Here is a 115,343-nt window from a genome sequence, read left to right on the forward strand (position 1 = left end):
CATGCCAGACACCGTACCGAAATCAATCTTCATCATTTTAAAAGCAACAAACCCTATTATTACAGTCGGAATAATTGTCAGACCAGCCCCTAAAGCAATCCATAACAATCCTTCCGGACGGAATACAGTATCAAAGAAATGTGCTCCCGCATCCAATCCAAGACAAGCCAGATACATAGAAAGCCCCAATGCACGTAACATTAAATTAGCACTTCGTGTGGTATAAGTTATCATATGTATCCGAGGTCCGAAAGTACCTAAAAGAATACCTACAATGATCGGTCCTCCTGCCAATCCCAACTTCACGGGAGTACTGATTCCCGGAATAGAAAAAGGAATAGCTCCTAACGCCAACCCAAGTACAATACCAATAAATACTACGACCAGATTAGGCTCTTTCAAGCTCTTTATAGCATTTCCTAATACTTTTTCCACATTTTGAATTGCTGCCGCCTCGCCTACTACCGTTAAACGATCACCCAATTGAAGCACCAGCTCTGGTGTTGCAAGCAGTTGCACACCTGAACGATAAACACGACTAATATTAATACCATAGTGATTCCTTAGCCGGAGCGAGCCCAGTTTTTTCCCATTTAATTCAGGGCGTGTCACCACAATACGCTGTGAAATCAATTCACTGTCAATCGCATTCCAATCAATGTCCTCTTTGTTCCAATCCGTATTTTCCTGTTCTCCAAAAAGTACAGTCAAAGCTAAAGCATCTTTTTCCGAAGTAACGACAAGCAAACGATCCCCTTCTTTCAATACTTTCTCTGAAGTAGGAATGCTGACATGTCCATCTCGCCACAAACGAGAAATAACAAACTTAGGATAACTCATATGGGCTATATCTTTAATACTTTTATTAAAAATAGCAGGATTATGTACTTGAAACGCTGCAATATAAGTTTTGTTCGCATCATCCTTCTCTTTTACTTCCAAATCTTCCTTACGAACAAGAACTTTACGGATTAATAACACAGCAAGAATCACACCAACAACTCCCAACGGATAAGCTACTGCACATCCTAAAGCAGGAGTACTACTATCCATTCCCATTTGCTTCAATGTCTGTTGTGCAGCTCCAAGTGCAGGAGTATTTGTTGTTGCACCACAAAGAATACCTATCATATCAGGAAGTGATATACCTGTTGTATAACTCGCAAGTACAGTCAGCAAAGTTCCTAATAAAACAACTCCTAATGCCAACATATTCAGCGTTATCCCTCCTTTTCGGAATGAACTGAAAAAACCGGGCCCCACCTGAAGTCCCAAAGAATAAACGAAAATAACTAATCCAAAACTTTCTGCATAATTTAACATTTGAGGATCAACAGAAAGTCCGAGATGTCCTGCCAAAATACCCATAAAAAAAACAAAAGTGACCCCTAGAGAAACTCCCCAGAAATGCACCCTTCCCATACCTAGGCCAATGGCAGAAATCAATGAAAGTACGACAACTGCCTGTAAAGCAGAATGTTCAATAAACAGAGTATATAACCAATCCATGCGTTAAACGTACTAATAGGGCGCAAAGATAAAAACTATTTAGTCCCATTCAAAACTTTTAAGCTTTCATTTCACGTCCCTATTGTACCCCCAATACATATAGTTCATCCTGGCTAAATATCCTATTTTATCTGATTAATCTATCTCTTACCCTGATATTCTACAAAATTATTTCGTCCATCCAAATAACCACTCAGTCTATTTCCTCCAATATAAATATCATCTAAGAAAGAAACATCACTTGGTCCATAATTCATACGAATAGAAGTTTGTGCATTGTTTGCCCAGTTCCAACGGAAACAATATTCAAAAGTCTCTACATATCCATCTGGATATTCCACTCGAATATAATCTACTCCTGTACGATCCCTATAAAAATCCAGTTCCTGACAACAGTAATTACCATCTACATCTTGATAAAAACTCACCCAAGTACGACTAGTTAGATCAATAGTACGATTATAATAATTATTTCCAATGTTGTCATCATCATAAAAAGTATCGATTTCTATTTCACATGAAGTCAAATTAACCATTAATACAGCTATTAAAGCCAGCTTCAAGTATTTCAATAAGTTCGTTTTCATATTCCTTTATTTTTCTAGTTGTTCCTAACTTTTGTCTTTCTTGATGGAACAAAAGTAAAAAATGAAAATTCCTTTTGAAATTGAAATCTCCTACTTGTTAGGAGGAATTCACCTATCCGATTAGGTAAATTCCCCTTCTTCTTACTTTTAACTTTTCAAATAACTAAATGAATCAGAGTTCTTCACGCTACAGATATGTGAAAAATATTATATATAGAAAAAACATGCACCTTTAAAAACTTAATAAAAATAGAATAATACGCTTTATACATAATTAATGTTACAAATCAAGTCTTTCTGACCTATATTATTTGCAAAATCCATAAAATTCAGTATATTTGCAATGTGTTTTTCATAGTATTAGATTTAAGGTTAACAAAAAAGATTGGCTGTCTGGGATAGATAGCCTTTTTTTATGCTCTTTCTTCAAAGAAATTATTAAATTTTCTTTTCCTCTCTTCTCTATCATAAAATCATCAAAGACAATCAAAAAAAAATCATTCGTTTAACATTTGAAACATAGCAGTTTAACTCATTTCTTAAAAATTAGGTAAAAAAAATATTGCTAAAAGATTTGCGTAGTCCAAAAGTTCCCCCTATATTTGCACCGCATTTGAGAGAGAATGCAGGTTCAAGGAAGTTTGGGTGAGTGGCTGAAACCACCAGTTTGCTAAACTGACGTACGGGTAACTGTACCGGGGGTTCGAATCCCCCAGCTTCCGCTAAATCTCAAAAATAAAAAAGAGCTAAGTTTTATGGACTTGGCTCTTTTTAAATCTTAAAAATTGGTGGGTTCGTCTAACGGTTAGGACACATGCCTCTCACGCATGTAATACGAGTTCGATTCTCGTACCCACTACTATTAATAGGAGGTGAATTCAAAATCATCTCCTTTTTTATTCATTTTAATTGTAGCCTATATAACGGGCCAACAGTCCATGGCCACTTGGTGGGGCATTAGAACAAGTCTACGCACATGGTTCACACTGGACAATGAGTATAGGAAGTAAATATGAAACACTAGATAAGTTAAACTTGGCAATAATGCCTGGCATTACCTTCTTTGATCCTTCGCAGACCAGCCATAGACTATTCATGGAGTAAACATGATATGATAATCATTTTTCACTAGGAGTTCATTGTGCCTATGGATTTTAAATTAAAACTAAATAGCCTGTTTCTGTTCATATACCTCAAAGAATGATTCCTTATCAATTCTCAAACGAATCCTATCCTCCCGCTTCTGCCCAGCCAAGTTAATAAACATATTAAAATATAACTGACTAAAAGACAAATCTGAACGATCATAACTTATATCAAAAGTACAAGTTCTGCGAAACGAATCAAAAGTTCCCAATTTCATACCTCCCTTACACATGAACACTTCAACCGGAAAAGAAGATGGTGGATACGGTTGAAACAAACTAGCCAGTTGAGTATACACATAATCTATCATCCATTCGTTTCCCGATAAAGTTAACTCCCCCTTCAAACGAAGTTTAACCGCATATCGGGTCGTTACATCCGGAGAGGTATATATAGGAATTTGACTTATCTCCGAATAATTGCCGTTCTTATAACCGAGGCTCATAGTTAATTTCGATTTTCCAACACCATTAAAGCCGACAACATCTTCGTCAGCCAACTGGTTCTTCAAATCAACCATAAATGTCAATTTACCCAATGTCGGATTATTCGGATATTGCGCAACAGTATCTAACACATAATCTTCGTCATTATAACTCCGGATAAGAGGAACTTGCCCCTCTTCCACTATCAAAGCCGGACCTCCTGTTTCAATATCCACGTTATTTACCGGGTAATAGATAGCATCATTATCTTTAGCACAACCATACAAACATAGCAGTAATACTGCCATTCCTATTATTTTTTTCATTTCCATAGATATCTTTATTTCAAAAACAAAGATACATCTTTTTTGTTCCATACCTGATTTATGTCAATCGTTTTTAGTATTTTTGCACACAACAAGACGGAAAAGACATGGATACATTATTAAGAGAAACAGTAGATGCCGTTGTAAACTCCCGTTTCCCAGAAATGACTCTCGAAGGACGTCGGCAGATAGAAAAGATATTAATTCGCAAAGAATACCCTAAAGGAGTTATAGCACTCAAAGAAGGAGTAATAGCCAACGAAATTGTATTTGTTGGCAAAGGAATGCTTAGACAATATTATTATAAAAATGGAAAAGACGTCACTGAACATTTCTCCTATGAAGGTTGCATATTGATGTGTATCGAAAGTTTCCTGAAGCGGGTTCCTACCCGATTAATGGTCGAAACGTTAGAGCCTGTTGTCATATATTTATTTCCTTATGATGAAATACAGAAATTAACACAAGAAAACTGGGAAATCAACATGTTCTATCGGAAAATATTAGAATACTCCCTGATTGTATCACAGATAAAAGCTGATTCATGGCGCTTCGAAACAGCACGCGAGCGATACAATCTCTTGCTTGAAAGGCATCCTGAAATAATCAAACGGGCTCCATTAGCAAATATAGCCTCTTATTTATTAATGACACCGGAGACATTGAGTCGCGTGCGCTCAGGAGTATTGTAACAGAATTATAAAAACGATCGTCCTTATTTATCTATTCTTACGATATTCCTTAGGAGATACTCCCACATAATGTTTAAAATATTTTCCAAAAAAAGATTGGTTGGCAAAGTTTAACCGATCAGCTATCTCCTGTATGTTCATACTTGTTGAATTCAAAAGAGCTTTCGCCTCCAATATCACAAACTCGTCAATCCACTCTCCCACCGTCTTACCACTAATCTCCTTCACCACCCCCGAAAGATGTTTAGGTGTCAAGCACAATTGATCAGCATAGAATTTTACACTTCGTTCAGACTGATACGATTGAGCCAGAGACTCATAAAATTGTTCAAAGATATGCTCTTTACGACTTTTATTAGACACTGCAGTTGATACAACCGGAGCATGATTACGAAAAATATTATAAAGTTCATAAAAGAAACTCTGCATCAACCCAACTACTACTTCCTTACGATAAGCATCTTCTTTATTTTTCAATCGTTTACGGATAAATGAATGATACTCTAAAACCAAATCTTGTTCACTAGGAGTGAGATCAAGGCATGGATAATCTTTCAAATAAAAAAAGAGTGAGAGTACATTCCCCATTTTAGGCAATCCTTCCAACAAATTCTTAGACATCGCGAAAAATATCCCTTTGAAATCACTACTTACTTCCCGATTTTCAATAATCTGGCTAGGTAATGCCACCACCATCCTACCAGGAACCAGTTCGTAATCACGAAAATTTATATTAAAATTAGTACTTCCTCCCAAACAAAGACCTACACTCAATACTTCCAATTTACTTGGACCATCAAACAAAGATATTATACTCTCTGTATCAAATAGTGCTATATCATTATCTACAACATCAATATTAGCTGGATCTATATGTTTAGAATGAAACACTGAAGAAATACCTATTTTAGGAACACTCTGGATAACCATACACTCTCTTTTTGACGACAAATATACCAGTAGTTATCCAATTTCCAACTTATTCAAAGTCTCAATCTGACAAAAAGAACATTTTTCCCTACTTTTTGACTAGCTACTAACAAAAGAATCATCCAAAGAAAAAAACAAAAAACCGTTCATTTCTTTATTTCCAAGAAGAACACCAATATTTATTTTCCCTTTTTAAAAAGAAAGTCATAATCCCGTTTAGCAGCAGGAACTGTCCATTCCTCAGGAATAAACTTCCATCGATTGAGAGCCTGGGGATTTATTATCCCTTTCTTTTCGATATATTGCATCAAATAAAAGCGAAGATCTTTATCCGTAGAAAATATAATTCGATCTTTCAACTTCTCTTGGGGGATACCTGCTCCTTTAGTCAGCAATTCTCCACCTCCATTACCACGATAAGAATTCAAAGCCACTTTATAAGTCTCATCCATACGGAATGGAGTACCATCTGCCATACTAATAATAGTAATCTTTTCCCCTTTAGGTTTAGTTACGTCCACTGTATAAATAATACCGGATGCAGAATCAAAGTTAAAACTAAAATTTTGCAAAGCCGCTCTATCCACTGCGCCTTCTTTAGATTTCTTCTTAAACCAGAGTAAATGATCATTAGGAGATTTCATCTCGTTCGTCCACAAATAATAAGACTCCTCCAAATAATTCTTAATTTCCTTACCAGATAGAGTCATTACATAGAGCATATTCTCATACTTATACAAATTAAACATATCGCTTACATACACATCTCCTTTATTTATTACTGCATCAAACGAAAGAGGAGCAGTAAAAGAAATATCAGCTCCTGTTATATCAAGCTGTAATCTATGAATCAGGTCTATAAAAGCTGACGGACCAAAGAAAGCGTAATGAGTGGAAATACTCTCTGTAAATATTCCTATTTTCTTGGATACAAAATTCTGTACAGCTTCATACTGAGGAGCAAAATGTTTTATAAAATCTTCACTGACACCGAAATCTTTCGTTTCAGTCAGTACACCCTTAATATCTTTATGCTGAATCTTGCCATCTTTCAACTTCAGAGCTATATCTACATTAGACAATACAACACCGTTACTGGCAGGATCAATAATCAATACCGAGTCCCCTTCTACATTTACTATCTTCTTACATTCTCGTGCATGATCATGCCCCATCAAGACGATATCAAAACCCGGAACATTCTTCGCAACTTGTAAAGATGCATTTTCGTTATATCTCCCCGACATCTTAAATGCCTCCTGACCTGCATGAAACAAGCCAATAACTAAATCCGGATTTTCTTTTTCACGAATGATCTTCATCCACTTACGCGCAGTTTCTTCCATATCATCAAATCTCAATCCACTCCATAAGTTTTCCGAAAGCCACGCTGGTATAGCAGGAGTAATCATTCCCAATATAACAATTTTCACGCTATCACGTTCAAGCACCTTATACGGAGACAGATGAGTTTTTCCGGTAGACGTATCAATGATATTAGCACCCAATACCGGAAAATCACATGTACGAATCCACCGATCAAATACATTACGCCCGGTTTCCACATCATGGTTTCCCATATTCCCGGCATCATATTTCATGTAATTCATCATTTCCGAGCATAAATGAGGAGAAACCGTATCTATATAATTATAGTAGTATGCCGTAGGTTGACCTTGTAATATGTCCCCATTATCTAGTAAAATCAAATTCTCCTTATATTGTTCACGTTCTTTTTGCACAAAAGCATATATTCGCGCCAAACTTCCCTCCCATTCCTGACGAATGATAAAATTATAAGGATAGTAATTACCATGTACATCGCTTGTTTGTACAATTTTTAATTTCACTAGCCTCTCCTGAGCTGCCACTGACAGCACAAAGCTAAGAAGCCAAACAAAAACACATACGTTTTTTTTCATTCTTTCTCTCTATTTAGCGGATGTGAAAATACAAAGCGTGCCCCTCCTGTATAATCAGGGTCAATCCATATATCACCTTTCCATTTATACACAATTAATTTACATATCGACAACCCAAGACCAGTTCCTTGAGCATACTCATTCAACTTTTCAAAGCGTTCAAACACCAGCTTTTGCTTCTCTTTAGGAATACCACATCCAGTATCTGTTACTGAGAAAACAGCCATTTTCTTTTTCTCGTCTATGTAAAAGTCCAGCGTAATCTTTCCATTTCTCGTAAATTTATCTGCGTTCGACATCAGATTAATAATCACCTGTTGAATACGCTGTACATCAGTTTCCATCTGAAAAGTCTCATATCGACTATTAAACAGGAACTGATTATCCGAAGACTGCCGGGAAAAACTTACCGAAGCCACAACTTGCTTACACAACTGCACTATATCACAATACTCCCAAGTCAAAGTTACCCGATTTGCTTCCAAACGGGACAAGTCCAAAATATCATTAATCAAACGCAACAGCAAATCAGAGTTAGACTTAATTATTTTATAATAAGATTGCCGTTCCTCCTCCGTACTATCACCTATTGATAGCACATCCGAGAACCCAACAATCGAATTTAGAGGTGTTCGAATCTCATGACTCATATTGGCAAGGAAAGCACTCTTTAAACGATTAGATTCCTCAGCCCTATCTTTCGCTATCCGCAAATCTTTCTCCGAAGTTAATAATTCGTCTTTCAGACGTTTTGTACGAAAATAATAAAAAAGTGAGATACACAATCCTAACACCAATATAACAAAAGCAGAACCTGCCATCCATATTTGATAAGTATACTGTTGGTAAAAAGTAACAGGCTGATTGACAATCTGTACTTTTAAAGGAAGAATCTTTGGATTCAATCCCAATTCTTTCGTCTTCCGACTGTCCAATACTGCTTTACTTCCAATGACAGTCAAATTTTGCAATGTATCTTCCGGATTATCGTCAATTCTTATACTTGCCACAGCCATATCCCCCCCAACCTTTTTGTAATCCGGCAGAACTCCTCCGATAGCCCAATATCCAAGGGCCACAGAGGAAGGGGTGAAGGTCGGAACTTTTGGTGCAGCCTCCATCATGGCATATGTAGCATTTCTCATAAAATAACCTTCATTCATATCTACTCGCCAGGTTCCTACCATGATCGCCGTATTCTCCGGCAATTGCCGTAATTCTTCAACAACCGTATAAATAGTATGTTGCCGTCCGTCCAAAAGAATTAGGTTTAACTCGGGAAATTTCTTCATCTCTTTACGCACCAACGCCTGCATAGTCACTCCACCATAAGTATTATCCGAGATGAAAACAATATTCTTAGTATTGGGATAAAAAGACTGAATCATCCGAATATTATCAACAATATTATACTGATAAATAAATCCTGATTTCAGTTCTGGAATGTCCAGACTGTCACCGAAAACATCAACAGATTCAGGCAACCAAGTGCTCAAAGAGGAAACTGTATCAGTTGGCAAAATCACTACATTGCTACTAATCAGACTACACATTACAGGTACTTTTATCTGCATAGAGTCACGTTGTGAAAGATATGCAGCCCATGCTTCCTGACCTAAAAGAATAATTTGTGCCGGATGTCTATCTCCCTGGTATTTCGAAAGAATATCAGTCATTAGTCCACTCCATAAAGAAGATTCTGAGAAACTCTTACAGTTCATATTCTCTATGATAATATCGTGTTTTCCTCCCCGTTTTTGGTATTCTTCCATATAATCCGAAATAGTTACAGAAGTTTGTTGTGACGCCGGGTTATAAGAACAGATAATCAGTATCGGATTTTTGTCCTTAGAAACGGCCCGTAAATTAGCGGACTGGAATAGAAACAACACTAATATAATCAGGCATTCTATGTGTCTTACCCAAACTGACATGCTTATATAGTTTTGATGTGCAACCTTGTTATTTTATCCTGCAAATATAATAAAACTTGTTGGCTATAATAGATTTATGTGTATTTTTGTCGTTCATTTATTTGCAAAAAAAATATTTATGGAATTATTTCACAGAATGATATCCGGATTATTAGGTATACCGGAAAAACAGATCAGCAGTACTCTCCAACTCCTGGCAGAAGGTGCAACTATCCCTTTCATTAGCCGTTATCGTAAAGAAGTTACAGGTGGACTGGATGAAGTACAAATTGAGAATATCAAAGAGCAGCATGATAAATTATGTGATATAACTAAAAGAAAAGAAACAATTCTTAGTACAATCAACGAACAAGGAAAACTAACTCCGGAACTTGAAAAACGTATCAACGACACCTGGAACCCGACGGAATTGGAAGACATCTACCTTCCCTATAAACCCAAACGGAAGACACGTGCAGAGGTAGCCCGTCAAAAAGGTTTGGAGCCTCTCGCCATGATCATGTTGTTACAGAGAGAAAACAATCTCACCTCCAAAGCTGCTACGTTCGTCAAAGGAGAAGTTAAAGACGTAGAAGATGCATTAAAAGGTGCCCGCGATATCATTGCAGAACAAATAAATGAAGACGAACGAGCCCGAAATGTTATTCGTAACCAATTTAATCGTCAGGGGCAAATCATTGCCAAAGTGATAAAAGGAAAAGAGGAAGAAGCTGCTAAATATCGGGACTATTTTAACTTCTCCGAATCTTTGAAACGTTGTACTTCTCATCGTTTACTTGCCATTCGTAGAGCAGAGGCAGAAGGATTCTTAAAAGTGTCTATCAGTCCGGATGACAAAGAATGCATTGAACGCTTGGAACGACAATTTATTCATGGCAATAACGAATGCAGCCGTCAAGTGAACGAAGCAATTACTGATTCATATAAAAGACTACTCAAGCCTTCTATTGAAACAGAATTTGCAGCTCAGTCCAAAGAGAAAGCAGATGATGAAGCGATCCGTGTATTTACAGAAAACTTACGTCAGTTGTTATTAGCACCTCCCTTAGGACAAAAACGGGTACTTGCTATTGATCCTGGATTTCGTACAGGATGCAAAGTGGTCTGCCTGGACGCACAGGGCAATTTATTGCATAATGAAAACATTTATCCTCATCCTCCTGTCAGCAAAACCGGAGAAGCAGCTTCCAAACTTCGTAAAATGGTAGAAGCTTATCAGATTGAAGCTATCTCAATTGGAAATGGAACTGCCAGCCGCGAAACGGAAGATTTTATCAATCAGCAGACTTTCGACCGTCAGATTCCCGTATTTGTAGTTAGCGAACAGGGGGCTTCTATTTATTCGGCATCAAAGACTGCTCGTGATGAATTTCCTGATTATGACGTAACTGTACGAGGAGCCGTTTCTATTGGTCGCCGACTTATGGATCCTTTGGCAGAACTTGTCAAAATCGATCCCAAGTCTATTGGGGTAGGACAATATCAACATGATGTAGACCAGTCAAAACTGAAAAAAGCACTTGACCAGACAGTTGAAAACTGCGTAAACCTAGTCGGTGTAAATTTAAATACAGCTAGTAATCATCTTTTGATTTATATCTCAGGGTTAGGTCCACAATTAGCACAAAACATCGTAAATTACCGTGCCGGGAACGGAGCCTTTACCTCTCGTAAAGAGTTAATGAAAGTTCCACGAATGGGTGCAAAAGCTTTTGAACAATGTGCCGGTTTCCTTCGCATCCCCAATGCACAAAACCCTTTGGATAATACAGCTGTACATCCGGAAAGTTATTGTATTGTAGAACAAATGGCAAAAGACCTGAAATGTTCCGTCAGCGAATTGATCGCAAATAAAGAACTCCGACAGAAAATTAATATATCTAATTATATTACCTCTACTGTCGGTTTACCAACCTTGCAAGATATTATGCAAGAACTTGACAAACCTGGACGGGACCCGCGTAAAACAATTAAAGTTTTCGAATTTGATAAAAATGTACGTACCATTACAGACCTACGCGAAGGTATGATTCTACCCGGCATAGTAGGAAATATCACAAATTTCGGAGCATTTGTCGATATAGGTATAAAAGAAAACGGACTTGTCCATCTCTCCCAATTAGCGGAACGATATATCTCCGATCCGACAGAAATCGTATCTATTCACCAACAAGTCATGGTCAAAGTCATGAATGTAGATACCGACCGAAAACGTATTCAACTTAGCATGATCGGGGTACCGCAAGACTGATTGCTTCTCTTTTCTCTCCCCACCATATAATCAGAATAGTAAATACAACCATAAGTACTGTACAAATGAGCGAGCCTTCAAACCCGAAGGCTCCGCCATTCAGTGCATTTTTTTCAGGTAAGTACAAAGTCAGCATTGAAGTACCAAAATCATTACCACTCACTTCATAGCCTAATATCGGACCTTGTATCCAATTCCAGAAAAGATGGAGTGACAGAGGAAAGCAAAGATTACGGGTATATAAAAAAGAGGCTCCAAGCAACATTCCGGCAAGCACCAGATTCAACATAGGTAAAAATGCAATATTCGGATTAAAGAGATGCATAGTAGCAAATAATAAAGAAGAAATCAAAAGCGAAAGAAACTTGTTTAGTTTTGTGTGCATCAATCGTCCCAAAATATAGCCACGCATCATAATTTCTTCAGTCAATGCAACAAGCAAGAAAAAACAGAAAGTCCATACTAATGTTTCAGGAACAAATTGAAAACTGGTTACCTCTACCAACCCAGTAATAAAAGACAGACCAAAACCGAGAACATATATCGCAAAAGCCAATAAAGCTCCATACCAGATTCCTCCGATATGACCTTTTAGAGATAATCCCAAATCTGAAAAAGGACGACGCTCAAAATAAAGCAGAATCATTGCCGAAGAAAGAACAGCCAGCAGCATGCAGAATTCTGTTATAATATACTTCCACATCCCCGCTTTCATCAATCCTTCCCCAACAGTTACCGCCAATCCCCAACTAATGATCTTACTATATAGCCCCAAAAACACAAAGAACCCCATCACCATTAGTAAGATACTTGCCCATGCAGGGATACGTTGAGCTTCCTTATTTTCAATCAATTCTTCCACTTCCATTTTTTATAATGTGTTATCAGGTTGCAAAATTAGATATAAAACATAAAATATCGTCGTATTTTACCTATTTTTCCTATATTTGTATGAATAAATCTGCATGATTATGAAAATTAGACAACTACTGATAAGTTTTTTACTGGCTACTAACGCTTTAGGAGCAGCCTCACAAGTGAGTAAAACCTATTATGTCAGCAAACCTGGCACACTGATTTCCTTGATGACTCAAGAGGAAGCAAACAGTGTAACGCATCTGACACTAACAGGAAAATTGAACGCGGAAGACTTCAGGCATCTGCGAGATGAATTTAATAATCTGAAAGTATTGGATATCTCCAATGCTGAAATAAAGATGTACAGTGGAAAAGCAGGAACTTATCCGGACGGAAAGTTTTATATGTATATGCCGAATTTTATTCCGGCTTATGCTTTTTCAAACGTAGTAAATGGGGTAACAAAAGGAAAAGCAACTCTTGAGAAAGTTATTCTTTCTGAAAAGACCAAGAATATAGAAGACGCTGCATTCAAAGGATGTGATAAACTGAAAATCTGTCAGATCCGGAAAAAGACAGCACCCAACTTGCTCCCGGAAGCATTAGCAGATAGCATAACCGCTATATTTGTTCCGTTAGGTAGCAGTGACGAATATCGTAATAAAAACAGATGGGAAAAATTTGCTTTCATTGAAGGAGAACCGATAGAGACTACATTGCAAGTTGGAGCAATGGGTAAGTTAGAAGATGAAATTATCAGTGCCGGATTACAGCCGAAAGACATCAATTTCCTGACTGTTGAAGGAAAACTTGATAATGCAGACTTCAAATTAATACGTGACTATATGCCTAATTTAGTCTCAATTGACATATCCAACACGAATGTTACCGCGATTCCTGATTTCACTTTCTCACAAAAAAAATACCTGTTAAGGGTTAAGTTACCACATAACCTCAAATCTATAGGGCAACGGTCATTCAGTAATTGCGGACGTCTTTGCGGCACATTGGAGCTACCACCTAGTGTAACAGCTATTGAATATGGAGCATTCATGGGATGCGACAATCTTCGCCACGTTGTGGCCACTGGAAATAAAATTACTACATTAGGTGATGATTTGTTTGGAGCAAATACTCCCAGTAAACTGATTTACAAGAAATAATTCCTGCATATAATTCGGGCTGAAAGCCAAACTAACAATCCATACGGATTACAACTAGTTAAGCTTTCAGCCCGTTATTTATAAACGATTAATTTTTAATCGCCATACATTTTCGCTCTCAGCTCTTTGATATGATCAGAAGTAATATATTCATCATATTCCATCATCTTATCAATAATACCATTCGGAGTCAATTCGATAATACGGTTTGCAACCGTCTGAATAAACTCATGGTCATGAGATGAGAAGAGAATATTTCCTTTATATGTTTTCAGATTATTATTAAATGCCTGAATAGATTCCAAATCCAAGTGATTAGTCGGAGTATCCAGAATCAAACAGTTTGCATTCCGAAGCTGCATACGGGCGATCATACAACGCATCTTCTCGCCTCCGGAAAGAACACTCACCTTCTTCAATACTTCTTCACCAGAAAACAACATACGTCCAAGGAAACTCTTCATATACACCTCGTTACCTTCACCAAACTGACTTAACCAGTCTACCAGATTTAAGTCCGAATCAAAGAAACTAGTATTATCCAAAGGTAAATAAGCCGTTGTAATAGTCACCCCCCAATTAAAGTGTCCGGCATCCTGCTTCATATTTCCATTAATGATCTCGAAAAATGCTGTCATTGCACGCGGATTACGTGAAAGGAATACAATCTTATCTCCCTTTTCCACGTTAAAGTTTACGTCATTGAACAATACAATACCTTCTTCAGTCTTTTTGCTCAACCCCGATACTTCCAGAATTTGATTGCCCGGTTCGCGTTCGGGGGTAAAAATGATACCCGGATACTTACGTGAAGAAGGTTTAATTTCTTCCACATTCAGTTTTTCCAACATTTTCTTACGACTTGTAGTCTGTTTACTCTTTGCCACATTAGCACTGAACCGACGAATAAACTCTTCCAACTCTTTCTTCTTCTCTTCCGCCTTTGCCTTCTGATTCTGTTGCTGACGAAGAGCCAACTGGCTGGATTCATACCAGAAACTATAGTTACCTGCAAATAGATTAATCTTTCCATAATCAATATCCACAGTGTGTGTACAAACTGAGTCAAGGAAGTGACGGTCATGGCTCACAACCAATACCGTATGCTCAAAATTTGAGAGATACTCTTCCAACCAGGTTACTGTTTCCATATCCAAATCATTGGTAGGCTCATCCAACAACAGATTATCCGGGTTACCATACAATGCTTGTGCCAACATCACACGCACCTTTTCTTTACCACTCAGTTCACCCATCAATGTATAGTGTTTATCTTCTTTCACACCCAACCCACTCAACAACATAGCAGCGTCACTCTCTGCGTTCCATCCGTCAAGTTCAGCAAATTTTTCTTCCAATTCAGATACCTTCAATCCATCCTCATCTGTAAAGTCCTCTTTAGCATACAACGCTTCACGTTGTTTCATGATATCCCACAAAACAGTATGCCCCATCATCACGGTTTCCATTACTGTAAAAGCATCCCACTTAAAGTGGTCCTGACTCAAGACTGAGAGCCGTTCTCCCGGTCCTAATGCAATCGTACCGGTTGTAGGATCCAAATCTCCATAAATCGTGCGAAGAAATGTAGACTTTCCTGCACCATTGGCACCAATTATACCATAGCAGTTACCACTCGTAAACTTCAAATTTACGTCATTAAACAACACCCTTTTACCAAACTGTACCGAAACGTTTGAAACTGTAATCATCTTCTATTATTTACTATTTTACTAGTTACTATTGACTTTTTGAGTGTGCAAAGGTAGACATTTAAAATGAATAATGAACTATCAGGAATGTGTCAATCTGGCATAAATGTATTACCTTTGCAACGTTTTTTGGCAAAACCGCCATATTGGCAAAGTTTTTGCTCAGGATTTTGATATTACGAATAAAAAATAGATTAAAATATGGACCCGAAAGAAAAAAAAGTAAAAGAAGAAGAGTTGAACGTTGAAGAGACTCAGAATACAGCGGAGCAACCGCAGAATGAACAAGCGGAAGATGCAGCTCCTCTGACTCCGGAAGAAAAGTTAGAGAAAGAACTTGATGAAGCCAATGCTACCATCGAAGAACAGAAAGACAAATATCTGCGTCTCTCTGCTGAATTCGACAACTATCGTAAACGTACAATAAAGGAAAAAGCCGAACTTATCCTGAACGGTGGCGAAAAAAGTATCAGTAGCATTTTACCTGTAATTGACGACTTCGAACGTGCAATTAAGACTATGGAGACAGCTAAAGACGTAAAAGCTGTTAAAGAGGGGGTCGAACTAATCTACAACAAGTTTATGGCAGCTCTGGGACAAAACGGAGTCAAAGTAATTGAAACTATCAACCAACCCTTGGATACTGATTATCATGAAGCAATCGCCGTTATCCCTGCACCAACTAAAGAACAAAAAGGAAAAATCCTGGATTGTGTACAAACCGGATATACATTAAATGACAAAGTAATCCGCCATGCAAAAGTGGTAGTTGGAGAATAGTTATTTATGAACAATGGATAATGATTAATGATTGGCTGAAAACAAAATAAAGATGGCAGAAAAAAGAGATTATTATGAAGTGCTGGAAGTATCGAAGACAGCCACAGTAGAAGAAATAAAAAAAGCCTACCGCAAAAAAGCAATCCAATATCACCCGGATAAAAATCCGGGTGATAAAACAGCGGAAGAAAAATTTAAAGAGGCCGCCGAAGCGTATGATGTATTAAGCAATCCGGACAAACGTTCGCGTTATGATCAGTTCGGACACGCAGGAGTAAGCGGTGCGGCTGGTAATGGCGGTCCATTCGGAGGTTTCGGTGGCGAAGGTATGTCTATGGATGATATCTTCTCTATGTTTGGTGATATCTTCGGAGGTCGTGGTGGATTTGGCGGAGGCTTTGGTGGTTTCAGCGGATTTGGCGGTAGTGGTAGCACACAGCAAAGACGCTATCGCGGTAGCGATCTTCGTGTAAAAGTGAAACTGACTTTAAAAGAAATCTCAACAGGAGTAGAAAAGAAATTCAAACTCAAAAAATATGTGCCATGTAATCACTGTCATGGTACAGGTGCCGAAAGCGACGGAGGTACAGAAACTTGTCCAACTTGTAAAGGTAGTGGTACGGTAATCCGTAACCAACAGACTATCTTAGGGACGATGCAAACCCGATCTACTTGTCCTACTTGTAATGGTGAAGGTAAAATCATCAAGAACAAGTGTAACGAATGTGGAGGAGACGGAGTTGTTTATGGTGAAGAAGTAGTGACCGTACAGATCCCTGCCGGAGTAGCAGATGGTATGCAGCTTTCCATGAGTGGAAAAGGAAATGCCGGAAAACACAATGGTGTACCGGGAGATCTGCTGATCCTTGTAGAAGAAGAGCCGCACCCAGACTTGATCCGTGATGATAATGACTTGATTTATAATTTACTATTAAGTTTCCCAACAGCAGCGATAGGTGGTGCAGTTGAAATTCCGACAATTGACGGTAAGGTAAAAGTAAAAATCGATTCAGGTACACAACCAGGAAAAGTCCTTCGTTTACGTGGCAAAGGGCTTCCAAATGTCAATGGTTACGGAACGGGAGATTTATTGGTAAACATCAGTATTTATGTACCGGAAACTCTGAACAAAGAAGAAAAGAGTATGCTTGAAAAGATGGACGATTCCGATAATTTTAAGCCTAGTACTTCCGTAAAAGAGAAAATATTTAAGAAATTCAAGAGTTTCTTCGATTAAAGGTGCTATACTAATTCTTTCAGACTGAAAGCTTTATATGATATAGGCTGTTTTACAATTCATTGCAAGACAGCCTTTTTTATGTATAAAATAAAATAAAATCCTTACCTTTGTATTTAGTTATCATACTCAACTGCTATACATTATGAAATTACACATTATTTGTACCTTACTGTCATTCTGGGCAGTCACAACAGTGGCCAATACGCCAAGTAGCCATAGCATTCGCTTTAATTCCTCACGAGAGATGTCCGGCGGTAAAATCGCTATTCACGACATCAACCCTCAAATGCCTACAGATTGGAATGGCTATAATTATGTGATCATCGAAATGAAAGTATCAACTTCGCAACGTTTTCACCTGGGATTTACCACTTCCCATGGTTACGATGAAGTACGTATTCATTCTTATACCCCCGGTCAATGGAATCGTCTAGCTATTCCCATACGTTTTTTTAGCGAACCTCCAGCGTCCGCAGTCGATATGGCTGCCACCTACAATCAGCCACGTTACACAGGTTGGATAAATATTGGCGGGAATGTAGGTCCTATGACAGGAGTTGATTCAATTGGAGCACGTATGCGAGCACCCATCGGCGATCAAACCTTCGAAATTCGTAACATTGAGCTTGCTGTCAATGATCCGGGTGATACCTATCTGGGAGAAATACCTGCCCTAGACGAATTCGGACAATCCAACTTAGTCGATTACCCGAATAAAATACACTCTTTGAATCAACTTCAAAAAGCATGGCGCGCTGAGAAACAAGAAAAAGTATCAGCAGAAAAACTTTACGGTTATTCGAAATACGGCGGTTATAAAGCTCATCGTATCAAAGGCACCGGATTTTTCCGTACCGAATGTATTGACGGACGTTGGTGGTTCGTCGATCCTGAAGGATATCTGTTTCTTTCGGTAGGTGTCGACTGTGTGTACAATTCAGGAGGTGGTTCAGTACGTAATGTTGAACATCGCGAAAAAATGCTAAAACAACTCCCACCTGAAAAATTCATTCACAAGACTGATTCACGCAATGGTACGATAGCATACTATGATGCTTGGAATCTCGAACGGCGTTATGGGGAGGATAACTTCACTAAAGCTTCTGAAACCACCATTAAACGCATGGACAAATGGGGAGTGAATACCATAGGTAACTGGTCCGACAAACGTTTAGAGCAACTGAATCGAAAAGCCTTTATGTGCACACTCTATCCCGCTGGTGCCGATGCCTCTCTTATGGGTTTAGGTAATATTTATGAAGAGAACTTTCATGAAAAGTTAGAGCGTTCGATGCGTCATACCATTGATCCCAATCGCGACAATCCCTGGCTGATAGGTTATTTTATGGGGAACGAACCTGTTTGGGTAGGACAAGAGCAGCGTGTATGTAAACTAATTATCGACGGTCCCGAAAGAGGGATTAAGACTGCTTTAATAAAATACCTAACTCAAAATGGCGATACCCCTGAAACACGTAAAGCATTTGTATATGATACATTCCGCCGATATATTGAAGAATTGAAGGCGATGCAAATGAAACTCGATCCCCATCATCTCAATCTCGGCTACCGCTTTGGAGACATACATGCTGTAAATGGTAAACTATTGGATATTTGTAGTAAAGTATTTGATGTCATCAGTTTCAATTGCTATGCACTTGCACCTGATAGCAAAATGATGGACCGCGTATTAGCAGAGTCCGGTCGCCCAATGATCATTGGTGAATTCCATTTTGGTACGGTTGATCGCGGGCAAGGTCAATCTCTCTGGCAAGTTGATTCACAAAAAGAACGTGGAATGGCATATCGTTATTATGTAGAGAATGGATATGCCCACCCGGGACTTATTGGCACCGCCTATTTCACTTGGTATGATCAAGATATATTAGGACGTATGGATGGTGAAAATTATAACTGTGGTTGCATAGACGTCACTGACCGTCCATATAAAGAGCAAACTAAAGCAATGATGGATTCAGCTAAAAGACTTTATGCGGTACACTCAGGCAAAGAATTACCTTATTCAGAGAAGCCGGTTCGCCCACGCGGTCATGATCACGGTCCCGACGAGTGGTAAATAACTAATCAACCATTAAACATACAAATACCATGAAAAAGATTTTTCTGCTATTTATTATGACAGTTACAACGATGCTATGTACTTGCAATGCCAAGTCATTCACTATTCATCGGGGTATAAACATCAGTCATTGGTTGTCACAGAGCGATAGCCGGGGTGAAGAACGTATAAAGTGGTTTACACGCGACGATGTAAAATTCTTGGCAGAGTGCGGGTTCGATCATCTGAGAATTCCCATCGATGAAGAGCAAATGTTCAACGAAGATTTAACTCCTGACCCAGAAGCTTTCGGACTTTTACATAAAGCATTAGGATGGTGCAAAGAATTTGACTTACGTGCTGTAGTCGATCTGCATATCATTCGAACCCATCACTTTAACGCACAAGACAAGCCACTATTCACAGAAAAGAAAGCACAAGAACGGTTCTATGAATGTTGGCGCAAAATATCTGCTGAGTTATCAAAATATCCTCGTTCGATGGTAGCCTACGAACTTATGAATGAACCAGTGGCAGATGATCCTGAAGTATGGAATACGATAGTCAATCATTGTTTGGCTGTTGTAAGAAAATTAGAGCCCAAACGCACCATTATCATCGGTTCAAACCGTTGGCAGTCATTTGACACAGTAAAACAATTACGTGTCCCTAAGGATGATAAAAATATTATTATTAGTTTTCATTTCTACAATCCGTTCATGTTTACCCACTATCGTGCATCATGGACAGACATGAAGGATATTCCATGCACTATACATTATCCCGGTAATCTCATATCCGATAATGATTTTGCAGCAATGGAACAATCCATGAAAAACCGTTATGGTTATGCAGCCGGCAAAAATGGCTACAATGACATCAACACTTTGGAGAATCAAATCAAACAAGCCTTTGATGCAGCAACCCAGCTTGGTAAGAAAGCCTATCTCGGCGAGTTTGGTGCTATCCACGGAGCACCCGAAAAAGATCGTATACAATGGTACAAAGACATCGTATCCATCTGCGAAAAATATGGTATCGGATACGCCAATTGGGACTACAAAGGAGGATTTGGAATTATCCGAAATAACGAGAAACAACAACAGATGATTGATGTGCTGACAGGAAAATGATTTTTCAAAACATCAATATCCGGGATTTTGCTTCATACTTGCCATCAACCGTATTTTCTCAGGAATAGGAAATACGGTTGTATAGCCGTTCTCTTCATCCGGTAATGGTGGACGGCTACTATAAGCCCTCGTAAACTTTTCGAAACGAATTAAGTCTTGTCGTCTCCATCCTTCCCAAGCCAACTCTAATTGACGTTCATCGAGTAAGGTTTCCAAAGTAGCTATACGGGACGAAGCCCCCACACGTCCCCGCACTTCATTCAGTTCAGTATCCCCGTTCTCACCGTTACGTACTTTTGCCTCACTTTTCATCAACAAAATATCTGCATAACGAAACAAAACAATATCATTTTCCATCAGCTTGCCATCCTTTGTACCCGTTTCATCCACTTCATATTTTTTCATACGTGCTCCTGCCGTTTGTTCAGCTGGCGTATCCGAAATATCCAAAGCTACCTCCCAAGGCAAATATTCCAAAACTGTACCATTATCCAACCGGACTACATTTCCTTTCAAATCATAGACAATCCCTGCAAAATAACAAAAGTCAAAACGAGGGTCCTGCCCTGTGGTCTCATAGCCAAAAGTCTCAAGTGCCTCAATAGTTGCACTCGGTCCGTTTTCTCCCCCCAACCCATAGGCTTTCGCATGATTATAATGACGGGACCGGAAAAGATACTGCATCTGATTCGTATACATCGTCTTATTCATTGGAATCGTAAAAATATTCTCCACAGACGGTTCATTGAATACGGCAAAGTTAGTTCGATAATCCGGTTCTAGCCGATATCCCATGTCCTTCAACTGATCACAATAGGTTATCACCGTCTGCCAGGCATTCAGCTGTTCACCATTCACTTCAAAATAAATATTTCTCCCATTAGGGCGTTGATGATCCGTCCAATCATTATCTGTATAAACTTCAGCATTCAAAGCCAGTTTCGCCAACAGGAATAAAACTACCGGACGAGTAATACGCCCATAATAGGGACCGGATTGATTACTATGCACTTCACTTAATAAAGGAGCAGCTTCCTGCAACTGCTGAATGACGAAATCAAAGACTGCTTTCCGTTCACTTTGCACCACATCTTTCATAGTAGGGGACGATGATAGCACCAAAGGAACACACCCAAACATATCCATCAGATAATAATAATACATAGCTCTCATCGCCTGAACCTCTGCCCGATAAACAGGAAGAACGCCATCAGTATGTGCCTCGCTAAACCGGTCTATCTCTTCCAATGATTTATTACATAACATCACCACCTTATAAAGATATTCCCAAGTTGCCTGAATTGCATCATTCTCCACCCCCCACTGATGCAAAAACAATCCCCGCCAGAATCCACCATCATACCAGTCACCGCCTCTTGTCGGAACAATGGCTTCATCAGTAGTAAACGTGTTCAGATCATAGACACCCCTACCCGTTCCTTGTAATCCCTGACTATCACTAAAACCACCCACATAATTATAGAGTGAAGCCACCGTATTGAGATACAAGTCAGATAATGTTTTGTATACTTCCTCTTCGGGCAACTTATCTCTCGGATCTTCTTTCAAGAAACGATCACACGAAAACAAAACTATACCTGATAGCAAAATAAGACTTATCTTTTTCAATAACTGTTTCATGTTTCCTCTTCCATTAAAAATTTATACTCAGTCCTAATGTATAAGTCCGCACCAACGGATATCCCCTCTTATCATCCACCCCTATTGTAGAATTAATCGTCGAACTGTTGATCATCGGTGAGAGTCCTGAATAACCCGAAATAGTTGCCAGATTATTAACCGTAAAAGCCAAACGCAAAAAACTAACATATCTCTTCAACTTCTGCACTTGCTCGATCGGTACATTCCATCCGATAGTCATATAATCAAAATTGACGTAATTTCCCTTTTCCAACCAATAATCAGTAGCTGTCTGATCTTTGATATTCCTTTGCGAAGCTCCCTCCATTACATTATAATCGGGAAATATATTCATGTTCATATACGTCAGTGAAGTACCATTATAAATCTTATGTCCAAAAGCTCCATTAACCTGTACAGAAATATCAAAACGTTTATACCGAAAACTAATATTCGACCCTAAAATAGTCTTAGGCACAGCCTGTCCGGCTACATAACGGTCTTCCCCATCTTCCAAGCTGACCCCTTCCCCATTCAAATCGGCTATGTCATATGTATATCCTCCATTTCCATCAGACACCAATCCTTTACAATGTGGTAGATAGAAAACACCTAATGGCTGTCCCACTATCTGATAAACCAGATGATTATATCCTCCATGGAATCCGGCACCATCCAGACTGGCTAAACTTTTATATTCAGGTGCAGAAATCGCTTCCCCATTATACATTCCACTCAATGATAACAGTTTATTTCGCTGAAAAGTAATATTCGCATTGATATTCAACTCCATGTCTTGTGTCTTTAAAGGAGTGATACCAATAGCTACTTCCGTACCATAGTTGCGCATAGAACCAATATTAGCCAACAGTGTATTATAGGTAAATGGCGGTACACTCACATTGTAAAGATAGAGCATATCCTTTGTCTTCGAATTATAAAAATTGGCAGAAAGCAACAAACGGTTCCCCAACATAGCAACATCTATTCCCGTATTGAATGTATGCTTTACTTCCCATTTTAAATCCGGATTTGTATTCCGTAAATTATCCAATGACACCACAGGAGAATTTCCTACAGGAACAACACCATTCGGTTTCACCAGATTCAATGTCGTGTACGAATCAATTCCACTCTGATTACCAGCCAGACCATAACCGATACGGAACTTTAAATTATCAATCAAAGGAAAACGTTTCATAAACTTCTCTTGACTGATTACCCAAGCCGCTGACACAGAAGGAAAAAATCCCCATTTATGATTTGCTCCGAACTTAGAGGAAGCATCTGTACGGGCATTAACCGTCAAGATATAACGATCGGCAAAAGTATAATTAAAACGTCCTAAGAAAGAAGCCAAATGAGGTTGTTCATAATATGAATTCGTCCCTTCCCACAAACGGACAGCTCCTGCCTGCAAATTATCATAACCAAACTTATCCGTATTGAAATTAGTCACAGTAGTATAGAAACCTGTATAAGTTTCTTTCTGCAACTCCGCCAATGCCAATACATCAAAAAAATGTTTCTTCCATCCTTTCTTATAGGTCAGCATCAAATTCCCCAATAATGATTCCATCTTTCTGGTTCCTTTATACGCTTGCCCATGTGCCCAAACAGATGTTGGCAAATACTGGGAATTCTCAATAATATTATAGGTATATGCTCCAAATAACACCATTTTTAGTTCATTCATCAGATTGAATGTCAGTCGTGCGTGTGTGCTGATATGAGAAGTAGCATCATCATCTTTCACTTCCATCCATGCCAAAGGATTCGTGATCTGGCTCGCTGTAGTAATCTGATCCCACGAACCGGTAACAGGATCTTTATGATTCGGGTAAGTCGGGTTGAAAGTAGCTGCCGAATAGAATGTTTTTTGATGATCCACTAGGTTACGGTTCTTCTGTATAGAACCAAACATTCCTAATTCACAATTCAGGAATCCGTCAAAGACTTTCTGCGACATATTCATATTTGAAGTAAAATTCTTCATATCTTCATTCAAAATCACTCCCTGACGATCCATATATCCAAGTGAGACTCTGTAACTGGATGAACTGGAACCACCATAAAATGCGACATGATGATTCTGCTGCAATCCTGTTTGCTCTATCTCTTTTTGGAAATCAGTATCATTCCCTTTATCCAATATGGATATTCCCCGTTGTGCCGCAACCTTACGAAAATCGTTTGCCGACAACATTTTCAAGTTTTTGTAGACTGTTGCCACTCCAAAGCTTCCATTATAACTCACTTGTGTTTTTCCGCTTACTCCTTTCTTTGTAGTAATTTCAATAACTCCCGAAGCTCCGCGTGAGCCATACTGTGCCGTTTCTGATGCGTCTTTCAAAATAGTAAAGCTCTCAATATCTGTCGGATATATGGAAGTAAGCATACTTAAGTCGCCAAATACTCCATCTACGATGATCAACGGATCATTTCCGCTGGTCAATGATGTGGTGCCACGTAAACGCACTGCATCCAAAGCCGCCGGTCCATTGGTTCCTTTTTGTATCGTCAGACCGGGAACACGCCCACGAATCGCTTCCAATGGATTCGTTATCTGGTCTTTATTCATCTGTATTTCTGTGATTTTTTCCACCGATCCGGATAAGTTCTTGAGGCTTCCTGTGGCATATCCTACAGTTACCAATGAGTCTATAGGAAGAATCTTTTTTTCTTGCGCATATAAGTTTTCATTCAAAAGGAATCCTAGAAACAATCCATAAGATAGTAGCCTACCGCATTTTGCCATAATAAACAGTTTTTAAGTGTGTGATATTAATATAACAAAAAAAACACGTATCTGGTTGTCCAATTCTCCGTTTTTTTATCAATCTGATTCACAAAAATCAACTATATTTGCAAAACACCAAATCTTTTTCAGCCATGACACGAATACTTCTACTTACGATTATCACTATGACATTCAATACGCTGCTATTTGCCGCAAATCCACACAAGGCTACAGACCCAATAGCCTATCTGGATTTATCATATATGTGGAATTACTCACCGGACAATCCCAAACAGGTAAACGAGATGTGGGATATACTACACAGTGTTGCAACTTTACAGGGTATTGTCAATCGCAATGCACCGCACATTTACATCAATTACGTGAAAAATGAATTCATGGAAGTCGATCGATATTGGTGGGACCTATATAGACAAAAAGGTAAATGGCTTAACAGACGTGATACAGTGTACTACACTGACATTGTTAAGCTTACCGAGGATTATAAAGAGAAAATTCGTGGTGCCGTAGTTTATGATACGAATGTTGCATCTACATCATGTGTAGCTTCGGCTGTAGCCGGAATAGAAGATCTCATAGCCATTCGCTACGATACTTCGGAGGGAAGTTTATACCACCGTTTAATTATGAATGGCCCCAAACTGGAAGTCAAGGTATGGCTTGTAAATCATGACGGTACATCTATGTTCACAGGACAAGGGCAAATTCCTCAAACTGACCGTCCATCAACCGGATCCATAAAAAATGATCCATATATTTGGTTTATAAGTAATTATATGAAACGAAATCGTTGTAGCGGTGAATATGGAGCTTACTATCTGGACCAATATTGGAAACAAAGCCCCCAGTCAGCACCCATGAATGCTCACTGCCTTACCAATCATGACTTTTTTGTCAGCCACCGCGCATTCTTTTTCGACCTCTCCCCATGGGCTGATGAATCGGCAACAGACGAAAAAGCACAACCTGTCGGTAGTGACTTCTCCACTCTCACCGAAATGCTTAATGAAGCCTATCGCATAAATCGTGGCAAGAAAATATGTCATATAGGTGGTTTTCCCGCTTGGGCATATAAATATACCCGTCATGCAGGAGGTTCACATGAAGATGTAGCTACGGAATGGGAATTCAGCCGTATCATAAGTGCCTACAATACCTTTAAAGACGCTGACGCCATTGGTTATGGAGCTTTGGCAAATGCCTCATTCTGGCAACATTATCCTACGGCAAAACAATATCCGCAAAAGTGGATCACAGATGAAGAATTACAACATCGCGGTTATCTGGATGATAAAGGTCATGTACGTATCGAAGGACGTAAATTCATTATCTTCTATGTCGGTGATTACGACTCTTCAGCATGGATCACAAGCGTACTGCCTCACCTATGGAAAGACCCCGAACGTGGAAAATTACCTCTAATGTGGTGCATAAGCCCTGTCCTCGAACGCCGTGCACCAATGGTAATGGATTATATACGTCGCACAGCTTCACCAAACGATTATTTTGCAGCGGCTGACAACGGTGCAGGTTATCTCATGCCGGGTATGTTGCAAGCACCACGAGAATTATCAGGTCTACCCGACGGTTTGGAAGCGTGGGCAAAACACTGCCGTCCTTATTATAAGAAATGGGGACTGACAATCACCGGATTCGTCATCGACGGTCAAGCACCCGGTCTGACAGACAAAGGATTAGAATGTTATGCATCATTTAGCCCCAACGGAATAGTACCACAAAAGACTCCACGCACACGACTTTTCGGTAATATGCCCATACTACGTGCAGGTTCGGATTTAGTTCAGACACCTGAGCAAAATGCTGACTTCATCGTGCAGGATATGCAACACAGCCCTATCCCCTTCGGATGGTATCGAGATATACTAAAATCACCTTCTTGGCATAAACAAATGATGAATAAAATTGCTGAGACTGATCCTTCTATTGAGTTACTTGATGCTCCCACATTTTTTGAATTATATCGTCGATGGTTGCGAGAACATCCGGAGGCAGCTAATGGAAGGATTGAATAATCAAAATAGCACAATTCCAAAGAATTATTAGATTTACCAGTTTACAATTTTATCTACAATTTGTTGCTGTTCACTTGCCGTACGACGGAGATAAATACGAGTTGTTTCTATACTCTCATGTCCCATTAAGTCGGCAAGTAAAGCTATATCATTAAAACGCTCCAGGAAATTCTTGGCAAAACGGTGACGAAAAGAGTGTGGATAGACGACCTTAGGATTTAGATTATATTTCACAGCAAAATGTTTCAATTGTTGTGCGATTCCACGAGTTGTTAAACGTTCTCCAAAGCGATTCACAAACAAGTATCCAGATTGGATCTGCTTCTCTGCAATCCATTTAATAGCTTCTACCCGCAGACCTTTAGGAATATAGAGTCTACGTATCTTACCACCTTTTGTATACATATCCAAGTACCCAGCCAATACATGTTCTACTTTAATTTGTTGCAGCTCACTAACACGTGCCCCAGTTGCAGCCATAAACCATACAATGAAATACCATCCATCATACCCATCTGCCTTTAACTTTGACTTTAAGAATTTATAATCAGCATCGCTAATTACATTCTCCAGAAAGTTTCTTTGCTGTACCTTTACAAATTTAAGTTTCAGCTTTTCTTGTTTAATAAATTCCAGATACTTATTTATGGCTTGTAAGCGAAGATTGACAGTTTGCAACTTAAAATTTTCAATCAAGAAGCCTTTATAAGCCAGAAGGTTTTCTTTATTTACATCTCCATAGTTTTCGAGGAAATGATTTACTGTCCAAACATAAGAACTGACGGTATTCCTTGCCAAGTCTGACTTAGCTAGAAATGATTCAAATTTTGTTACCACAATTTTAAATTTATTAATGAATACGGCAACAATATAGTAAAAACTGCCTAATCTCGATTATAAAAAAAGACCCAAGAATGGAGTATTTTACAAATTATTATACATCGGAAATTGGAAGCATATCCCTACCCTAAATTGATTGTAATTGGACCATGATTATAAAACAATTCTTTTATTTAGAAACGTTTATTCAGCCGATAATCATCTAAATTTGAAAATACAGATTTCTTATTGTATTTTATCTTCTCTTCCTAAATAAATCGCTCTCTTTTAGAGAGTTTGCATGATAGAAAAATTGTCTTTTTATAGCTACTTTATTGCTATCCATTCATACAACAAAATAGTGACGCTATCCAGATCATATAGTGACGTTATAATATAATTATACCGTTACTATACCTATAGAATAGCGTCACTATATTTTAAGTACTATAAATTGAATTAGTATCAAATAAATATTTTCAGTAGTTTAAGGTTCCGATTAAAAAAATAACCGCATCTTCATATCAAAAGATGCGGTCATTTTTCTATATATTTATTATTGCTTAAATTAATTCTTTAAAACTGAGCCAAGTGTATCAGCCATTATCCAAACAGTTCGTTCAAAAGTGCTGCCAACCTATATCCCGCTTTCAGGATCTGCTTTTCCGCAAAACCATGGGAGAAATTAATAAAATCACGCGATTCTTCATGCGACAGCTTCTGATTAGATTTAGTCCAATCATAGATCACACGACAATTGCGAGCATTATCAGCGAGCCAATCACGAGGCGTACCCTTGCTCAATTCACGCTTCTCTTTTTTCGAACAACGATCAAGTTGGTGCTGGTATTCCATATAATACCATCTATTACTTAGTGTAAGAGCCCATTCATCCCAATAATTATGAAAACCGTACTCTTTACCATTAAGTGAGAAATTAATATTCTTATACCATGGGTATTTTACGTGTCCAGGACAATGCATATCACCCACCAAATGTACGATAAAGCGGATTGAAACTGTGATAGTCGAATCGTTCTGATTGCGGTAGTCTTTCATTTTAGCAATACAGTCCTCCAAAAAAGACATAGCATCACCTTTGGGATTCGGGACATAATTGCCATCAGCATCAACACTATTAGTATGCCATGATGTAGTATGTTTATAAGCGGGCGTATGCCGAATCTGATCCATCCAAGAAGCATAATAGACAATCGAATGTCCATCGAGGTACTTTTCGATATTTTTTTTCGCTTTTGGCGTTAAGTTACATTCAGCGATATAGGCGACGGCATCATGTCCTACTTTCCCCCAGCCAAACGCTGTACTGTACCAACAACAAAGCACGATAGTTAATAAAAACGCTGCTAATTTTTTCATTTTGTAGTAGTTTTATTGGTTATTACGCAACAAATTAAAAGAAATTAATTGGAATAAGCAATAAAAAGAAAGAATAAGATAGCTCATTTCCCAAATTTCTATAAAACTAAGGTTAGCACACGCAAAAAACATGAAACTATCTATTTTGACCAAGCTATTAATTTATTTACCACTTCTTGATTCCTTTTTGATTCCATGAGTTCTTCCTTAAAAATAGAATATTTAAACGATCAAAGCAGGATAGTATTCAAAAAGTTACCCAAATGAAACAAAAAATCCACAGCATTTGCAATTCCTGAATGTCACAATACTACTAATTCATAATTAGATCCAGCAAATAATATGCAATATCACTTTTAAAACAATCATTTTATTCTAATATAAACAAAATCAACATCATTTTATCATTTCAAACATTTCTATACTTACTCACAAAATAGAAGAAAAATGACATTAAAACAACGCTTTCATGACTTTGTCACTAAGAGAAAACAGGTTTCTCGGTGAGCAAGGAGTTGTTCCTCGGTGAGGAACAACTCCTTGGTTTAAAACCAACAAGTAGTTTTTCATCGCAAAGAAGTGCATATTTCATCTTTATACATACAATGTAGCCAATATTTATGCATATTATTGCAATTATTTATGCAATTTATTTTCTATTTCAACAATTCTAGAATAAGAACTTACCAATGTAATCTTAAAAACAGAACATTTACAAGCTGTCACTACCAGCCATAAAGATTAAAGTTCTCCTAATTTTAAGATAAAAATGACATCTATCTGTTTTAATCTGACGGTTATTACTCTCATCAACAAGATTCTTGTTTTTAAAACAATGAGTTATTTATTTTCTGTTCAAACAAAATCTAAATCTTCCAATTCATCCACCAATTTTTATCATATCTCCAACTATCATTAATAGCTTCAGAGAGTATTTTATTCGAGAAAACCATTAATATAGAATCTGGTTCTTCAGCTTTTATACCATTAGCATATCCCTCAGGTATACATAATATTTGACTATTATCCGCTGATAAATGAAAAACCTCTGGCAATAAATTATGAGAAGGATTCTCCCAATTATCAATTTTTACAAATGCAGTAGTAAATGAGCCTTTTACTGCATAAAACCACTTTTTCTCATGTTGATGTGCATGCCAAGCTCTAATAATAGATGTATCGTTCTGGTGAATAATATAGAAGCGTTCAACCTCACTCATATCCAAACTATTTACATGTGATATTTGTCCCCTATAATCAACAGATATATCTCCCTGAATTACTCTTATTTCAGACATACTTAAATCCTCCAAAATATTGCATTAATTTTTCCTATAATTTTTTCTCTGTTATATACGGAATCTAACAATCGGAAAGAATTCTCTGAAATACTTTTCATTTGACTATCTGACATATTTAAGAATGCTTCCATTCCTGAAGCAATCTCATTTATGTCTGATGGATGTGCAACTATTCCCAAACCATTTTCTTCTACTATTCTCTTTACTTCTCCTTTAAATACCGCATAAATAGGCTTATGTGTAGCAAGATAAGCTTGGAATTTGGATGGAATCATAATCTCATAAATTGGCGTATCTTTCAGCGATATTATTAATACATCACTTGCTTCATAATAATCAGACATTTCTGAAAGAGACTTTCGCCCCATGAAGTTTATATTATGGATATCTTCCTTATTGACTAACTCTTTTAACTCTATCAGGTATGAGCCATCACCGATAATATTCAAAAATGTATCTGGGTATTTCTCTACAAACTTAGAAAAGCCATGCACAATATTTTCCAAATTCTGCACCTTACCAATATTTCCTGCAAAAGTAAAATTAAATTTGCCTGGTAGTTTCTTCTTTTGGCTAGGAGAATACTTCATCAATGACCAATTGGGAATAAAATGGATCTCCTTTTCCGGTACATATCGATGAAGGCGATCAATAAATCCTTCACATGAAACTAAGATATGGTCACTATTTTTATATATCCACTTTACGAAATGGTCTAAACAAAAGATTAAAAAACGAGTCTTTTTAAAGCCATAAGCATATACTGTTTCAGGCCATAAATCCTGCGTCCAAATAGTTACTTTAGCATTATACAATTTCTTTAAAATTATTCCTGCCGTTGCTAACGTCAAAGGTCCGGTTTGATAAATAAAAACTTTATCGAAACGACGCCCTATGAATAAAACTACCCAGAAACTCCAAAAAACAAAAGAAAAATAATTTAGAATTTTAATCAAAGTACTTTTCTCATATCCTTGCATGACAGGAAAACGATGTATTTTAATCGAATTGAAATAGGTTATCTGATATATTTTATTCTTATATCCTTTATAAACCTTTCCAAATGGATAAGATGGAGACCTTGTTAAAACCTCAAATTCATATTGTTCCTTTTCCCATTCCTGCACTAAATCATTGATCAAGAAATCTTCTGGATAAAATGCTTCTCCAATTACCAATGCTTTCTTTTTCACCTTCATCTAGTCAAGATATTGAGAATACAAACTTTTATTATTTTTCATCCATTCATACTGTTCCAACAACATATCCTCATATCCAGGAACTTCATATGTAAATCTCTCTGACTTTGCAATAGATTTATTTACTCCATTCTTATCAACTGGAAGTATATCAATATCGTTACGATGCCAGATTCGTTTAAACAGACTTAGCAAATCATATTTAGAAATCCCTATACCATTACTAAGTTGTATAAGTCCTGTATTATCTTGGATAATAGCTGTATCTATCGCTTTTGCTAGTTCTAGTGTTGTAACTCCCCCCCATATTGCAGTTTTGAATCCATTCACTTTCCCTGTCTGGTACATAAACCAATGAAATAATCCTTCTCCATGAACTTTCAGTTCCGGTCCTATAATTGATGTACGGATAGTAAGATCTTTATCATTTATAATTTCTCCTAAAGCTTTACTACGTCCATAAATGTCATCAGCATCTCTAAAATCACCTTCAGTATAATTTCCCTTTTTACCTGAAAAAACACAATCTGTACTAATATGAATCAATTTAGCTCCAATTTCATCTGAAAGTTTTTTCAATAAATGCGGAAAATAAGCATTTATAAATACTGCATTATCTGGATAATCTTTAGAACCTTTTATCAAAATCCCTATACAATTGATAATTAATTCAGGACGAACCATACGAACAACTTCCGCCACAGCATTTTTATCAGTTACATCCACTATAATACTATCTTCAGTCAGTTTCGTGCGATACACAACATTGACCAATTCATACCTTCCGGTACTTTGAAGATAATAATAAGCTACATGTCCAGCCATGCCTGTGGCACCGAACAACAAAACTTTTTTCTTCAACATTTTATGAAATAAATATCAGATATCTTTATGCCAAACAGTACGATTGACATAGTCTGTATAAGAAAGGATGATACGGACAACTTTTTTTGAAACATTATCCGCAGTATAATCAGGAATTGAATGAATCGAGTTTACATTTTCTGTATATTGAGAAGTAACAATATCGATTGAGTCAAGAATACGTTCACTACTTAGACCAGTCATTATTAATGTTCCTTCATCCATTCCTTCAGGACGTTCGTGAGCCTGACGAATAGTAATAGCAGGAAAATGAAGTATAGAAGACTCTTCAGTTATTGTTCCACTATCTGAAATTACACAAAATGCATTTTGCTGCAACTTGATGTACTCCATAAAACCAAAAGGTTTCATAAATTCAATCATTGGATTGGAATTAACAAAACCGATAGCCTCGAGCTTTTTACGGGTACGCGGATGGGTTGAAACAATTACTTTCTTATGATACTTATCTACAATAGCGTTCAAAGAATCAAGTAGATTTGAAAAATTCTTTTCAGAATCTACATTCTCTTCACGATGAGTACTAACAATAAAATACTCCCCTTTTTTCAGCTTCTCTTTTTCCAATACATCATTGCGTTCAATCTCTTCTTTATGATATAAGAGAACCTCAGTCATAGGAGATCCCGTTTTTATAACAGTCTCTGGGCGTAATCCTTCATCCAACAAATATTTGCGAGCGTGTTCGGAAAGAGGCATATTGATATCGCTAAGATGATCAACAATCTTACGGTTTATTTCTTCAGGTACTCGTTGGTCAAAGCATCGATTGCCTGCCTCCATATGAAAAATTGGAATCTTTTTGCGTTTGGCTGATATTACCGAGATGCAACTATTAGTATCTCCATAAAGCAATAGAGCATCAGGTTTTATTTGTTCCATCAATTCATCCGACTTTTGGATAACATTGGCTATTGTCTCTGCTGCATTTTTACCGGCAGCATTCAAGAAATAATCTGGTTTGCGAATATGAAGTTCTTGAAAGAAAATTTCATTTAGTTCATAATCGTAGTTTTGTCCAGTATGTACAATGATATGTTTGGTGTATTTATCTAATTCGGCCATTACCCTACTCAGTTTTATTATTTCAGGACGAGTGCCGACAATTGTCATTACTTTAAGCATATTTCTAAATATTACAAGTTATTCGCTTCTTATTTCACGTGCCTTAGCTCTAGACTCCAATCCCATATCTTCTCGTACAAAACGTAGTTTTAATAACAACTCTTTCATACCTTCAACATCCAGACGACGGGTATTATGACTATGATAATCTTCTATCTTAGAGATTTCTTCATTTCCTTTAGTAAAATATTTATCATAATTCAAATCACGGGTATCACATGGGATTCGATAATAATCACCCATATCGATAGCACGTACCATTTCTTCACGAGTTACCAGTGTTTCATACAATTTCTCTCCATGACGGGTACCAATCACTCTTACTTCAGTATTTAGATATTTAGGTTCAAGCTTACCATAAGTTTCTTTTAAGGCCTGAGCCAATGTAGCCAAAGTAGCCGCAGGAGCTTTTTGTACAAATAAATCTCCATTATGGGCATGAGTAAAAGCATAGATAACCAAATCTACTGCATCATCCAATGTCATCATGAAACGGGTCATATCTGGATCAGTGATTGTGATTGGTTTACCGTCCATCATTTGTTCCACCCACAAAGGAATTACTGAACCACGACTAGCCATAACATTGCCATAACGAGTACAACAAATAGTAGTTTTAGCCCCTTCACCCAATTCACGTCCTTTTGCTACTGCAACTTTTTCCATGAGTGCTTTACTCATTCCCATAGCATTGATTGGATAAGCCGCTTTATCAGTTGATAAAACAACCACACTTTGTACGCCATGCTCAATAGCTGAATTTAGAACATTTTCAGTTCCAACAATATTGGTTCGAACTGCTTCAACTGGAAAAAACTCACAGGATGGAACTTGCTTTAATGCGGCTGCACTAAATACATAATCGACCCCATTCATGGCAATATCAACAGAAGATTTGTCACGAACATTACCTATGTAATATTTTACTTTAGGATTTTGTAATGCGTGGCGCATATCATCCTGTTTTTTTTCATCTCGCGAAAATATACGGATTTCTTTGATATCTGAATCAAGAAAACGACGTAAAACGGCATTACCGAAAGAACCTGTTCCACCGGTAATCAATAAAGTTTTGCCTTCAAATATGGACATATATTAATTATATAAATAAACTATAAAATAGCATAATATCAACACGAAAAGTAATATGATGATAAAAATATTATTTAATACTTTTACTAAATAATAAACCAAAAATCATTTAACAGCAGATTAACGTAACTATAATAATAACAGTATAAATAACCAGAACAAGTAAATTACAAATAATATAGACAATAAAATAGCAACTATCAATTATTGTTATTTCTTACATTTAAATATATTAAAAATAAACAATTAGATTGTATTTATATAATTTATAACCTCCCGGTTAGAATAAGTTGCAGAAAAAAAGGATTTGAAATTTAATCTATCTTTTAAGGATATATTAATTGATAGAATTTTTTCTTTAAATTCCTCAATGGTATTAGCTCTAATAAAGAACGTTGAATAACAATCATTTATACCTTCAAATGATATATTAGTCCCTATAATAGGAGTTCCGCAGGCCAAAGCATCTATTACTTTAACTTTTACGCCAGCTCCTGTAAATAAAGGTGAAATGAGTGCTTTTGCATTTGCAATAAATTGGTATGGATTATCCATAAATCCTAAATATTCAATATTAGCAATTGGTGCTATTTTCTGCAATATTTTTTCTGGTAATCCCGCACCTATTATTTTTAATTCTACAGGAACTTTTAATGGAATAATAACATTGTCCAATAACCAATCTAGTCCTTGATAATTATCTGGCCTCTTCCACATAGCAAAACAGACAAAATAATCTGCAATTTTAATCGGATAGGAATCTTGAACATCTTTTGATAGATAAAAAGTTGTTGGAATAGAATAAACATCAAATAAAGAATGAAGCAAATTAGAATCTTTTTTTGAAAAAGTAAAAGTGTTAATATTTCTACTTTTCAAAACATATTTTTCAGACATAAATGTCCATTTTTTTACAAATAAATTATATCCTCTAGAATATCGTTGAGTAATAACATCATGTATCATCAATATTTTGTTGTGATGATCTATAAACTTTGCATAAAGAAACATTTGACTAAAATCAAAATAAAGGATATCATAATTACCTTGTTTAACTATGCGTTTTAAATAGCATAAAACAAGAAAATTAAATTTTGCAGTAAACAAAGGAAATAAAGGAAATAAAATACATGCATTTAACAATTTATTAATTTTTGATACTTTAAACTCATGCAAGACTTTAACATGTGGATTACAAATTTTAAAAGGAGGGTCCTCTTTTGATTTAAATAAAACAATATCCACTTGATTTAATTTGGATATATCTTCTATAAACAGGTTTGTATAATTAACACCTGCTCCAATATTACTTGGTACGAAAGGAGTAAGTAAGAGAATCTTATGCATAAATAATATATAAAAATTCCATACTATCTCAAATTAGTATAGAAAAGATTACGTATAAATAAATATAATGAACGGTACAAAGTTCCTAATAATTCAGATTTCCCATACAGATATATAAAATAATATCTCAATCGTCCCAATCGATTTATCTCAATTCTTTTCAAATGCTTAGAGAAAATTTCATTAGACAATGCTTTAGACATAGAAGGTCTACCTCCATCTTTCAAAAAAGAAAAATATTCACCAACTAAGAAATAAGAAATGGAATTCTCATAACAAGAATTATCAATATGGTTTTTACTTAGAAAATCTATTACCCAATTAATATATTTCAAACGTGCATTTGCCGTTTTCATATTACGATCATTTACCATAGACTCCTTCCTTTGGATATAATGATAAATGTAATGATCTACTATCGAATATCTTAATTTACCAATATTAATCATCTGAAAGTTCGTTATAACATCTTCACCAATAGTTATATCAGAAGGAGTATCTGTTTGCTTAAAGATTTCAGTTCTTATTAATTTACCCCAAATAGTCGGTCCAAATGTCTTATTTAATAAATTACAAAACATACTTTCCTTATCAATTCCATATTGAAACTCATTCCGGATTTTATTTATAATATACCCTCGCTCTGTTTCAACCCAAAAATTAGCTACAACAATATCTGCTTTTGAAACAAACTGTTGATTAACTAAAACTTCAATAGCATCAGGTGTAATAATATCATCAGAATCAACAAAAAATAAAAATATGCCACAAGCTGCATTAGCACCAGTTTTTCGAGCTTCAACTAATCCCTCATTTTTTTTATTAATAACTCTGAAACGATTATCCTGTTTTATATATTTTGCTATTATATCTCCAGAATTATCTGTACTACCATCATTTACTATTATTACTTCAATATTCTTATATGTTTGTAACAAACAACTCTCTAAGCAATCACTTAGAAATTGTTCTGAATTATAAACTGGAACTATTACTGATATTAATAGATTTTGTTGCATAACAATTTACGAGATAACAGTGATAAATAAATAAGAAATGACGAAATTATAAGAGAGAACACTATAAATTTTAGAAGAAAAAATGCAGAACTACGAACCATATATACCGAAAAACCACTAATTATAATATACAAAAGAGCAGAATAATATGACAATCCAACTCTACTTCGTAATACAGCTATCCAACGACCGAAAAAATAAGGTATTATAAGAGTTCCTAATAAGCCAAAAGCTAAATAAATATCTGCAGTAAAATTAGTACCCATTCCACTAGAAGAGCCTATATAATTCGTGAAAATTTCCGCTGAATTAGTTTGTTCAGATGTTAATCCCCAAGAAGATACAATACTTTGTAAGAATGGTATAACTGATAAAATTGGAGCTAACGAAGATACTCCATAAGTACACCCTTCTGAATTTACTATATCAACAGCTAAAAAAGTATTAGTTCCTGGAATAAAAAGATCTGAAAGAAGATAGTAATATTCACGATCTGTTTTTATTTCAGAACCAGCTCTTAATGATTGAAACATCCACATAACAACAATGCCAACAGCAATAAATCCTAACAACTTAATCAGAGGCTGCCTTTTTATCAATACACAATAAGAGATTATTATAGACAAAGCAATAAGCATCGCATTCCCCCTACTTCCAGAAAACAAAAAATGTAACATTACAATGATAGAAAGGAGAAAAACAGCCCAACAATAGTGATAATTTTTATTTTGTTTTTTATTCCACATTTCGTTAAAATTCATAATAGGAAAAATAGTCTGAATAATTACCAAAAGATATGAATGTATTGCAGATTCTCCTCCATACCCCATATATATATTTCTATAATTTTCAAACCCTCCAGCTAGATAATAAAATATATACAAAACAAAAGAACATATTAAAAATAAAGTATTAGGAATTCTTTTATAGTTATGCACATTAATTTGCCTCTTAAATACAGGTAAATATAAATTCCCTATATAAAAACTTATTATAACTATTGTAGACACACATACTCCAGCATTAATACAATCGGTATTATATGGTAGAAAAAAAGAAAAAAGATATGGATTATCCTCATCAAAAACCAATAAAGGATAAATATAAACTAACAATGGATATACACATATAAATATAGGCTCATACTCAAAGTAATTAGTAATTTTTTTTCCTTTCAAATAAAAATATGTAGCCAAAACATATATTATAAAAATCTGTAATATATATTGATGTGAATATGATAATGGAGAAAAGAAATAAATTATGAGTATATATATCAATAATAGATACAAATACATTTTATAATTATTCATACAAATAATATCAAACAGAAATTTCTTATCTTAATTCATATAAACAGAAAATAAAATATTTTCTTATTTTCATTCAAACATCTAAATATTAGATGCAAAATAAGTAGATGTTTTCATACGTTCAGATTCTAGTATTTGATCCACTTGCGAATATTCTATAAATCTATCATATACCTGCTTGATAAGCTCTGGAGTTTCTGCAATTCGATTTGTTAGATTCATTTGTATCAATAAGGAACTTAATTTTTCTTTATTCGAGTCACGAATTAATACACAAAACTGACTTTTTGTAATAATAGAAAAGATCGTTCCATGAAATGTATCCGTAATAACATAATCCGCCTCTTTAAACCAAGCTAAGACATCAAAAGGAGTAGTAGGAATAACAGCTTCATCACACCAAGAATAGGTACAAAATATAGACACTAATTTCAGTTTCTTAGATTTTGCAAAGTTTACGATAGCTTGTACTTCGCTTTTATTTTTTATACGTCCATGATAGGTATAAACTACCATATATTTATATGGATACGAAATTCTCCCCTTCTGTATCTCATCTCTGTAGCCATATATCAAAACAGGGTCCAAATGTTGCTGAGGCACTATTCCTACGATTTTTTCAACTATATTAAATGAATGTTTGTCTCGAACTGATATTGCTGACATTTTCTTCATAGTATCTCCTATCTCCTTATCAATGCCCAACTCTATTAATTGTTCAAAAGAAGTATGTCCAAAAGAACCTGCATATGAAATAATCTTTTGAGCGTTAGGAATGTCACCATACAATTGTAATGTATATCCCCAAGAAGAAACTTGGCAACAATTAAAAACTTCATCACTACCGATTACCACGACATCTAAAACATTATGTTGTTTATCCATTTCTAAAAAATAGAAATTACTTTCTATACTTGCATAAACCTTTTTCATAAAATAATGCCCCTCAATTTTTTTAAGGAGGTCACCTTTAAAAAAAACTTTAACTACACTCCTAATCCTAGAAAATAACATCTGCTTATAGCCAGGAAGAGCTTTTCCTTTCTTTATATCAATAAAATATACTTCATCTGCTCCATTTCGAAGCAAAATTTGTTTTAATGCGTATGCTTGCAGAAAAGAACCATAATTCAAAACTTTCTGCATAGACAAAATTCCTACATTTTTCCCCATATCAACTCTAATAATATTCAAATTTCACCTAAAGGACAACTCAAATGCTCTCCCGCATCACAATGTATAACCTCTCCAGATATGCACATTGAGGCTTTACTTAATAAAAAGCACACTAATTCTGCAACTTCTTCAGGTAAAAAGATTCTCTTCGATGGACAATTCCTACCAAAATCACCATTACTAGGTTGGGCATATTTTTTAGTCATATCAGACATAGTAACTCCAGGAGCAACTGCATTCACACGTATACCCCTCCCATATACTCTTCTAGACAAAGCTCCAGTTAAGCTATTTATTGCTGTTTTAGTGAGTCCATAAGGTAAATCATAACATTGATTACCTGTTAAAGACGATATTAAAAGCAAATTACCGCTTGTTTCTTCTAATAATTTCATTTCAATATAAGCTTTTGCTAAAAAATAATTTGCCCTAAGATTTGTATCAAATTGTTCATCAAATCCTTGTATAGTAACTTCCTGAAAACTAGATTCATGTAGAGCAATACCAGCATTACTAATAAAACAATCTATTGGATTTCCAAATAAGTCTTTACACTGTTTTAGGAAACAACTACACTTCTCTACTTCCGAAATATCATGAACAATATATTGGCATTTACCTCCCAGTTTTTTGCAACTATTTTCTAATACATCCTTATTTCGTCCAGCAATTATAACATTTGCTCCTTCAGATATACATTTTTTAGCCATGTAATATCCTAGTCCATGCCCTCCCCCTGTCACTACTACAGGCATATCTTTGAGTATACCGCCATAGTTGATTTGTGCAATTTCAACATACACGTTAGGTCTAGATTCTACCAGGATTTTTTTTGCTAATTTTCTCAATAGATTATGCCACATATCACTTGATTTATTACTATTTCTGAGATATTAACCCTATCAATGATTTAACTTTTTTTTGTCCTTTATCACCCAAAATTTGCTTTGCAATATATTTTCCCTTTCCTTTTACATTAGTCTTAATATTTAAAATTGCTTTCATTGCCTCAATCTCATCTACTTCATTTACAAAAAGCTCAAATAAAATAGGTTTATTCATTATTTCTGACACAACAAATTTATTATATGCTTGTTCAAACTCTATTTTACTAGATGCAGACATATATTCAAAACCTAAATTCTCTGCATAATTTTTCACTAGCATTCTAGACTGATTACCGAAGTGACCTGATGCTGCCACATAAGGATCAGCATGTTGACCTAAATAATATCCAGCATTAGCCGGTAGATTAAATTCCACACCACGTCCATTATTTATTAATAATATTCTAATATTATTTCCAACATGTTTATTTCCAAGAACATTCATGTCATAAAAAAACGCTAAATCACCAAATATTCCAAAACAAAGTTTATTATTATTAGCTAATGAAGCACCAAGCAAGGCTGATATACCACCATCTATCCCGAACCCTCCAACATTACAATTAGATTTAACAGTACGAGATAATTCAAAGAAGTTCCATGAACGTAAAGAGTTTAATATACCAAAATGAACTACTGAATTTTCTGGAATCAACGGTGCCAACATCGAAGCTACCCAAAGATTTGAGAAAGGAAGTTGAGGAAGTTTTTTCCGTATAACCTCATCTTCTAACAAACACTCCTCCATAAAACTATCAGTCCCTATTGCGTTTTCTATTGTATATTGCTTAAAAAAGACCCGTTCAGGCATTTCGAAAACATACTTCAATTTTCTAAATGTATCTCGTATTTCACCATCTTCGCTTACTCTCCACACTTCTTTTGGTTTCAATCCATTAACTGAATATTGATTACCAGAAACCTCACCAATATGAATTAATATATCCAAAGCACATAATTCGGACTCATACTGCTCTTGTCCAGCAACGAGGGAAAACATCACTCTATACTTACCCATATAATTACTTGTCTGATCACAAAAGACTACAGCATTTCGAGAAAAACAGAAATCATCCAATACCCTTGTTTCATCCATACTCCATTTTTTATGAGAACCAACAAATACACCAATTTTACCTTCTTTCATAACAGGAAATTGATCATTCAAATTTACTCTATCTATTTTGCGCACGTTAGGTAAATACTTTGCAGAATAATCAGTGCAACTTTGCAATGGTAAATTAATATGGACAGGACCACCACCATGACGCTTCAATTCTAAAATAGCCTTATTCACATCTATTTGACAATTATATAAATCTACATCTTCTTTTATAAAAGGAAGTTGGACACTTAAACGTGCTATATCCTTAGGTAAAACACTCCGATCTATAATTTGCTCTAAAAGATGCCCTACTCTAGTTGAACTAATACAAGTAATCGCTAAAATCGGAAGTTTTCTATAAAATGCTTCTGTCAAACCAGACATATAATTACGTGAAGCAGTAGCACCTGTACAAGTTATTACAACAGGATCTCCTGTCTCTTCCGCTAATCCACAAGCTATATATGCAGCAGAACGTTCATCCACAGAAGAATAGATTTCAAAAAATGGATCGGATTGCATACTCACCACTAACTTTTGATTTGTTGTCCCAGGAGAAGCTATAATTCTTTTTATACCATGAGCTTTTAAAAGAGACAGAACTATTTGAACACTTTTATCAGTAGAATAATGTATCTCCATATTTTTATATTAAATGTTTATATCTATAAAAAAATAATCCTATTATCACTGGATCATTCTATTTTTTTTACACTATCTATATTTTTACTCCTATCTAAATAATAAGAAATTTCCTAAAAGTTGTCGTACTTTAGTAGCTATTTTAGCTTTTTCATCTACTTCTAAGCCAATTATATAAATAGATACCATTATAGAAACTGTACTCATAATCAAGACTAGTATTAATCGACTAATCGTATCCATCAAAAAGTAATACAATAAAGACGGAAAAATTATTGCGAGAATAGTTACTGGAATAATCCTAAAAATTACTTCTTTCATAAATTGCATTATAGGGAAATCCAATATGGATTTCAATACATAAATTCTCAAAAAAACAAGTATAGAATATATAATTATAAAAACAAAATAGGTAGTTTCAGGAGGAAAATCAAAATAAAAAAGTAGATAAGATAAAGGAAACACCAAGCAACCCACACCACTGATCACCAGTGTATATAACTTAATATCTCCTGTCGCCATTGCGGCAGTAGCAGACGTATTACCCAATAAATTTATCATTGTCCCTATTAAGGCTAACCTCACAAAAATCACAGTATAATCAGGAACAGTTTTAAGCCAAAGTGATAAAATACAAGGAGTCTCAATTATACAAGGAATAGCGATAAACAATGCTAAAAAATATGAGAATCTTGCTCCTCGACAAATAAGTTTAAACATCGATTCTCTTTCTTGTTTAGCATAATATTTAATAATCTGTGGATTTAAAGCTGTTGCGAAATTTGTTACAAATTGATTCATAACATTTTCTATTTGTACAGTTATTCCACGAGCAGCATTTACAGTTATACCAAAAAATAAATTAAGCAAAATATTTACGCCTTGAGTATTAAAGGCATATGCACTATTAGTAAAAAAAGCCCAACCCGAAAAACAAAACATTCTCTTTAAAAGAGTCTTATCACATTGCCATTCAAAACTACATTCATCAAAATGTTTTCTACAATAAACTCCATAAACTACACGAATAATAATTGCAACAATAACTAATAAAACAGCATAAGATTCAAGTTTATCAAAAGGAGAAAAAAAAAGAGAAAAAACTATTAGCAGTTTTAGAATTGCCTCTATAATACTTACATACGCAAAAGCTTTCATATGCTCATGAGCAATAATAACCGCATTATATGGTACATAGAGTAAATTCAGAACCAATGTAATTATGGAACAATGAAATACCCAATTAGCCGCAACTATACGATCTACAGGAATATTCATTTTATTATTAAGAAACCAAAGTCCTCCTATTTCTGCTATAACAACAAGAATTAATGCTAAAACGATCTCAATAATTACACAGGTAGAAAATACTTTCTTTAGTTTATCTATATTGTTATAACCCAGTTCAATTGTAATAAACCGACTTATAGCTGATGATAAAGAATTTGAAATCATAGTAAACATTATCACCATTCCTCCAACAGCATTATAAATACCATAATCGACAACTCCTATAACTTCTAAGATAATACGTGAAGCATAAAGATTTACTAGTATTAATATCAGCATCCTAAAAAACATGAATACTGTATTCTTAGCAATACGCCTATTATTTTCTGCTGTATTTGAAGTCATTAAATTAACAATCGAAACACTAAATGGCAAGATATAGACTTCAAACTTTATCGACTATAAATAAAATCAGACAAGTCTAACAAGACAAAAATTATCTAACTCAAGATATTAAATATTCTCCTCAATCTATTTTTCCTACGAGTCGTCGTTTAGAACGCCTATTTTTTAACTTATCCCAATACAAATTCAATCCGACCCAAATAATAATATCACCCAATAACATTATAGTATTATTAATATAAGGCATTAATAATATATTAGATGCGCTAAAAAGACATGACATAAACAATAAACTAATCATTGCTTTACGAGGTGATAATCCAATAGCCAATAATTTATGATGAATATGATTTTTATCTGGCTCAAAAGGGTTCTTACCGTTACGAATCCGTACTAACACAACACGAATAACATCAAATGAAGGAATTATCAATGTACTAAAAGCAATTACAAAAGCACCTTCAGTATAAGAAATTATATTAGGATTTACCTGACTATATTTTATTGCTAAGAAACTGAGAGTATATCCCAAAGTAAGACTCCCCGTATCTCCCATAAATATCTTCCGCGCTCTTTCAGCACTGCCAAATACATTATAATAAAAGAAAGGAACTAACACACCGACAGTACTAAAAGCAAGCATACTATAAACCCATAGACCTTTCTCGATAAATAACACTCCAAGCACTAAAAGAGCAACACTACTTAATCCAGAAGCAAGACCATCAATCCCATCTATCAAATTAATAGCATTTGTTATAAAAACAATACTCAAAACAGTAAACGGAATACCAATCCAACAAGAAATGGCATGAAGCCCAAACAGTCCATAGAAATCATTAATCCATAATCCTGCTACAGGAAACAAACATGCACAAAATATTTGAATAAGAAATTTTTGTCGATAACGAACACCTACTAAATCATCAGCAATACCAATTAAGTACAGCAAAGTCATACCAGATATAAAAAGTAGACATTCAGGTAAAATATAAACTGCAGGTAAAGCAGATATACCATAACCTGTTAAAGTTCGTAAGGTTAATACCACACAACAGGAAAATAATATCGTAGGAAAAAAAGAAACGCCTCCCAAACGAGAGATAGCACGCTTATGCACCTTTCGCTCATCGGGTATATCAAACAGCTTTTTACGCATTGAAATCACCAAAATACGAGGTATTATGAGCTGTGCAATTCCTACAGAAATAATGAAGGCTATAAATATAAAAATATAATTCATACAAAGTATTCTTTCAAAGAATGAAATTTTTAATTTTATCCTTTAATTTCTTTTTTTAATTTCTTCAGAAAGTTTTTCCCTATTAAATACCAACCAATAGTAGCACTAACCGAAATTAACATAAAGAATAAAACATAAATTTTAATTCCGATACCAGAAGGTTTCAAAGGAATAACAGCAGGTTCAACTATTGCAAAAACAGGTTTCTCCTCTTGTACTTTAGCTCTAGCAACCTGTAACTGATTAGCAACTTGACTATATACTTGATAAGCTAGACTCATTTCATTCTGTAACCGTTCTTGTTCAACATGTACACTTTGAAGAATCAAATTATCATGCGTATCTACATAATTAGCATATTTTTTCTGCGCTATATAATATTCTTTTTGACGATCTTCAAATAATTTCTCAAGATAAACACAGTTTTCCTTAGCCTTAAACGTTCGATAATCCGTGATATATTCCTGCAACTTACGAATAACAGAATCCGCTACTATAGCTGTAACTTGAGGATTTTGCAATGTTACAGATATGCTTGTTATAGCAGTTTTCTTATCTACAGAAGCTATGATATTTTTCTTTAAATAATCAATTTTCTTAAACTCCTCTTTTGTTAATTCAATTGTTCTTCCTCTTAATGAATCTATAGATGATAACTTTTCATCACCTAATAATAATTTTACTTTAGTAATTAACTCACTTGGAAATCCAACAACATAAATCCACCAAGGAGAAGACTGTTCATCTAAATATGACTCTAAAGTCATTTTTTCATTCATATCAGATGAAGAAGGCACTTCCATACTAAACAATTCTAATAAGAAAGGGGTTGAGGAAACAATATCTGATGAAAGAGAGACATTCAGCGCATCAATTCCATCCCCCATAGCAGCTGATCCACTTCCCAAAAAAGATGCTGCAAGTCCTGCTAATCCCCCTCCTTCTTTTCCATTTCCCATCTCAGGTGAAAGTGCTACTTTAACTGTATATTTTTTAGGAATACTTAAAGCGATAATCAGACCAAGTACTAAACCTATAAAAGCTGCCTTATATAATATCTTACGAATAAGTATAATTTTATGTAAAATATCAATTAAATCAATTTCTCGTTCCTCTTTCACTATATTTGATTTAAGATTTAACTCTTCATATGATTGATGTTCGTCCATTTTACTAGCTGATTATTTTTTAATTAAGTTAGCCACAGAAGCAATCATCATACCCAAAGAACTAAATGAAGTGGCATAACCCAAGATTTCACCAACATTTGTTTTCTTCTTTGATTTACTTGGAACTATAATCTCACAACCTGGTTCTATCTGTTTCTTACCATTGCCTTTCACTTTAGTAACTTGACCGTTCATGTAAACAATAAACTTCTTGCTCTTCTTTGCATTATCAGAATAACCACCTGACTGGTTTATATAATAATCAATATCTTGACCAGCAAGATAGGATACGGTATTAGGAACCATTACAGCACCGTCAATCGATACAGTATTTGTATTCTTAGGTATAGATATGATATCGCCTTCACGCAAAACAAGATCGGCATTACTCTTTGGGTTCTTTAATGCTTTTTCCAAGTCGATACCTACAGTAAAAGTATTTTCCACTTCAATACCCAAGGAATCAATCATTGCCTCTCCTAATTGACGACGCATCAACCGAATGACATCTGCCATACGTTTCTTCTCACTAGCATTGGCAATACGAGTCAGTTTAGCTCCACGCAGATAAGCATAATTAGTAGCCCCTCCAGCTTTGTTAATCAAATCTGACAAACGTTCTTCACGACTAGTCAAGGCATAAGTACCATCAAATAAAATTTCTCCTTCAATGCTAACATTCTGTTGGGCTTGATAACCAGGACTACGACGTACATAAACTTCATCATAAGGCTGAAGGACAAAACCAGGCTGGCCATCTATTACAAAGCCATCTTTTAAAGCAAAAGAAAACATTTGACCAATAGTATCATTATCTACTGTACTACGGGGATTCTTTATTCTACGTGAAACATCTACACGAACTGTAGAAGCTGCTTCACGTAAGCCACCTGCTTGAATAATCAAATCCTCCAAAGTCATGTTATCTGCATAAGGATATGAATTTGGTTTAGCAATTTCCCCATGCACTCTTACATTGCCTCTATCTTCAAGATCATGAATACTCGGAATATAAAGAATATCATTTTTCAATAAAGCAATATTGGGAGCAGTTCCGTCCATAATAGGCTTGATATCCACTGAAAGAACTTCTGTTGTCAAGTCTTCACGTTGCCGATAAAGTACAGCACGGTTCAGAAAAGCATCTCCTGTCAAGCCTTGAGCTTCATTTACCAGTTCGCGAACAGTGTTCAATTTGCCACTTAATTGATAGATACCCGGACGATAAACAGCTCCACGAATCTCCAACTTATTAGTAAAACGATTCAGGATAGCCTCAGCAGTCACAACATCACCATTACGCATCTGGTAAACACTATAGTCTATGTCTTTCACTGTATTTACTTCGTATTCCTGACCATTCTGACGTACTACACGTAAAGAACGGGTAAAAGCATCAGCATCAAAACCTCCGGCATACTTTATCAAAGTAGAAAGTGGCTCATCCTTTTTCATTTCAAAACGCATCGGACGTTTCACTTTACCGCTAATCTTAACCAGAACGTCATAAGCAGGAACAATGACAACATCTCCTTCCTGTAAACGGATATCATCTTGAGCATTGCCCTTCATGATAAATTCATATACATCAATCGTTGCTAACTTCTTGCCGTTTCTTACTAGTTGAACATTACGCAAACTTCCGATATCACTCACTCCACCTGCACGATAAAGAGCATGAAAGACGGTTGAGAAAGAAGAAAGTGCATATGTACCGGGCTGAACAACTTCACCCATGACATTAATCTGAATAGTACGAATATTACCTAAAGTAAGACGAATGTCCGAACTGGGATCAGTCGCATTGTTCAGACCGTTATATATCTTGTTCAGGGATTTCTTTAGATAATCATTAGCCTCTGAAACTGTCAGTCCACTCAGATATACAGGACCAATCTTTTGAATATTAATGGTTCCATCAGGAGAGATCTGCTGACGAATAGTATTCTGGCTGGCACCCCAGATATCAATGATTACTTCATCACCAGGACCTAAACGATAATTAGGAGGAGTAGCAAGATTAGAACTAGGTTCAAAAGTCAGGTTCTTTGTATTGAAAATATTTCTGCCGAATACTTGATCTTCACGAACTAGGTCTTGCGTAGTAGGCTGATCCTCCAACATATCGGAAGTATTTTCCTTCATTTCCTCACGCAAACGAGATTCATTGATATCTGTACCAGTGGATTTAGCTGTATCCACATTGTTCTGTTTTTCATACAGCTCTTTTACACGCATCGCCTGTTCTTTAGTCACACCTTTGCGTGCCAGTTCAGCAGCCATTTGCTTCTGTTCTTTGCCTTGCTTGATACCTTCCTTCACATACTCAAGTACTTGCTGATCACTCATGGTTTGAGCCATGAGTAAAGAAGTACTTCCTAGCATCAAAGCAAATAGAAATACGCTAAAAAGTTTTTGTATTTTCATCGATAATTAAAATTTCCAATAAATATGAAAAGTACTTTTTGTATGGATGTAAAAAAGCAGGACTATTGAAAAATAGCCTTCAAATACATCACATGCTGTACAGAAAAATTAAAAAGATATGATTAATTGATTTTCTCGCAATACCATTTGGGAATGTGTAGCATAACACCAATAGTAGCCAAAGTAACGACTACATAGTAGCTTTTTTTGTATTGCGTAAGTTTACCTTCGAGTCCGGCAAACGGGCCACGGATTACCCGGACTGCTTGTCCTGGGCGGGCTTCAGCTGTTGTTGTATCAACATAGAGAGTTCCTTTGTAATTCGGATCACAGATAGCACGCAATTCCAACATTTCTCTATCCGGAATCTCATAACTCTGACGTGTACTACGATCTCGTATAATCAGAAAAGGAATAGGACATCCTTCAATTTTCTCTAAGAACTCTTTCTCCGTAAATGTTTTCTCAACAAACAATAAATTATGAACAGCAGGAGTGAGTTTACGATGCTTTTTGCCATCCAAAGTCTCTTGCTCTGTATAGCGCATCGGAATAAAATAGTTTATTCCCCTTTCTTCCAAAAATTTCCCCAAATGTTCTTCTTTACAATAGAAAGTTTGTATGGCATACCATACACGTTGTTTTTCTATTTGCTGGTCGTTGCCACGCTCATTCATTATCTACACCATCCCCTAGTTTTTTATTAGATTTGTTTTTACGTTGATCCTTTTATAGCATCTTAAAAGACAAAAACGCCCTGACATCCATAAACGAAATTCATTTATGAATCAGTAGCGCATCTCTTAAGGATTTAGCCTTTTTATCTTACCTCCATATAAGAACTAAGGTTCATAGAGGAACGGATACAGTACTAAAACGCTGCAAAAGTAATACAATTTAATCAAAGAACATACTTTTATCACTTTAATTTTATCGGATAGGATGTTAATCTACTTTTAGATACTAAAGAAAATCCCTCTAAGTACGTTTCAATGAAATACTTAGAGGGACATTTATTAAAAAAAATATTTTTCTTATTTTACACTTTCTAAAACACTTTCAAGGTTCAGGATACCTTTTTTCAATCCTTTGGCTGTAGCTTCAAGTATAATCTTGCCAGATTGCTCCGTCGAAGAAACAATAGCAGTCATCATACCATTAAAGACTTTCATCTTCGGATTTTGGAAAGATTCTAAAGAGGCAGCATTTCCGTTGGCTCCAGCACGATATGTTCCGGCTCCTTTCACTTTAAAGCTAATCTCATGAGAAGCCATCGGACAAAGATTCCCTTCTTTATCTACGACTTTTACTGTGACGAACGAAAGGTCTTTTCCATCAGCTTCTATCCTATTACGGTCAGCTATCAACTCTATATGATCTGGCTTTCCTGCTGTATGGATCTCTTTTTCGGCTACAGCTTTTCCATTTTTATCATACGCAACCACTTTGACAGTTCCCGGCTCATACTTTGTATCCATCCACATCAATCGATAACGAGCCTGACGTTTTAAGTTCATAATAGAAATGGAATCGGCACTATTGTCTATTGTCACTGAAAGGTCTTTGGTACGTTTTCCCTGACTCTTGCCATTTATGAATAATTCTGCCGAAGGATAGTTAGTATAAACAAAAACCGGAGTTACTTCGCCTTCACGACCTTCCCAATTCCAATGTGGAAGGATGTGCAAGGTTTCTTTTCCTTGATTCCAATGACTGCGATAAAGGTAATAACGGTCTTTAGGCAAGCCTGCCAAATCGATTATACCAAACAATGAAGAGTGACTGGGCCAATCTGAATAATAAGGTGTCGGTTCACCCAGATAGTCGAAACCTGTCCACACAAATTCTCCAATACAATAAGGTAAATCTTCGTGCTGAATAAAATCATCTTCTGGAAGATTGGACCAGGAACACGATTCTACATCGTAGGATGAGGACTGATGATCGTCATATTTCTTCATCCACTGACGAGTGACAGGAAATTTGTATATACCACGAGCACTGACTGTTGAAGCCGTTTCACTACCCAATACAATCCGTTGAGGTAGTTTCTTATAATTCTCCTGATATTTATGAGGACGATAATTAAATCCGGGAACATCCATCACTGCTGCCATATTATTATTGACCACAGCATCCGGTGCATCCATTCCTTGTGTGACAGGACGAGTCGGATCCTCACGATGACAAATATCTTGTAAGAAAAGAGACATTTTAGCTCCTGTTCCACCTTGCCATTGTTCGGGTACTTCATTTCCGATGCACCACATTACTACACTCGGGTTATTACGATAATGATATATTAAATTAGTCAGGTCTTTTTCCACCCATTCATCAAACACATGATGATAACCATTTGCGACCTTGGTTGCTTTCCATTCGTCAAAAGTTTCAGCCATTACCATGATTCCCATTTCGTCACAAGCTTTAATCAATTCCGGTGCCGGCATATTATGAGAGGTACGAATAGCATTACAACCCATATCTTTCAGAATACGAATCTGACGACGAATAGCCGCATCATTGACAGCAGCACCCAAAGGACCAAGATCATGATGATTACACACTCCTTTAAAAACCGTTCTTTTCCCATTCAGATAGAAGCCTTTATCAGGAATAATTTCAATAGTACGTATACCAAAAGTTGTGGTATATTCGTCTTTCAGCACATCTCCTTCGTAAACTTTGGAGTTTGCCTGATAAAGATTCGGAGTGTCCGGACTCCACAAAGCCGGAGAGGTAACTATAAGTTCTTGACTAAATGTATTGTCATCAAAGCAAGTGCCTTGTTTCTCATTAGTAGCTACCACTTTACCATTCTTATCCAACAGATCAGTCACAATACGGTACTTATCAAAGTTTTTATCAGTAGGCACTACAAGCTTAGTCTTCAGGTTTACTTTTGCATAATCGTCTTTCACTACCGGAGTAGTCAATTGTGTACCCCATGTCGGGATATGTACATCTTCTGTGACTACCAGATGTACATTTCTATAAAGTCCTGCACCGGGATACCAACGGGAAGATTCCGGTTGATTCTCTAAACGGACAGCTAAAATATTAGGCACTCCTTCTTTCAAATATGGAGTAACATCCAAATAGAAAGAATTATAACCATAGGGCCAATAACCGGCTTCTTGACCGTTCACGTAAACACGAGCATGACTCATAGCACCGTCGAAAATAAGCGTAGCTCTTTTTCCTTTCGTAAAAGAAGGGGCTTCAAACTGTAACCGATACCAACCGACTCCCACAAAAGGAAGTCCTCCGGTACGTCCGGCGTGTTCCATTGCTTCTTTTTGTCCATCTTGCGAGATAGCTGTTATTTGTTTATCATTATCTATACCAAATGGCCCGTAAATAGCCCAATCATGAGGTACTATAACTGATTGCCATTTAGTGTCGCTATAACCGGGCTGAAAAGATTCAGTATTGTCTTCACGCGTAAACTTCCATCCTTTCTCAAAAGTGTATGAAGTACGTACTTGCGCATTCAACACTGAAAAGAAAGAGAGAACAACCAATCCCAATAGTACTTTAGTTTTTATTATCATAAACATTTATTTTCTATTTTATTTCACTACTATTTCATCTGTAAAAATCCATCCGCCATATTCTTCTCCAGCACCTGCCTGATAACGAATATAACGTCCTTTGATTTCTCCTGTCCATGAGATATTCTCAAATCTGATTGCAGTTTCTTTATCCACATTATAAGTCTGTTGCTTCAACTCAGTAAAGTTAATACCATCATCGGATATGGAAATAATAACAGATACAGGAAGGAAAACTTCCGCCCCCACTACTTGCATAAAGTCTGCTGAAACAGAATGTATTACTGTTTCTACCTCCATATCAATTGTTACGTCCAACCGATTTTTGGAAATAAATCCCTGCCAGACACCATCTCCATAAGTCCAATCTCCACGTATACCATCCGTCAGTGACAGATCTTCCCTGCCCGGATACGAAGCATTATATGGAGCATTATAAATTACTTTCTTCCCTAATGCCAGATGAGTGATTGGTTTAGAAGATTCAGGACGGCTTCCAATCTCATTTTTCAAATCGAAAGGAAGGTAACCTTTTATTTGTAAGTCCGCAACAGCTTTCAAAGCACGGACATGAAAGTCCGGCCATGACTTACGTTCGGGAAATGACCAAGCAACTTCTGCTAATGCCAATATACGAGGATATATCATATATTCTACTTGTTCGGCAGCAGGAATATATTCAGTCCATAAATTAGCTTGCGTACCATACACCAACTTTGCCTGTTCTACAGACAGAGAACTAGGCACCGGATCATAAGAATATACCTTCTTTAATGGTAAATATCCTCCGATAGCTTCGGGTTGAGAATAAGGGGCATCCTGATAACTATCCAGATAGCAATATGTACCTGGAGTCATAATAGCACGATGACCTGATTTCACTGCTGCTAAACCTCCTTCTTCACCTCTCCAAGACATGACTGTAGCATTTGGTGCCAAACCTCCCTGAAGGATTTCATCCCATCCTAATAATTTACGTCCATGGGTATTCAAAAACTTTTCAATACGATGAATCAGATAACTCTGTAATTCGTCTACACTGGCAAGCTGTTCTTCCTGCATCCTTTTTTGACACTTCGGACATATTTTCCATGCTGCTTTTCCGGCTTCGTCTCCTCCCACATGAATGTACTCAGATGGAAAAAGTTCCATTACTTCCATCAATACGTTTTCCAGAAAAGTGAAGGTTTCTTCATTCCCTACACAAAAGTCTGCATTCTTATAGGGTTCACCTGCACATGATAATTGCGGATAGGCGGCCAATACTTCTTCTGAATGAGCGGGCATTTCTATCTCCGGAATAACTGTAATATAATGTTGGCGGGCATAGGCTACAATTTCCCGAATATCTTCCTGGGTATAATACCCTCCGGAAGCTCCCGGTTCGTCAAAGTGAAGGTATTTACGATCTCCATTCCACCATTTCTTCCAGTTGGCATCTGTACGCCATGCGGCCAATTCTGTTAATAAAGGATATTTCTTTATTTCAATTCGCCAACCTGCCGCATCTGTCAGATGCAAATGTAATCGATTGATTTTGTAGAAAGCTAAAGCGTCTATCTGTTTCTTAACAAATTCTTTAGAAAAGAAATGTCGGGAGACATCAAGCATAAATCCTCGATATGCAAAGCGTGGAGTATCCTTTATATCTACGGAGGTTATGCTATATCCCCTGCTTGAAGGTTCCGACAATTGTAATAGTGTCTGGATACCATAAAAGAGACCTACTCCCGAAGTTGCCTGTATCAGAATCTGTTGAGGAGTAACTGATAATGTATAGCTTTCCGGAGAAGACAACAGATCATTTTTCTCTGTTAGCAACAGAGAAAGAACATTCTGCTTATCTTTCTTTTTCCCTCTCTTGAATTGTAAAGGAATCGTTTGCAGATAACTTTCGAGAAGTTGTGCTTCTTCTCCTCGTAGATTTGTATAAAGCTTTGTTTTCTCTGATAGTAAAAAATAGCCCGTACCCTGCTCCATGGTCAATGGTATAGGAATTACGGACTGTGCATGGAGGGGATATGTCTGAAAACATATCCCCAATAACCACAAGAAAAGACAAGCTTTAAAGTATCTTTTCCATTTATCCATTAATCAATTGTGATTTCATCTACAAACAAGAAACCAGGATTTCCCTTTCCACCATGCCATTCCGGAATCTGTCTTTCGGACAGAGCGATAACTTTTACGTATTTAGCTTTCACCGGAGTGAATGTCAGTTTATGTTCATAGATACCATTTTTGTCTGTTTCCTTCATAACCGGATATTCTTCGGAAGCTACTTTGGTGAAGTTTGTACCGTCTTCTGATACTTCTACAGAGAATCCTCTTGCATCAAATACCCAGTCACCCTTTTCTACACAAGTAGATATAGCAACACTTGAAATCTCTGTCGGTTGCTGAAGGTCAATGGTCACATCCATATCATTCTTGTAGAATGCAATCCAACGTCCGGTCTTATAGTTGCCATTTCCTTTCAGACCATCGACTAATGTAGTAACTCCTTTGAATTCGTATTGCTTATTGACTGGTTGATTAGCAACGATCGGCTTCATGCTGGATTTACTAAAATTAATTTTTTCTGAAACAGTACGGCTGTTTCCGTTTTTACGAACTGCAATCGCTGTTAATGTTCCATTCTCTTTTATTTTCAATGTACCCTCATATAATGGAGATGTTGCAGTAGGTTCTGTGCCATCCAAAGTATAATGAATAGGGGCATTGTCAATTGTAGTCAGCGTAATATCCAATGTACCGTCTGTAGGATTCGGAGTAAATTCAGCTGATACATCAAACACAAATTTTGCATAATTGTATCCTTCCGCATCATACCATTTAATCAATCGGGGAAGACGAGATAAGAAATCAGCATAATTCTTTTTATCAGACATGGTCCATTGAACTTCACTCAATGCAGCCCAACGAGGTAACACCATGTACTGAGCGTGTGAGAAAGTAGGAATATATTCTGTCCAAAGATTAGCCTGTACACCTATAATATGTTTCTGTTCTTCGGGAGTAAGTGAAGAAGGCGTAGGTTCATAGCCATATACCTTTTCGATAGGCACGTAACCACCGATACCCAACGGTTCATTTTCTACATCTTTAGTCTGGTAATAATCGAAATAAAGATAAGTATTAGGAGTCATGATTACATCGTGTTTTTGCTTGGCAGCTTCAATACCACCAGCTTCTCCACGCCACGACATAACAGTTGCATTAGGAGCAAGTCCACCTTCCAAAATCTCATCCCAACCAATAATCTGACGACCATGCTCATTCAAGAATTTCTCCGCATGATTGATTACAAAGCTTTGTAAACGTTCTTCCTTACTATGTTTTTCATCAGAGTGTAGACCTAACGCTTTGATACGTGCCTGACATTTCAGACATTTTTCCCATTGTGTCTTCGGACATTCGTCACCTCCGACATGAATATATTCTGAAGGGAAGATTTCCATTACTTCAGTCAGTACATCATCAATAAATTGCAAAGTCTTATCATTTCCGGCACAAAGCACATTGTCTGACACTCCCCATATTTTCCATACTTCATAAGGACCGCCTGTACATCCCAATTCCGGATAAGCAGCCAGAGCAGCCTGCATATGTCCCGGAAGGTCGATTTCTGGAATCACTGTAATATAACGGTCAGCAGCATAAGCTACAATTTCTTTAGCCTGTTCTTGAGTAAAGAATCCACCATAAGGTTTACCATCATATTCACCGGAATTACGTCCGATTACTGTTTCTGAACGTTTAGAACCGATTTCCGTCAATTTTGGATATTTTTTAATCTCCAAACGCCAACCTTGGTCTTCAGTTAGATGCCAATGCAAACGGTTCATGTTGTGCAATGTCATCATATCGATATAGGTTTTCATCTCATCTACTGTAAAGAAGTGACGTCCTACATCAAAATGTGCACCACGATAACTAAAACGCGGATAATCTTTAATGTCCACAGCCGGTAATACAATATCTCCCTCTATTACGATAGGCAATGATTTACGTAAAGATTGAATTCCATAAAAAACGCCAGCTTCTGTAGGTCCTGTAATTGCTATTCCATTACCTTCAACTTTCAATTGGTAAGCTTCCGGATTTTCTGATTCTAATCCTAATGATAATACAATTGCATTCTCACCTTCCGTACCTGCTTCAATAGCAAAATCTTTTCCGGTAGATGCTTTCAGATAATCAGCCAGAAACTCTGCATTGCGCTGCATCTTCTCATTTCCTTCCGGATAGAGAATCTTAACACCACTCTTTAGGATAAAAGGATTTCCCTGAGTCTCCACTACTTCTTGTGGCAATGGAATAATCTGATAATTGGCTTCTTGCTGCACTGATGACTTACAGGAGGCAAGAAGTCCGGCAATTGTAAGACAACCGGTTAATTTTAAAAACTGTTTCATAAAATAAAAAATTAGGGGTTAGTTAATAAATTTGTCTTTAATTATATGTTTCACGAATATGCTTAATGGTCAAGGGCAGCTTCTCTCCTTTCTTTATTGAAGTAGAGGTGATGACAACCGTCTTATGTTCTCCCGGCAAAAGATCAAAGAAATTATCACTGAAGTGAGCACCTTGAAAAGGAACTTCAATGAAAACATCTTTTGCCAGTTTAGAGGAAGTAATGGTTAATTCACACTTTCCATCCGTCTGTTTCATCTTATAGCTGACTGTTGTTTGAGGCAGAAGTAATTCTTTCGTTTTTTTGAAATAATGAACCGATTCTGCCAGAGTATGACCTGATTTATCTTTAAGTGTCAATTGCAAAAAACAACGTTGAAGTTCTTCCTGGGTTAATTTCGTACTGAAATCTTCCTTGTAAACACATAAAGATGTATTGGCCGGAATAGTCAATGAATTTATCTGATTTTTCTTTCCTATCGGTTTTCCATCAAAATCGATCACTTTCATTTCCAGCTTCATTTGTTCCATGTTGTCTAACCGATCAGAAAGTATATAGATACATAGGCTGTCATTCTGCTGTATAGGATCAATCAAAAGTGGTTCAAAAGCACGTTTTGCCTCATAATGCAAAGCTTTCCAATTGCCATAATAGTCAATGCTTGACCAAGACACAACCGGCCAACTGTCATTCAATTGCCAATACATAGTACCCATACAGTAGGGACGATTACGACGATGAGCTTCCAGTCCATGACGTATCCCCTTGCCCTGCAAGACTAATCCGACATAAACAAAATCTTCAAATTTGTCGGGAACAACATAATCGCGTTCCATATAAGTACGAATCAATGCATTACCAATACTACTCTTTTGATGCGCATTCATCACTTTGGATTCAATCTGATAATCCTCAGGAGCAGCAAAAGTTGCTATGGTCTTCATTTCTGGGAATGACTGGAATCCAAATTCACTCATGAAACGAGGAATATCAGTATCTGAAGATTCAAAAGGTTTCTTGCCATACCAGACTCCCCAATTGTGGCTATCTCCTATTCCCCATGATTCAGGTCGTCCCCAATTTGCAAAATAAGGAGAACTGTGTACATAAAACCGATCGGTATCAAGTTTATTCACCATTGCAGGAAGTAATTCACGAAACAATTTGTCATAACCACTAAGCATTCCCTGATATACTTCGGGAGTAAATTTCTTCTGAAAGCCCCAATATTTTAAGGCTTCCAATATTTCATTATTACCACACCACATAGCTAAAGAGGCATGATTTCGAAGTCGGCGAATATTAAAATCAGCCTCCGTCTCCACTCTTTTCATAAAAGTTGGATCTGAAGGATAAGGGGTACAGGCAAACATAAAATCCTGCCATACCAGAATTCCGTTTTCATCTGCCAAATCATAGAAATAGTCGTCCTCATATACTCCTCCTCCCCATACACGCACAATATTCATATTTGCCTCGCGAATATCACGAAACAAAGTTTGATAACGCTCCGGAGTAACAGAAGGTAACATAGCATCCTGAGGAATATAATTGGCTCCTTTGGCAAACATGGGAATGCCATTCACTTCAAAATAAAAGGATGCACCATCTTTATCTTTTTCATTTACTACACGAATAGTACGCAAGCCTATTCGATGGGACTGTGCGGCAACCACCTTTCCATTAGCAAGAATCTGAGCAGAAAAATCATATAATGTAGGTTTGCCCCAGCCATTGGGCATCCAACGAACAGGTTGGGATATTTCTACAGGAATAGCAATATGATTGATTCCGGGCTGTAGTATGACTGATTGCTTCTCTTCTGTAACATTAGTTCCATCCAAAGAGACTTTAATTTCAACTTCTGCTGTTGTTTCCTCAGAGATATTGTCGATAATCAATTCATTGGATAAGCTTGCAGCCTCATCCGTCAATGACATCTGTTTTACATGATAATCAGATATCGTTGCAACATCGTAAAAACGAAGTGTTACCGGACGCCAAACACCACTCGTCACCATCCGTATTCCCCAATCCCAACCATAACTATATGGAGCTTTGCGAGTGAAAACACTTAGATGCTTTTCATGATGATCGTTGTCTGCAGGATAGTTGAATCCATTAGAATCATATTGAGGCAAAGTCTGGCGTATAGGTGAATGAAAGTGAATCTGCAGGTGATTTTCCCCTTTACGCAAAGTTGATTTTATCGGAAGGGTGTATCCAACGAACATATTATCCGCTTTTAATAACAAAGATCCGTTAAGATATACATCGGCATAAGTATCGAGCCCTTCAAAAATAAGTTGAGCTCCATCCCGCTTTAACTGATCCTCGGATACCATAAAAGCAGTTTTATACTCCCAATCTTCATTTTCTACCCATTGAATTTTCTCTTCGTTAGTCCCATAAAAAGGGTTAGGCAATAAATTATGATGAAGTAAATCCTGATGGACTGTACCAGGTACGGTAGCCGACATCCATTTATCTGTTCCTGCTTGAGAAAACTCCCAACCAGCGTCCAAAATAACAACATCTGAAGTATCGTTATTCTGTGCATATGCCATAGTGCAACAACATAGTAGTCCGCATGCTATTTTGGTCACTTTTCCTGTTAAATTTAAAATCATAGTGGGGGCATTAGATATTTAACGGAGTAAAGATACTGTTTTCTTGTCAAATCTTTACTATAATACATACAAAATTCTTATTTCACCAAAATTTCAGCCATAAAGGCCGAAGCCGGAAGAGAGGCTTGATTAACTAAATTAGCACGGGTAAAAGGTTGCCATCCGTATCGTACGTATCGTGGTTTCTCAAACATATAATAACTACGAACTTTTTCATTTTCTACCATTATAAGTTTTATCACTCCTAATCTATTTTATGTCTATCAACACATTATAACTTTTTCTCCGGAGAATAAATCAATCCTTCCACAGCTTTCTCACCATCAAGAGTCACAAATACAGTAGTAAACATCCATTTCACCAGACGAACTTCATCAATTGTAAATTTACCCACTGGAAGTTTGAGTAATACTTTATTCCAACCTTTATTCAGCTGAACCTGTAAAGGAGGACGAGTTACACAATTCTCATTTCCTAATGCTATTTCCGAACTTTTTTTCCGGTGAATAGCAGTCCATACCGGGGGTACTATTTCCTGATCATTTATCCAGATACGGCTTTCTTTATAATCCCATTTCCCTTGCAACGGAGGCAGATCATTTTCTGAGCGTCCATAATTCTGGAATTCTACCCACAATCCGACAACCTGTTTTGCAGGAGAATAGACATAAGTATAGGCATAGGCCGTATGATCTTCTTGTGGATCTTTATAAAAAGCCGGCACAAGATTTCCCCAAACATGTCGAAGATAAATGCCGGCTCCTATTGCCGGACGTACCTTATATTGTTTACCTTCATAAATATACGAATCGTTGAGTTCTTTTTCCGGAGGAAACACTTTTCTCAAATCACCTTCGTTTGGAAAAGCGTCTGTAATATTCCACTTCACATTTGTCTGTTTGACATAAGCAAATGGATAACCTGCAAAAAGGTGTTCTTTATACCATAACATGCGATGCTCAAAATCTGCAAAGTCACGAAACACATCAGAATTTTCATCTGTAGGAAGAATGGTACCTTGTTTATCAAAATATTCAGTTCCTCCTCCTTTCCATGCACGTTCTGCAATAGCCAGCATATTCGGATAGAAATTATTCTCTAGAATTATGTTTTGTTCATTACTCAACATACGATCATTCCAAACTCCTAAAATGACTCCGGCTAGATCTTCATTTCCCATTTCTTCATTATAAATCCTACTATTATATAGTGCTACGATATCACCAAATGTATCATAATGATTTAAATAATGAAATCGGGAATCAATAGCCGGAATACCTTTCTGAGCTTTACCACGATAACTCCAAAGCTGCATCATATCGATCTCGCCCGGATTATATTTCCAACCTGGATTCCATGAAATCACTTTTTTTCCTTTAGAGCGTACATATGCCACCATTTGAGGTACAAATTGTGGATTGGTGAATCCTACTTCATCTGTTCCAATATGAATATAAGGGACATCGAAAGTATCACAAATTTCATCCAATAATAGTTTCAATATTTTCATGCCTTCCGGTGTCTGCATATCGTGACGGAAAGTACGTACAAAAGCTGCACTATGTCCCGGCATATCTATCTCCGGAATTAACAAGACTTGATGAGCTTTACAAAAAGCGACCAACTCTTTAGCTTCCTCTAATGTATAGTAGCTACCAGGAAATCGAGTCATGTTCGTACTATCATTCAGCATTGGAAATATTTTACTTTGTAAGCGCCATGCCTGGTTTTCTGTTAAATGCCAATGGAACACATTGATTTTAAATTTGGAAAGAATAGCAATCTCACGTTTTAATTCCTCCAAAGGCAAATAGCTTCGTCCAACATCCTGCATAAATCCTCGAATTCGAAAAGCAGGCCAGTCTAAAATTTCACAACCATGAAAGCTAGTTCTTTTCTTTGATTTATCAGCTAATTGAGCTAAAGTTTGCATAGCCCAATATACTCCACGTTCTGTTACGGCTTCAATCTCTATTTTTTGTTTATTCACTGTCATACGATAAGCCTCTTCTTGATTGATGAGTACACCATTCAAAGAAAGAACTATTATGACCTCTATTATAGAATTTGCATGAGTATCCACATATCCTCCATGTTCTACCACAAAATCAGTCCATTCCTGTTGAAGGACCGGAGTTCTCAAATTAATTCTATTCAGTACAAAGTCAGAACTTTTAGAAATAAACTGCTGTGGTTTAGGCAATAGAAGATCATCAGCCTCTGCAACAGTTGAAATTAGACAAAAGATAAGCCAAAGGAAAGTTGTAAATAAATTATAATTGTTTTTCATTCTTTCTATGCTTATTAATTAAAAGAAATAATTTGAAAGATGAAACTACTTTATAATATCAGCTAATTTCACAGTCTGAAACGTCATATGTGCCACACTACTTTCATACAAAATTCCAATTGTTTCTTTATCCACCATAGTCAAACAGGTATATCCCCACCCTTCAGCTTCGTCCAACAATAATTGATGTTCCGGAAGCCAGGTAAGTCCTCCATCCAAACTTGCTTTAATCGTTATATGATTCCTGCCCTTTGTGGTATTGGGGTTAGAAAAAAGAAGGATATCTTTATTTAGTATATTATCTTTAGCACTGACGTGAATGATACTTGCCATACACACTGGTTCTTGCAATGCTTTACGGGAAGAGGGATGTTCTTCCCAGGTTTTACCTAAATCTTTGGTTATAGCAACGGCTCTGCTTCCTCCACGATTATCACGCATATTCAGCATCAGTACTCCCGGTTCTACTTCAACAACTTGTGCCTCAGTTGTATTCGTTCGTGCAAGATTGTGCATTTTCCATGTATTTCCCCGATCTTTACTATACATAATGCCAGCATTTGGAATACGGGTAGAATCTATAAATTGAGTTGGAAACACTAATGTTCCGTCACTCATTGTAATACCTCGTCCCGGTCCCTGAAGTAAGAAATACCAGGAAGGATCTTTCACCTGGTCTGTTATGTTTATAGGCTTGGACCAGGTTTTACCATCATCCGTACTTTTTGCCATCACTAATTGTGCTGTATGATTCAAATCCATACCCGGATGCGAGCTCCACCATGCACGTTGGTTTCCCATTCCATGGGTCCATGCAGCAACTATCCATACGGTATTTGTTTTAGTATCTACCAAAATAGAGGGGTCCCCTACTCCATTTTGTGCAGCCGGTAGTCCACCAAATTCACCAAACGACAGAGGAAGGCGCATTTTCTCCCATGTCTTTCCTCCATCCGTACTACGACTCAAACCTATATCTACATATTCCTGCAAATCTACACTACTATTATACCGAACATCATATACGCCTAATAATGTCCCTTTATTTGTGGTAACTAGTCCTGGAATACGGAAAGATGCAGAGTTGTCATCACCAGCGTGACGCACTCCGACTCCCATGCGATGAATAACATCCCTTGGTGAAACTGATTGACAGATAATAGTCTTATCATCTACCTTAATAGACTTTAATGCTGAACTTATTTTTGTCTGTAAAGAAGTACTAGGTTTCATCTGTAAACTAATCCAAAAGAAATTTACACCGGGAAACAACTGATAATTACTTCTTAATGTAACCTTACCAGAGGGGTGCAACACCTCCGCACATTTTATTGAATAAGAAGGAATAGCCGCCAAGGTATTCCCCGGACGATGACTGGAAATATATTCAACAGGAGCAAATCTTTTCTTATCTCTATCCTGTAAAGCCTCTGTTCCTCCATAATAAAGTTTGATTGCCTGAATATCTGATACATTTGTACTTTTACTTAAGTCTAAGACTACTTCATTCAATATCTTACTCTCTTTAGCATCCAAACGAAGATAAAACAACACATTATCTTGTCGTTCAATCAAAATAGGGATCTGTGTTTCACGTACATAAACTGTATCCGAAGCCTTTAGAGAAAAGGCAAATCCTAATAAAATCAGGAAAAGTAAACAACGACTTGTTTTCATAAATTGGGGGTATTAATTAATTATCAACGGCGTAAAGATACAACTTTTTGAACATTTTTTAAACAAAAAACAATAACTCTTTCATTTTTTACCAAGTTCTCGTAGGACTAGTCAATACCCTTACCACCGTCCTCGCCCTAGTCATCATCGACCAAGTAGGTCGCAAAAACCTAGTCTACTACGGAGTTTCCGGCATGATCCTCTCCCTGCTCCTGATCGGTCTCTATTTCCTTTATGGTGAAACTTTGGGAGTCTCCAGCCTCTTCCTGCTGGTCTTCTTCTTGTTCTACGTATTCTGCTGCGCCGTCTCCATCTGCGCCGTAGTCTTCGTGCTCCTCTCGGAGATGTACCCCACCAAAGTACGCGGACTCGCCATGTCCATAGCCGGCTTCGCCCTGTGGATCGGAACGTACCTGATCGGACAGCTCACCCCCTGGATGCTCCAAAACCTGACCCCCGCCGGAACATTCTTCCTGTTCGCCATCATGTGCGTACCCTATATGCTCATTGTCTGGAGACTCGTGCCGGAAACCACCGGCAAGTCCCTGGAAGAAATCGAGAGATACTGGACCCGTTCGGGACAGTCAGACAGACCTTAATCATTTAACAGTAAAAGATATATGGATTTTAAGAAACTAGCAAATCAATACAGGGACGAACTGCTCGATCATGTTCTTCCCTTCTGGCTCAGCCACTCCCAAGACCTGGAATATGGCGGTTACTTCACCTGCCTGGACCGTAAAGGGAACGTATTCGACACCGACAAGTTCATCTGGCTCCAAGGCCGTCAAGTCTGGATGTTCTCAATGCTCTACAACAAAGTAGAAAAGCGTCAGGAATGGTTGGACTGCGCCATCCAGGGTGGTGAATTCTTAAAGAAATACGGACATGACGGTCATTATAACTGGTACTTTTCGCTCGACCGTTCGGGTAGCCCGTTGGTAGAACCATACAATATCTTCTCGTATACCTTCGCCACCATGGCCTTCGGGCAATTGAGTCTGGGCACAGGCAACCCAGAGTATGCGGAAATAGCGAAGAAGACCTTTGAAATCATCCTCTCCAAAGTCGATAATCCGAAAGGGAAATGGAACAAACTCCATCCGGGCACCCGTAATCTGAAGAACTTCGCCCTGCCGATGATTCTCTGTAACCTGGCTTTGGAAATTGAACATTTATTGGATGAAGAGTACCTTGAGCAAACCATGGAAACGTGTATCCATGAAGTAATGGACGTATTCTACCGTCCGGAACTGGGAGGCATTATTGTTGAGAATGTAAACGCGGACGGTAGTCTTGCCGACTGTTTCGAAGGTCGCCAGATCACCCCCGGGCATGCGATTGAAGCCATGTGGTTCATCATGGATCTGGGCAAACGCCTGAACCGTCCCGAATTGATCGAAAAGGCGAAGAATGTGACTCTTACCATGCTCGGTTACGGTTGGGATAAGGAATATGGTGGCATCTACTACTTCATGGACCGTAATGGCTGTCCCCCCCAGCAGCTGGAATGGGACCAGAAACTTTGGTGGGTGCATATCGAAACGCTGATCTCGCTTTTAAAGGGGTATCAATTGACCGGAGATGAGGCGTGTCTAGCATGGTTTGAGAAAGTGCACGATTATACGTGGGGGCATTTCAAGGATGCTCAATATCCCGAATGGTTTGGATATCTGGATCGCAGAGGGGAAGTATTGTTGCCATTGAAGGGGGGAAAGTGGAAAGGATGTTTTCATGTGCCAAGGGGATTATACCAGTGCTGGAAAATAGTAGAAAGTTTGAATAAAGAAGAAGTCATAAAAACCTATATAACTCTTGAACAATGATGAACAAATACATTATAGCATTTTTTATATTATTCTTTACTACAAATTATTCATTTGCAAAAACGTTCAGTAAAGAAAAACCAAAATATCTTTGGTTTGACGCAGAAGCCAACTTTAAACGTTTTGCTTCCAAAGACTCCATCTCTTATTATTTAGAAAAAGCAAAGTCTGTAGGATTCAATCAGGTAGTAGTAGATGTAAAACCAATCTATGGAGAAGTTTTATACAAAAGCAAAATTCTTCCTCCACTTACCACTGTCAAGGGTAAAGTCGTTCACAGAGATTGGGATTACCTGCAATATTTTATAGATGAAGCTCATCGTCTTGGATTGAAAGTAACCGTTTCTACAGCCATGTTTACTGCAGGACATCCCGGAACAAGTGAGGGATTGGTTTACGAAGATAAACGCTGGAATGGAAAAACATGTTTGGAATATCTTCCCAATGGGCAAATGCTTGATATCAGAGATGACAAACAAAAAGTGGGTGCTTTTTTGAATCCTGCACGCAAAGACGTCCGTAAATACGCTTTAAGTATCGTTAGAGAAATAGTGAAGAATTATGATGTGGACGCTTACGCATTGGACTATTGCAGATATCCGGCCGATAACAGCGACTTTTCTAAAGAGACTCACAAAGCGTTTGAACGATATTTAGGCAAAAAGGTGAAGAATTTCCCCCAAGACGTATATACATGGAATGCAGATGGAACAAAGACTCCCGGTATCTACTACAAAGAATGGTGGGCATTCCGTTCTCATGTAATATCCAGTTTTGTCAAAGAAGTACGTGATAATATTCATGCTATTAACAACAAAATAAAACTGGAATATTGGGCCGCTTCCTGGATTCATGCGATTTATGGACAAGGACAGAACTGGGCAAGCCCGAAATCTGATTTTTCACTCAATTATCCTTGGGGATCAGAGGCCTACAATGAGACTGGTTTTGCTCCATATCTCGACACGTTCCTATGTGGAACCTATTTAGAAAGAATTTATGGAATGGATGATCCTGAGTCTATAGAATATGGGATAGCTCGTGCACAAAAGTTAATTGGTGATGACTGTAGTGTATTTGGAACCATTTATGCCTTAAATCATAAAACAAATATAGCTGACGCAGTCAGCATCTGTCTCGAAAAATCAGCAGGTTTAATGGTTTTTGATATCGTACAAGTAATAGAAATGGACTTGTGGGATGGAATAAAGGAAGGCATTGAACGTGCTGAAACACAACAATAAAGAAAGACAAATGAAATAAATTACTTTTTGTTTTATTAATACTAATATTTAATATGAAAAAACAAGTCAAATGGAGTATAAGGCTTTTAGCCTTATTGATCTGTTCATTTTCAGCTTTAGGCATTCAGGCACAGAATACTATAAATGTGAAAGGAACAGTGTATGACTCTAACAAAGAACCGTTAATCGGTGCTAATGTTAGCCAAAAGGGGAACTCGTCCAATGGTACTATTACCAACATTGACGGACAGTTTATTTTGAATGTTTCAGATCCGAATTCAACACTGGTATTCTCGTTTATCGGATACCAAACCCAAGAAGTCGCATTACAAGGTCGTTCAGAGATCAGAGTTACCTTAATTGAAGATTCCAAAGCATTGGACGAAGTCGTAGTCGTAGGATATGGTACTCAAAAGAGAGGACATCTGACGGGATCCGTTTCATCAGTAAGTGCAAAGGAACTGCTAAAAGCTCCGATGCAAAATGTATCCAACTTACTTACTGGTAAGGTTTCCGGATTGACCAGTATCCAATCCTCCGGTAAACCCGGTGCAGATGGAACTGCTCTTTATGTACGCGGTATGAATGCGTTTAGTGATAACGCTCCGATGGTGATTGTAGATGGTGTACCTCGTCCGATTGACTATGTGAATCCAAATGATATCGAGAGTATTTCTGTTTTAAAAGACGCTTCGGCTGCTATTTATGGTGTGCAGGGCGCAAACGGAGTTATCCTGATCACCACCAAATCCGGTGGCGATGGACCAGCAAAAATTGCCTATGACGCATCATTCACCATGACTCAGAACACTGCAATGCCAGAGTTTTTAAATGCCAGAGAGTACATGTACTGGCATAACAAGGCTCGTGAAATGGATGGGCTTACTCCGCTTTGGACAGCAGATATTCAAAACAAAGTATTAAGTAACGATCCTAATAGTATTTGGGGTGAAACAGATTGGCTGGATAAAATATTCAGAACCGGCCTTACTCAGCAACATAATGTTTCAGCATCCGGAGGTACCGAAAAAACAAAGTATTTTGCCAGCCTTGGTTATATGGATCAGGAAGGTACTTTAAAGAATACGAGCTTTACTCGTTATAATATACGTGCAAATTTAGATATTCAGGTAGCTAAAAACCTTAAATTCACAACGAATATCTCCGGGTATCGCTTAGATAGAGATTGGCCAGGTACTGCAATGGGTAACCAGGCAGAATTTGACCCGGTCAGACAAGCTATTAACTCTGTACCAGTCATTAAATCAGAATATAATGGATTGCCTACTGCATGGATGGGTGGCAGTTATTATGTTAATGGTTATGCAGCTTTGACGGAATCAGGATATAAACGTCAAACTCGTTGGGTATTAGATTCCAATTATAAACTGGAATATGATTTCTCCGGTTTGACTAACGTATTGAAAGGATTGAAAGCCTCCGTATTTGCTGCCTATAATTACAGTAACTCCGCAGATTCCGGCTATGACCGTTACTATCAAGTGCATTATATAAATAAAACATTTGACGAAGGAGTCGCCGGTGCCAGTGGTTTCACTGAAGGAGGAGGATATACCAAATCAGCATCTTGGGGAGACACTTGGTTATTCCGTCCACAGATAGATTATTCCCGTGATTTTGACAAACATCATATCAGTGCGCTGTTCTTTTATGAAGCACAAAAGAATCACACCAATACAATGACCGGAACAAAATTGGGCTATTATAGTGATGATCCGGTTGATCTGACTTTGGGTACTACTTTTCCCGAAACTCCGGTAAGTGGTTCGCATTCATATACAGGACAAGCTTCATATGCAGGTCGTCTGAATTATGCATATAATCAAAAGTATCTGGCTGAGTTTGCTTTCCGTTATGACGGATCATATGTATTTGCTCCGGAAAACCGTTGGGGATTTTTTCCTTCAGTTTCTGTTGGTTGGATTATGTCTGAGGAAAATTTCTTCAAGAAGGCTCTTCCTTTTATAGATTTCTTCAAAGTCCGCGCAAGCTATGGTGAATCCGGTAATGATAATGTAACTCCCTATTTGTATAACTCCACGTTTGCAGTAGCCAATAATAGTATGGTTTTAGGAAATAGTGCTATAGCACAGTTCTACTCTAAGAATCCGTATATCTATCGTAATTTAACATGGTCTACCACTAAAAGTTATAATTTAGGTATAGATTTCAATCTTCTGAATCAGAAATTAGCTGTAGAATTTGATGTATTCTATCAATTGACCGAAGACATTCTGGAAAGCAAAAGTGGTAGCTATCCTACTTCATTGGGAGGTTATTATCCAAGCTATCAGAATTCAGGAAAGGTAGATAACAGAGGTTTCGAACTTACTTTAAGACATAATAACCGTATCAATAAGGACTGGAATTATAAATTGACAGGAAATTTCTCCTTTGCCCGCAATCGCGTTTTGGAGAAAGCAGTAACAGACAATTATCCTAACTATCGTGGTGTATTGGGACAATCAATGAACGCACGTTATGGCTATCAGGCGCTAGGATTATTCCAGAGCAAGGAAGAGTTGGAAAACTATCCGGCAGCACCATCCGGAACAATTAATCTAGGTGACTTAAAATATCGTGATGTAAATGGTGACGGTATTATTAATCAGCAATATGACTACGTGAAAATAGGTTATGGTGGTGTACCGGAAATCAATTTCTCATTGAATATGGAATTAAACTACAAAAACTTCTACATGAATATGCTTTGGCAAGGAGTAACACATTGTGATTATGAGTTGTCAGGAGTATATGATACGGGAGTAACAGCCGCTACATCCTACACTAGTCCGTTTGGTACAGGTGGTAACTCACCTTCTTACCTCATCGAAGGTGCGTGGACTCCGGAGAATACCAATGCCAAATATCCTCGTCTGACAACTATTCCTAATGGAAACAATGCCTGGCGTTCATCGTGGTGGGTTGTCAATGGTGAATATTTACGATTGAAGAATATGAATATTGGATATTATTTACCCGATTACTTATTGAAAAAGACTCCATTTACTCGTGTAAACATATACTTGGCAGGTACTAACTTGCTTACATTGAGTCATTTCAAGTACGTCGATCCTGAAAGCCCGTCAGTAAGTAACGGATATTACCCGCAACAGAGGACTTTTAGTTTAGGGCTTAATGTAACTTTCTAACGTAAGGAGGAGATAAAAATGAAAAAAAGAACACTTAAAACTTTAATAGGTGCTGTAGCTCTTAGTTTAGGAATAGCTTCATGTGATGTATTGGACCTGAATGACACAACTGTGTTGTCCGACTTGGCTGTTTGGAATACAGAGAGTGCCGCAGAAATGTATATTACCGCTGCATACAAAACGTTTACCGATGTTTCTCAAGTAGCAAACAGTCGTTCGGTATTCTATGACAGCTACTCTGATTTAATGAAATCTACTGCATGGGACCAGTATAACCATCATTATAACAAGGCTTTATTACAAACCAATGCTTTTACAACAGGTAGTGCGGGAGCATTCGAATGTTGGAGTGATGTGTACGAACGTATTCGTCGTGCCAATGTATTATTAGATGAAATCACTCGATATGGCGCACCTAAATATGGTGAAGACTGGTGTGATATCCGTCGTGCGGAAGTACGTCTCTGTCGCGCCTTCTCATACTACCGTCTGATTCGTGTATATGGTGGTATAGTACTCCGTACAGAGACTTCGGGTACTAATGGCGTGGATGATGGTTCTTATGAAGCTGATATCCATCGTAAACGTTTAACCGAAGCTGAAAGTTGGGACTATGTAATCAATGAATTATTATGGGCCGGTAAGCATTTGCCCAAAGAATGGGATTCTTCATGGACCGGACGAGCTACACAGAAAACTGCGTATGGGCTTGTTTCACGCATAGCCCTCTTTGCCGGACAATGGCAAGTGGCAATCGACGCTGCAGAAGAAGTAAAAAGACAAGGCGGTGATTTGGTTGATGATTATGCAAAATTATTTCAGGTAGACGGCGGACAAGACAATTCTAAAGAAATATTATTCGCTCTGTATTACCAGAAAGGAAGTGTCACACATAATTACGATCGCTACAATCGTCCGTTTGGTGATAATGCTGTTTACACCACTCAAGTGTATGCAGAACATGTGCCGACAGCTGAACTGGCTGACCTTTATGAATTTAAAGACGGCACAACTTTCGACTGGAATACCTATGCAGAAAACCATGCAGATCCGTATACAGATCGTGAACCACGTTTCCATGCAACTATTATGTACAATGGTTGCGATTGGGAAGGCAGAACTATCCAAACATATGTTGATGGAACTGACGGATTCAGTGCATTCACGCAAAGCGGTTCTACTAACGGACATACCTGTACAGGATATTATTTGCGTAAATATCTACAAGAAAATAATACCACTTTTGTCAATGACCATAGCTGGCAATACGATGCAGTTCTCCGCTATGCAGAAGTTCTATTAAACAAAGCAGAAGCTTATGCGCAATTGGATTATAACAAATATAAAACAGAAGCTCTCGGTGCATTGAATGAAGTTAGAAACCGGGTTGGATTATTGGATAAAACAACCACGGACGCTCCTGATAAAGATTCATTTATGGCATTATTACGCAAAGAGCGTTGCGTAGAATTAGCTGGCGAAGGTTTCCGTTATTGGGATTTACGTCGTTGGAAACTGGCAGAAAATGTGATTAACGGGAAAAATGCGCATGGTGTAAAAATCAAAAAATCGGCAGATGACACTTTCACTTATGAGAAAGTAGAATGTGATGGGGGAACTCCTCGCGTCTTCCTTGAGAAATATTATTATTTCTCTTTGCCTACTGCGGAAACTGCTAACAATAAACTATGCGAGAACAATCCTTATTGGTAATTAATAAAAGACTAAAAGATATTCGATATGAAAGTTATAAATAAAATTGGAGTATGGATGTTAAGCGTCTTTATGCTAACTACTTTATTGCAAAGTTGCGCTAAAGCCGATGACGAATTTGTGCATAGAACGAACACTATTTCACAAATGATTTGTAAAGCATCTCATGGTAGTGGTGAATTCAGAGGAGAAATATATGAGTATAATCAAAACGATGAATTAATGTCCGGTGAATTTACTCAGGAAGATATTGAGGGTGGTTATGGTCTGATTCTGTTTGCCATTCCTAAATCTTTGGAAGAGGATGTAAACTTAGCTAGTGTTTATCTGGTAGCAACAGTTACGTATGATGAATTTATCACCCCCTCTCTGACTGGTAAACATGATATTACAGGAGAAGGAATTATTATTTCTGTGAAATCCGGTGTTGGTACAACTCGCCGATATCGTGTCAGAGGCTATTATGAATAATGAGAATCATATTTAATACACTGTAAAATGAAAATATTAAATTCAAAAATTATATTGGGAGCCATATTAGGTTGTACCCTATTCTTGGGATCTTGTGAAGAGAGCTTAAGTGAAAAATTGGGTCGTGAAGCTAATATCATGATCTCTTTCAAGGTAACAGGTACAAGTGGGACAGTATTCAATTCTGCAATTGGCGAAAATGATATTAAGATCAAAGTCTCTCCTTATCTTGACGCTGCTGAAGAGTTGAAATCCGCTGTTCCTGTGTTTTATCTTTCCAAAGGAGCTACTGTTACTCCCGACCCGACCGAACCTCAGAATTTTGCTCAGGAAGGTGGAGTAAAATATACAGTTGTATCGGAAGACAAATCTACAACGAAAGAATATACCGTAACTTGGACTGTTTCAGATAAAATGCCCTACGGCTCAGGATTTAGTTATGCCGAAATCGGAACAAAAAAGAGCTTTGTTGAGTTAGGGTATCCGGGAGAAGTAAATAACTTCAACCTACCGGATAGTAAACAATATGGTGATTTACAAATGTACCATGCTTATTGTGGTAACTATATTGTATTGCTGTCACGAGGTTATATAGCTACCGGCAATTCGGAACTTGGCATTAAAGTCGTTGATAAAACAACTTTAAGTGCCGCCGGTACTCTGAATTTAGGTTCTATCTCACTAGCTGACTTGAAAATGATAACTTCTGATTATAAAGGAAGATGTGTGGGGGTTGTCGTAACGGGCAATGAGACTGAGTTTTTCTATTGGATTAAGCCAACAGATGTACCTGTATCTGTGGGTAAGATTGGTATAAGTATGGCTCCATCTACTAGTGACCTTTCAAATAACTTCCAGGTAGCCGGAGATATTACGGGAAATGCTTGGATCACAGCACTTGCCCCACGTGACAAAGACGGTACACACTATCGAATAAAAGTATCCGGAGGACGTTTAGCGTCTGAATATTCTACAATTAAAACAGGTTATGCAAGTAATGATTGTAGTCAATTTCAAATGATTTCACCATTGGATGATTCAGATCAGCCAACTTATGTCGTAGGGGATGCTGAAGGCACAGCAAATGCTGCGAACAGTGTTCATTGCTATGTTAATTCGTATGCAGGCTCAACACTGAATGTAATGCCTGCACTTTGGCAAAACACTTTGCAAACTTGGTGGGTAGGAACCGGATTCACTGTTGCTCGTGGAGGTGGTCGTGCTCCTGTAGTTTCTGCATTACCTATTAATGGTAAGAGTTATGTAGTCGTTACTAGTGGTACAGCTTGGTGGCACGCAGCTGCTGTGTTGAGTTCTGATCTGCAAACATTGGCACATGAGAATCTGAACATCGCTTACGGAATAAATCGTGCTTGGAGCTTTGGTGCATGGGTAGACTGGTATTGGGATGAAGAGAACGAAGAAGCTTACTTGGCAGTATGGTTTGGTCGTCTCGGACTCTATACCTACAAAATGACTTGTTTTGAATAATACATTACAATTTATATGAAACTATAATATCTTGATTTTAGGTACGGATTACATGGGAAACATGGTATTTCATATACAAAAAACTGTGTAATCCGCGCCTTCTAAAGAGAATTAAGTTCTATCTGCAACCAAAATTTCCCTTTGCAACAACAAATCAAATGAATCAAAAATCATGAAAAAGTACTTTTTATTGCTTGCTTTAAGTTTCTTTGCCGTCGCTTGTAATACGGAAGAGAATAACACAGACAACAATGATGGAAAAGAGATCCCTTTGGAACCGGGTAATTCCGGTAACAAAACCAATAAGCCTAAAGCTATCTGGATTGATGCACATGCTAACTTTAGCCGTTTTGCAACGAAATCTGCTATCACTTCTTATATGGAGAAAATAAAAGATACAGGTTTCAATGAAATCTATTTGGATGTAAAGCCCGGTATCGGTTATGCGTTATACGATAGTGATATTTTGCCTAAATTGGAAAAATGGGGAACAGAAACTGTTACCAGGGATTGGGATTACCTTAGCTTTTGGCTTGAAGAAGCGGAACGTTTGGATATTGATGTAATTGCTTCCATATCGGCAATGGGATTCGGTTATACGAAAGATAAACAAGGAATCATTTATGACGATTCCCGATGGGATGGAAAAACCCAAGTAGAAATGAAAAACAGCGATCCGAATAATCTTGTCGATATTCGTAATCAGACGGACGTAGATGCCGCCATGCTAAATCCATGTTTACCGGAAGTACAAACTTATGTTATTTCTATCATAGAAGAAATAGTAACCAAATATCCCAAGTTGAAAGGTTTCAGCTTAGACTACTGTCGTTGGTATGGTGGTAACTATGGTTTTAGTGATGCAACAATCCAAGCCTTTCAAACCTATAGCGGTGAAACCGTAACTACCAGAAATGATATAATTACCTCTACAGGAGGTATCGGACGTTTGTATAATAAATGGATTGAATTCCGTTCAATGACCATAACCAATCTGATCACTAATATCAGTTCTAAAATTAAAGCTATCAATCCTGGTATAGAGCTTCATTTGTGGGCATCAGCCGATTGGGGTTCACGCTACAGTGTCGGACAAAACTGGGCTAGCAAATCATATTCTCCCACTGCCAGTTCCATATATACAGCAGACTATAGTAAAACTGGATTTGCAGATCAATTGGATGTCTTTGTTTTAGGTGCTTATGCAGATGCAGTCTGGATTTCAGAAAATCCGGGATCTGTTTGGTCTGTAGAAAACTTCGTCAATACCTATGACAACTATACAAAAGGAGATTGTAAAGTATATGGTTCCATTCCGGCCTATTCATACGATAATAAAGCAACATCTGACGCAGTTTATTTGTGTATGAAACACACAGATGGTCTGATGGTTTTTGAGATATCTCATGTAATCAATAAAAATTCATGGTCTGCAATTAAGGAGGGCATTAATCGAGTAGAAAAATGATGAAAAGAACACTTACACTATTATGTATCTTGTGCACATGCGTGGTCATTCAAGCTAAGAACTACCTTGTCAATTCACCGGATGGAAAAATCAAAGTAACGGTAACAGCTGATACACAGCTAAGCTGGAGCATTGATTACAACGGAGAGCAGATTTTGAATCCCAGTGTGATGCAAATGAATATTAAGGGACAATCAGTACAACCGGGAGTAAATCCTTCGGTGATAAAAGCTAAGACAATCAAAGTCGATTCGGAACAAACAGCTGTTGTTCCAACTAAACAGCGGATTATCAGAGATCAATATAATCAGCTGACTTTAACTTGCAAAGGTGGATATGCCGTAGTATTCAGGGTATACAATAATGGAGCGGCTTATCGGTTCGAAACAACATTCAAATCCCCCCAAGTATATGTAAATAGTGAAACTGTTCAGCAAAACTGGATAGACGGTTGCAAAGCATACTGGCCTCGTGAGAAGAATCAGGAATATATCACTCATTGCGAAGCTATTTTCGATGAATTAAACCTGAACTCTCTAACCAAAGAGATGAAAGGATATCTTCCCATTTACCTTTCTACCCCCAAAGGAACAAAAGTAGTGATAATGGAATCCGATCTTTTTGATTATCCCAACTTATTCCTGACGGGCGACCGGAACCGGACTCTTACGGGGGAATTTCCTCCTGTTGTGTTAAAGAGTGAGTTGAAAAAAGGAGCAGATCGTGATGAAGTTCTCCTTGAGAAGGCTTCCTATATTGCTGCTACTCAAGGGACAAGAACTTATCCTTGGCGAGTGTTGATGATTAATGAAGATGATAAAGCGGTGGTGGAAAACAATTTAGCTTATCAACTAGCCTCTCCTTCTGTTACAAATGATACAAAATGGATAAAACCGGGTAAAATATCCTGGGATTGGTGGAGCACTCTTAACGTATATGGAGTAGATTTTAAAGCTGGAGTAAATACCGATACCTATAAGTACTTCATTGATTTTGCTTCGAAGTATGGTATTGAATATGTCCTTTTAGATGAAGGTTGGTCAGCAGGAACTTGGAATATCAAAGAGGCAATTCCCGAGTTGGATATACAAGAACTAGTACGTTACGGGAAAGAGAGAAATGTAGGCCTGGTATTATGGACTTTGTGGAATCCGCTCGATAAAGACTTGGAAGGTATTCTGGACATATACGAGAAATGGGGAATCAAAGGTATCAAAGTTGATTTCATGCAACGTTCTGATCAATATATGGTTAATTTCTACGAAAGAGTAGGAAAAGCAGCTATGGATCGTAAATTGTTGGTTGATTTTCATGGTTCTTTCAAACCTTCAGGGTTACAGAAAAAGTATCCGAACGTAATGACTTTCGAAGGAGTCTTAGGTATGGAACATGATAAGGATTCGAGAGATATTAATCCGGTACACGACCTGATTCTTCCATTTACAAGAATGGCGGCCGGTCCAATGGATTATACTCCCGGTGCAGTAGGTAATGCAACTGCTGAAGATTTTTATATCAACTTTGTACATCCTGTCAGTTTAGGCACTCGTGCACACCAGGCTGCACTTTATATTGTGTACGAAAGTCCGTTGCAAATGTTGGCAGATTCTCCATCAAATTACTATGGAGCTCCCGAATTTGCTTCCTTTATCTCACGCATACCGACTACTTGGGAGGACACCAAAGCAATCACAGCTAAAATCGGAGAGCAACTGGTTATTGCCCGCAGAAATGGCAAGAATTGGTATTTGGCAGGATTGACTGACTGGAATGCACGTACAGTTGAAGTGAAACTGGATTTTCTAAATACGCCAAAATATAAAATGGAAGTTTTCAAAGACGGAATAAACGCCAATGTCCATGCCTCGGATTTTAAAACAGAAGAAGTAACAGTAAGCAAAGGAGAAATTATCAATATAACAATGGCTAAAGGTGGCGGTTGGGCAGCTATCCTCACACCGGTTGAATATTAGCATAAAATTAGCAAACCGCTTACACGTCTGATAAAAATAGAAAGGATTGGAAAATGAAACAGAAACTAGTATTATTTTTATGTGTACTTCAATGGGGACTGTTGGTCTCTAATATACAGGCAGCAGTGAATCCTGTATGTTATTACGGGCAAGTATCATCCGCAGGCAAAGGCATAGCTAATGTGCCTGTGACCGATGGAACACAAATCGTCATAACCGACAAGCAAGGAAAGTACTCCATGACAAGTACTTCTGAGGTGGAATATATTTATATCACTCTTCCTGACGGATTTGAGGTGCCAATGAAAGATAAAGTGCCGGCTTTCTTTCAGAAAGTTCCTGCTAAGACATCAAAAAAAGTGCGTATGGATTTTGAATTAATCCGGTCAAAGGAAGATAATAAGAAACACATATTGGTCGTATGGGCAGACCCTCAAGTCTATTTTGATGAAGAAATGCCGCAAGTGCGTCAGGCTTCACAGGATGTTAAAGATTTATTAGCAACCAGTTATCCCGGACTACCGGCCTACGGAATTGTGTGCGGAGACATTATTGGCGATATCAATAAAAAGCCAAGCTATTTCTCACCGATGATTGATGCGATCTCAGAAACAAAAATTCCTTTCTTCTATGTAATCGGAAATCATGATTTAGATTTGAATGTCCGTTCCAACGAATATGCCCGTAGCACCTATAAATCTTATTTTGGTCCCACCTATTATTCATTCAACAGAGGAAATGTGCATTACGTTATATTAGATGATATTTTCTTCCTGGCAAAAAGTTATCTATATGCAGGTTATCTGACCGAACAACAACTTCAATGGCTAGAACAAGACTTGAAGCAAGTGACTCCGGGAAGTACAGTGGTAGTAGCTATACATATTCCGACTTATTCAAGAGAAGCCCGCAATAAAGAATGGGGTAAAGAATCGACAATGAAAGTAATGAATAATCGTTCTTCTCTTTACGAATTGCTTAAACCATATAATGCACATATTATGTCGGGACACGAACACTACAATGAGAATTATATTCTGGCTGACAATCTTTACGAGCATGTACACGCTCCATTATCCACACTATTCTGGCAAGCACCATGGGCTTGCGACGGAACTCCGGGAGGATATGCGGTCTATGAATTTGATGAGGGTGAAGTTACTTGGTATTATAAGAGTGTGGGAAAAGACAGAAACTATCAGTTTGAACTTTATCCGGTAGGTGCCAGTCGTGATAAAAAAGATGCAATTGTAGCGAATGTTTGGAACTACGATTCAACCTGGAAAGTTAAGTGGTATGAAAATGGTATTGACAGAGGGGAAATGACCCGTTATTCCGGTTATGATCCTGCAATTTACAATTACTGTGAGAAAAACAGTTCCACTTTCAAACATAAATATCTAGGAGCCGGTGTTACTGAACATTTGTTCTATGCGATTCCTCAAATAGAAGATTCCAATATTAAAGTGGAAGTAACCGATCATTGCGGAAAAGTCTATACACAGGAAATGAAACAATCTATGTAAATTATTGAAATCTTTGAATATAATAGATTACAATGATGAACAAACATTCAATACGATAAATCTATAAAATAAAAAATATGTATCATGAAAATAAATAGATTACGCATCTTTTTCATCTTTTTAATCGGTATCTGCCTGAGCTTCTCCACTCAGGCTGCCAATCCGGTCAAAATTCTTAAAGGGAAAGTAACTTGTGACGGTAAAGGAGTTCAAGGAATAATGGTCACCGACGGATATCGTTGTGTACAAACAGATGCTTCCGGGAAATATACTATCCCGACTTTAGGAGAAAGCCGTTTTGTATATATATGCACACCTTCCGGCTATCTAACTGATAGAAACGGCACCATTCCTTCATTCTATATTCCCGTAGACTACTCTAAAAAGCAGAACTATAATTTTGATTTAAACAAGAATCCTAAGGATGACACTTCTCATGTTTTTATCGTTCAGGCTGATATACAAGTGACCACAAAAGAGGAATTAAAAATCTATCAGAATGTGGTAAACGATTGCAAACAACTTCTTTCGTCTTATGCTCCCACCGATATTTTCGGAGTTGATTGCGGAGATATTGTGGGAGATCGTCCTGCTCTGTATCCTGATTATCTGGAACGAGTAAAACAGTTGGATATCCCTATTTACCGGACAATGGGTAATCATGACATGAACTATGACGGACGGACGCACGAAACGTCTTACAAAACATTTGAAGAGCATTTCGGCCCTTCTTACTATTCATTCAATAAAGGAAATGCTCATTATGTGGTAGTAGACAATAATTTCTTTATCGGACGTGATTATTTCTACATGGGCTATCTGGATGAAAAAACATTTTCCTGGCTTGAACAAGATTTATCTTTTGTCCCCGAAGGTTCACTTGTTTTCTTTATCATGCACATACCTTCCCGTCAGACAGAAAAACAAGAAGCATTTTTGTATAATTATGCTATGATCGGCGATCAAATGGTAAACGCCGGAGCACTTCATGAAATGTTGAAACCCTATAAGGCTCATCTCATCACCGGACATACTCACTATAATCTAAATGTAGTATTCAACGACAATTTGATGGAACACAATACAGCAGCAGTCTGTGGTACTTGGTGGAAAGCTGATATTTGTCTGGACGGAACTCCGCGTGGATATGGCGTGTACGAAGTCGATGGAAAGGATGTGAAGTGGTATTATAAAAGTTCCGGTTTCCCTAGAGAACATCAATTTCGTACTTATCCCGTAGGTTCGTCCAAAGATTATCCATCAGATATTATAGCAAATGTATGGAACTGGGATAAACTATGGAAAGTAGAATGGCTGGAAGACGGTAAACGAATGGGAGATATGGTTAAATATACAGGTTTGGATCCATATGCTTCAGTCGTATGTGCAGATAAGGAAAAGATGGTTTACACCTGGATTGCTCCAAAAGCCACCCAACATCTGTTTCGTGCCACTCCTCAAAATAAAAATGCCCGCATTGAAATTAAAGTAACCGACCGTTTTGGCAAAAAGTATATACAAACAGTTTCTAAATAGAGATGGAAAACAGAGCCTATGCTTTAGATGCTCTCCGGGGATATGCCATTATTACAATGGTACTTTCAGCAACTGTGGCATGATTCTTTTGACATTAGCTTTAATTATTGTAAATTTGGCAGGACTTTACACACATGCAACAATCCCGAATGTGATAGTAAATAGCATGTGGCTGACAGGTGGGATCTTTTTATTACGAAAAGGAACCCAGAATTAGATGTTTTTGGAGAACTTAAATTTATAATACCATATCGAAATGAAAAGAAGAATCTGCATTTTTGCAATGTTATTGATGATGTGCCATGCATATACTCAGATCGTGTATCACGATGCTACCCATTTTCCTCTATTAGGCAAGGCTGCCGGAGCAACCGGAACTCGGTACGAACGGTTCCCGGATTCTTTAAAGAATATTTCACGTGCTCCTTTGTGGAGCTTAAGCCGTAATTCTGCCGGAATGGCGATCCGTTTTCGTAGTAACTCAACGCAAATTGCGGCTAAATGGGAAACTCTCGGTAATAACCACATGAATCATATGACGGATGTGGGTGTAAAAGGACTCGATCTGTATTGTCTGCAAAAAGATGGCAAGTGGCGTTTTGTTAATAGCGGTCGCCCTACCGGAAAAACGACCCAAGCTACAATTATTGCCCATATGCAACCCGAAGAAAGAGAGTATATGCTCTACCTGCCGCTTTATGACGGACTAGTTTCGTTATTTATCGGAGTAGACTCGCTTTCAAGTATTACACAACCCGCTGTAGATGCTCCGGTCCGGACGAAGCCTGTTGCTTTTTACGGAACCAGTATCTTACAAGGTGGCTGTGCCAATCGACCCGGAATGGCACATACTAATATCATTTCACGAAGACTGAATCGAGAATGTATCAATCTCGGGTTTAGTGGAAACGCTTTACTTGACTTGGAAGTCGCCAAGATCATGGCAGAAGTGGATGCCAGCGTCTTTGTGCTGGATTTTGTACCCAACGCTTCTGTTGAACAAATGCAAGAACGAATGGAGACATTCTATAACATTATCCGTAAGAAACATCTTGATACGCCTATTGTTTTTATAGAAGATCCTATTTTTACTCATTCGCTGTTCGACCGAAATATTGCGCGTGAAGTGCAGAGGAAGAATCAGACTTTGAATGAGATTTTTACCCTTCTGAAAAAGAAAGGAGAGAAAAATATATATCTGATACATTCTGACAAAATGTTGGGTGACGACGGGGAAGCGACAGTCGATGGTATCCATTTCACAGATCTGGGAATGATGCGATATGCAGATTTAGTATGTCCTGTCATTCAGAAACTTATAAAAAAGAAAAAAGTTCAATGAAGAAAATAATTCTTACTGTTTTATCGGTTGCTTTTTGTATGCTTCAGGAAACGAATGCACAAGGCAAAGTTTGTCTAAAAGGAAATAATTCAAACATCTCATACGTCGGTCGTACGGAAATACAAGGAGATGGGTCCGTATCATTTGACTGGACCGGAACTTATCTCCGTACCATGCTTTCGGGAGGGGAATTGTCTATCCGGCTTTCAGATACAGGAATCAATTACTATAATGTATTTGTGGATAGTCTTTTGCATAAGGTGGTAAAAGTATCTGGCAAAGATACATTGATCAATTTTATATCTGGAATTGATAAGGGATTTCACCGTATTCTCATTCAGAAACGTACAGAAGGGGAATGGGGACAAACGACTATTCACCAGTTTGTGTTGCCTCAGGGAGGTCAATTGAAGAGAGAAATGAATATTCCGCTCAGGCATATCGAGTTTATAGGTAACTCTCTGACTTGTGGCTTCGGAACAGAAGGTAAGGACCGCAGTGAACCTTATAAAGCGGAAACTGAAAATTGTAATTTGTCATACGCTGCTATTATATCCCGTTATTTTAATACGGATTATACTTTCATTGCACATTCGGGAAGAGGAGTCGTACGAAATTATGGCGATTCAGTGAGAGTATCGGCGGTGACAATGAAAGATCGAATGCTGAATACTTTTGATATTAACTTAGAGAAGAAGTGGAATTTTAAAGCATATAAGCCGGACTTAGTTGTTATTAATTTAGGAAGCAACGACTTTTCTACGGATCTGTATCCGTTGGAGGAAGAGTTTATCCATGCTTATAAGCTATTGATTAGTAGATTACGCACTTATTACGGCAATGTCCCCATTCTTTGTATCAGTCCGTCTATAGCGCAAAGACAAATTATAGGATATATGGAACACTTGCGCCAGGATCTGAATGATCCGCAAGTATATTTGTTTGTTTTTCCGGAAGGACTCTATAATAATACGACGGATTTAGGTGCTGTGTGGCATCCTAATTATAAGGGGCAAACGAAAATGGCAATGTCACTCATACCGTATATTTCTACGATTATGGATTGGCCGTTAAATTACTTGAAAGAAGTACTAGAGTTATCCAAATGATGTATTAGAGTTACTCAGAAGATGTACAAGGATCACGTAAGTCAAGTACATGAATTAGATAGGTCTAGTACAAGAATCACTTGAAAGATGTGCTTGAAAAACAGCGGTTGCTTGGATAAAAGCATACGGTAAAGTTGTAGCAATCATACGGTAAAGTTGTAGCAATTGTACAATTGTTTTTTATAAAATGACCGCACAATTTCAGTAAAAGATGCGGTTCGTTTGTCTAAAATCTATGGGAAGTTTATTTTTGTTTATTCCAATGTTTTTTTCAATCATTGGGATAGTTGAAAACAAACATTAGCATCTTTTTTTGTATTAACACCGGTCTGTTTGATAAATGAAAAACCTTTTGAGTCATCGTCATATTTCTCTCTATCTCGCTATCATTCAGAATGATAAAATGCGTCATCTTTTTTAAGACTATTTTCTTTTGTCAAGTTGCGTATGCAAATAAAAAATTATATCCGCAAGTCCTATAAAAAAAGATGACGCAATGCAATAGATTGTATTTTAGAGGTTTATGCAAAAATATGACGATGACTCAAAATGGTTTTCAACTACTAAAGACTCACTCCCAACACTCTAAATATTAAAAAAATATAGCCCAAACAATTTATCGACGTGCTTTTTGCCTTTTAATGATAATATTTGCCAATCGATAATATAGTGCTACATCTTTTTCCGAACCATTTTTTAATGCATAAAAAGCACTTCCTCCTTGATAATAGGCAACATCCGTATTTTCGAAAACATGATTGCGTTCAAATCCATCTATATATGCATGCATACGGGGAGCTTTATCATTCAACGCCCTTTCATCGAATTCACACTCCATCGACATTCCATATTGACGTGCTAACTTACATGCATCATCTATGCGAGAATCCGGAATGTTTGAATTGAAAAAATGATTCGGTTGCAAATATGCCTTATCGAAACCTAACTCTTTCCATGTGGTATATCCATCAGATTTGAAGTAAGGAATCCAATAAAAAGACTGTTTATCTTCATGAATATAGTCGGCAATATGTTTCACAAATGTCCGCGTATGAGTCGCTTCCTCTGCTAGCCAATAAAATCCTGCCAATTCAACATTCTTAAGATGAGCCTTTTTAAATCGTTCTGTGATAAAATCAATATACCATTTACAGGCAGATATGCGGTCTTCATCTTTTGAGAAATCAAGTTTCTTTCCATCCAGTTCACCCCAATTCTTTTGATTTGGAATAGGTTCCGGTAATGATAAAACTATTTTTCTCTTTTTAGGAAGCTTTCCGCAGACTGACTTTGCATTTTCTATGCAATCATTTAATGCACAAATACTTCTTCCCGGAGTAAAATATTTGTCGATTAACATAATCCAATCCTCTTTTGTAGCAGGGGTTGGACGATAACCGGAAGCAAATCCGCAACGATTGCCATCAAAGATTTCCAAAAAAAGAAAACCATCAAACAGCCAATCACCTCCTTTAGCATTTTGACGAGGAGCATAAACGTATGGCTGAAACAGTTCCTCATTCCATACTTCTCTTCGGTGAGTTCCCCCATCATAAATCAACACCATATCCCGGATACTTCCTTTGGGAGCATAACCTTCTGCTACTGCCTGTTCTGTCGTTACCTTTTGAGAGGACGAACAGGATGACAAGCAGAACAAGATAATTGTAAATACAAAAATACGATTCATCATTAATCCAGTACTTTTATTTTAATATTACGCAGCCATACATCGTTGCCATGATCCTGAAATCCAATGTAACCTTCACGCTTGATGCCACCAAAATTACTCATCAGGTAATAAGCATCTGTCCATCCGGTCACACTAAATTTACTATTATCCAGCATTTTAATCCATTCCGGAGTTCCCACTGTATACTCCACTACTTTCTCACCGTTTTGATAGTGAGTGACTTGTCCGTTGTTCACCACTATTTTAGTCTTATTCCATTCACCAAAAGGTTTGGCATTTTGAGGATTAGCGGGAATCATGTCATACAAAGAGCCGGCTTTCCGATTACCATCTTTACCTGCTTTGGCATCAGGGTGATTTTCGTTATCCAGCAACTGATATTCGGGAGAAGAAGCTACCGCAAATTGACCGGGGATTTCCTGAATCATATACATAATACCGGAATTTCCTCCCTCAGATATTTTCCATTCCAGTTCCAGTTCAAAATTTTTAAATCGATGGGCAAAGATAATTTCTCCACCTTTTCCTTGTTTTTTGCTGTCGAATTTCATCGCGCCATCGTCTAACACCCACTTGTCAGCCAGAGTTTCAGAAGCATAACTCCTCCATCCATTAAAGGAAGTACCGTCGAATATCGTAATATATCCCTTCTTGTCTTTTTTGAAAGTGGACAAATCTACTTGAGGATAGTCTATGGGAGTATATTTATCCGCATACTCTTTTATCATTTGTTTGAGGAGCAAGGGTTTGTCTGTTGTGATATAATCCACTCCCATACCAATCAAGCGTTTCATCATCACAGGGTCATCTACTGTCCATACATTCACCTGAAGTCCCTGGCTGTGCATATCATTGACTAAATTCAGATTATTGGTAAATCCGGTAAAATAGTAATCAGCTCCTGTCATTCCCCATTCTTTCAATTCAATAGGAGAAGCATTACCACTTAAATAATACACTCTTGCACTTGGACGTATTCTCACCAATTCCTGACATACTTCTTTACTGAAAGCAATATAATCTGTCCGATTGGCCAACTTATGTTTTTCTACAGTTTTAACGACTTCATCAACCAACGCTTTCGTCCATTCTTCTCCTGGAGTAGATGACTTGATCTCTAGAATCAATTGCAAATCCGGGCAATTTTTGGCATGTATCAGATATTGTTCAAGAGTAGGCAATATTTCCCCATTAGACAATTTGCAATCTTTAATTTTTTCATAGGGAGTTTTCTCTATGTTCATAGAATTTATTTCACCATCGTGATAAACAACCAAAACGCCATCCTGAGTTCTCCAAACATCAAATTCAGAGCCATAGCAACCTATTTCATTTGCCTTGTAAAGTGAACTTAAGGAATTTTGAGCTGAGTTTTCCACTTCCCAGTAACCTCGGTGTGCAATAATCTTTGTTTGCGCTAATGCTGACAAAGAAAGAATGGTACATAAAATACTCAATAATACTTTTCTTTTCATAATATAAATGTTTTAAGGACTGTTCTGATATACAACCATATCAGAAAGTCACAAAATTAATAATTTAATTCGAATATTACCAATCATGCTAATAATCCAATGGAAGCGTTTATCTATTTGCACATAGTCGGTAATCATTTATCAATCTCGTACGTTCCATTTATATTACAACAATCCATCTAAAAATAGATTCTTCGGTAACATTCCATATTTCAGCATTTAATTCTTCCCTGAAACCTATAAAGCTTTCCTTCAAAACAGTTTCTTTCTTCATAATATATTAGGATTTTCTTCTTTATTCAAACTTTCTACTATTTTCCAGCACTGGTATAATCCCCTTGGCACATGAAAACATCCTTTCCACTTTCCCCCCTTCAATGGCAACAATACTTCCCCTCTTCGATCCAGATATCCAAACCATTCGGGATATTTAGCATCCTTGAAATGCCCCCACGTATAATCGTGCACTTTCTCAAACCATGCCAGACACGCCTCATCTCCGGTCAATTGATACCCCTTTAAAAGCGAGATCAGCGTTTCGATATGCACCCACCAAAGTTTCTGGTCCCATTCCAGCTGCTGGGGGGGACAGCCATTACGGTCCATGAAGTAGTAGATGCCACCATATTCCTTATCCCAACCGTAACCGAGCATGGTAAGAGTCACATTCTTCGCCTTTTCGATCAATTCGGGACGGTTCAGGCGTTTGCCCAGATCCATGATGAACCACATGGCTTCAATCGCATGCCCGGGGGTGATCTGGCGACCTTCGAAACAGTCGGCAAGACTACCGTCCGCGTTTACATTCTCAACAATAATGCCTCCCAGTTCCGGACGGTAGAATACGTCCATTACTTCATGGATACATGTTTCCATGGTTTGCTCAAGGTACTCTTCATCCAATAAATGTTCAATTTCCAAAGCCAGGTTACAGAGAATCATCGGCAGGGCGAAGTTCTTCAGATTACGGGTGCCCGGATGGAGTTTGTTCCATTTCCCTTTCGGATTATCGACTTTGGAGAGGATGATTTCAAAGGTCTTCTTCGCTATTTCCGCATACTCTGGGTTGCCTGTGGCCAGACTCAATTGCCCGAAGGCCATGGTGGCGAAGGTATACGAGAAGATATTGTATGGTTCTACCAATGGGCTACCCGAACGGTCGAGCGAAAAGTACCAGTTATAATGACCGTCATGTCCGTATTTCTTTAAGAATTCACCACCCTGGATGGCGCAGTCCAACCATTCCTGACGCTTTTCCACTTTGTTGTAGAGCATTGAGAACATCCAGACTTGACGGCCTTGGAGCCAGATGAACTTGTCGGTGTCGAATACGTTCCCTTTACGGTCCAGGCAGGTGAAGTAGCCGCCATATTCCAGGTCTTGGGAGTGGCTGAGCCAGAAGGGAAGAACATGATCGAGCAGTTCGTCCCTGTATTGATTTGTTAGTTTCTTAAAATCCATATATCTTTTACTGTTAAATGATTAAGGTCTGTCTGACTGTCCCGAACGGGTCCAGTATCTCTCGATTTCTTCCAGGGACTTGCCGGTGGTTTCCGGCACGAGTCTCCAGACGATGAGCATATAGGGTACGCACATGATGGCGAACAGGAAGAATGTTCCGGCGGGGGTCAGGTTTTGGAGCATCCAGGGGGTGAGCTGGCCGATCAGGTACGTTCCGATCCACAGGGCGAAGCCGGCTATGGACATGGCGAGTCCGCGTACTTTGGTGGGGTACATCTCCGAAAGGAGCACGAAGACTACGGCGCAGATGGAGACGGCGCAGCAGAATACGTAGAACAAGAAGAAGACCAGCAGGAAGAGGCTGGATATCCCCAGGGATTCGCCATGGAGGAAGTAGAGGCCGATCAGGAGCAGGGAGAGGATCATGCCGGAAACTCCGTAGTAGACCAGGTTTTTGCGACCCACTTGGTCGATAATGACTAGGGCAAGGACGGTGGTAAGGGTATTGACTAGTCCTACGAGAACTTGGTAAAAAAGAGAATCTCCCCCTGAAAGCCCTGCATCTTCGAAGATGGAAGGGCCATAATATAGTACGGCGTTCACTCCCATAAACTGACCTAAAATGGCTATACACACACCAATGATAACTGCCTTAAGAATTCCCGGCTTCATCAGTAATGCCCATTCTGATTTTGTCTCAGAGGTCAGGACTGATTTTGTTTCGCTTAATTGACATTTAGCTTCTGAAATCGAGTTATATATTCTCTCTAAAATATTGATAGCTTTTTCCTCTTTTCCTCTAACGATCAACCATCGTGGACTCTCTGGAATAAAGAATATAATAATGAAGAATAGTATAGCAGGTAATGTTTCCATTCCTAACATTCCTCTCCATACTTCAGAAACGAATATTTTATTGAGCCAGAATATATCCAAGTGAGCACCACTTTCAACCCATGATAACAACTGATAATTGACTAAATAAGCTCCTAAGAAACCTACCGTAACAGCCAATTGATAAAGAGATACTAAACGGCCTCTGTATTGTGCTACCGAAACTTCTGAAATATAAAGGGGAGAAACAATAGAAACAACACCAATACCGACACCACCTATAATGCGATAAACAACTAACTGTGTAAAGTCAGCAGAAATGGCACATCCCAAAGCTGATGTAGAAAATAAGACAGCGGAAATAACCATCGTCATTTTTCGTCCCAGCTTATCACTCAAAATTCCGGCAAAAAGAACACCTATAATAGATCCTACTAAAGCACATCCTACATACCAACCTTGTTGCATTGCATCCAATTGGAAAAGTTGAGTCACCTGAGCTATTGTTCCGGATATGACAGCAGTATCATATCCGAACAAAAATCCTCCTAGTGCAGCTACAACTGATAGGAATATAAGATAACTAAAATTAATGGTAGACTTCATAGTGTACTTTATTTAATTTCAAAATACTCTCTATATCTATCATATAAATGCCCTGCCTGCAAATAAGCGGATTGAGGACTCATAAAATGAGAGAATTCAAAAGTAATAGCCTTGTCATATCCGGCTCGTTTAGCAGCCTCAAGTTTCATCCGAAGTTTATCAAACTTAATGGGTAGAAAACGAATAGGCATATCACGATCCAAAGTCTCTGCGTTTGTCCAGCATTTCATACCGTACTTATCTGCTAACTTTTTATTTACAATAAAGAACTCATCCAATTCATCATAGTCAATATGACCATCCTGGAAAGCACACGCATCTACCACATCATGAATACCATCAAAAATTTCATTCCATTCCTTTTCGTGTTGTTGCACAGAAACTGCATCTTCTTTGGTCAGTTTATCTGTACCCATAATAGCTTTCTTACCATCAATCCATGGAGAAATAAAAGTCGGGAGACCATTAGAAACATCCTTGCACTGTTTACCCATTGAATGAAAAGCATCAATTGCCCCTTTTGTCGCCCGACTAATTTCTCCACTGATGTACCAGCCTCCGAAACTTTTATATTTCTCACCGTACATCTTCCATACTTCGTCAATTACATATTTGTTATCCTCAATCTCCCAACTCAAATCTCCAGTATCCCAATAGCGTCCGGAATCATATAAACCAAAATAGAATTTCATTTTATACTTTTCAGCTAGGCGCAAATACATATCCACTAAATCTACCGACGGCATATAACATCCTTTCTTCAAAAGATAAGGAGAGGGATAAGTCATAAACTTACGGTAACCGGAACGGATCATGATTACTGTATCAATGCCAATTCTCTTCATATGCTGAAAATCTCGGTCCCATTCTTTTTCTCCCCAGTTTTGATGAGGAATATCATGAGAAATCTCATCCAAAAAAGTTCCGGTTATCTTTAAACCATTATTTTTAGGAACAATTAGTCTACTTTCTAAATTTCCAGCCATATCTGCCGGAGAGGACTCTCTCCTCCCCTCTTCATTAGCCGCAAATAATGAAGGTGCAACCAAAGCAGAAGCCCCAGCTAAAGCAGCCTTCTTTAAAAAATCTCTACGATTATTCGTTTCCATAGTTTCTATTTTTGTTTTATTTTATATATGTACCCTATTGAATAAACTCTCCAGTAATGTTCACCTGTTTTTGATTGAAAGGGTCTAACATCTGATCGATTAGAATCGCCATTTCTCCTCTCAATATATTTCGTGTCATATTCAAATCCTGTAATTTGAAAGTTCTCCAAATAGTCTCCGGATCTGCTGTGATATCCAAGTTTTCTTCATTCCCTATTTCCAGGATTAGTTGAATAGCATCTTGAATACTCAATGTCTCTATTCCCGATTTATTTAATTTTTCTTTTGCTAAGGGATATACATCAAACAACCCTTCTAATTCTGATGCTAATAATACAGTATCGGCTTTTAACCAAGTCTGATTAGACCAATCAACGTTTTTCCCTTCTCCTTTTAAAATGCCAGTAGCACCAATACGCTGATATGAAGCAAACTTAACATCTGTCACAGGGACATCCAAATAAGGAAGTAAATATCCTTTTGCGTTCAATATAGCATTTTGAACATCACGAACCGGAACTTCACTGATTTTCTGATTATGTTTTAATGCTAATGCAGCCAAAGCTCCAGCAGCTTGTCCGATTTGTAAGACAACAGGTTGCAAACGCGTTGCTCCATTAACAATATTAGATACGGAAATTGACTTTTCTGCCACAATCATTCCTTCAATATTTTGAGGTATTAATGCACCTAACGGCAGTCCAAATGAAGGTATTGGATGGAAATACAGATTAGGTAACTCTTCATAACCATGATAGCGGGCATGATGATGATCCACCGGATAATCTCCTACTGCAATGCAAGTACGATAAAGTTTTTCTTTTTGTGTATAAGGATTTGTTATATGGTTCAAATCAAAACGAACTAATCCGTGAATTCTTCTGGATTCTCTATGATATGGAATAAAAGGTAGTTTATCGGCTGTAGGATATTCGTCATCTGCTAAGCCTAGCGTATTATAACCCAATTCATGCTGTATAAAATAGATAAAGCACATTGTATAATGTTTGGCATTCTCCAAAGCATGTGTACGCTCTTCAGGAGTCATTTCAATCAAATTGATATAATAATCATTGCCTTCTATCGGCCAGTTAATCATATACTTCTGATTCGGAAGTTTTCCGTAAGTCATCATCATCTCTTTTGACCATACACGATCCGGTTCCTTAGGAGTTGTGCATATCGGATTTGCACAGGAACAAGCAAACTCGTTAGGATTGTATCCATCCGGTCTTGGAATTGTAACATCTTTCCCATAGTCTTTTAATATTGCAACATAAGTGATATCCTGCACAATATTATTCTTTTTCTCAGGAGCAATATCTTCATGTGTATCTTCTCGGCTTTCCATACCAATATCGTATTTCACTCCACACATTTTAGCCACATCTCCTAGCTCTGTAGCGTCAATCAGTATTTTGGCCTGAACGATTTTAATTCCTTCTCCTTCGACACTCACTTTAGCAATCCACTTATCTCCTTCTCTTTTTATCTCTTTAAGATGAGCATGCTTCCATACTTTAAGATTTTTCTCGGCTTCCACCATTTCTTGAAAAATTTTATTTCCAACCGAAGGTTCAAAAAGGACTTTACTTACCCAACCTGTATTCAGTGAATCCAATCCACCATAATAATCTGCTAATCTAGTTTTAAATTCTCCCCAAAGTCCTGCTGGTAAATTATAATTTCCGTCTATTGCACTTACCCCTGCAGATGTTAGCATTCCCCCTAACCAGGAACTTTCTTCTACAACCAAAGTGGTCGCTCCCATACGTGCAGCTTGTATACCTGAAGTTACACCACTGGCACCACCACCTACAACAAGTATATCTACATTATTTTCTCCTGAACATGTACAAGAGATAGTGAATACCATCAAAAGCATACCGTAGAAGATTTGGAAGAGGTTTTTCATTTCAGAATCATTTGGTTACAACGTATCTTAATTAATATCACGCCACAAATATACTTATATTTATTAAATAAACAATAGATAATAAATTATTTTATTATTAAAGTTTATATTAAATACATATTTCATTAATATAACGAGAATATTTCTCAATCATTAGAGGAGAATCGTCTTTATACCTTATTATATATAATATAATCAAGTCACAATCAGTATGGAAACTCTCTTCAATCCTAATATATTAAAGCCTACTTCCTCTTCCAATTATAACTTTTCTATTATAATTCCCTGTATTTAATAAAAAAATTAATTATCTTTGTAGACATTACAAAAATGAATAAGACATATGAACCAACAATTCTTGAAGGAAATCGAAATGGGCTCCAAAAGTGCCCTTGTCAAAAAGCGGATAATTACACATTATATATATAATGGCAGTTCTACTATCCCCGATCTTTCAAAAGAGCTGGATTTAAGCGTACCCACCGTTACTAAATTTATTGGCGAAATGTGCGAAGACGGATATATTAACGATTACGGAAAACTAGAAACTAGCGGTGGACGCCATCCGAACCTCTACGGACTAAACCCTGAATCCGGTTATTTTATAGGGGTGGACATAAAACGGTTTGCAATCAACATAGGGTTGATCAATTTTAAAGGAGATATGGTGGAGCTGAAAATGAATATACCTTATAATTTCAAGAATTCAGTAGAAGGAATGAATGAGTTATGCCGGCTCATTCTCAGTTTTATAAAAAAACTCACCATTAATAAAGAGAAGATTCTCAATATCAATGTAAATTTATCAGGGCGGGTTAATCCTGAATCAGGCTATAGTTTCAGCCAGTTTAACTTTGAAGAACGCCCATTAGCAGATGTTTTATCAGAGAAGCTTGGTTATAAAGTTACTGTTGATAACGATACACGTGCTATGACTTATGGGGAATACATGCAAGGCTGTGTCAAAGGAGAAAAAGATATTATTTTTGTAAATGTCAGCTGGGGAATAGGTATCGGAATTATCATTGATGGCAAGGTTTACACTGGAAAGTCAGGTTTTTCTGGAGAATTCGGACATATCAGTGCTTACGATAATGAGATTATTTGCCATTGTGGGAAAAAGGGTTGTCTGGAAACCGAAGCTTCCGGTTCTGCTCTCCATCGTATTTTATTGGAACGTATTAAAAATGGAGAAAGTTCTATTCTATCAACCCGAATATCCTCAGAAGAGGATCCCATTACTCTTGACGAGATTATCGCTTCAGTAAACAAGGAGGATTTATTATGCATTGAGATCGTTGAAGAAATAGGGCAAAAGTTAGGAAAACAAATAGCTGGATTAATCAATATTTTTAATCCGGAATTAGTTATTATAGGTGGTACCTTATCACTAACAGGTGATTATATCACACAACCAATAAAAACAGCAGTACGAAAATATTCACTGAATTTAGTGAATAAGGATTCAGCCATTGTTACATCTAAGTTAAAAGACAAAGCAGGTATTGTCGGAGCTTGTATGCTAGCACGCAGCAGAATGTTTGAATGCTAAATTCATTTAGTTAATTCTCGATACAATATAGTGACGCTATATTATCTGTATAGTGACGGTATACCCTAAAGATACCGTTACTATATCATATGGATAATGACGGTATCATAAAACATCTTTTTAAAAAGTATTATATTTCAAACAAAACGAGAAAAAAGATCTGAATCTTTTTGTTTTTTCAAATAAAGCTGTAATTTTGCACGCCGTAAACGAGAAACAAACGCCGCTATAGCTCAGTTGGTAGAGCAACGCATTCGTAACGCGTAGGTCGCCAGTTCAAGTCTGGCTAGCGGCTCTCCTAAGAATTAAACTTGGGTCACTTCATAATTAATCATTCACTCTATCACATTTTATCTAAATATCTACAAAGAAAAGATACAAATTCCTATTTACAAGCATTTAACAGTACAAAAACAATGTCATTAGAACTTATTTATTTATGCCAAGACTTATATACATCATTCTATTAACCAAATTCACTAAAGAAGTAAAGTAGGGTCAACGTAAAAACCTGAGGGATTTTCATTTTATGCATATAACCTAGTTAGTCTGTATAAAAAGAAAGCCTTATCCCTAACTCCTCTAAACTGTGCTCTGAATGCCTTGATTTTAGCATTGAATGACTCTGCCGCCGCATTAGTAGCCCTCCTGTCAAAGAAGTTGATTATATTCAGATAGTGTGTCTGTATAGATCTCGCCACCCTCCCAAAGGTAAGGAAACCGGATTTGTCAACTTCGTCATACCACCTTGCAAGCCTTGTCAAAGCCACATCCTTAAACTTGCACTGATGATAGATTAAACCTAACCGCATGGCCAGATAATAACTTTTCTTGATATCGGGATATTCTTTGAAGAGAATTTCAGCTCGTATTCTTTGAGACTGGGTCCATAATGACTCCTTTTTGTAAAGTAGATAAATACTTCTTGCCAGCAACTGCTTCCTTGTATCTCCATTAGCGAAAACGGGGGCATGATACATCTTTCCGCAGGCCTTTGCGTAAGCAATCTGCGTGGACTCTTCATCCAAAGCCTCCCAGCGAGCTTTCACACGCATCTCCTGAACCGCTTCATAAGCTAATTTCTGCACATGAAAACGATCGGTGACACGCTTGGCCGCAGGGAAGCAAGTTCGGGCAATCTGCTCCATATTGGGAGCCATATCCAAGGTTATCTCACGTACCTGGTAACGGCGACGACGGGATAACTTAAGCAAGACGGAGGTGACAGTACAGGCATCCGTACCCTTAATGATGGCGATAATACTGCCTTTACCACCGTGAGCCTCTTTATTGATCAGTACGGTATAGAGTTCTCCACGCGAGAGAGCCACCTCGTCAATGCAGATATAAGCACCGATATTCTTATCGAACAGCAACCAGTCCTCTGCATGGACAAGTTGATTCCAATTAAGGTAATCGCTCAGATGGTTACGGTATTGACGCTCCAATAATTCCCCGTCAACTCCATATAAAATCCCTAATAGCTTGCAACTGATCGGATAGTTATCAATATAGTTCTTTTAAAAAAGACGCAAAATCTTGCGTCAAACGAGTGCCTTCGGCTACCATACGCCAGTTACGGCAGACATACTCATTACTTTTCTTTAAGATCCAACGACGACGGCGGATATTAAGGAAGACCTTCTTGCCACGAAGGGGGAAGTCTTGAACGACAACAGGATCATAAAAGCCCTTACTTTCAGTTGCCTGACCTGCATACTTCTCAGGAACAACATTCTTCTCTTCAAGGTAGATGACAACTTCACTCACACTTTCTTTCACATCAACAAGATTGAAATAATCCAAAGTCCCTTCAGGAAGAAGAAGACGATAACCGTTTAATTCCATAATTGATAAATTTGAAGGCAAAGATAACGATTTATAAATTTAGCCCCTCAGGTTTTTACGTTGATCCGTAAAGTAGCCTATTTTGTCCAAAATTCAGTTAAAAACAATAAGAAGTACATTTAAAAACAGAGTATTAACTGAATAATTCTTGATTAGCATGAAGATAGAGTCGTAGCTTAAACAAAAGTAACAATAGTAAATATAAGACTATTTCCAAGAAACTTTAACCAAGATAAAAATATATATGTGAGAATAGAATACTCAAGTCCGGTTATGGATAGAACACTATAAATCTACAGCCAAACAATAAAATATTATGGGTTTATAAAATTATTATATTCATATATTTGTTATTTCTTAATTGATTGATTAACTTTGATGCAATAAATACAATTCTGCAATTGGATTATTAAAAAGAAGTAATCTAATTATTATTAAAATAAACACATCATTATATACTAAAAACAAAACAACATGAAAAAGTCAATATTTCTATTACTTTTCTTATTGATGGGATACACTATTTCAAACGCACAAGAAGTTTTAACCAATCATTCTATTATTGATATGTTAGAAATGGGGTTAGGAGAAGATGTAATAATAACTAAAATATCGACGTCAGAATGTGACTTTAAGACATCTATCAACGATCTTAAAGAATTAAAAGAAAAAGGAGTTACTAATAATATCATTGTCGCAATAATGAAACAAGCCCAACAAGATAAAGAAAATACAGAATCAAAAAAAACATTATTACCCGGTATATACCTTAACGATAAAGACGAATTAAAAAAAATATATCCTACTGCATTTTCCGGAACAAAAACTAACACATTAGGATCTGCTTTTTCTTATGGGATTGCAAGTGCTAAGATTAAGTCTACTATGCAAGGTAATTCATCTAAAAATATTGTCAATACAGCTGCACCTGAGTTTCTTTTCTTGTTTGACCAAAAGCAAAATAACGCTTCCTTATCTGAATGGTGGTTTTCAGTAGCCTCTTCTCCCAATCAATTCGTTTTGGTTAAATTAAAGAAAAAAGGGAAAAACAGAGAATTAGAAACCGGAAAAATCAATGTATATGCAGGGTCATCAATGGGAATAAATGAGGAATCTACTATTAAATTTACGATAACAGAAATTAATGACTTTGAATTTAAAGTAACCCCCGAAAGTATACTAGAACCGGGAGAATATTGTTTCTTCTATCAAGGTACAATACCACAAGGTGGATATACTAATCAATCAGTATTTGATTTTTCAATTCCTACCAACTGCAAATATCCTTCAAAGTTCAGATTAGGAGAAAAAGTTTGGGTACAAATCGAAGGGAAAATAAAAGCATGTAATATTCTCGACATAAAACTGAAGGATGGCGAAGTACATTATCAAGGAGAGACTAGCACTCTTAAAAAAGTAGAATGGTTAGAAGTTGATTGCTCAAAATCAAAAGAAGAAATTAAAAGAAACCTCTAAATAATAACTAATAATAGCCAAACACTATGCAAACATTAATTAACATTATTATCATAGTATTCGGAATCCTTCAAATCATTTTATTCTTTAAAATTTGGGGAATGACAAATGATATTAGAAAGATCAGAGAAAAATATTTTTTATCTTCCGATTCTAAAAAGAGTATAGAATCTACTCAGCAGACTGAATTCAATATAGGCGAATTGGTTATAGAGATAAAAACTAATAAACAAATGCGAATTAATGAAATCACTAAAGACGGAAAATACAGCTGTTATACAAATGGTGGTGTTTCGCATGAAGGCGATTTTACAGGGTCGGAAATTAAACGTTTTAACTCATAAAATAATAGTGCCAATAGTTCTTTCACAAGATAGAGTTTAATAAACAGTCTTGTGGAGAAATGATAGTTTCGCGATTTATAAAATAGGTACTTCTTCACTTTTTAGAACTAACAAGTTATCAACCAGTTATGCAGCAGTGACAATAGACATTGACAATAGAGTGATAATAAAATTTAATAGATTCTATTGTCACTCTTAAATAAAAAGTATCTATTAATATATTCCAGTTTAACAGTATATTGATCCCAACAATCCTACATATAACTCTCATTAATGCAGTATATAATAGAGTAGAAACAGACTATATTAATATATAGAGAATGCTTAACTAGCTTTTTTTGTCAATACAGGGCAGACGCATTAAATAATTTACTATTTTTCAAGTGTTTTAATTTCTATTATTATATTGATTATTAATTGCTTATATATCGTTTTCATCGTTTATTTTTCGTATCTTTATCAATTAATATAAAACATTATTTGACATGAAAATAGGGATAATTGACATTTGTAAACAAATCGATGATCCCCGTATTGACCGAAATAAAGAACACTCATTAGAGGTAATCGTTTATATAGCTTTATGCGCTGTTATTTGTGGCAGTGAAGGCTGGAATGAAATAGAGCGTTTCAGTATCTGCAAGTTTGATTTCTTCAAACGTCGTTTTCCCGATTTAGTTAAGATTCCCAGCTATGATACTTTTAATCGCTTTTTTAGCTTGCTAAAACCCGGCTATTTTGAATTACTCTTCCGCAACTGGGTATCTGAGCTTTGTGGCAAGTACACAGGTATTGTTGCCACAGATGGTAAAATGATTCGTGGAGCAAGTAAGTGCAGCAAGGACAACCCTTTGGGCAAAAATGGATTTAAACTCCATATGGTGAGTGCTTGGGCTGTCTCCAATGGTATCAGCCTAGGACAAGTAAAAGTGGATGATAAAAGCAATGAGATTACTGCCATTCCTGCCCTGATAAAATCTCTTGATTGGGAAGATTGTATAGTAACCATTGATGCTATTGCCTGCCAAACCGATATTGCTGAAGTTATAATAGAAAATAATGCTGACTACATTTTAGCATTAAAAGCCAACCAAAAGAAGAGGTTGGCAGATGTGCAAAGATGGCCCCTATCCATACCCACGCTATGCAAGATATATCACCGAGGAGGTCTCCCATGGAAGAATTGAGACTCGTGAATGCATGGTTTTTAGCCCTGGGAAAATAATGGAAGCGATGTTAAAAGATACATTTATGGGAGTCAGGTCTGTTGTAAGAATAGCCACAGAAAGACTGGAAATAGCTACTAAGAAACTTTCCCGTGAAAAAAGATACTACATTACCTCACTGGGGTTGGAGCCTAAAAAAATGTCAGAGGCAATAAGGTCACACTGGAATATTGAAAACAATTTACATTGGCAATTAGATGTATCGTTTAGAGAGGATGCGGGAAGAAAGGCAGGCAATGCGGTCCAAAATTTCTCTCTTATAAACAAGATGGCTCTATATATTATCAAAAAAGAAAAAGCAAAAGGGAGTATTGCTTCGAAAAGAAAAAATGCAGGCTGGGATAATGAGTATTTGTATAAGATATTGAATGAGATAGATATATAATGCGTTTACCTTGCAGTGGAAAAAGATATTAATAGAATGTACAAAACAAGTTAATGAACACAGTATTATCTATTAAAGTCTGTAGATTATTCTGCACCAGTAGCCAGACTTCTACTTCCACAATGTGACAATAAAAAGGTGTGTTTTAATTAGAATCAATTAATCTCTTACATAACCTCATATTTCCACATACTCATGGTTCTACATTGCATGGCAAATGATTTGCTTTTAATCACATCATCCCACTCTTATACCCTCTACTTTCATTTTTTCTCTTTATTTAAGTTTGTATATCAGTATATCTTATTTATCTTTGCACATCTCTTTAACAGAAGCAACAAGGCACAACAGCACAAGGAGACTACTAGTTAAGAGAATAATTTACAACAATATTAATAGAATAATAAAATCGAAAGTTATGTTTGCTCGTATCATTGCAATGGTTATAGCGGGAGTTATTATAGTTTATCTAGTTCGCTTTATAGATAATTTTCTCTCACGACGACGTTTTAAATAACTAATGAAACGAACCAAAAGAAAAAATACATCTCGTAAGAATTCACATCCCAATTCCCGATTAGGATGCATACTCACAATCATAGTTCTTATTCCTGTTATTTATGGAATTTATTTATATTGCCAACAGTTTGATGTTGCCCAACAAGAAAGCAAACAACAAACTGCTGTCACTTCTCCTCAAATTCCCGTCAATAAAGAATTAGAAATACCAATTTCATTAGTCCCCCGACAAGAACAAATCATCCATCATACCGGATACACCGTTTCCTACAATAAAGATTTAAAACAACCAAATTGGGTTTCTTACGAACTAACATGTCAGGAAACACAAGGAAAAGAAAAAAGATATGACCAATTTATTGCTGATCCTTCAGTAAAAGGTTCAATTGCGACTAATGCCGACTACACTCGATCTGGCTTCGACAAGGGGCATATGGCACCCGCTGCTGATATGAAATGGAGTCCCATAGTGATGAAAGAGTCTTTTTATTTTAGTAATATGTGCCCACAACATCCTCAATTAAACAGAAGGAGATGGAAAGATTTGGAAGAAAAAATACGAGACTGGGCTATAGCAGACAGTGCAATTATCATTATATGTGGTCCTATTGTAGAGAAAAATGCAAAAACAATTGGAAGAAACAAGATAGCAATACCCAAGCAATTTTTTAAAGTTATTCTTTCTCCATTTGCAAAGCCTATGCGTGCGATTGGTTTTATATTCAACAATGCACAAGCAACGGATCCCCTTTCTACATATGCTGTAACTGTAGACAGCATTGAAAAGCTTACTAACATGGATTTTTTTGCACCCTTGCCCGATGAAATAGAGAATAAAATAGAGGCATATGCTAATTATCACCAATGGTCGAGGTAATCTATTTAAATTCTTCCTATCTTTGCCACATTAAAAATAATATTTTACAAGGTGAAGAAAAAAAAGAAAATTATTCTGTTTACGGTACTGCTAGGATTCATCTTTCTTTGCACAATTACCGGAGGGACAATCTATTATTATTTATTTGCCCCACAGTTTCATCCATCTAAAGCAGCTTACATATATATAGACCGTGATGATACCACCGACTCAATATATACAAAGATAAATCATGTAGGTCATGTCAATAATCTTAAAGGATTCAAATGGATGGTGAAATACAAAAAACTCAATCAAAACATCCATACCGGACATTACGTTATCCGTCCGAATGATAATGTTTACCATGTCTTTAGTCGCATTTTAAGAGGTTATCAGGAGCCCATAAATCTCACTATCGGCAGTGTTCGTACAATAGACCGACTTGCCCGAAGCGTAGGTAAACAATTAATGGTCGATTCGGCTGAGATAGCCAAACTGTTGTTTGATTCCACTTTTCAACAAAAGATGGGCTACAATGCTGAAACAATCCCATGCCTTTTTATACCAGAAACTTATCAGGTATATTGGGATATGAGTGTTGATGAATTCTTCCAACGCATGCAAAAAGAACATGAGCGTTTCTGGAACAAAGACCGGCTATCTCAAGCCACAGCTATTGGAATGACACCATCAGAAATCTGCACACTAGCATCCATCGTAGAAGAAGAGACCAACAACAATGAAGAAAAGCCAGTGGTAGCCGGCTTATATATCAATCGTCTACAAGCTGATATGCCTCTGCAAGCTGATCCTACGATTAAATTTGCTTTGCAGAATTTTGGCCTGCGACGTATTACCAATGAAAATCTGAAAGTAGATTCACCATATAACACATATTTATATACCGGACTTCCCCCTGGTCCCATCCGCATTCCCTCAAAAAAAGGAATAGACAGTGTATTAAACTACACAAAACACAACTACATATACATGTGTGCAAAAGAGGATTTTTCAGGTACTCACAATTTTGCTTCTAATTATGCTGATCATATGGCAAATGCTAGAAAATATTGGAAAGCACTGAATGAAAGAAAGATTTTCAAGTAAATTTGTGATAAAACGAAATGAAAAGGCTATCTTTGCCCAATAGAATAACAAACTGTGATCAACACTAATAAAAGAAATTATATATGAGCAAACAACTCTTACTTGGCGATGAAGCCATTGCACAAGCAGCATTGGATGCCGGACTCTCAGGTGTATATGCCTATCCGGGGACTCCTTCAACTGAAATTACTGAGTATATTCAAATGGCTCCTATTACAAGCGAGCAGAACATACACAACCGCTGGTGTGCCAATGAAAAAACAGCGATGGAAGCTGCATTAGGTATGTCTTTCGTTGGAAAACGGGCATTAGTTTGTATGAAACATGTAGGAATGAATGTAGCAGCCGATTGTTTCGTAAATTCAGCAATAACAGGAGTGAAAGGCGGATTGATCGTTGTAGCAGCCGATGATCCTAGTATGCACTCTTCCCAAAACGAACAAGATAGCCGTTTTTACGGAGATTTTTCACTTATACCGATGTATGAACCTAGCAACCAACAGGAAGCATACGACATGGTGTATAATGGTTTTGAATTCTCTGAGAAATTAGGCGAACCGGTTTTAATGCGAATGGTAACTCGTCTTGCCCACTCTCGTTCCGGAGTAAAACGCGAAGATCAGAAACCTCAAAACAGCATTGCTTTCAGCGATGATCCACGCCAATTTATCTTATTGCCGGGAATAGCACGCAAACGCTATAAGGTTTTACTAGCACGCCAAGATGAATTTATCAAAGCATCGGAAGAATCGCCGTACAACAAGTATATCGACGGACCGAACAAGAAGATGGGAATTATTGCTTGTGGAATCGGTTATAATTATTTAATGGAGAACTATCCCGAAGGATGCGAATATCCAGTGTTAAAAATCGGACAATATCCTTTGCCCAAAAAGCAACTTCTCCAATTAGTTGAATCCTGCGATGAGATTCTAGTATTGGAAGACGGCCAACCATTTGTTGAGAAACAATTAAAAGGTTATTTAGGCATTGGCATTAAAGTCAAAGGCCGTTTGGACGGTACTCTTTCGCAAGATGGAGAATTAAATCCTGATTCTGTAGCACGAGCCGTCGGAAAAGAAAATAAATCAGAATTTGGCATACCTTCAGTAGTCGAAATGCGTCCTCCTGCACTTTGTGAAGGATGTGGTCACCGCGATATGTATATTACACTAACTGAAGTTCTAAAAAAAGAATATCCTTCTCACAAAGTATTCAGTGATATTGGATGCTATACGTTGGGAGCCAACGCTCCTTTCAATGCTATTAATTCATGCGTAGACATGGGGGCTTCTATTACTATGGCAAAAGGTGCTGCTGACGGAGGTCTTCATCCATCTGTAGCCGTAATAGGTGACTCTACGTTCACTCATTCAGGAATGACCGGATTACTGGACTGCGTTAATGAGAACGCAAATGTCACTATTGTTATTTCTGATAATGAGACTACTGCAATGACTGGTGGTCAAGACTCTGCCGGTACAGGACGTATCGAAGCTATATGTACAGGTTTAGGAGTGGATCCTGCCCATATCCGCGTAGTTGTTCCATTAAAGAAAAACTACGAAGAGATGAAACAAATTATACGTGAAGAAATTGAATATCGCGGAGTATCCGTCATTATCCCACGAAGAGAATGTATCCAAACATTAGCACGCAAAAAAAGAAGTAAATAAGCCATGAAAAAAGATATTATATTATCGGGAGTAGGTGGACAAGGTATCTTGTCTATCGCTACAGTTATCGGAAAAGCAGCCTTAAAAGAAGGACTTTACATGAAACAGGCAGAAGTACATGGAATGAGCCAACGTGGTGGAGATGTTCAATCTAACCTTCGTATCAGTGATCAACCTATTGCTTCAGATTTAATTCCTTCTGGAAAATGTGATCTCATCATTTCATTGGAACCAATGGAAGGCTTACGTTATCTCCCCTACCTCCATTCAGAAGGATGGTTAGTTACTAACGAAACTCCGTTTGTTAATATCCCCAATTATCCGGAAGAAGATAAAGTGATGGCAGAAATCAATAAATTGCCAAAGAAGATTGTATTGAATGTAGACAAGGTTGCCAAAGAAGTAGGTTCTATCCGGGTTGCTAATATGGTCTTACTGGGAGCAACCATTCCTTTCCTTGGTATCGCTTATGAGAAAATACAGGATAGTATCCGTGAGATCTTCATGCGAAAAGGAGAGGCTATTGTTGAAATGAATTTAAAAGCATTAGCTGCCGGCAAAGAAATTGCAGAAAAACTAATGCAATAACTATCATTGTTATGAATACACAATACTGGGAAGAAGAAATAGAAACCATGAGTCGTGAGAAGTTGAATGAATTACAACTTCAACGTCTCAGGAAAACAATCAGTATAGCTGCAAATGCTCCATATTATAAAGAAGTTTTCAACAAACATGGCATCACTGCAAATAGCATACAAACTTTAGACGACATTCGTAAAATACCTTTTACGACAAAGGCTGATATGCGTGCTCACTACCCTTTTGGCTTGGTGGCAGGCGACATGAAAAACGATGGGGTACGTATCCACTCTTCCAGCGGTACAACCGGAAATCCTACAGTCATCGTACATTCGCAACATGACCTTGATTCTTGGGCAAATCTGATAGCTCGTTGCCTCTATATGGTTGGCATTCGAAAAACTGATGTATTCCAAAACAGCTCCGGATATGGTATGTTTACAGGAGGATTGGGCTTCCAATATGGTGCCGAACGCCTCGGTTGCTTAACAGTACCTGCCGCAGCCGGAAATAGTAAACGTCAGATTAAGTTTATCAATGATTTCAAAACAACAGCCTTACACGCAATCCCAAGTTATGCAATTCGTTTAGCTGAAGTTATCCAGGAAGAAGGGCTTGATGCTGCAGGGACAACATTAAAAACATTGGTTATTGGTGCTGAGCCTCATACGGATGAACAACGCAGGAAGATAGAAAAGATGTTAGGAGTAAAAGCTTACAATAGCTTTGGCATGACGGAAATGAATGGACCTGGGGTTGCTTTCGAATGTCAGGAACAAAACGGAATGCATTTTTGGGAAGATTGTTATCTTGTGGAAATTATTGATCCTGAAACGGGTAACCCTGTACCTGATGGAGAAATCGGAGAATTGGTACTTACCACTCTTGATCGTGAAATGATGCCTCTAATTCGTTATCGTACCCGCGATTTAACCCGCATTCTTCCAGGTAAATGTCCTTGTGGTCGTACTCATTTACGTATTGATCGTATCAAAGGTCGTAGTGATGATATGTTCATCATAAAAGGAGTTAATATCTTCCCAATGCAGGTTGAGAAAATTCTAGTACAGTTCCCTGAACTTGGTAGCAACTACCTCATTACATTAGAGACTGTTAATAATCAGGATGAAATGATTGTTGAGGTTGAATTAAGTGATCTGTCTACGGATAATTATATTGAACTGGAAAAAATTCGTAAAGAAATAACTCGGCAATTAAAAGATGAAATACTAGTTACTCCTAAAGTAAAACTAGTTAAAAAGGGCACACTTCCACAAAGTGAAGGAAAAGCCGTACGAGTAAAAGATCTAAGAAATAACCAATAGTATTTTTCAATTTATCAGTGTGCTAATATGCCAATTTATACTGCTCCAGCAGTCATAGGCATATTAGCACATTATTAATTCATATATCATGCAATTATTAAAAAAAAGAATCCTGCAAGATGGAAAATGCTACGAAGGAGGTATCCTAAAAGTAGATAGCTTTATAAATCATCAAATGGATCCTATACTGATGAAGTCAATCGGAGTTGAGTTTGTGCGACGTTTCGCAGCGACCAACGTCAATAAGATTATGACTATTGAAGCAAGTGGCATTGCTCCTGCTATCATGACAGGTTATTTAATGGATCTTCCTGTTGTGTTTGCCAAAAAGAAATCACCTAAAACCATCCAAAATGCTTTGAGCACTACCGTACACTCCTTCACTAAAGATCGTGACTACGAAGTAGTAATAAGTGCCGATTTCCTTACTCCTAATGACAATGTACTCTTTGTCGATGATTTCCTAGCGTATGGAAATGCAGCATTAGGCATTCTTGATCTTATTAAACAATCTGGAGCCAATTTAGTCGGGATGGGATTCATCATTGAGAAAGCCTTTCAAAATGGTCGAAAAATACTAGAAAAAAAAGGAGTACGTGTAGAAAGTTTAGCAATCATAGAGGATTTATCCAATTGCAGCATAAAAATGAAGGATTAATACTGATTGGGATTGAAATAATGCCCTTTTCCTTTGGTCCTTTTCCCATATTGCACCGCTTGTTGGGGACAAACATGGTAACACGCCAAACAAGAGGTGCAACTTCTTCCCCAAACAGGCTTCCCATCTTGCATTAAAATATTATCCACTGGACAAGATTTTTCACAACGTTTACATCCAACACACTTATCTGTCGTCCAGAAGTTCTTAGGGGACATTTGAAAGCGATTAAATAAAGGATTAATAATTTTTGTCTTAATATAAGGAATACTCCCCTCTTTACAAAAGAATACTGCCTCCTTTCTATTTATCAATTCATTAATTCTATGGAGTTCACCAATGGCATTCTCCAGCTTTTTCTCTTCTAGTTCCTTACTATCGACATCAAATCCAGGAAACAATACATAATTATTAGGCATAATCACAGAAAAACCGGCATGACATTTCCATCCCTTCAATGACAAAGCTTTCATAAGAACTTGCTGAGTAAGCCCAATATCATCACCACAAGAACATACAAAGAAAAGATATTGCCCCTGATAGTTCTCTAATGACATTTGCTTGATAAAACGCAATACAATTTCAGGAGGGGCCCAAGAATAAACAGGAAAGACAAGCCCAATCTTCTCGTCCTTCTCTAAACAAAATTCCATATTCCCATCTTTCAAAACTTCAGGAATAAAAATTAAATCTTCTTGTTGATTACTAGATAATTGATTAGCAATCCATTTTGAGTTACCTGTACCAGAGAAATAAAATATCATAGGAAAGTATATAAAAAAGCCGCATCGACGATGTGATGAAACTCTGATAGAACAAGATTTGAGTGCCCGTCCTCTTTGTAATCCACCGGCTTAAAGCTGTCCCGAAGGATGTGGCCCGCCATTGAAGATCGAAGCTTTCTCGGTATATCAGATTAATTTGAAGAGTTTCCCGATCCAGTCGATACGGCTAATATTTTTGTATCACAAATATACTAACAATCTATTAGAATAACAAGAAAAAAAGGAATTTTGTTGTCTATCTAACATTTTTTTAATCCTTTCTCTCTTTTCCATAAAAGAAAAGTGTCAGTAATCTGATAGAAAACTGACACTTTGTAAATCATAAACTGTTGAAACTTAAGCAGCTTTCGCCTTTGCAACTACAGCTTTGAAAGCTTCCGGATGGTTCATAGCTAAATCAGCCAGAACTTTACGGTTTATTTCAATACCGACCTTGTGCAAACCGCCCATCAATTTAGAATAAGACATTCCTTCGAGACGTGCAGCAGCATTGATACGTTGTATCCAAAGAGCGCGGAAGTTTCTTTTCTTGTTTCTACGGTCACGGAACGCGTAAGTCAAACCCTTTTCCCAAGTGTTTTTAGCTACGGTCCATACATTTTTTCTTGCACCAAAGTAACCTCTGGTCAATTTCAAAATTTTCTTTCTTCTTGCTTTTGAAGCAACATGATTTACTGATCTTGGCATAGTTTTACTTTTTTAGAATGTTAGCGCCGTTACTTCACGCAACGAACTTTAGGCTAATGCATTCGGTTAATACTTTAATAATACTTTGTACGCTTTTGATTACTTCATTGCTAAGAGTTCCTTAACCTGGCTTACATTTGTTACATCAACAGTTGTAGAGTAGCACAGATTTCTTTTTCTCTTCTTAGTTTTCTTAGTCAAAATGTGACTGTGAAAAGCGTGCTTTCTTTTGATTTTACCTGTTCCGGTAAGGGTAAACCTTTTTTTAGAACCGGAGTTAGTCTTCATCTTTGGCATCTTACTTATTTTTAAATTATTAAATATATAATGGCAACGCACTATACCTGCGCGTTACGCATTCTTTTTTATTCATCATCTTCTTCAGACTGCTCAGCTTTCTGTGCAGGAGCAACAGGTTTCGGAGACATAGGCTTTTTAGGAGCCTCTTTCTTTTTTGGAGAAAGCTGAATAGTCATACGCTTACCTTCCAGTATAGGCATCTGATCTACTTTAGCATAATCTTCAAGATCATTAGCAAAACGAAGCAATAATACTTCACCCTGTTCCTTGAAAAGGATTGAACGACCTTTGAAAAACACATATGCTTTCACTTTATCACCGTCTTCCAAAAAACCTTTTGCATGCTTCAACTTAAAGTTGTAATCATGATCATCAGTCTGAGGACCGAAACGGATTTCCTTTACATTCACCTTCACCTGTTTGGCTTTCTGCTCTTTCTGACGTTTCTTTAACTGATAAAGAAATTTAGAGTAATCAATAATACGACAAACAGGGGGTTGAGCATTGGGTGAAATTTCCACTAAATCCAAATCTTTCTCTTCAGCCATCTTCAAAGCCTGGAAAATAGGATATACTTTCGGTTCGCTATCATCGCCCACAATGCGGACTTCCTTGGCACGAATCTGTTCATTGATTCTGTATTGCCCTTTTAAAGTGTCATTCTTCATTAAAAACGTTTACTTCCTAGTTTGATCTTTTTATTGTTTACTTATTATTTATCATGAAACGGCTGCAAAGTTACCATTTATTTATCATATTCTGAACTTCTTCATTCAGAATTTTAGCAAATTCTTCATATTTCATGGTTCCTTTGTCTCCTTCGCCTTGTCTACGAACAGCAACTTCTCCATTTTCAGCTTCTTTTTCACCGACAATCAGCATATAAGGAATACGTTTCATCTCATTATCACGGATCTTACGACCTATCTTTTCATTTCTATCATCAACAATTGCACGAATCTCATGTATTTTCAGATACATTTTTACTTGCTCTGCATATTCATTGAACTTTTCACTAATCGGTAGAATAGCAACTTGTTCAGGAGTCAGCCATAACGGGAACTTACCGGCAGTATGTTCAATCAATACAGCAACAAAACGTTCCATAGATCCGAATGGCGCACGATGGATCATTACCGGACGATGTTTCAGGTTATCAGAACCCATATATTCCAATTCAAAACGTTCCGGCAAATTATAGTCCACCTGAATAGTACCTAACTGCCAACGACGACCGATAGCATCCTTCACCATAAAATCAAGTTTAGGACCATAGAAAGCAGCTTCACCATATTCAATCTTAGCAGGCAAGCCTTTTTCCTCACAAGCCTCAATAATAGCTTGTTCTGCTCTTTCCCAATTCTCATCGCTTCCGATATACTTTTCACGGTTCACTTTATCACGTAAAGAGATCTGAGCTTCAAAATTAGCAAAGTTCATTGAACGGAAAACAATTGAAATGATATCCATTACACGAAGGAATTCATCCTTTACCTGATCCGGACGACAGAAAATATGTGCATCATCCTGTGTAAAGCTACGTACACGAGTCAATCCATGTAACTCACCACTTTGCTCATAACGGCAAACTGTACCAAATTCTGCGATACGCAATGGAAGATCTTTATAAGAACGCGGAAAGTTCTTATAGATCTCGCAATGATGCGGACAGTTCATCGGTTTCAAGAAATACTCTTCTCCTTCTTCCGGAGTATGGATAGGCTGAAAAGCATCTTTACCATATTTTGCATAGTGACCAGAAGTTACATAAAGCAATTTATTGCCAATGGGCGGAGTTATTACTTCCTGATAGTCATAACGTGTCTGGATACGACGTAAGAAATCCTGCAAACGCAAACGCAAAGCAGTACCTTTCGGCAACCACATCGGAAGCCCCTTACCTACTGTTTCAGAGAACATAAACAACTGCATTTCTTTACCAATCTTACGATGGTCACGTTTCTTAGCTTCTTCCAATAAAGTCAGATATTCATCCAACATTTTCTTCTTAGGGAAGGTGATACCGTAGATACGTGTCAGCATTTTACGGTCTTCGTGCCCACGCCAATATGCTCCGGCCACAGTTGTCAGCTTTATAGCTTTAATAGGCGCAGTTGTCATCAAGTGAGGACCACGACAAAGATCTGTGAATGTACCTTGAGTATAAGTAGAAATATGTCCATCTTCCAATTCAGAGATCAATTCACATTTGTATGTTTCACCACGATCACCAAACATTTTCAATGCATCCTCTTTAGAAATGCTTTTTCTTACTACTGCTTCTTTCTTCGCAGCCAATTCCATCATTTTAGCTTCGATGGCAGGAAGATCATTTTCCTTAATAACAGTTTCTCCCGGATCTACATCATAGTAAAAACCATTTTCAATGGCAGGTCCGATACCAAATTGAATACCTGGATAAAGTTCTTGTAAAGCTTCTGCCAACAAGTGAGCACTCGTATGCCAAAATGCATGTTTTCCTTCTTCATCATCCCATTTATAAAGAACAAAGTTAGCATCTTCATTAATAGGACGTCCCAAATCATAAATCTCGCCATTTACTCCGCAGGCCAAAACATCCTGTGCCAAACGCGAACTGATACTTTCTGCAATCTGCAAACCGTTCACTCCTTCGTTATATTCACGAACAGAGCCATCGGGAAACGTTATCTTTATCATAATATGATGATGTTATATTTTCATAATTTGAACGCAAAAGTAACTAAATCTTTTGAGTTTTCTATTTTTTATCAAAAAAATGTTATTCTGGTTGTTCTGTAAAACGCTTGATTACATTATATGCAGACACAATCCCCAGTTCACCAGCTTTACTCAAATCGGAAATACCCAGTTTATTATTACCTAAGAAAATATGAGTTAATCCACGGTTAAAGTAAGCATCTGCAAAATCCGGATCCAGCTCAATCGCTTTATCATAATCAGCCATTGCAGCACGATAGTCTTTCAACATTGCCGAAATATTGGCACGATTATAATAAGCATATACAAAGTCCGGAGCTAAAGAAATAACCTTATCTAAATCTTTTCTCACTATCTCATAATCCACTGCACCAATTTCTTTAGCTGTATTACCACCAGGCAAATCTGAATTATTGGCTTGTTCTGCCTTCTGATATTCCAATTGTTTACAACGAATCAGAGCACGCATAAAATAAGCCGGAAAGAACTTCTCATCTAACAGGATCGATTGCGTCAAGTCAGAAACTGCACTTGAGAAATCCTGCACTAAATAAAAATCAATTGCACGGGCAAAACGTTTTGCTGCACTCTTATCATCTTCTACAATAGCTGAAGTATGCGTATCAATCAAAGCGAAGTGAAATTTGACTTGCTCCTCAGACAATGGAGACTCCATATTCGTAATGAGAAGGCGTTTAGGAAGTATTCCCATACGATTCATATCATCAATAAATTTATGGAAATTCACAGAACGTTTTACATCACTCATCTTCTCATAATAAGTCAAAGCGAACAATGGTTCCAACTTAATATTCACATTCTTATCTTGTACACGTCCACGATAATCGCTCGTATAACGTTGATTTGTCTCCGAATCATCAGCAATTACTATCTTACGATAGTTATTCATATTTTTATCAGACTTCTTACGAGTTTTATCTTCTTCTGCATCCTTGTCTTCTTCTCCTTTATTTTGAGCAACATCTTTACTTACCACTCCGTTATGTTTATCTAACTGAGCTTTTATGACCTTAAACTCATCCTGTTCAGCCCCTTTACGATCTCCAATCTTTTTACGAGCTTCCGAACGTTGATAATATCCTGCCAAGAAATTAGGATATTGATCGATCACTGTTGAATAATCCTCGATAGCTCCACGATAATCCCCTATTTGAGCACGAAGCAGACCACGATTAAAAACAGCCATCATATTATCCGGTTCCATCTTAATTACAAAATCAAAATCTTCAATAGCCCGATTATCATCCCCGACTCGTGCACGCAATAAACCACGATTATAATGACCAATAAAGTTGTTAGGATCAATATCCAACGCCAAATCATAGTCATTCATCGCACCTCTCAAATTATTCTGATGGAACCGCGCCAAGGCACGATTTATATAATTTCCTGCATTTTTTGCACTCAAATGAATCGCGTGATCAAAATCAGATTCCGCTTCAGCATATTTTTCTTGTTGCAATTTAACAATTGCTCTGGCAGCCCAAGCATCAGGATCATACTTATCTAATTCTAAAGCCTTATTAAAGTCTTCTAAGGCTGCAATTGTATCTTTCTGTTGCAAAGAGACCTCTCCTCTCATAAGATAAGCTCTAGTATAACGCGGTGCAACCTTCATCAAACTCTCCAAATCATCTTTAGCTGCATCATAGTCCTTCTTTTGCATGTGAGATAATGTCAGATTATGCCACAAAGAAATATTCTCTGGATCATAATGCAAAGCCTGCTTATAATCTTCGATTGCCCCATCAAACTTACTCTGACGAATCCGTGCCAATCCACGAATCTGATAAGCACCAACAACAAATGGATTACGTTGGATAGCTGCATCGCAATCTGCTTCTGCTCCCTGAAAATCTTCTAAGTTAATTTTCGCTAAGGCTCTAAAGAAATAGGGTTCGTACAGATAAGGTCTAGCATTAATCACCTGATTGAAATACTGAATAGAAAGCACATAATCCTCAAAATAAAGCGCATTCCGTGCGATAGTCATCACCCGTTCTGTATTAATCTGAGCATATACTAATGTGGGAAACAGCAATAAGACTGTTAGTATTCTTTTAATCATTGACATTTTATACTTGTAAACGTAGCAAAAATAATGCTTTTAGTTTACTTAACAGGGATATAAACGTTTTTTATCTTTATTTCACCTGTTTCATCTTATAAGAGCTACGCGCCTTTCCTTTCAACATCGCATTCAATTTTCCCTTTATCATTTGCTTACGAAGCGGAGAAAGATGATCAATGAACATTTTACCATCCAAATGGTCAAATTCATGCTGCATTACACGAGCCAAATACCCTTCAACCTCTTCATCATGTTCTACAAAATTCTCATCCATATATTTTACACGAATTTTATTACCGCGCTTTACACTTTCATGAATACCGGGAAGACTCAAACAACCTTCTTCCATATTCACTTCTTCCCCTCCTACTTCTAAAATATGAGGATTAATATACGCCTTATTAAAATCTTTAAATTCCGGATAATCCTCAGAAAGCGGATCTAATGTAATGGTAACGACCCGAATCGGAAGACCAATCTGTGGTGCAGCCAATCCTACGCCGTCAGCGTTTACCATCGTTTCAAACATATTTGCTATAAGTTCTTTCAAGTTCGGATAATCCGGTGTTATGTCCTCTGCCACCTTTCTCAATACAGGCTGACCATATACATAAATAGGTAAAATCATATTTTATAATCTACTAAAAAATTAAGTTATTCTTTTTAATTAAAAACGTTTACTCTCCAAATATGTTTGCAGAATAATAGTTGCACTAATCTCGTCAACCAATGCTTTATTTTGCCGATCCTTCTTCTTCAATCCGGCTTCTAGTATTGTACGATGAGCCATGACAGAAGTGAAACGCTCATCTACATATTCAATAGGCATATCCGGCAATTTCTTCTTGAGAGCACGTACAAATGGTTCAATATTCTTCATGTTCTCCGAAGCTTCATTGTTCATTTGCTTGGGAAGCCCTATAATAATACGCTCAACCGGCTCCTTCGATACATAATCAAGGATAAACGTCAATAACTGATGCGTAGGCACTGTTGTTAAACCATTAGCAATCATCTGTAAAGTATCGCTAACTGCTATCCCTGTACGCTTTCTACCGTAATCAATGGCAATTATTCTACTCATAATGGGTTACAAAAATACGATTTATATTCGAATTCCATCCTTATTCAAATCAAATAATAACAAAAAAGGGTGTCCGACATCGTCAAACACCCCTTCATTATAGAGTTTATTACTTTTAATAACCCTTATTCAAGAATTACTACGCGATTCAAGAAGTTCTTACCGAACATATTGTCAGTACCACCGTAACCGATAACTTCAAGTTGATCTTTGTTTACGCCTTCTTTAACCAAAGCATCATAAACAGCCTGAGCACGCTTATCAGCTAATTTCTTGTTCAAAGCAACGCTTCCGGTAGCCTTATCAGCATAACCAGCAATCTTGTACTTCTTATTCGGATTTTCCTTCATAACCTTAGCGGCTAATTTTAGATTAACCAATCCGTAATCATCAATAGTAGCCTTTCCAATCTTGAAGAAGACAGCACGAGGACCTGGAACCTGAACAGTCTTAACAACTTCTCTCACTTCTGGTTTTACATTAGCCAAAGCTCTCTTAGCAGCATCTAAGTCAGCTTTTGTTTTTTCCAACTGGCTTCTATAACGATTAACTTCATCATTGATCGCATCCTGATCAACTCCGTTGCAAGAAATAAACTTCTTGCCACCGAAAGTATAAGTTACACCAGCAGTTAAAGAAACAGCACCATCAGTATAAGCATTGCTATATTTACCAAAGATAGAAGGAGAAACCTCTCCTCTAGCTTCAATATTAATATCCCAATAGTCATTTACATTGAACTGTCCCATCAAACCAACAGAACCGTTAATCAGTGCATTCAGCTTATCTTGGTCACCATAAGTTTTAGCAAATGTCAAACCAGGACCTGCAAATACAGATAATGTAAACAAACGATCTGGGTTATAGCCGCAAATAGAATTAGAAAGGTTATACAAAGCGTCTGCACGCAATGTAAAATACTTCTTATTCTTAATCTTGTACCATGTAGTCTGATTACCAGTAATGGTTTCTACACCATTCAAGTGTTTAGAGTTTAATGTACTCCACAAGCCTGCAACTTGTCCGCGGAATCCCCATGTAGGATTGACCCATTTACCCAGTGAAACATGGATCAGCGGTGTAATAGCCTTACCCAAGCCATAGTCACTGTTATCCGGATTTACACAAACCTGAGCTCCTCCACCAACACTGATAAAGATATTATCTTTAAATCTCTCGCTGGTGAATTTCTCTTTAGTCTGTGCGTTTGCTGTAACAGCAGCACCCGCCAACAGTAAAGATAATATTACTAACTTACTTTTCATTGTTTTCTTAATTTTAAATCGTTTAACTCTTTTATCTTATTTGTCCCAACCCACTTACTTCAAATAAATCTTATAAGCAAGTCCACCGGTAAAATACTTCATTCTTTGCATTTCTACCTGCAACTGCAAGTGGTTGAAAAGCAAATAGGTAGCACCCAACGCAAAATCTTTAGAATCATATTCTGCAATCAATCTCAAATCCGGTGCAAATGTTGGATTATAACTAATACCTGCTGCTATTCCATTCAGTTTATACTCCAATCTTTTATTATATAAATAAGAAAGGTGTATTCCGATTTCTTCCTTTCCGATAGAAACATGTTTTGTTGCTGCAACATAAAAGCGGCAAAAATACCCATTTCCCGAAGTGGAATTAATCACATCACCGGAGGAAGTAAAAGGATCCGAAGTTCCAAATACCACAGCTGGCATATATTTCCAAAATTGTCCTTCTTTCAAAGCTCGCAATCGAACAGAAAAATATCTGTCCTGATTCGTAAAACCTGTGTAACCATAAGGTTTTAACCCTAATGCTTCCGCTTTAAAAAGTGTACACGTATATGCCACTTCTAACCAAGGGAAGAAAGTTACATTCAAGTAATAATTATACGTATGATAGTACCATGTAGGAGGAGTTATCTCCTTATTCATAAAATTGGCACCTAGCATTACTGTTTTATCCTTTTGCATTTCTGCCGAAGGAGCATGCAATAATCCCGTAGTTCCGTAAGTTAATTGAGCCGAAAGCACACCAGTAGTGCATAAGAAGAATAATACTAGTATCAGTCTTTTAATCATTACATTCCTTTCTATTAATGTACTTTCGGTCAAAATCTCTTTTATTCCAAAGAATTATTCAAAATCAATGATACCACCACCAGCATTCAAATCTTCACCATGTCCATGACCATGACCAATTCCTTGACCATGAGTATAGTCAGTAACAAAACCTTCTGTACTGAATGTGTATTTATCGACTTGAATAACTTTTACTACATAATTAGTTCCACCGATAGTCATTGTATATGAAACATTCTTTAATGTTTGTGTAACACCAACACCAGACAAATCACTATGAGCAGGAACCAAGATTTCTGTTTTAAAGTCTACTACCTTATATTCACTACCTGGAAGTTCAGAATAAATTCCATTCAAATAGTTTTCCATATAATTAATAGCTTCATCTTTAATAGGACAGTCAGCAAAAACCTCATCCAAAGATTTCTCAAATATAGCACCACCAGCAAACCCTTTTACTTCAAACGGGAATTCCTTAGCATCATTTAAGCTATTATGATAAGCTAATGCAATATCTTTAGTAAAACCAGTTGTCATCACTGCATCTCCATCAGTAATAGTATAATAGTCATAAGCTGTTGCACTAAATTTGAAACGAGAGAAGTGGTTTACTTTAGCAGTATATACACCATTTTCTTCTGTAATTTGAGCATCTTTTTCAGCTAATGTCCATATA

The 115,343-nt window shown here is 37.3% G+C and carries 83 protein-coding genes, 3 tRNA genes and 2 pseudogenes (2 of these 88 only partly in view); 34 read left to right on the forward strand and 54 right to left on the reverse strand.

Annotated elements, in window-relative coordinates; translation table 11 throughout:
- A protein-coding gene (locus CZ225_RS13800; RefSeq protein ID WP_077154481.1) for a putative transporter crosses the window boundary here: on the reverse strand, positions 1 to 1,509 show its 5' portion. Its footprint begins 156 nt before the window's first position; only the first 1,509 of its 1,665 coding nucleotides appear in the window; the start codon lies at positions 1,507 to 1,509; its stop codon lies off the left edge, out of view.
- A 140-nt stretch (positions 1,510 to 1,649) separates the two neighbouring features.
- A complete protein-coding gene (locus CZ225_RS13805) occupies positions 1,650 to 2,096 on the reverse strand; it encodes a hypothetical protein (RefSeq protein ID WP_077154482.1) in 447 nt (148 codons plus the stop codon).
- A 635-nt stretch (positions 2,097 to 2,731) separates the two neighbouring features.
- Here CZ225_RS13805 and CZ225_RS13810 point away from each other — a divergent pair.
- Positions 2,732 to 2,818 (forward strand) — tRNA-Ser (locus CZ225_RS13810).
- A gap of 65 nt (positions 2,819 to 2,883) precedes the next feature.
- Positions 2,884 to 2,955 (forward strand) — tRNA-Glu (locus CZ225_RS13815).
- A gap of 306 nt (positions 2,956 to 3,261) precedes the next feature.
- On the opposite strand, the gene CZ225_RS13820 is transcribed toward CZ225_RS13815, so the two are convergent.
- Positions 3,262 to 3,999 (reverse strand): DUF3845 domain-containing protein, encoded by a 738-nt coding sequence (locus CZ225_RS13820; protein WP_077155832.1) that lies wholly within the window; start codon positions 3,997 to 3,999, stop codon positions 3,262 to 3,264.
- 101 nt (positions 4,000 to 4,100) lie between these two features.
- Between CZ225_RS13820 and CZ225_RS13825 the strand changes: the two genes are divergently transcribed.
- Positions 4,101 to 4,685 carry a Crp/Fnr family transcriptional regulator gene (locus CZ225_RS13825; RefSeq protein WP_077154483.1) on the forward strand — a complete coding sequence of 195 codons (585 nt, stop codon included), beginning with the start codon at positions 4,101 to 4,103 and terminating at the stop codon, positions 4,683 to 4,685.
- A gap of 27 nt (positions 4,686 to 4,712) precedes the next feature.
- Here CZ225_RS13825 and CZ225_RS13830 read toward each other — a convergent pair whose 3' ends face one another.
- The 3 genes from CZ225_RS13830 to CZ225_RS13840 all read right to left on the reverse strand — a co-directional run bounded on the left by CZ225_RS13830 (position 4,713) and on the right by CZ225_RS13840 (position 9,471).
- Entirely contained in the window at positions 4,713 to 5,615 is a 903-nt protein-coding gene (locus tag CZ225_RS13830) for a helix-turn-helix domain-containing protein (RefSeq protein ID WP_077154484.1), read from the reverse strand.
- A 179-nt stretch (positions 5,616 to 5,794) separates the two neighbouring features.
- The gene (locus tag CZ225_RS13835; protein ID WP_077154485.1) at positions 5,795 to 7,537 is read right to left on the reverse strand and encodes a bifunctional metallophosphatase/5'-nucleotidase; all 1,743 of its coding nucleotides are present in this window, start codon (positions 7,535 to 7,537) and stop codon (positions 5,795 to 5,797) included.
- Positions 7,534 to 9,471, reverse strand: a complete 1,938-nt coding sequence (locus CZ225_RS13840) for a sensor histidine kinase (protein ID WP_077154486.1) — start codon at positions 9,469 to 9,471, stop codon at positions 7,534 to 7,536. Before CZ225_RS13840 ends, CZ225_RS13835 begins: the two co-directional genes overlap by 4 nt.
- Before the next feature lie 118 nt (positions 9,472 to 9,589).
- On the opposite strand from CZ225_RS13840, the gene CZ225_RS13845 reads away from it, so the two are divergent.
- The gene (locus CZ225_RS13845; RefSeq protein WP_077154487.1) at positions 9,590 to 11,722 is read left to right on the forward strand and encodes a Tex family protein; all 2,133 of its coding nucleotides are present in this window, start codon (positions 9,590 to 9,592) and stop codon (positions 11,720 to 11,722) included.
- Here the strand turns inward: CZ225_RS13845 and CZ225_RS13850 are convergent.
- On the reverse strand, positions 11,694 to 12,590 hold the full coding sequence (locus tag CZ225_RS13850) for a CPBP family intramembrane glutamic endopeptidase (protein ID WP_077154488.1): 897 nt from the start codon (positions 12,588 to 12,590) through the stop codon (positions 11,694 to 11,696). The two genes, CZ225_RS13845 and CZ225_RS13850, sit on opposite strands and share 29 nt — an antisense overlap.
- 103 nt (positions 12,591 to 12,693) lie before the next feature.
- Between CZ225_RS13850 and CZ225_RS13855 the strand changes: the two genes are divergently transcribed.
- The gene (locus CZ225_RS13855; RefSeq protein WP_077155833.1) at positions 12,694 to 13,743 is read left to right on the forward strand and encodes a leucine-rich repeat domain-containing protein; all 1,050 of its coding nucleotides are present in this window, start codon (positions 12,694 to 12,696) and stop codon (positions 13,741 to 13,743) included.
- Between the two features lie 95 nt (positions 13,744 to 13,838).
- Here CZ225_RS13855 and CZ225_RS13860 read toward each other — a convergent pair whose 3' ends face one another.
- Positions 13,839 to 15,455, reverse strand: coding sequence for an ABC-F family ATP-binding cassette domain-containing protein (locus CZ225_RS13860; RefSeq protein WP_077154489.1), 1,617 nt, complete (start codon positions 15,453 to 15,455; stop codon positions 13,839 to 13,841).
- A gap of 201 nt (positions 15,456 to 15,656) precedes the next feature.
- On the opposite strand from CZ225_RS13860, the gene CZ225_RS13865 reads away from it, so the two are divergent.
- The 4 genes from CZ225_RS13865 to CZ225_RS13880 all read left to right on the forward strand — a co-directional run bounded on the left by CZ225_RS13865 (position 15,657) and on the right by CZ225_RS13880 (position 20,667).
- A complete protein-coding gene (locus tag CZ225_RS13865; RefSeq protein ID WP_077154490.1) occupies positions 15,657 to 16,235 on the forward strand; it encodes a nucleotide exchange factor GrpE in 579 nt (192 codons plus the stop codon).
- A 52-nt stretch (positions 16,236 to 16,287) separates the two neighbouring features.
- On the forward strand, positions 16,288 to 17,472 hold the full coding sequence (gene dnaJ, locus CZ225_RS13870; RefSeq protein ID WP_077154491.1) for a molecular chaperone DnaJ: 1,185 nt from the start codon (positions 16,288 to 16,290) through the stop codon (positions 17,470 to 17,472).
- A gap of 145 nt (positions 17,473 to 17,617) precedes the next feature.
- The gene (locus CZ225_RS13875) at positions 17,618 to 19,552 is read left to right on the forward strand and encodes a hypothetical protein (RefSeq protein WP_129585808.1); all 1,935 of its coding nucleotides are present in this window, start codon (positions 17,618 to 17,620) and stop codon (positions 19,550 to 19,552) included.
- A 32-nt stretch (positions 19,553 to 19,584) separates the two neighbouring features.
- The gene (locus CZ225_RS13880) at positions 19,585 to 20,667 is read left to right on the forward strand and encodes a glycoside hydrolase family 5 protein (protein ID WP_077154493.1); all 1,083 of its coding nucleotides are present in this window, start codon (positions 19,585 to 19,587) and stop codon (positions 20,665 to 20,667) included.
- A gap of 12 nt (positions 20,668 to 20,679) precedes the next feature.
- Here the strand turns inward: CZ225_RS13880 and CZ225_RS13885 are convergent, their stop codons facing one another.
- Positions 20,680 to 22,308, reverse strand: a complete 1,629-nt coding sequence (locus CZ225_RS13885; protein ID WP_077154494.1) for a RagB/SusD family nutrient uptake outer membrane protein — start codon at positions 22,306 to 22,308, stop codon at positions 20,680 to 20,682.
- Positions 22,309 to 22,321: 13 nt separating this feature from the next.
- The gene (locus tag CZ225_RS13890; protein ID WP_077154495.1) at positions 22,322 to 25,066 is read right to left on the reverse strand and encodes a SusC/RagA family TonB-linked outer membrane protein; all 2,745 of its coding nucleotides are present in this window, start codon (positions 25,064 to 25,066) and stop codon (positions 22,322 to 22,324) included.
- A gap of 167 nt (positions 25,067 to 25,233) precedes the next feature.
- Between CZ225_RS13890 and CZ225_RS13895 the strand changes: the two genes are divergently transcribed.
- A complete protein-coding gene (locus tag CZ225_RS13895; RefSeq protein ID WP_129585911.1) occupies positions 25,234 to 27,102 on the forward strand; it encodes a GxGYxYP domain-containing protein in 1,869 nt (622 codons plus the stop codon).
- A gap of 33 nt (positions 27,103 to 27,135) precedes the next feature.
- Here the strand turns inward: CZ225_RS13895 and CZ225_RS13900 are convergent, their stop codons facing one another.
- The 25 genes from CZ225_RS13900 to CZ225_RS14015 form a co-directional block, all read right to left on the reverse strand.
- Positions 27,136 to 27,939: a tyrosine-type recombinase/integrase gene (locus tag CZ225_RS13900; RefSeq protein WP_077154497.1), complete on the reverse strand. Its 804-nt coding sequence runs from the start codon at positions 27,937 to 27,939 to the stop codon at positions 27,136 to 27,138.
- Between the two features lie 585 nt (positions 27,940 to 28,524).
- The gene (locus CZ225_RS13905) at positions 28,525 to 29,301 is read right to left on the reverse strand and encodes a S1/P1 nuclease (RefSeq protein ID WP_077154498.1); all 777 of its coding nucleotides are present in this window, start codon (positions 29,299 to 29,301) and stop codon (positions 28,525 to 28,527) included.
- An 866-nt stretch (positions 29,302 to 30,167) separates the two neighbouring features.
- Positions 30,168 to 30,599, reverse strand: a complete 432-nt coding sequence (locus tag CZ225_RS13910) for a WxcM-like domain-containing protein (protein ID WP_077154499.1) — start codon at positions 30,597 to 30,599, stop codon at positions 30,168 to 30,170.
- Between the two features lie 2 nt (positions 30,600 to 30,601).
- Positions 30,602 to 31,801, reverse strand: coding sequence for a glycosyltransferase family 4 protein (locus CZ225_RS13915; protein ID WP_077154500.1), 1,200 nt, complete (start codon positions 31,799 to 31,801; stop codon positions 30,602 to 30,604).
- Positions 31,802 to 32,665, reverse strand: a complete 864-nt coding sequence (locus CZ225_RS13920; protein ID WP_077154501.1) for a dTDP-4-dehydrorhamnose reductase family protein — start codon at positions 32,663 to 32,665, stop codon at positions 31,802 to 31,804. It abuts the gene before it with no gap.
- Between the two features lie 15 nt (positions 32,666 to 32,680).
- Positions 32,681 to 33,811 (reverse strand): non-hydrolyzing UDP-N-acetylglucosamine 2-epimerase, encoded by a 1,131-nt coding sequence (gene wecB / locus CZ225_RS13925; RefSeq protein ID WP_077154502.1) that lies wholly within the window; start codon positions 33,809 to 33,811, stop codon positions 32,681 to 32,683.
- 18 nt (positions 33,812 to 33,829) lie between these two features.
- The gene (locus CZ225_RS13930; RefSeq protein WP_077154503.1) at positions 33,830 to 34,903 is read right to left on the reverse strand and encodes a polysaccharide biosynthesis protein; all 1,074 of its coding nucleotides are present in this window, start codon (positions 34,901 to 34,903) and stop codon (positions 33,830 to 33,832) included.
- A gap of 246 nt (positions 34,904 to 35,149) precedes the next feature.
- Positions 35,150 to 36,250 (reverse strand): glycosyltransferase, encoded by a 1,101-nt coding sequence (locus CZ225_RS13935; protein ID WP_077154504.1) that lies wholly within the window; start codon positions 36,248 to 36,250, stop codon positions 35,150 to 35,152.
- Between the two features lie 23 nt (positions 36,251 to 36,273).
- A complete protein-coding gene (locus tag CZ225_RS13940; protein ID WP_077154505.1) occupies positions 36,274 to 37,269 on the reverse strand; it encodes a glycosyltransferase family 2 protein in 996 nt (331 codons plus the stop codon).
- A complete protein-coding gene (locus CZ225_RS13945) occupies positions 37,251 to 38,447 on the reverse strand; it encodes an O-antigen polymerase (RefSeq protein ID WP_394334021.1) in 1,197 nt (398 codons plus the stop codon). The genes CZ225_RS13940 and CZ225_RS13945 overlap by 19 nt, the downstream gene beginning before the upstream one ends.
- Before the next feature lie 216 nt (positions 38,448 to 38,663).
- Entirely contained in the window at positions 38,664 to 39,755 is a 1,092-nt protein-coding gene (locus CZ225_RS13950; RefSeq protein WP_077154507.1) for a polysaccharide pyruvyl transferase family protein, read from the reverse strand.
- A gap of 17 nt (positions 39,756 to 39,772) precedes the next feature.
- Positions 39,773 to 40,621, reverse strand: coding sequence for an SDR family NAD(P)-dependent oxidoreductase (locus tag CZ225_RS13955; protein ID WP_077154508.1), 849 nt, complete (start codon positions 40,619 to 40,621; stop codon positions 39,773 to 39,775).
- 16 nt (positions 40,622 to 40,637) lie between these two features.
- Positions 40,638 to 42,392 carry a thiamine pyrophosphate-binding protein gene (locus tag CZ225_RS13960; protein WP_077154509.1) on the reverse strand — a complete coding sequence of 585 codons (1,755 nt, stop codon included), beginning with the start codon at positions 42,390 to 42,392 and terminating at the stop codon, positions 40,638 to 40,640.
- Positions 42,393 to 42,482: 90 nt separating this feature from the next.
- Positions 42,483 to 44,027, reverse strand: coding sequence for an MATE family efflux transporter (locus CZ225_RS13965; RefSeq protein WP_077154510.1), 1,545 nt, complete (start codon positions 44,025 to 44,027; stop codon positions 42,483 to 42,485).
- 121 nt (positions 44,028 to 44,148) lie between these two features.
- Positions 44,149 to 45,270 (reverse strand): MraY family glycosyltransferase, encoded by a 1,122-nt coding sequence (locus tag CZ225_RS13970; RefSeq protein WP_077154511.1) that lies wholly within the window; start codon positions 45,268 to 45,270, stop codon positions 44,149 to 44,151.
- 35 nt (positions 45,271 to 45,305) lie between these two features.
- Positions 45,306 to 46,439, reverse strand: coding sequence for a chain-length determining protein (locus CZ225_RS13975; protein WP_077154512.1), 1,134 nt, complete (start codon positions 46,437 to 46,439; stop codon positions 45,306 to 45,308).
- A gap of 12 nt (positions 46,440 to 46,451) precedes the next feature.
- A complete protein-coding gene (locus CZ225_RS13980; RefSeq protein ID WP_077154513.1) occupies positions 46,452 to 48,866 on the reverse strand; it encodes an SLBB domain-containing protein in 2,415 nt (804 codons plus the stop codon).
- 122 nt (positions 48,867 to 48,988) lie between these two features.
- Positions 48,989 to 49,543: a UpxY family transcription antiterminator gene (locus tag CZ225_RS13985; RefSeq protein ID WP_077154514.1), complete on the reverse strand. Its 555-nt coding sequence runs from the start codon at positions 49,541 to 49,543 to the stop codon at positions 48,989 to 48,991.
- Positions 49,544 to 49,900: 357 nt separating this feature from the next.
- A complete protein-coding gene (gene galB, locus CZ225_RS13990; protein ID WP_077155834.1) occupies positions 49,901 to 52,420 on the reverse strand; it encodes a beta-galactosidase GalB in 2,520 nt (839 codons plus the stop codon).
- 18 nt (positions 52,421 to 52,438) lie between these two features.
- Positions 52,439 to 54,511, reverse strand: a complete 2,073-nt coding sequence (locus CZ225_RS13995) for a glycoside hydrolase family 20 protein (protein ID WP_077154515.1) — start codon at positions 54,509 to 54,511, stop codon at positions 52,439 to 52,441.
- Positions 54,511 to 56,838 carry a glycoside hydrolase family 20 protein gene (locus tag CZ225_RS14000; protein ID WP_077154516.1) on the reverse strand — a complete coding sequence of 776 codons (2,328 nt, stop codon included), beginning with the start codon at positions 56,836 to 56,838 and terminating at the stop codon, positions 54,511 to 54,513. The genes CZ225_RS13995 and CZ225_RS14000 overlap by 1 nt, the downstream gene beginning before the upstream one ends.
- Positions 56,839 to 56,875: 37 nt before the next feature.
- Positions 56,876 to 59,467 carry a beta-mannosidase gene (locus CZ225_RS14005; protein ID WP_077154517.1) on the reverse strand — a complete coding sequence of 864 codons (2,592 nt, stop codon included), beginning with the start codon at positions 59,465 to 59,467 and terminating at the stop codon, positions 56,876 to 56,878.
- 77 nt (positions 59,468 to 59,544) lie between these two features.
- Positions 59,545 to 59,709, reverse strand: a complete 165-nt coding sequence (locus CZ225_RS23700) for a hypothetical protein (RefSeq protein WP_159441772.1) — start codon at positions 59,707 to 59,709, stop codon at positions 59,545 to 59,547.
- 29 nt (positions 59,710 to 59,738) lie between these two features.
- A complete protein-coding gene (locus CZ225_RS14010; RefSeq protein WP_077154518.1) occupies positions 59,739 to 61,757 on the reverse strand; it encodes a family 20 glycosylhydrolase in 2,019 nt (672 codons plus the stop codon).
- A 45-nt stretch (positions 61,758 to 61,802) separates the two neighbouring features.
- The gene (locus CZ225_RS14015; RefSeq protein WP_077154519.1) at positions 61,803 to 63,434 is read right to left on the reverse strand and encodes a sialidase family protein; all 1,632 of its coding nucleotides are present in this window, start codon (positions 63,432 to 63,434) and stop codon (positions 61,803 to 61,805) included.
- A gap of 83 nt (positions 63,435 to 63,517) precedes the next feature.
- Here CZ225_RS14015 and CZ225_RS14020 point away from each other — a divergent pair.
- From CZ225_RS14020 to CZ225_RS14085, 13 genes and pseudogenes are all read left to right on the forward strand, one after another.
- A pseudogene (locus CZ225_RS14020) lies at positions 63,518 to 64,033 on the forward strand (MFS transporter); the annotation flags it as partial.
- A gap of 21 nt (positions 64,034 to 64,054) precedes the next feature.
- Entirely contained in the window at positions 64,055 to 65,260 is a 1,206-nt protein-coding gene (locus CZ225_RS14025) for a n-acyl-d-glucosamine 2-epimerase (protein ID WP_077154520.1), read from the forward strand.
- Entirely contained in the window at positions 65,257 to 66,504 is a 1,248-nt protein-coding gene (locus CZ225_RS14030; RefSeq protein ID WP_077154521.1) for a family 10 glycosylhydrolase, read from the forward strand. Before CZ225_RS14025 ends, CZ225_RS14030 begins: the two co-directional genes overlap by 4 nt.
- Positions 66,505 to 66,557: 53 nt before the next feature.
- Entirely contained in the window at positions 66,558 to 69,677 is a 3,120-nt protein-coding gene (locus CZ225_RS14035) for a SusC/RagA family TonB-linked outer membrane protein (RefSeq protein ID WP_077154522.1), read from the forward strand.
- An 18-nt stretch (positions 69,678 to 69,695) separates the two neighbouring features.
- A complete protein-coding gene (locus tag CZ225_RS14040; RefSeq protein ID WP_077154523.1) occupies positions 69,696 to 71,390 on the forward strand; it encodes a RagB/SusD family nutrient uptake outer membrane protein in 1,695 nt (564 codons plus the stop codon).
- 27 nt (positions 71,391 to 71,417) lie between these two features.
- Positions 71,418 to 71,861 (forward strand): hypothetical protein, encoded by a 444-nt coding sequence (locus CZ225_RS14045; protein WP_073350414.1) that lies wholly within the window; start codon positions 71,418 to 71,420, stop codon positions 71,859 to 71,861.
- 27 nt (positions 71,862 to 71,888) lie between these two features.
- Complete coding sequence (locus CZ225_RS14050) at positions 71,889 to 73,352, forward strand: DUF5018 domain-containing protein (RefSeq protein ID WP_077154524.1); 1,464 nt, start codon at positions 71,889 to 71,891, stop codon at positions 73,350 to 73,352.
- Positions 73,353 to 73,524: 172 nt separating this feature from the next.
- Complete coding sequence (locus tag CZ225_RS14055) at positions 73,525 to 74,820, forward strand: family 10 glycosylhydrolase (protein WP_083714648.1); 1,296 nt, start codon at positions 73,525 to 73,527, stop codon at positions 74,818 to 74,820.
- Complete coding sequence (locus tag CZ225_RS14060; RefSeq protein ID WP_077154525.1) at positions 74,820 to 76,793, forward strand: glycoside hydrolase family 97 protein; 1,974 nt, start codon at positions 74,820 to 74,822, stop codon at positions 76,791 to 76,793. Before CZ225_RS14055 ends, CZ225_RS14060 begins: the two co-directional genes overlap by 1 nt.
- Positions 76,794 to 76,846: 53 nt before the next feature.
- Positions 76,847 to 78,319 (forward strand): calcineurin-like phosphoesterase C-terminal domain-containing protein, encoded by a 1,473-nt coding sequence (locus CZ225_RS14065; RefSeq protein ID WP_077154526.1) that lies wholly within the window; start codon positions 76,847 to 76,849, stop codon positions 78,317 to 78,319.
- 84 nt (positions 78,320 to 78,403) lie between these two features.
- Complete coding sequence (locus tag CZ225_RS14070) at positions 78,404 to 79,855, forward strand: calcineurin-like phosphoesterase C-terminal domain-containing protein (RefSeq protein WP_077154527.1); 1,452 nt, start codon at positions 78,404 to 78,406, stop codon at positions 79,853 to 79,855.
- A gap of 256 nt (positions 79,856 to 80,111) precedes the next feature.
- Positions 80,112 to 81,197 (forward strand): SGNH/GDSL hydrolase family protein, encoded by a 1,086-nt coding sequence (locus CZ225_RS14080; protein ID WP_025076243.1) that lies wholly within the window; start codon positions 80,112 to 80,114, stop codon positions 81,195 to 81,197.
- Positions 81,194 to 82,306: an SGNH/GDSL hydrolase family protein gene (locus tag CZ225_RS14085; protein WP_077154529.1), complete on the forward strand. Its 1,113-nt coding sequence runs from the start codon at positions 81,194 to 81,196 to the stop codon at positions 82,304 to 82,306. Before CZ225_RS14080 ends, CZ225_RS14085 begins: the two co-directional genes overlap by 4 nt.
- A gap of 616 nt (positions 82,307 to 82,922) precedes the next feature.
- On the opposite strand, the gene CZ225_RS14090 is transcribed toward CZ225_RS14085, so the two are convergent.
- The 6 genes from CZ225_RS14090 to CZ225_RS14115 all read right to left on the reverse strand — a co-directional run bounded on the left by CZ225_RS14090 (position 82,923) and on the right by CZ225_RS14115 (position 91,369).
- The gene (locus CZ225_RS14090) at positions 82,923 to 83,999 is read right to left on the reverse strand and encodes a DUF4855 domain-containing protein (RefSeq protein WP_083714649.1); all 1,077 of its coding nucleotides are present in this window, start codon (positions 83,997 to 83,999) and stop codon (positions 82,923 to 82,925) included.
- Entirely contained in the window at positions 83,999 to 85,474 is a 1,476-nt protein-coding gene (locus CZ225_RS24380) for a 3-keto-alpha-glucoside-1,2-lyase-like domain-containing protein (RefSeq protein WP_077154530.1), read from the reverse strand. The genes CZ225_RS14090 and CZ225_RS24380 overlap by 1 nt, the downstream gene beginning before the upstream one ends.
- Positions 85,475 to 85,744: 270 nt before the next feature.
- The gene (locus CZ225_RS14100; RefSeq protein ID WP_077154531.1) at positions 85,745 to 86,935 is read right to left on the reverse strand and encodes a n-acyl-d-glucosamine 2-epimerase; all 1,191 of its coding nucleotides are present in this window, start codon (positions 86,933 to 86,935) and stop codon (positions 85,745 to 85,747) included.
- 21 nt (positions 86,936 to 86,956) lie between these two features.
- Positions 86,957 to 88,375, reverse strand: a complete 1,419-nt coding sequence (locus CZ225_RS14105; protein WP_077154532.1) for a sugar porter family MFS transporter — start codon at positions 88,373 to 88,375, stop codon at positions 86,957 to 86,959.
- Between the two features lie 8 nt (positions 88,376 to 88,383).
- Positions 88,384 to 89,484, reverse strand: a complete 1,101-nt coding sequence (locus CZ225_RS14110) for a DUF4434 domain-containing protein (RefSeq protein ID WP_077154533.1) — start codon at positions 89,482 to 89,484, stop codon at positions 88,384 to 88,386.
- A 34-nt stretch (positions 89,485 to 89,518) separates the two neighbouring features.
- Positions 89,519 to 91,369 carry an FAD-dependent oxidoreductase gene (locus tag CZ225_RS14115; RefSeq protein WP_234983173.1) on the reverse strand — a complete coding sequence of 617 codons (1,851 nt, stop codon included), beginning with the start codon at positions 91,367 to 91,369 and terminating at the stop codon, positions 89,519 to 89,521.
- Positions 91,370 to 91,742: 373 nt separating this feature from the next.
- On the opposite strand from CZ225_RS14115, the gene CZ225_RS14120 reads away from it, so the two are divergent.
- Entirely contained in the window at positions 91,743 to 92,951 is a 1,209-nt protein-coding gene (locus CZ225_RS14120; RefSeq protein WP_077154535.1) for an ROK family transcriptional regulator, read from the forward strand.
- Positions 92,952 to 93,173: 222 nt separating this feature from the next.
- Positions 93,174 to 93,246: transfer RNA gene (locus CZ225_RS14125), tRNA-Thr, on the forward strand.
- A 232-nt stretch (positions 93,247 to 93,478) separates the two neighbouring features.
- On the opposite strand, the gene CZ225_RS14130 is transcribed toward CZ225_RS14125, so the two are convergent.
- Positions 93,479 to 94,447, reverse strand: a complete 969-nt coding sequence (locus CZ225_RS14130) for an ISAon1 family transposase (protein WP_449374847.1) — start codon at positions 94,445 to 94,447, stop codon at positions 93,479 to 93,481.
- 10 nt (positions 94,448 to 94,457) lie between these two features.
- Positions 94,458 to 94,799: an ISAon1 family transposase N-terminal region protein gene (locus CZ225_RS14135; protein WP_077154537.1), complete on the reverse strand. Its 342-nt coding sequence runs from the start codon at positions 94,797 to 94,799 to the stop codon at positions 94,458 to 94,460.
- Positions 94,800 to 95,273: 474 nt separating this feature from the next.
- Between CZ225_RS14135 and CZ225_RS14140 the strand changes: the two genes are divergently transcribed.
- From CZ225_RS14140 to xpt, 9 genes and pseudogenes are all read left to right on the forward strand, one after another.
- Positions 95,274 to 96,275 carry a hypothetical protein gene (locus CZ225_RS14140; RefSeq protein WP_077154538.1) on the forward strand — a complete coding sequence of 334 codons (1,002 nt, stop codon included), beginning with the start codon at positions 95,274 to 95,276 and terminating at the stop codon, positions 96,273 to 96,275.
- 26 nt (positions 96,276 to 96,301) lie between these two features.
- Positions 96,302 to 96,619, forward strand: coding sequence for a hypothetical protein (locus CZ225_RS14145; protein ID WP_077154539.1), 318 nt, complete (start codon positions 96,302 to 96,304; stop codon positions 96,617 to 96,619).
- 485 nt (positions 96,620 to 97,104) lie between these two features.
- Positions 97,105 to 98,230: pseudogene (locus CZ225_RS14150) on the forward strand (ISAs1 family transposase).
- 520 nt (positions 98,231 to 98,750) lie between these two features.
- Entirely contained in the window at positions 98,751 to 99,626 is an 876-nt protein-coding gene (locus CZ225_RS14155) for a DNA/RNA non-specific endonuclease (RefSeq protein ID WP_077154540.1), read from the forward strand.
- Between the two features lie 51 nt (positions 99,627 to 99,677).
- Positions 99,678 to 100,715: an endolytic transglycosylase MltG gene (gene mltG, locus CZ225_RS14160; protein WP_077154541.1), complete on the forward strand. Its 1,038-nt coding sequence runs from the start codon at positions 99,678 to 99,680 to the stop codon at positions 100,713 to 100,715.
- Positions 100,716 to 100,798: 83 nt separating this feature from the next.
- Positions 100,799 to 102,391, forward strand: coding sequence for a thiamine pyrophosphate-dependent enzyme (locus CZ225_RS14165; protein ID WP_077154542.1), 1,593 nt, complete (start codon positions 100,799 to 100,801; stop codon positions 102,389 to 102,391).
- Positions 102,392 to 102,394: 3 nt separating this feature from the next.
- Positions 102,395 to 102,979, forward strand: coding sequence for an indolepyruvate oxidoreductase subunit beta (locus CZ225_RS14170; protein ID WP_077154543.1), 585 nt, complete (start codon positions 102,395 to 102,397; stop codon positions 102,977 to 102,979).
- An 11-nt stretch (positions 102,980 to 102,990) separates the two neighbouring features.
- Entirely contained in the window at positions 102,991 to 104,298 is a 1,308-nt protein-coding gene (locus CZ225_RS14175; protein ID WP_077154544.1) for a phenylacetate--CoA ligase, read from the forward strand.
- 88 nt (positions 104,299 to 104,386) lie between these two features.
- Positions 104,387 to 104,956 (forward strand): xanthine phosphoribosyltransferase, encoded by a 570-nt coding sequence (gene xpt, locus CZ225_RS14180; RefSeq protein ID WP_077154545.1) that lies wholly within the window; start codon positions 104,387 to 104,389, stop codon positions 104,954 to 104,956.
- Here the strand turns inward: xpt and CZ225_RS14185 are convergent.
- The 11 genes from CZ225_RS14185 to CZ225_RS14235 all read right to left on the reverse strand — a co-directional run.
- On the reverse strand, positions 104,953 to 105,720 hold the full coding sequence (locus CZ225_RS14185; protein WP_077154546.1) for an EFR1 family ferrodoxin: 768 nt from the start codon (positions 105,718 to 105,720) through the stop codon (positions 104,953 to 104,955). The two genes, xpt and CZ225_RS14185, sit on opposite strands and share 4 nt — an antisense overlap.
- Positions 105,721 to 106,077: 357 nt before the next feature.
- Positions 106,078 to 106,428 (reverse strand): 50S ribosomal protein L20, encoded by a 351-nt coding sequence (rplT, locus tag CZ225_RS14190; protein ID WP_077154547.1) that lies wholly within the window; start codon positions 106,426 to 106,428, stop codon positions 106,078 to 106,080.
- A 99-nt stretch (positions 106,429 to 106,527) separates the two neighbouring features.
- Positions 106,528 to 106,725: a 50S ribosomal protein L35 gene (rpmI, locus tag CZ225_RS14195; protein ID WP_077154548.1), complete on the reverse strand. Its 198-nt coding sequence runs from the start codon at positions 106,723 to 106,725 to the stop codon at positions 106,528 to 106,530.
- Between the two features lie 68 nt (positions 106,726 to 106,793).
- Positions 106,794 to 107,396: a translation initiation factor IF-3 gene (gene infC / locus CZ225_RS14200; RefSeq protein WP_077154549.1), complete on the reverse strand. Its 603-nt coding sequence runs from the start codon at positions 107,394 to 107,396 to the stop codon at positions 106,794 to 106,796.
- A gap of 70 nt (positions 107,397 to 107,466) precedes the next feature.
- On the reverse strand, positions 107,467 to 109,407 hold the full coding sequence (thrS, locus tag CZ225_RS14205; protein ID WP_077154550.1) for a threonine--tRNA ligase: 1,941 nt from the start codon (positions 109,405 to 109,407) through the stop codon (positions 107,467 to 107,469).
- Positions 109,408 to 109,489: 82 nt separating this feature from the next.
- A complete protein-coding gene (locus CZ225_RS14210) occupies positions 109,490 to 111,517 on the reverse strand; it encodes a tetratricopeptide repeat protein (protein WP_077155837.1) in 2,028 nt (675 codons plus the stop codon).
- A 76-nt stretch (positions 111,518 to 111,593) separates the two neighbouring features.
- Positions 111,594 to 112,148 (reverse strand): peptide deformylase, encoded by a 555-nt coding sequence (gene def, locus CZ225_RS14215; RefSeq protein WP_077154551.1) that lies wholly within the window; start codon positions 112,146 to 112,148, stop codon positions 111,594 to 111,596.
- A gap of 39 nt (positions 112,149 to 112,187) precedes the next feature.
- The gene (gene ruvX, locus CZ225_RS14220; RefSeq protein ID WP_077154552.1) at positions 112,188 to 112,604 is read right to left on the reverse strand and encodes a Holliday junction resolvase RuvX; all 417 of its coding nucleotides are present in this window, start codon (positions 112,602 to 112,604) and stop codon (positions 112,188 to 112,190) included.
- A 125-nt stretch (positions 112,605 to 112,729) separates the two neighbouring features.
- A complete protein-coding gene (locus tag CZ225_RS14225; protein ID WP_077154553.1) occupies positions 112,730 to 113,869 on the reverse strand; it encodes an OmpA family protein in 1,140 nt (379 codons plus the stop codon).
- Positions 113,870 to 113,923: 54 nt separating this feature from the next.
- Complete coding sequence (locus CZ225_RS14230; protein WP_077155838.1) at positions 113,924 to 114,667, reverse strand: YjbH domain-containing protein; 744 nt, start codon at positions 114,665 to 114,667, stop codon at positions 113,924 to 113,926.
- A gap of 54 nt (positions 114,668 to 114,721) precedes the next feature.
- Positions 114,722 to 115,343: the final stretch of a carboxypeptidase-like regulatory domain-containing protein gene (locus CZ225_RS14235; protein WP_077154554.1), read on the reverse strand. It continues 725 nt past the right edge of the window; 622 of the gene's 1,347 nt are visible here — the last part of the coding sequence; its start codon lies beyond the right edge, outside the window — the gene reads right to left on this strand; it ends in the stop codon at positions 114,722 to 114,724.

Source organism: Bacteroides bouchesdurhonensis (assembly GCF_900155865.1).
GTDB lineage: Bacteria > Bacteroidota > Bacteroidia > Bacteroidales > Bacteroidaceae > Bacteroides > Bacteroides bouchesdurhonensis.

Bases quoted from the DNA above. Each gene is read 5' to 3' on its own strand.
- CZ225_RS14015 (WP_077154519.1), bottom strand. From the start codon at position 63,434: ATGAAAACAAGTCGTTGTTTACTTTTCCTGATTTTATTAGGATTTGCC.
- wecB (WP_077154502.1), bottom strand. From the start codon at position 33,811: ATGCTTAAAGTAATGACAATTGTCGGCACTCGTCCTGAAATAATAAAA.
- CZ225_RS13825 (WP_077154483.1), top strand. From the start codon at position 4,101: ATGGATACATTATTAAGAGAAACAGTAGATGCCGTTGTAAACTCCCGT.
- CZ225_RS14040 (WP_077154523.1), top strand. From the start codon at position 69,696: ATGAAAAAAAGAACACTTAAAACTTTAATAGGTGCTGTAGCTCTTAGT.
- CZ225_RS13880 (WP_077154493.1), top strand. From the start codon at position 19,585: ATGAAAAAGATTTTTCTGCTATTTATTATGACAGTTACAACGATGCTA.
- CZ225_RS14030 (WP_077154521.1), top strand. From the start codon at position 65,257: ATGATGAACAAATACATTATAGCATTTTTTATATTATTCTTTACTACA.
- CZ225_RS14170 (WP_077154543.1), top strand. From the start codon at position 102,395: ATGAAAAAAGATATTATATTATCGGGAGTAGGTGGACAAGGTATCTTG.
- CZ225_RS13985 (WP_077154514.1), bottom strand. From the start codon at position 49,543: ATGAATGAGCGTGGCAACGACCAGCAAATAGAAAAACAACGTGTATGG.
- CZ225_RS14230 (WP_077155838.1), bottom strand. From the start codon at position 114,667: ATGATTAAAAGACTGATACTAGTATTATTCTTCTTATGCACTACTGGT.
- CZ225_RS13830 (WP_077154484.1), bottom strand. From the start codon at position 5,615: ATGGTTATCCAGAGTGTTCCTAAAATAGGTATTTCTTCAGTGTTTCAT.
- CZ225_RS14010 (WP_077154518.1), bottom strand. From the start codon at position 61,757: ATGAAAAACAATTATAATTTATTTACAACTTTCCTTTGGCTTATCTTT.
- CZ225_RS13850 (WP_077154488.1), bottom strand. From the start codon at position 12,590: ATGGAAGTGGAAGAATTGATTGAAAATAAGGAAGCTCAACGTATCCCT.
- CZ225_RS14210 (WP_077155837.1), bottom strand. From the start codon at position 111,517: ATGATTAAAAGAATACTAACAGTCTTATTGCTGTTTCCCACATTAGTA.
- dnaJ (WP_077154491.1), top strand. From the start codon at position 16,288: ATGGCAGAAAAAAGAGATTATTATGAAGTGCTGGAAGTATCGAAGACA.
- CZ225_RS13820 (WP_077155832.1), bottom strand. From the start codon at position 3,999: ATGGAAATGAAAAAAATAATAGGAATGGCAGTATTACTGCTATGTTTG.
- CZ225_RS13935 (WP_077154504.1), bottom strand. From the start codon at position 36,250: ATGCATAAGATTCTCTTACTTACTCCTTTCGTACCAAGTAATATTGGA.
- CZ225_RS14045 (WP_073350414.1), top strand. From the start codon at position 71,418: ATGAAAGTTATAAATAAAATTGGAGTATGGATGTTAAGCGTCTTTATG.
- CZ225_RS13905 (WP_077154498.1), bottom strand. From the start codon at position 29,301: ATGAAAAAATTAGCAGCGTTTTTATTAACTATCGTGCTTTGTTGTTGG.
- CZ225_RS14000 (WP_077154516.1), bottom strand. From the start codon at position 56,838: ATGAAACAGTTTTTAAAATTAACCGGTTGTCTTACAATTGCCGGACTT.
- CZ225_RS14085 (WP_077154529.1), top strand. From the start codon at position 81,194: ATGAAGAAAATAATTCTTACTGTTTTATCGGTTGCTTTTTGTATGCTT.
- CZ225_RS14005 (WP_077154517.1), bottom strand. From the start codon at position 59,467: ATGATTTTAAATTTAACAGGAAAAGTGACCAAAATAGCATGCGGACTA.
- CZ225_RS13860 (WP_077154489.1), bottom strand. From the start codon at position 15,455: ATGATTACAGTTTCAAACGTTTCGGTACAGTTTGGTAAAAGGGTGTTG.
- CZ225_RS13995 (WP_077154515.1), bottom strand. From the start codon at position 54,511: ATGGATAAATGGAAAAGATACTTTAAAGCTTGTCTTTTCTTGTGGTTA.
- CZ225_RS14165 (WP_077154542.1), top strand. From the start codon at position 100,799: ATGAGCAAACAACTCTTACTTGGCGATGAAGCCATTGCACAAGCAGCA.
- CZ225_RS13960 (WP_077154509.1), bottom strand. From the start codon at position 42,392: ATGGAGATACATTATTCTACTGATAAAAGTGTTCAAATAGTTCTGTCT.
- CZ225_RS13865 (WP_077154490.1), top strand. From the start codon at position 15,657: ATGGACCCGAAAGAAAAAAAAGTAAAAGAAGAAGAGTTGAACGTTGAA.
- CZ225_RS13940 (WP_077154505.1), bottom strand. From the start codon at position 37,269: ATGCAACAAAATCTATTAATATCAGTAATAGTTCCAGTTTATAATTCA.
- CZ225_RS13955 (WP_077154508.1), bottom strand. From the start codon at position 40,621: ATGTGGCATAATCTATTGAGAAAATTAGCAAAAAAAATCCTGGTAGAA.
- CZ225_RS13895 (WP_129585911.1), top strand. From the start codon at position 25,234: ATGACATTCAATACGCTGCTATTTGCCGCAAATCCACACAAGGCTACA.
- CZ225_RS14035 (WP_077154522.1), top strand. From the start codon at position 66,558: ATGAAAAAACAAGTCAAATGGAGTATAAGGCTTTTAGCCTTATTGATC.
- rpmI (WP_077154548.1), bottom strand. From the start codon at position 106,725: ATGCCAAAGATGAAGACTAACTCCGGTTCTAAAAAAAGGTTTACCCTT.
- CZ225_RS14225 (WP_077154553.1), bottom strand. From the start codon at position 113,869: ATGAAAAGTAAGTTAGTAATATTATCTTTACTGTTGGCGGGTGCTGCT.
- CZ225_RS14065 (WP_077154526.1), top strand. From the start codon at position 76,847: ATGAAACAGAAACTAGTATTATTTTTATGTGTACTTCAATGGGGACTG.
- CZ225_RS14070 (WP_077154527.1), top strand. From the start codon at position 78,404: ATGAAAATAAATAGATTACGCATCTTTTTCATCTTTTTAATCGGTATC.
- CZ225_RS13885 (WP_077154494.1), bottom strand. From the start codon at position 22,308: ATGAAACAGTTATTGAAAAAGATAAGTCTTATTTTGCTATCAGGTATA.
- def (WP_077154551.1), bottom strand. From the start codon at position 112,148: ATGATTTTACCTATTTATGTATATGGTCAGCCTGTATTGAGAAAGGTG.
- CZ225_RS14135 (WP_077154537.1), bottom strand. From the start codon at position 94,799: ATGGAATTAAACGGTTATCGTCTTCTTCTTCCTGAAGGGACTTTGGAT.
- CZ225_RS13875 (WP_129585808.1), top strand. From the start codon at position 17,618: ATGAAATTACACATTATTTGTACCTTACTGTCATTCTGGGCAGTCACA.
- CZ225_RS13975 (WP_077154512.1), bottom strand. From the start codon at position 46,439: ATGGACGAACATCAATCATATGAAGAGTTAAATCTTAAATCAAATATA.
- CZ225_RS14140 (WP_077154538.1), top strand. From the start codon at position 95,274: ATGAAAAAGTCAATATTTCTATTACTTTTCTTATTGATGGGATACACT.
- CZ225_RS14025 (WP_077154520.1), top strand. From the start codon at position 64,055: ATGGATTTTAAGAAACTAGCAAATCAATACAGGGACGAACTGCTCGAT.
- thrS (WP_077154550.1), bottom strand. From the start codon at position 109,407: ATGATAAAGATAACGTTTCCCGATGGCTCTGTTCGTGAATATAACGAA.
- CZ225_RS14105 (WP_077154532.1), bottom strand. From the start codon at position 88,375: ATGAAGTCTACCATTAATTTTAGTTATCTTATATTCCTATCAGTTGTA.
- CZ225_RS24380 (WP_077154530.1), bottom strand. From the start codon at position 85,474: ATGAAAAGAAAAGTATTATTGAGTATTTTATGTACCATTCTTTCTTTG.
- CZ225_RS13915 (WP_077154500.1), bottom strand. From the start codon at position 31,801: ATGAAGGTGAAAAAGAAAGCATTGGTAATTGGAGAAGCATTTTATCCA.
- CZ225_RS13920 (WP_077154501.1), bottom strand. From the start codon at position 32,665: ATGTTGAAGAAAAAAGTTTTGTTGTTCGGTGCCACAGGCATGGCTGGA.
- CZ225_RS14145 (WP_077154539.1), top strand. From the start codon at position 96,302: ATGCAAACATTAATTAACATTATTATCATAGTATTCGGAATCCTTCAA.
- CZ225_RS14080 (WP_025076243.1), top strand. From the start codon at position 80,112: ATGAAAAGAAGAATCTGCATTTTTGCAATGTTATTGATGATGTGCCAT.
- CZ225_RS13855 (WP_077155833.1), top strand. From the start codon at position 12,694: ATGAAAATTAGACAACTACTGATAAGTTTTTTACTGGCTACTAACGCT.
- CZ225_RS13910 (WP_077154499.1), bottom strand. From the start codon at position 30,599: ATGTCTGAAATAAGAGTAATTCAGGGAGATATATCTGTTGATTATAGG.
- CZ225_RS14050 (WP_077154524.1), top strand. From the start codon at position 71,889: ATGAAAATATTAAATTCAAAAATTATATTGGGAGCCATATTAGGTTGT.
- CZ225_RS13930 (WP_077154503.1), bottom strand. From the start codon at position 34,903: ATGTCCATATTTGAAGGCAAAACTTTATTGATTACCGGTGGAACAGGT.
- galB (WP_077155834.1), bottom strand. From the start codon at position 52,420: ATGATAATAAAAACTAAAGTACTATTGGGATTGGTTGTTCTCTCTTTC.
- CZ225_RS13840 (WP_077154486.1), bottom strand. From the start codon at position 9,471: ATGTCAGTTTGGGTAAGACACATAGAATGCCTGATTATATTAGTGTTG.
- CZ225_RS14155 (WP_077154540.1), top strand. From the start codon at position 98,751: ATGAAACGAACCAAAAGAAAAAATACATCTCGTAAGAATTCACATCCC.
- CZ225_RS13890 (WP_077154495.1), bottom strand. From the start codon at position 25,066: ATGGCAAAATGCGGTAGGCTACTATCTTATGGATTGTTTCTAGGATTC.
- CZ225_RS14100 (WP_077154531.1), bottom strand. From the start codon at position 86,935: ATGGATTTTAAGAAACTAACAAATCAATACAGGGACGAACTGCTCGAT.
- CZ225_RS13980 (WP_077154513.1), bottom strand. From the start codon at position 48,866: ATGAAAATACAAAAACTTTTTAGCGTATTTCTATTTGCTTTGATGCTA.
- CZ225_RS14055 (WP_083714648.1), top strand. From the start codon at position 73,525: ATGAAAAAGTACTTTTTATTGCTTGCTTTAAGTTTCTTTGCCGTCGCT.
- CZ225_RS13805 (WP_077154482.1), bottom strand. From the start codon at position 2,096: ATGAAAACGAACTTATTGAAATACTTGAAGCTGGCTTTAATAGCTGTA.
- CZ225_RS13835 (WP_077154485.1), bottom strand. From the start codon at position 7,537: ATGAAAAAAAACGTATGTGTTTTTGTTTGGCTTCTTAGCTTTGTGCTG.
- CZ225_RS14115 (WP_234983173.1), bottom strand. From the start codon at position 91,369: ATGCTTTTGATGGTATTCACTATCTCTTGTACATGTTCAGGAGAAAAT.
- infC (WP_077154549.1), bottom strand. From the start codon at position 107,396: ATGAAGAATGACACTTTAAAAGGGCAATACAGAATCAATGAACAGATT.
- rplT (WP_077154547.1), bottom strand. From the start codon at position 106,428: ATGCCAAGATCAGTAAATCATGTTGCTTCAAAAGCAAGAAGAAAGAAA.
- CZ225_RS13845 (WP_077154487.1), top strand. From the start codon at position 9,590: ATGGAATTATTTCACAGAATGATATCCGGATTATTAGGTATACCGGAA.
- CZ225_RS14185 (WP_077154546.1), bottom strand. From the start codon at position 105,720: ATGATATTTTATTTCTCTGGTACAGGTAACTCAAAATGGATTGCTAAT.
- CZ225_RS14175 (WP_077154544.1), top strand. From the start codon at position 102,991: ATGAATACACAATACTGGGAAGAAGAAATAGAAACCATGAGTCGTGAG.
- CZ225_RS14090 (WP_083714649.1), bottom strand. From the start codon at position 83,999: ATGATGAATCGTATTTTTGTATTTACAATTATCTTGTTCTGCTTGTCA.
- CZ225_RS14110 (WP_077154533.1), bottom strand. From the start codon at position 89,484: ATGGAAACGAATAATCGTAGAGATTTTTTAAAGAAGGCTGCTTTAGCT.
- CZ225_RS14060 (WP_077154525.1), top strand. From the start codon at position 74,820: ATGAAAAGAACACTTACACTATTATGTATCTTGTGCACATGCGTGGTC.
- ruvX (WP_077154552.1), bottom strand. From the start codon at position 112,604: ATGAGTAGAATAATTGCCATTGATTACGGTAGAAAGCGTACAGGGATA.
- CZ225_RS13950 (WP_077154507.1), bottom strand. From the start codon at position 39,755: ATGGGGAAAAATGTAGGAATTTTGTCTATGCAGAAAGTTTTGAATTAT.
- xpt (WP_077154545.1), top strand. From the start codon at position 104,387: ATGCAATTATTAAAAAAAAGAATCCTGCAAGATGGAAAATGCTACGAA.
- CZ225_RS14120 (WP_077154535.1), top strand. From the start codon at position 91,743: ATGAACCAACAATTCTTGAAGGAAATCGAAATGGGCTCCAAAAGTGCC.
- CZ225_RS13965 (WP_077154510.1), bottom strand. From the start codon at position 44,027: ATGACTTCAAATACAGCAGAAAATAATAGGCGTATTGCTAAGAATACA.
- CZ225_RS13970 (WP_077154511.1), bottom strand. From the start codon at position 45,270: ATGAATTATATTTTTATATTTATAGCCTTCATTATTTCTGTAGGAATT.